Annotated in this window: 97 protein-coding genes, 1 tRNA gene and 2 pseudogenes (2 of these 100 cut by a window edge); 64 read left to right on the top strand and 36 right to left on the bottom strand. The window is 41.0% G+C overall.

Features of this window, described 5'->3' with window-relative positions:
- The 4 genes in view from mnmC to I593_RS03790 are tightly spaced (at most 32 nt apart) and all read right to left on the bottom strand, a layout consistent with a single transcriptional unit that may run on beyond the window.
- Positions 1 to 1,657, bottom strand: the 5' portion of a protein-coding gene (mnmC, locus tag I593_RS03805) for a bifunctional tRNA (5-methylaminomethyl-2-thiouridine)(34)-methyltransferase MnmC2/FAD-dependent 5-carboxymethylaminomethyl-2-thiouridine(34) oxidoreductase MnmC1 (RefSeq protein WP_016166247.1). It extends 260 nt beyond the left edge of the window; the window shows 1,657 of its 1,917 coding nt (coding positions 1-1,657); its start codon is at positions 1,655 to 1,657; its stop codon lies off the left edge, out of view.
- Between the two features lie 32 nt (positions 1,658 to 1,689).
- Complete coding sequence (locus I593_RS03800) at positions 1,690 to 2,205, bottom strand: SH3 domain-containing protein (RefSeq protein WP_016166246.1); 516 nt, start codon at positions 2,203 to 2,205, stop codon at positions 1,690 to 1,692.
- A gap of 5 nt (positions 2,206 to 2,210) precedes the next feature.
- Positions 2,211 to 2,513 (bottom strand): YciI family protein, encoded by a 303-nt coding sequence (locus tag I593_RS03795; protein ID WP_016166245.1) that lies wholly within the window; start codon positions 2,511 to 2,513, stop codon positions 2,211 to 2,213.
- Between the two features lie 27 nt (positions 2,514 to 2,540).
- Positions 2,541 to 3,155, bottom strand: a complete 615-nt coding sequence (locus I593_RS03790; RefSeq protein ID WP_016166244.1) for a septation protein IspZ — start codon at positions 3,153 to 3,155, stop codon at positions 2,541 to 2,543.
- 45 nt (positions 3,156 to 3,200) lie between these two features.
- Here I593_RS03790 and I593_RS03785 point away from each other — a divergent pair, with 45 nt between their 5' ends.
- On the top strand, positions 3,201 to 4,052 hold the full coding sequence (locus I593_RS03785; protein WP_016166243.1) for a PHP domain-containing protein: 852 nt from the start codon (positions 3,201 to 3,203) through the stop codon (positions 4,050 to 4,052).
- A 36-nt stretch (positions 4,053 to 4,088) separates the two neighbouring features.
- Here the strand turns inward: I593_RS03785 and I593_RS03780 are convergent, their stop codons facing one another.
- From I593_RS03780 to radC, 3 genes are all read right to left on the bottom strand, one after another.
- The gene (locus I593_RS03780) at positions 4,089 to 4,682 is read right to left on the bottom strand and encodes a glutathione binding-like protein (protein WP_228130562.1); all 594 of its coding nucleotides are present in this window, start codon (positions 4,680 to 4,682) and stop codon (positions 4,089 to 4,091) included.
- A 121-nt stretch (positions 4,683 to 4,803) separates the two neighbouring features.
- Positions 4,804 to 5,715 carry a bestrophin family protein gene (locus I593_RS03775; RefSeq protein ID WP_016166241.1) on the bottom strand — a complete coding sequence of 304 codons (912 nt, stop codon included), beginning with the start codon at positions 5,713 to 5,715 and terminating at the stop codon, positions 4,804 to 4,806.
- A 75-nt stretch (positions 5,716 to 5,790) separates the two neighbouring features.
- Positions 5,791 to 6,483 carry a RadC family protein gene (radC, locus tag I593_RS03770; RefSeq protein WP_016166240.1) on the bottom strand — a complete coding sequence of 231 codons (693 nt, stop codon included), beginning with the start codon at positions 6,481 to 6,483 and terminating at the stop codon, positions 5,791 to 5,793.
- A gap of 112 nt (positions 6,484 to 6,595) precedes the next feature.
- On the opposite strand from radC, the gene coaBC reads away from it, so the two are divergent.
- From coaBC to I593_RS03750, 4 genes are all read left to right on the top strand, one after another.
- On the top strand, positions 6,596 to 7,858 hold the full coding sequence (gene coaBC, locus I593_RS03765) for a bifunctional phosphopantothenoylcysteine decarboxylase/phosphopantothenate--cysteine ligase CoaBC (protein ID WP_016166239.1): 1,263 nt from the start codon (positions 6,596 to 6,598) through the stop codon (positions 7,856 to 7,858).
- 150 nt (positions 7,859 to 8,008) lie between these two features.
- Positions 8,009 to 8,389 (top strand): cytochrome b562, encoded by a 381-nt coding sequence (locus I593_RS03760; protein WP_016166238.1) that lies wholly within the window; start codon positions 8,009 to 8,011, stop codon positions 8,387 to 8,389.
- Between the two features lie 169 nt (positions 8,390 to 8,558).
- Positions 8,559 to 9,413 (top strand): bifunctional transcriptional activator/DNA repair enzyme AdaA, encoded by an 855-nt coding sequence (locus I593_RS03755; RefSeq protein WP_016166237.1) that lies wholly within the window; start codon positions 8,559 to 8,561, stop codon positions 9,411 to 9,413.
- Positions 9,414 to 10,028 (top strand): alpha-ketoglutarate-dependent dioxygenase AlkB family protein, encoded by a 615-nt coding sequence (locus tag I593_RS03750; RefSeq protein ID WP_016166236.1) that lies wholly within the window; start codon positions 9,414 to 9,416, stop codon positions 10,026 to 10,028.
- Between the two features lie 63 nt (positions 10,029 to 10,091).
- On the opposite strand, the gene secB is transcribed toward I593_RS03750, so the two are convergent.
- From secB to rsgA, 4 genes are all read right to left on the bottom strand, one after another.
- Positions 10,092 to 10,550, bottom strand: a complete 459-nt coding sequence (secB, locus tag I593_RS03745; RefSeq protein WP_016166235.1) for a protein-export chaperone SecB — start codon at positions 10,548 to 10,550, stop codon at positions 10,092 to 10,094.
- Between the two features lie 39 nt (positions 10,551 to 10,589).
- Positions 10,590 to 10,844, bottom strand: a complete 255-nt coding sequence (gene grxC / locus I593_RS03740; protein ID WP_016166234.1) for a glutaredoxin 3 — start codon at positions 10,842 to 10,844, stop codon at positions 10,590 to 10,592.
- A gap of 18 nt (positions 10,845 to 10,862) precedes the next feature.
- Positions 10,863 to 11,270, bottom strand: a complete 408-nt coding sequence (locus I593_RS03735; RefSeq protein WP_016166233.1) for a rhodanese-like domain-containing protein — start codon at positions 11,268 to 11,270, stop codon at positions 10,863 to 10,865.
- Between the two features lie 93 nt (positions 11,271 to 11,363).
- The gene (gene rsgA / locus I593_RS03730) at positions 11,364 to 12,422 is read right to left on the bottom strand and encodes a ribosome small subunit-dependent GTPase A (protein WP_016166232.1); all 1,059 of its coding nucleotides are present in this window, start codon (positions 12,420 to 12,422) and stop codon (positions 11,364 to 11,366) included.
- 124 nt (positions 12,423 to 12,546) lie between these two features.
- On the opposite strand from rsgA, the gene orn reads away from it, so the two are divergent.
- The 3 genes from orn to I593_RS03715 all read left to right on the top strand — a co-directional run bounded on the left by orn (position 12,547) and on the right by I593_RS03715 (position 14,975).
- Positions 12,547 to 13,104: an oligoribonuclease gene (gene orn / locus I593_RS03725; RefSeq protein WP_016166231.1), complete on the top strand. Its 558-nt coding sequence runs from the start codon at positions 12,547 to 12,549 to the stop codon at positions 13,102 to 13,104.
- A gap of 169 nt (positions 13,105 to 13,273) precedes the next feature.
- Complete coding sequence (locus I593_RS03720; protein WP_016166230.1) at positions 13,274 to 14,008, top strand: Bax inhibitor-1/YccA family protein; 735 nt, start codon at positions 13,274 to 13,276, stop codon at positions 14,006 to 14,008.
- Between the two features lie 163 nt (positions 14,009 to 14,171).
- A complete protein-coding gene (locus I593_RS03715) occupies positions 14,172 to 14,975 on the top strand; it encodes an enoyl-ACP reductase FabI (RefSeq protein ID WP_016166229.1) in 804 nt (267 codons plus the stop codon).
- Positions 14,976 to 15,036: 61 nt separating this feature from the next.
- On the opposite strand, the gene I593_RS03710 is transcribed toward I593_RS03715, so the two are convergent.
- The 7 genes from I593_RS03710 to I593_RS03680 all read right to left on the bottom strand — a co-directional run bounded on the left by I593_RS03710 (position 15,037) and on the right by I593_RS03680 (position 24,861).
- The gene (locus I593_RS03710) at positions 15,037 to 16,443 is read right to left on the bottom strand and encodes an efflux transporter outer membrane subunit (protein ID WP_016166228.1); all 1,407 of its coding nucleotides are present in this window, start codon (positions 16,441 to 16,443) and stop codon (positions 15,037 to 15,039) included.
- Positions 16,444 to 16,452: 9 nt separating this feature from the next.
- The gene (locus I593_RS03705) at positions 16,453 to 18,444 is read right to left on the bottom strand and encodes a MacB family efflux pump subunit (protein WP_016166227.1); all 1,992 of its coding nucleotides are present in this window, start codon (positions 18,442 to 18,444) and stop codon (positions 16,453 to 16,455) included.
- A gap of 2 nt (positions 18,445 to 18,446) precedes the next feature.
- Positions 18,447 to 19,787, bottom strand: a complete 1,341-nt coding sequence (locus I593_RS03700; RefSeq protein WP_026441013.1) for a MacA family efflux pump subunit — start codon at positions 19,785 to 19,787, stop codon at positions 18,447 to 18,449.
- Between the two features lie 203 nt (positions 19,788 to 19,990).
- Positions 19,991 to 20,977: a DNA polymerase III subunit delta gene (holA, locus tag I593_RS03695; RefSeq protein ID WP_016166225.1), complete on the bottom strand. Its 987-nt coding sequence runs from the start codon at positions 20,975 to 20,977 to the stop codon at positions 19,991 to 19,993.
- Between the two features lie 5 nt (positions 20,978 to 20,982).
- Positions 20,983 to 21,507: an LPS-assembly lipoprotein LptE gene (locus I593_RS03690; RefSeq protein ID WP_016166224.1), complete on the bottom strand. Its 525-nt coding sequence runs from the start codon at positions 21,505 to 21,507 to the stop codon at positions 20,983 to 20,985.
- Between the two features lie 194 nt (positions 21,508 to 21,701).
- Positions 21,702 to 24,338 carry a leucine--tRNA ligase gene (leuS, locus tag I593_RS03685; protein WP_016166223.1) on the bottom strand — a complete coding sequence of 879 codons (2,637 nt, stop codon included), beginning with the start codon at positions 24,336 to 24,338 and terminating at the stop codon, positions 21,702 to 21,704.
- Positions 24,339 to 24,459: 121 nt separating this feature from the next.
- Positions 24,460 to 24,861 carry a DUF4124 domain-containing protein gene (locus tag I593_RS03680; RefSeq protein WP_016166222.1) on the bottom strand — a complete coding sequence of 134 codons (402 nt, stop codon included), beginning with the start codon at positions 24,859 to 24,861 and terminating at the stop codon, positions 24,460 to 24,462.
- Positions 24,862 to 25,488: 627 nt separating this feature from the next.
- Here I593_RS03680 and I593_RS03675 point away from each other — a divergent pair.
- The 20 genes from I593_RS03675 (at position 25,489) to I593_RS03580 (ending at position 46,258) form a co-directional block, all read left to right on the top strand.
- The gene (locus I593_RS03675; protein WP_016166221.1) at positions 25,489 to 27,216 is read left to right on the top strand and encodes an acetolactate synthase 3 large subunit; all 1,728 of its coding nucleotides are present in this window, start codon (positions 25,489 to 25,491) and stop codon (positions 27,214 to 27,216) included.
- Positions 27,213 to 27,704: an acetolactate synthase small subunit gene (gene ilvN, locus I593_RS03670; RefSeq protein ID WP_004697653.1), complete on the top strand. Its 492-nt coding sequence runs from the start codon at positions 27,213 to 27,215 to the stop codon at positions 27,702 to 27,704. Before I593_RS03675 ends, ilvN begins: the two co-directional genes overlap by 4 nt.
- Positions 27,705 to 27,809: 105 nt before the next feature.
- Positions 27,810 to 28,826 (top strand): ketol-acid reductoisomerase, encoded by a 1,017-nt coding sequence (gene ilvC, locus I593_RS03665; RefSeq protein WP_016166220.1) that lies wholly within the window; start codon positions 27,810 to 27,812, stop codon positions 28,824 to 28,826.
- Positions 28,827 to 29,746: 920 nt separating this feature from the next.
- Positions 29,747 to 30,265, top strand: coding sequence for a hypothetical protein (locus I593_RS03660; protein WP_016166219.1), 519 nt, complete (start codon positions 29,747 to 29,749; stop codon positions 30,263 to 30,265).
- A 69-nt stretch (positions 30,266 to 30,334) separates the two neighbouring features.
- Complete coding sequence (locus I593_RS03655) at positions 30,335 to 31,036, top strand: fimbrial biogenesis chaperone (RefSeq protein WP_016166218.1); 702 nt, start codon at positions 30,335 to 30,337, stop codon at positions 31,034 to 31,036.
- 18 nt (positions 31,037 to 31,054) lie between these two features.
- Positions 31,055 to 33,367, top strand: a complete 2,313-nt coding sequence (locus I593_RS03650; RefSeq protein ID WP_016166217.1) for a fimbria/pilus outer membrane usher protein — start codon at positions 31,055 to 31,057, stop codon at positions 33,365 to 33,367.
- A gap of 12 nt (positions 33,368 to 33,379) precedes the next feature.
- A complete protein-coding gene (locus I593_RS03645) occupies positions 33,380 to 33,790 on the top strand; it encodes a hypothetical protein (protein ID WP_016166216.1) in 411 nt (136 codons plus the stop codon).
- Between the two features lie 152 nt (positions 33,791 to 33,942).
- Positions 33,943 to 35,226 carry a glycosyltransferase family 4 protein gene (locus tag I593_RS03640; RefSeq protein ID WP_016166215.1) on the top strand — a complete coding sequence of 428 codons (1,284 nt, stop codon included), beginning with the start codon at positions 33,943 to 33,945 and terminating at the stop codon, positions 35,224 to 35,226.
- A gap of 28 nt (positions 35,227 to 35,254) precedes the next feature.
- Positions 35,255 to 35,806 (top strand): phosphatase PAP2 family protein, encoded by a 552-nt coding sequence (locus I593_RS03635; RefSeq protein ID WP_016166214.1) that lies wholly within the window; start codon positions 35,255 to 35,257, stop codon positions 35,804 to 35,806.
- A 79-nt stretch (positions 35,807 to 35,885) separates the two neighbouring features.
- Positions 35,886 to 36,086 carry a Fe-S cluster assembly protein IscX gene (gene iscX, locus I593_RS03630; RefSeq protein WP_016166213.1) on the top strand — a complete coding sequence of 67 codons (201 nt, stop codon included), beginning with the start codon at positions 35,886 to 35,888 and terminating at the stop codon, positions 36,084 to 36,086.
- Between the two features lie 125 nt (positions 36,087 to 36,211).
- Positions 36,212 to 36,643, top strand: a complete 432-nt coding sequence (gene ndk, locus I593_RS03625; protein WP_016166212.1) for a nucleoside-diphosphate kinase — start codon at positions 36,212 to 36,214, stop codon at positions 36,641 to 36,643.
- A 123-nt stretch (positions 36,644 to 36,766) separates the two neighbouring features.
- Positions 36,767 to 38,002, top strand: a complete 1,236-nt coding sequence (rlmN, locus tag I593_RS03620; RefSeq protein ID WP_016166211.1) for a dual-specificity RNA methyltransferase RlmN — start codon at positions 36,767 to 36,769, stop codon at positions 38,000 to 38,002.
- A gap of 66 nt (positions 38,003 to 38,068) precedes the next feature.
- On the top strand, positions 38,069 to 38,833 hold the full coding sequence (pilW, locus tag I593_RS03615; protein ID WP_016166210.1) for a type IV pilus biogenesis/stability protein PilW: 765 nt from the start codon (positions 38,069 to 38,071) through the stop codon (positions 38,831 to 38,833).
- Positions 38,824 to 39,618: a helix-turn-helix domain-containing protein gene (locus I593_RS03610; RefSeq protein WP_016166209.1), complete on the top strand. Its 795-nt coding sequence runs from the start codon at positions 38,824 to 38,826 to the stop codon at positions 39,616 to 39,618. Before pilW ends, I593_RS03610 begins: the two co-directional genes overlap by 10 nt.
- 20 nt (positions 39,619 to 39,638) lie before the next feature.
- The gene (gene ispG, locus I593_RS03605; RefSeq protein ID WP_016166208.1) at positions 39,639 to 40,754 is read left to right on the top strand and encodes a flavodoxin-dependent (E)-4-hydroxy-3-methylbut-2-enyl-diphosphate synthase; all 1,116 of its coding nucleotides are present in this window, start codon (positions 39,639 to 39,641) and stop codon (positions 40,752 to 40,754) included.
- Positions 40,751 to 42,046, top strand: a complete 1,296-nt coding sequence (gene hisS, locus I593_RS03600) for a histidine--tRNA ligase (RefSeq protein ID WP_016166207.1) — start codon at positions 40,751 to 40,753, stop codon at positions 42,044 to 42,046. Before ispG ends, hisS begins: the two co-directional genes overlap by 4 nt.
- Positions 42,047 to 42,079: 33 nt before the next feature.
- Entirely contained in the window at positions 42,080 to 42,784 is a 705-nt protein-coding gene (locus I593_RS03595) for a YfgM family protein (protein ID WP_016166206.1), read from the top strand.
- Entirely contained in the window at positions 42,784 to 43,932 is a 1,149-nt protein-coding gene (bamB, locus tag I593_RS03590) for an outer membrane protein assembly factor BamB (RefSeq protein WP_016166205.1), read from the top strand. Before I593_RS03595 ends, bamB begins: the two co-directional genes overlap by 1 nt.
- Before the next feature lie 165 nt (positions 43,933 to 44,097).
- Positions 44,098 to 45,507 (top strand): ribosome biogenesis GTPase Der, encoded by a 1,410-nt coding sequence (gene der / locus I593_RS03585; RefSeq protein WP_016166204.1) that lies wholly within the window; start codon positions 44,098 to 44,100, stop codon positions 45,505 to 45,507.
- A 106-nt stretch (positions 45,508 to 45,613) separates the two neighbouring features.
- Positions 45,614 to 46,258 (top strand): 4'-phosphopantetheinyl transferase family protein, encoded by a 645-nt coding sequence (locus tag I593_RS03580; protein ID WP_016166203.1) that lies wholly within the window; start codon positions 45,614 to 45,616, stop codon positions 46,256 to 46,258.
- Between the two features lie 48 nt (positions 46,259 to 46,306).
- Here the strand turns inward: I593_RS03580 and secF are convergent, their stop codons facing one another.
- From secF to tgt, 4 genes are all read right to left on the bottom strand, one after another.
- Positions 46,307 to 47,275 carry a protein translocase subunit SecF gene (gene secF, locus I593_RS03575; protein WP_154653730.1) on the bottom strand — a complete coding sequence of 323 codons (969 nt, stop codon included), beginning with the start codon at positions 47,273 to 47,275 and terminating at the stop codon, positions 46,307 to 46,309.
- An 8-nt stretch (positions 47,276 to 47,283) separates the two neighbouring features.
- Positions 47,284 to 49,185, bottom strand: a complete 1,902-nt coding sequence (gene secD / locus I593_RS03570) for a protein translocase subunit SecD (RefSeq protein ID WP_016166201.1) — start codon at positions 49,183 to 49,185, stop codon at positions 47,284 to 47,286.
- 51 nt (positions 49,186 to 49,236) lie between these two features.
- Positions 49,237 to 49,566 (bottom strand): preprotein translocase subunit YajC, encoded by a 330-nt coding sequence (yajC, locus tag I593_RS03565; protein ID WP_016166200.1) that lies wholly within the window; start codon positions 49,564 to 49,566, stop codon positions 49,237 to 49,239.
- A gap of 98 nt (positions 49,567 to 49,664) precedes the next feature.
- Positions 49,665 to 50,795 (bottom strand): tRNA guanosine(34) transglycosylase Tgt, encoded by a 1,131-nt coding sequence (gene tgt / locus I593_RS03560; RefSeq protein WP_016166199.1) that lies wholly within the window; start codon positions 50,793 to 50,795, stop codon positions 49,665 to 49,667.
- A 288-nt stretch (positions 50,796 to 51,083) separates the two neighbouring features.
- Between tgt and I593_RS03555 the strand changes: the two genes are divergently transcribed.
- Positions 51,084 to 52,010, top strand: coding sequence for a sensor domain-containing diguanylate cyclase (locus I593_RS03555; RefSeq protein WP_016166198.1), 927 nt, complete (start codon positions 51,084 to 51,086; stop codon positions 52,008 to 52,010).
- A gap of 56 nt (positions 52,011 to 52,066) precedes the next feature.
- Here the strand turns inward: I593_RS03555 and I593_RS03550 are convergent, their stop codons facing one another.
- From I593_RS03550 to queA, 3 genes are read right to left on the bottom strand one after another with little or no spacing between them, the layout of a single operon-like run.
- The gene (locus I593_RS03550) at positions 52,067 to 52,633 is read right to left on the bottom strand and encodes a LemA family protein (RefSeq protein WP_016166197.1); all 567 of its coding nucleotides are present in this window, start codon (positions 52,631 to 52,633) and stop codon (positions 52,067 to 52,069) included.
- A gap of 38 nt (positions 52,634 to 52,671) precedes the next feature.
- Positions 52,672 to 53,700, bottom strand: a complete 1,029-nt coding sequence (locus tag I593_RS03545) for a hypothetical protein (protein WP_016166196.1) — start codon at positions 53,698 to 53,700, stop codon at positions 52,672 to 52,674.
- 40 nt (positions 53,701 to 53,740) lie between these two features.
- Positions 53,741 to 54,778 (bottom strand): tRNA preQ1(34) S-adenosylmethionine ribosyltransferase-isomerase QueA, encoded by a 1,038-nt coding sequence (queA, locus tag I593_RS03540; protein WP_016166195.1) that lies wholly within the window; start codon positions 54,776 to 54,778, stop codon positions 53,741 to 53,743.
- Between the two features lie 168 nt (positions 54,779 to 54,946).
- On the opposite strand from queA, the gene I593_RS03535 reads away from it, so the two are divergent.
- The 9 genes from I593_RS03535 (at position 54,947) to I593_RS19720 (ending at position 76,220) form a co-directional block, all read left to right on the top strand.
- Positions 54,947 to 55,033 (top strand) — tRNA-Leu (locus I593_RS03535).
- Positions 55,034 to 55,793: 760 nt separating this feature from the next.
- Positions 55,794 to 56,198, top strand: a complete 405-nt coding sequence (locus tag I593_RS03530; RefSeq protein ID WP_016166194.1) for a WYL domain-containing protein — start codon at positions 55,794 to 55,796, stop codon at positions 56,196 to 56,198.
- Positions 56,199 to 56,544: 346 nt separating this feature from the next.
- Positions 56,545 to 59,256: an isopeptide-forming domain-containing fimbrial protein gene (locus I593_RS03525; protein ID WP_051195096.1), complete on the top strand. Its 2,712-nt coding sequence runs from the start codon at positions 56,545 to 56,547 to the stop codon at positions 59,254 to 59,256.
- Between the two features lie 15 nt (positions 59,257 to 59,271).
- On the top strand, positions 59,272 to 61,929 hold the full coding sequence (locus tag I593_RS03520; protein ID WP_016166192.1) for a DUF11 domain-containing protein: 2,658 nt from the start codon (positions 59,272 to 59,274) through the stop codon (positions 61,927 to 61,929).
- A 4-nt stretch (positions 61,930 to 61,933) separates the two neighbouring features.
- The gene (locus tag I593_RS03515; RefSeq protein WP_016166191.1) at positions 61,934 to 65,773 is read left to right on the top strand and encodes a DUF11 domain-containing protein; all 3,840 of its coding nucleotides are present in this window, start codon (positions 61,934 to 61,936) and stop codon (positions 65,771 to 65,773) included.
- A 455-nt stretch (positions 65,774 to 66,228) separates the two neighbouring features.
- On the top strand, positions 66,229 to 66,720 hold the full coding sequence (locus I593_RS03510) for a hypothetical protein (protein ID WP_016166190.1): 492 nt from the start codon (positions 66,229 to 66,231) through the stop codon (positions 66,718 to 66,720).
- Positions 66,721 to 66,767: 47 nt separating this feature from the next.
- On the top strand, positions 66,768 to 69,491 hold the full coding sequence (locus tag I593_RS03505; RefSeq protein WP_016166189.1) for a DUF7507 domain-containing protein: 2,724 nt from the start codon (positions 66,768 to 66,770) through the stop codon (positions 69,489 to 69,491).
- A 94-nt stretch (positions 69,492 to 69,585) separates the two neighbouring features.
- A complete protein-coding gene (locus I593_RS03500) occupies positions 69,586 to 75,603 on the top strand; it encodes an SdrD B-like domain-containing protein (protein WP_026441016.1) in 6,018 nt (2,005 codons plus the stop codon).
- Positions 75,600 to 76,220 (top strand): hypothetical protein, encoded by a 621-nt coding sequence (locus I593_RS19720; protein WP_016166187.1) that lies wholly within the window; start codon positions 75,600 to 75,602, stop codon positions 76,218 to 76,220. The genes I593_RS03500 and I593_RS19720 overlap by 4 nt, the downstream gene beginning before the upstream one ends.
- A gap of 128 nt (positions 76,221 to 76,348) precedes the next feature.
- On the opposite strand, the gene ttdB is transcribed toward I593_RS19720, so the two are convergent.
- From ttdB to I593_RS03480, 3 genes are read right to left on the bottom strand one after another with little or no spacing between them, the layout of a single operon-like run.
- The gene (gene ttdB, locus I593_RS03490; protein ID WP_016166186.1) at positions 76,349 to 76,957 is read right to left on the bottom strand and encodes a L(+)-tartrate dehydratase subunit beta; all 609 of its coding nucleotides are present in this window, start codon (positions 76,955 to 76,957) and stop codon (positions 76,349 to 76,351) included.
- A complete protein-coding gene (gene ttdA, locus I593_RS03485; protein WP_016166185.1) occupies positions 76,954 to 77,853 on the bottom strand; it encodes a L(+)-tartrate dehydratase subunit alpha in 900 nt (299 codons plus the stop codon). Before ttdA ends, ttdB begins: the two co-directional genes overlap by 4 nt.
- Before the next feature lie 51 nt (positions 77,854 to 77,904).
- Positions 77,905 to 79,206: an MFS transporter gene (locus tag I593_RS03480; protein WP_016166184.1), complete on the bottom strand. Its 1,302-nt coding sequence runs from the start codon at positions 79,204 to 79,206 to the stop codon at positions 77,905 to 77,907.
- 246 nt (positions 79,207 to 79,452) lie between these two features.
- On the opposite strand from I593_RS03480, the gene I593_RS03475 reads away from it, so the two are divergent.
- Positions 79,453 to 80,376, top strand: coding sequence for a LysR family transcriptional regulator (locus I593_RS03475; protein WP_016166183.1), 924 nt, complete (start codon positions 79,453 to 79,455; stop codon positions 80,374 to 80,376).
- A 113-nt stretch (positions 80,377 to 80,489) separates the two neighbouring features.
- Here I593_RS03475 and I593_RS03470 read toward each other — a convergent pair whose 3' ends face one another.
- Together I593_RS03470 and I593_RS03465 are read right to left on the bottom strand one after the other, a co-directional pair.
- Positions 80,490 to 81,704 carry an amino acid aminotransferase gene (locus I593_RS03470; protein ID WP_016166182.1) on the bottom strand — a complete coding sequence of 405 codons (1,215 nt, stop codon included), beginning with the start codon at positions 81,702 to 81,704 and terminating at the stop codon, positions 80,490 to 80,492.
- A gap of 165 nt (positions 81,705 to 81,869) precedes the next feature.
- Positions 81,870 to 83,267 carry an amino acid permease gene (locus I593_RS03465; protein WP_016166181.1) on the bottom strand — a complete coding sequence of 466 codons (1,398 nt, stop codon included), beginning with the start codon at positions 83,265 to 83,267 and terminating at the stop codon, positions 81,870 to 81,872.
- A gap of 493 nt (positions 83,268 to 83,760) precedes the next feature.
- Between I593_RS03465 and fahA the strand changes: the two genes are divergently transcribed.
- The 4 genes from fahA (at position 83,761) to I593_RS03445 (ending at position 87,272) form a co-directional block, all read left to right on the top strand.
- Entirely contained in the window at positions 83,761 to 85,068 is a 1,308-nt protein-coding gene (gene fahA / locus I593_RS03460) for a fumarylacetoacetase (protein ID WP_016166180.1), read from the top strand.
- Positions 85,055 to 85,693, top strand: a complete 639-nt coding sequence (gene maiA, locus I593_RS03455; protein WP_016166179.1) for a maleylacetoacetate isomerase — start codon at positions 85,055 to 85,057, stop codon at positions 85,691 to 85,693. Before fahA ends, maiA begins: the two co-directional genes overlap by 14 nt.
- 23 nt (positions 85,694 to 85,716) lie before the next feature.
- Positions 85,717 to 86,265 carry a VOC family protein gene (locus I593_RS03450; protein WP_016166178.1) on the top strand — a complete coding sequence of 183 codons (549 nt, stop codon included), beginning with the start codon at positions 85,717 to 85,719 and terminating at the stop codon, positions 86,263 to 86,265.
- Between the two features lie 227 nt (positions 86,266 to 86,492).
- On the top strand, positions 86,493 to 87,272 hold the full coding sequence (locus I593_RS03445; RefSeq protein ID WP_016166177.1) for an IclR family transcriptional regulator: 780 nt from the start codon (positions 86,493 to 86,495) through the stop codon (positions 87,270 to 87,272).
- A 119-nt stretch (positions 87,273 to 87,391) separates the two neighbouring features.
- On the opposite strand, the gene hppD is transcribed toward I593_RS03445, so the two are convergent.
- Positions 87,392 to 88,444, bottom strand: coding sequence for a 4-hydroxyphenylpyruvate dioxygenase (hppD, locus tag I593_RS03440; RefSeq protein ID WP_016166176.1), 1,053 nt, complete (start codon positions 88,442 to 88,444; stop codon positions 87,392 to 87,394).
- Between the two features lie 889 nt (positions 88,445 to 89,333).
- Here hppD and I593_RS03435 point away from each other — a divergent pair.
- From I593_RS03435 to I593_RS03395, 9 genes are all read left to right on the top strand, one after another.
- On the top strand, positions 89,334 to 89,978 hold the full coding sequence (locus tag I593_RS03435) for a YitT family protein (protein ID WP_016166175.1): 645 nt from the start codon (positions 89,334 to 89,336) through the stop codon (positions 89,976 to 89,978).
- Between the two features lie 128 nt (positions 89,979 to 90,106).
- Positions 90,107 to 90,598, top strand: a complete 492-nt coding sequence (locus tag I593_RS03430) for an Lrp/AsnC family transcriptional regulator (RefSeq protein ID WP_016166174.1) — start codon at positions 90,107 to 90,109, stop codon at positions 90,596 to 90,598.
- Positions 90,599 to 90,766: 168 nt separating this feature from the next.
- A complete protein-coding gene (locus I593_RS03425) occupies positions 90,767 to 92,356 on the top strand; it encodes a peptide chain release factor 3 (protein ID WP_016166173.1) in 1,590 nt (529 codons plus the stop codon).
- 96 nt (positions 92,357 to 92,452) lie between these two features.
- On the top strand, positions 92,453 to 93,277 hold the full coding sequence (locus I593_RS03420; protein WP_026441018.1) for a hypothetical protein: 825 nt from the start codon (positions 92,453 to 92,455) through the stop codon (positions 93,275 to 93,277).
- 67 nt (positions 93,278 to 93,344) lie between these two features.
- Positions 93,345 to 94,301 (top strand): RsiV family protein, encoded by a 957-nt coding sequence (locus I593_RS03415; protein WP_026441019.1) that lies wholly within the window; start codon positions 93,345 to 93,347, stop codon positions 94,299 to 94,301.
- An 11-nt stretch (positions 94,302 to 94,312) separates the two neighbouring features.
- Positions 94,313 to 95,134, top strand: coding sequence for a TatD family hydrolase (locus I593_RS03410; protein WP_016166170.1), 822 nt, complete (start codon positions 94,313 to 94,315; stop codon positions 95,132 to 95,134).
- Positions 95,135 to 95,244: 110 nt separating this feature from the next.
- Positions 95,245 to 98,001 carry an aconitate hydratase AcnA gene (acnA, locus tag I593_RS03405; RefSeq protein WP_016166169.1) on the top strand — a complete coding sequence of 919 codons (2,757 nt, stop codon included), beginning with the start codon at positions 95,245 to 95,247 and terminating at the stop codon, positions 97,999 to 98,001.
- Between the two features lie 93 nt (positions 98,002 to 98,094).
- On the top strand, positions 98,095 to 98,898 hold the full coding sequence (locus I593_RS19715) for a hypothetical protein (RefSeq protein WP_016166168.1): 804 nt from the start codon (positions 98,095 to 98,097) through the stop codon (positions 98,896 to 98,898).
- Between the two features lie 63 nt (positions 98,899 to 98,961).
- Positions 98,962 to 99,729: a tRNA threonylcarbamoyladenosine dehydratase gene (locus I593_RS03395; RefSeq protein ID WP_016166167.1), complete on the top strand. Its 768-nt coding sequence runs from the start codon at positions 98,962 to 98,964 to the stop codon at positions 99,727 to 99,729.
- 414 nt (positions 99,730 to 100,143) lie between these two features.
- Here the strand turns inward: I593_RS03395 and I593_RS20600 are convergent, their stop codons facing one another.
- On the bottom strand, positions 100,144 to 100,281 hold the full coding sequence (locus I593_RS20600; protein ID WP_016166166.1) for a hypothetical protein: 138 nt from the start codon (positions 100,279 to 100,281) through the stop codon (positions 100,144 to 100,146).
- 100 nt (positions 100,282 to 100,381) lie between these two features.
- On the opposite strand from I593_RS20600, the gene I593_RS03390 reads away from it, so the two are divergent.
- Positions 100,382 to 101,272 (top strand): LysR substrate-binding domain-containing protein, encoded by an 891-nt coding sequence (locus I593_RS03390; RefSeq protein WP_016166165.1) that lies wholly within the window; start codon positions 100,382 to 100,384, stop codon positions 101,270 to 101,272.
- 67 nt (positions 101,273 to 101,339) lie between these two features.
- On the opposite strand, the gene dusA is transcribed toward I593_RS03390, so the two are convergent.
- Positions 101,340 to 102,356, bottom strand: a complete 1,017-nt coding sequence (dusA, locus tag I593_RS03385) for a tRNA dihydrouridine(20/20a) synthase DusA (RefSeq protein ID WP_016166164.1) — start codon at positions 102,354 to 102,356, stop codon at positions 101,340 to 101,342.
- 133 nt (positions 102,357 to 102,489) lie between these two features.
- Here dusA and I593_RS19905 point away from each other — a divergent pair.
- Positions 102,490 to 102,838: pseudogene (locus I593_RS19905) on the top strand (integrase); the annotation flags it as partial.
- A 74-nt stretch (positions 102,839 to 102,912) separates the two neighbouring features.
- On the top strand, positions 102,913 to 103,092 hold the full coding sequence (locus tag I593_RS20340; protein ID WP_154653729.1) for a hypothetical protein: 180 nt from the start codon (positions 102,913 to 102,915) through the stop codon (positions 103,090 to 103,092).
- A gap of 61 nt (positions 103,093 to 103,153) precedes the next feature.
- Here I593_RS20340 and I593_RS03375 read toward each other — a convergent pair whose 3' ends face one another.
- Positions 103,154 to 104,362, bottom strand: a complete 1,209-nt coding sequence (locus tag I593_RS03375; RefSeq protein WP_016166163.1) for an MFS transporter — start codon at positions 104,360 to 104,362, stop codon at positions 103,154 to 103,156.
- Between the two features lie 21 nt (positions 104,363 to 104,383).
- Positions 104,384 to 104,806 carry a RidA family protein gene (locus I593_RS03370; RefSeq protein ID WP_016166162.1) on the bottom strand — a complete coding sequence of 141 codons (423 nt, stop codon included), beginning with the start codon at positions 104,804 to 104,806 and terminating at the stop codon, positions 104,384 to 104,386.
- Between the two features lie 67 nt (positions 104,807 to 104,873).
- On the opposite strand from I593_RS03370, the gene soxR reads away from it, so the two are divergent.
- Positions 104,874 to 105,401 carry a redox-sensitive transcriptional activator SoxR gene (gene soxR, locus I593_RS03365; RefSeq protein WP_016166161.1) on the top strand — a complete coding sequence of 176 codons (528 nt, stop codon included), beginning with the start codon at positions 104,874 to 104,876 and terminating at the stop codon, positions 105,399 to 105,401.
- 32 nt (positions 105,402 to 105,433) lie between these two features.
- Here soxR and I593_RS03360 read toward each other — a convergent pair whose 3' ends face one another.
- Positions 105,434 to 106,360 (bottom strand): DMT family transporter, encoded by a 927-nt coding sequence (locus tag I593_RS03360; RefSeq protein ID WP_016166160.1) that lies wholly within the window; start codon positions 106,358 to 106,360, stop codon positions 105,434 to 105,436.
- Positions 106,361 to 106,654: 294 nt separating this feature from the next.
- Between I593_RS03360 and I593_RS20335 the strand changes: the two genes are divergently transcribed.
- The 8 genes and pseudogenes from I593_RS20335 to I593_RS03320 all read left to right on the top strand — a co-directional run.
- Entirely contained in the window at positions 106,655 to 107,164 is a 510-nt protein-coding gene (locus I593_RS20335) for a hypothetical protein (RefSeq protein ID WP_016166159.1), read from the top strand.
- 121 nt (positions 107,165 to 107,285) lie between these two features.
- Complete coding sequence (locus I593_RS03350; RefSeq protein ID WP_016166158.1) at positions 107,286 to 108,413, top strand: Re/Si-specific NAD(P)(+) transhydrogenase subunit alpha; 1,128 nt, start codon at positions 107,286 to 107,288, stop codon at positions 108,411 to 108,413.
- An 11-nt stretch (positions 108,414 to 108,424) separates the two neighbouring features.
- Positions 108,425 to 108,748, top strand: coding sequence for a proton-translocating transhydrogenase family protein (locus I593_RS03345; protein WP_004692331.1), 324 nt, complete (start codon positions 108,425 to 108,427; stop codon positions 108,746 to 108,748).
- Between the two features lie 3 nt (positions 108,749 to 108,751).
- Positions 108,752 to 110,206 carry an NAD(P)(+) transhydrogenase (Re/Si-specific) subunit beta gene (locus I593_RS03340; protein ID WP_016166157.1) on the top strand — a complete coding sequence of 485 codons (1,455 nt, stop codon included), beginning with the start codon at positions 108,752 to 108,754 and terminating at the stop codon, positions 110,204 to 110,206.
- Between the two features lie 434 nt (positions 110,207 to 110,640).
- A pseudogene (locus I593_RS21025) lies at positions 110,641 to 110,919 on the top strand (DUF3303 domain-containing protein).
- A gap of 501 nt (positions 110,920 to 111,420) precedes the next feature.
- Positions 111,421 to 113,520 carry a TonB-dependent siderophore receptor gene (locus I593_RS03330; RefSeq protein ID WP_026441021.1) on the top strand — a complete coding sequence of 700 codons (2,100 nt, stop codon included), beginning with the start codon at positions 111,421 to 111,423 and terminating at the stop codon, positions 113,518 to 113,520.
- A gap of 226 nt (positions 113,521 to 113,746) precedes the next feature.
- Complete coding sequence (locus tag I593_RS03325; RefSeq protein ID WP_016166154.1) at positions 113,747 to 115,087, top strand: ammonium transporter; 1,341 nt, start codon at positions 113,747 to 113,749, stop codon at positions 115,085 to 115,087.
- An 11-nt stretch (positions 115,088 to 115,098) separates the two neighbouring features.
- A protein-coding gene (locus I593_RS03320; protein WP_016166153.1) for a hypothetical protein crosses the window boundary here: on the top strand, positions 115,099 to 115,343 show its 5' end (the start). 364 nt of this gene lie beyond the right edge of the window; the window shows 245 of its 609 coding nt (coding positions 1-245); its start codon is at positions 115,099 to 115,101; its stop codon lies off the right edge, out of view.

The following is a 115,343-nucleotide window of genomic DNA, read 5'->3' as shown; positions in this document are numbered from 1 at the left end:
GCACCGAAGCACGACCTTGCCAAGTTGAGGTTGGAGGCAGAGATTGTGCATAACTTGGAAACACACTGTGGATAAGATTGAAGTTATGCACATGGTCTTCTGTGAGAACTTCACAATCATCCCGATTCGGATAGAAAGATGCACCCAAAATTAAATGTTCAGCATCGAGTTGCATACAATAGCCACCATAGCTATAGGCTTGGTCGGCAGCTAAAGGTTGAGCCTGATTATTAACCCAACTGACCTGACCACGAATCGGTTTGAGTAGCGGATAATGTTCAAAAAAAGTTTGGCTTTCGCGCGCGCAGCACACAATCACATGATCAAAGTCACCCAGACACTGATCTTGAGTATTCATAATTTCTACAGTTTGTTTTGAAATAAAGCTCTTGATCGTGGCTTGCTGAAACTGAATGAGAGGATGTTGCAGAATCTGATCGCGTAATGAATGTGGAGAAACTACTCCTGCTTGCAGCAGATTTAAGCTCGGAAACGCTGTTGGAATTGCGCAGTCTTCTGCTGTGGAGGTATTGAGTACTTGTTCAGGATATTCGGTAGCTAAACCCAATAAATCATCGACATTTTTCAAAGCCATTTGGTTGACTTGAATCGGGCGAAAAGCCTGAAATTGAGCATAGTGGCGCAGTGCGTGCTGCCATGCCAAAGTCATCAAGTGTTCATGGCTTTGTTCAATCGGACACAGTTTAGGATTGAGTAAAGCCAAGGGATTGCCCGAACCACCCGACAGTGGTGCGCTTTGATCATATAGGGTGACTAAATGCCCGCGTTGGGCAAAAGCCCAAGCACAACTTAAACCTGCAATACCTGCACCAATAATGGCAATTTGACGTTGCTTGGTGCTGATGGACTTAGATGCCTCAGTCGTTATTTGATGCGTTATAGTATCATTGTCGCTATCCAGCTCTGGCTTTATCCAACTGGCTTTCAGCATTTCCCGTTTATGCCCAAAGCCACGTGGGCGAGTAATCTGAATACCATGCTGTTTCAGCCCTTGTTTTAACACGCCAGCCACGCTGAATGAGGCAAAAGTTGTTCCGTAGTCGGACAGTCGCACGATATGATTCAACACTTGTTCTTGCCACATATCTGGATTGCAAGAAGGTGCAAATCCATCTAAAAACCATGCATTGACAGGATGAAGTTTTTCCATTTGTGGGAAAACCTCATGCGCATCGCCTAACCACAGGTCAAGACTAAAACGCTCCTCAGGGAAATTCAGGCGATGACAACCGGCAAGAGGTAAAGGATATTGTTGAATCAGTTGATCGGCTAAAGGTTTGAGTTCAGGCCAGGCATTTAAAGCACGAATTAAGTCTAGCTTGGATAGTGGAAACTTTTCCACACTGATGGCATGTAAATGACTCTGGTTATCGGGACGATATTGTTGCCACATTTGCCATAGTGCCAGAATATTTAAGCCTGTACCAAAACCTGTTTCGCCGATAGAAAAGTATTCATAGTCGCTTAAATTTGCCAAACGCAGGCTGAGATCATTGCCATGTAAAAAGACATGTCGAGTTTCTAATAAACCATTGTCTTTAGAAAAATAAACATCGCCAAATTGTTTAGAGACAGGCACCTCGATACCATCGACAAGATGCCAATCGAGCTCAGCCGTTTGTATTGCATGTGACAAAAGTAGAAACCTTTATATTGAAGCGCAGAAAATTACCATTGGCGGCGACGTTTGGATTGCGCATAACTGGCAATTAAAAAACCCAAGAGTACGCCAACAGCAAGTGTGACCGCACCGTAAATAAACATTTGCGCACTACGTTCACTTTGTAGTACTTGAACTTGAACACCTAAACTATCATTTTTGAGTTGTAATTCTTGGTTTTGAGCCAATGCTTCTAAATTGGCTTTTTCCAATTGTTGCAGGCGTACGGATTGGTCTTTGACTAAAGCTTTGATTTTTAAATCTTGCAAGGCTTTATTTTTGGCAAGTTGTTCTGCTGTAAGGGGTTGAACCTCTTGCGGTTGTCCATTTGGATTCACAGTTGCTACTGCGGGAATCACGCGCGGTTTGTTCGCAGGAAGGGTTTGCGGTGGCGTTGTCGGTGCTGGTGCAGTAGGAGCAGCAGAGGCTACAGCAGGAGCTGGAGAAGTTGGTGCAGGTTCTACCGCCCAAGCTGTAGAACACAATAAAGAAAGACCTAGTAAACTAGGAACAACAGCGCGCATGAATTTTATCCTTTAGGAAACGCTTTGTTAAAAGGTTTAACCTCAATTTGAGCATAGACGCCTTCTTTTAAGAAAGGTTCGTCTTGTAGCCAAGTATCGAGTGCTTCACGACTGTCAAAATCGACAATAATGGTGCTGCCATAAAAACCTGCTTGTGGATTGCTCGGATCTTTAGGCATCGCACCTGCAACAATTAAGCGGCCTTCAGCATCTAATTGCTCTAAACGTGCGAGATGTTGAGGGCGTACTGCAAGGCGTTTTTCTACAGTACCGTCTTGATCGGTACAAGTCACAACAAATAATGGCATGATGATTCTCTGCGCGCGAAACGAATATTAATCTTCAGAAGATTTGAAGTGTTTACGTAATACAATAAACTGGATAATGATAAAGGAAAACATCACCAGCATGTCACCAAAAGCGGTAAATTCTCCCCAATATTTTCCGTTCATAAATAAGAAAGCAAAAAAGACATGTAAGCCAGACATGACGGCAAACATGCCTGCCCAAGCGTAATTGAGTCTTTTCCAGCCCAGTTCACCTAAATTGAAAATAGGGGCAAATAGGCGTTTGATGAGCGGACTACGGTCTTTACTAAAATACGGAGATAACAAGAAAGCACCAGCAAAGACCATATTTAGAATGGCTGCTTTTAGGCGGATATAGAAGTCATCACTGAGCATCAAGGTAATGCCACCAAAAATCACTGTCATAAACAAGACAATCCACTGTTGTTTGTCTAAACGGAATTTTTGCATGATAAACAATGCGCCATACACCACCAGCATGGAAAGAATTAAGCCCGTTGTTGCCACTAAAATATTATTATTGTCTATACCACCTGCGGAACCGATTAATTGGAGTAACGGATGCTGGGTATCTTTCGGATCTACCGTCTTATATAAATAAAAGAAAATAATGAGTGGCACAAAGTCTAAAAGTGCTTTCATGTTAGAGTATCTGAATCTGTTTAATAAAGTGGCTTAGTATAAGTGATGCTTGGCGTAGATTTACATACACATAGTAATATTTCTGATGGAACTTTGTCACCAGAACAACTGGTGCATGCCGCGCATGAAAAAGGCATCCACACGCTGGCATTGACCGATCACGATACGATGGATGGTCTAGCTTTGGCAGCACAAATTGCAAATGGCTATGACATGAAGTTAATCTCTGGCGTTGAAATTTCCAGTCAGTGGTCGCGTCCAGCCACCAAAAAAAGTTATAGCGTACATATTGTTGCACTGAACATGCAGCATCCTGAGCCCTTATTGGCGGTCTTGCAACAGCAAAAACAGATTCGAGCCGAGCGTGCAGAGCAGATTTGCCGTTTGCTTACACCGCTGATTGGTCAAGATATTTATGCCGATATACTCAGTAAAGTTGATGGTGAAGCAGATCGTATCACGCGTACACATATTGCCAAAACCTTGGTAGAAAAGGGAATCGTCAGTCGTGTACAACAAGCTTTTGATAAATATATTAAAGAAGGCAAGAAGGCTTATGTAAAGTTTGATGGATTGGGACTTGAAGAAACCATTCAAGCGATTCATGCCAGTGGTGGTTTTGCAGTTTTGGCACATCCAACCCGATATGATTTATCGGCAACCAATGTTCGTTATTTAATTGAATTGTTTGCGCAGTCTGGTGGGGATGCTGTGGAATTACCACCGCAAATTGATCCACCTGCGACGCGTCAAATGGTGGATCGTATGATTGCGGAACAGGGTTTAAAAGTATCGGTTGGCAGTGATTTTCATGGTGAAAATATGCCGTGGATTCAACTAGGACGTGTTCCTGTCATGAAAGCAGGGCAAGTGGGGATTTGGGAACAGTTTCAATAACCTCGGTATTTTAATAACCAAGGAAAAAATGCTGTCCTAGTTTTGACCATTATTGCCCCATTTTAAGTAAGGCTCTCTTTGACTAAGAAGGTCGTAGTAGCGTTTTACATGTGGACAGTCAGGTTTCTCAAATGGTGTTAGATACCAACGCTGTACAGAAAGCCCAATTGGAATATCTGCCAATGAAAACTGCTGACCCGCGACATACGCCTGAGTGTTTGCGAGTTGGTTTTCTAAAATCAGCATCATGCTATTCCACGCTTGAATACTTTTTTCAACTTCCTTCTGATCTTGATGTTCAGGAGAGTTCCGAATAATGTGCATCAGGGCATAGACCCAACTGTTATTAAGCTCAATCCCTTGCCAGTCAATCCATTGATCAATAAGTGCACGTGTTTTCGGCTCTGTCGGATAAAGTGCTGAGCCATCATAAGCATTGGCCAAATAACGAATAATCGAATTAGATTGCCATAGCGTCAGCTCCTCATCGATGAGTACAGGAATCGTGGCATTTGGATTTAAGTGTATAAATTCCTGTTCTTTCGGGGAACGAAAGCCACGGCCCCAATCTTCACGTTGGTAATGTAAATGTAGCTCATCACATAACCGGAGGACTTTTCTGACATTGATGGAATCTGTTCACCCTAAAATTTTAATCACAGCCTGACTCCTGTTTTTTGATTTTTAAATATTTGTTTAATTTCGTCTTTCTTGTTCTACAAAGAGGACAGTTGATTTTGAATGGTTGGTTTTATAAGAGATTGTTATCCTGTGCTTGGATTGGCGGTGGAGTTGGCTTACCTAAGGTGCCAAGTAATTCAATTTCAATGGTACGTACCATTGCATCTAGGGGTAAATCATTACTTTGTGTGCCAAACGGTTCTTCAATTTCTGAACTTAAGGCATCTAAGCCCAAAAAGGTATAGGCTAAGATACCGACCAGTAATGGCGTAGCCAGTCCTAAAGTTGCACCTAAACTAAACGGGAGCATGAAACAGAAAAAATACACGGTACGATTTAGCAATACAGAATAAGCAAAAGGTAATGGCGTTGTGGCAATTCGGTCACAGCCTGTTTGTACCAAGCTCATTTCCGCCACATGTTCATTCATTTGTGCATAAATAATGTCTGAGATTTCACCTTCTTTTAAGGCCTGCATCAGTTCCCATTGAATCAGACTGAGCGTGTACTGCGGAGCGTTGACCTGTTGATACAGTTGAGCCAACGCTTGCGGGCTTAAGCCTGTAGTTTCAGTCAGTTCGGTTGGGTTCTCAGTCTGATGGCGCAGTCGGTCACGCAATACGTTGGCAAAGACAATGACATGCTGAATGACTCGCTCGCGCCGTGCCTGTGTAAGAATACGACAGTTACGGTCAAAGTGGCGTGCATTGGCAATCAACATGCCCCAAAGTTTACGCGCTTCCCACCAGCGGTCATAACAAGCGGTATTTTTAAACCCAAGGAAAATAGACAGTACAACACCAATTAAGGTGAAGCCAACCAAGGGCAGTTCTGGAAAATGAAAATATCCCATGTGCGATACACCACCCACAATGGTGGAAATCAGCATAACCACGCCTAAAGGAGGTAAAACTTTTGGGAGGATTGTTCCGCGCCATGAAAATAATAGTTTAAAGACGTCGGGTTGTTCTCGCACGATCATGGGGTGGGATTCATCATTTATTTTTGCTTGATCTTCATCTGTCGTTTGGCTTTTGTCAATATTTGCTGAAAGGCTTTAAGTGGACTTGATTAAGCCCTGTTCAGCAAATGAAAAACTGCCTGTCGCAGCAATCACACAATGATCCAACAATTGTATTTCAAGCAGTTTACAGGCCTGTGTAATTTGTTGGGTTAAGGCAATATCCGCTGCTGAAGGCTGGGCATGTCCCAAAGGGTGATTATGTGCAATGACAATAGAGCTGGCTTGCTGTTGCAAGGCATAACGCAGTAATTGATTTAGAGAGACCGTGCAACTATTCAGTGAGCCAAAGAAGAGTTTTTTAAAATGTAGTTTGCGCAGTTGACTGTCTAGGCACAGAACGGCAAATACTTCCTGTGTTTCTCCCAAGAGTTCAAAGCGTAGGTAGTCAAGTAATTGTGAAGAGTTTTGAATTTCTAAACTGTGTTGTTGTAATTGTTGTGCCACATAACGCCGTCCCAATTCTTTGACTGCCATGAGTTGTGAATATTTACTGGCACCAATCCCATGAAATTGACTGAGTTGGGGAAGTTCAGCATTTAGAATTGGGGCTAACCCACCAAAATGCTGTATCAACAGTCGAGCTAATTCTACGGCTGAGTGTTGTTGAGAACCAGAACGTAGGAAAATGGCTAATAGTTCTGCATCTGAAAGGCTATTCGCCCCTTGTTGTAATAAGCGTTCACGAGGACGCTCCTGTTCAGGCCAATGTTTGATCGATAGATTCATTTTTGTTGAGCTTTTTCATGTTTATTATCAAGTTTTACCCCAGTCAATCACTTGGGTATGCGGATATTTAATGCTATTGTGAGCGCCACTGCAACAGAAAGGTATACTGTTTGTGAGCTTTGACTTAAGTGTAATTCCAAATAAAAACATCATTTTGGCTGTTACAGGCGGAATTGCAGCCTATAAAAGTGCCATCCTAGTTCGTCGACTTAAAGATCAGGGATTTAATGTTCGTGTCGTGATGACGCATGGTGCGCAGGCCTTTATTACACCACTGACGTTTCAAGCCTTGTCTGGCAATCCTGTACATACCGAATTACTCGATCCAGAAGCTGAAGCAGGCATGGGACATATTGAGTTAGCGCGTTGGGCAGATTTATTGTTGGTGGCACCAGCCAGTTGCGATACCTTGGCCAAGTTTGCCGCAGGTTTGGCAGATGATTTACTCAGTACTTTATATCTTGCGACTAAAGCGCCAGTTTGGGTTGCGCCTGCCATGAATCAGCAGATGTGGGCAGCCAAAGCCACGCAGCGTAATTTAAATACGTTGATTGAGGATGGCGTGCATGTGATTATGCCAGAAGCCGGTTCACAAGCATGTGGTGATGTGGGTTTAGGCCGTATGCCTGAGCCAGAAGATTTGGCTTATCAAGTCACGGAGTATTTCCATAAAGCACAACGTGCCATTGCCGAAAAATTTGGTCTATTGGCGAGTAAACATGTGGTGATTACCGCAGGTCCAACCCGTGAAGCAATAGACCCTGTGCGTTATATTTCTAATCACAGTACAGGCAAAATGGGTTTTGCGTTGGCAGCTGCCTGTTATGCGGCTGGGGCAAAAGTGACTTTAATTGCAGGTCCTGTCAGTTTAGATACTCCAAATGGGGTACGCCGTGTGAACGTGTCATCTGCGATTCAAATGTTGAATACCAGCATGCAAATGTTGGAAGAAGGCTGTGATATTTTCATAGCCACAGCAGCAGTCGCTGATTATCGTGTTGCTGAAGTCGCTGAACATAAAATTAAAAAATCGGGCGATGAGCTCAATGTCGCTTTAGTGAAAAACCCAGACATTGTGGCGACTATTGCACAGCAACAAAAGCGTCCGTTTATGGTCGGCTTTGCCGCAGAAACACGTAACGTGGAAGAATATGCAGCAGGCAAGCTGGTCGCTAAAAAGCTGGATATGATTGCCTGTAATGATGTGTCACGTGCTGATATCGGTTTTGCGTCGGATGAAAATGCCATGACCGTGTTTTTTGCCAATCAATATGACATGGACAAACGTGATTTAGAAAAAGCCTCAAAACAAGAGATCGCACAACAGTTGGTAGAAGCCATGCATGATGCATTACAGCATCATAAAGCCAAATAGATCTGTGAAATTTTTATCAAAATGCAACGAATCCGTTGCATTTTTTATGTATGCTACTTTAGTAGAATAAAGCAGCGTGTTTAAATAAACATTTTGTATATTTACCCCTGATAAATAAACCATAGCCACAGTTTTTGATAGGACATCATCATGATTAAAAAAACTTTAGCCACCGTTGTAATGTTGTCATCTTTGCTATTAAGCAATACCGTCATGGCAGCAGGTTTAGAAGATGATATGAAAACCCTTGGAAAAAATTATAAAGCCTTCAACCAAGCCTCAACCCCACAAGCTGCGACAGCTGCTTTAAACAATATGCGTGGTGCTGCTGTACATGCTAAGCAATATAAATTGACCGCACATACCGCTGAAAAAGTGCCAAGTTCAAGCGCTTTGTTCGACCAGATTATTGTCGAAATTGATAAATCAAAAGCACTCGCGCAAGCAGGAAAATTAGACGAAGCGAAAAAGCAAGGGAAAAAAATTGGCGAGTTACGTGATCAAGGACATAAGGCTTATATGCACCACTGATGTTGATTTAGAATCAGCATGTTTATTCGCTGTTAAAACTGTACCTTCATCGGTGCAGTTTTTTTATGTCTGATACATTAGGGTCGCAATTGGAATTGAGCATGATTCGGATTTTCAGCTACAGGAAGAATTGCTAAAGTGAAAAGGAAATCTGCAAGGATGAATGAATATGTCTTCACAACAGCATTATCAGCGGGTGGCTCAAGCGATTGAGTATATTCAGCAAAATTTTCAGCATCAACCGACGCTGGAGGATGTGGCAGCACATGTGCATTTAAGTCCTGCATATTTTCAACGGTTATTTAGCGAATGGGCAGGTACCAGTCCGAAGAAATTTTTGCAATATATCAGCGTGGAACATGCAAAATCGATTTTAACCACGACACCATCGCACTCACTTTTAGATGCGACCTATGACATAGGATTATCCAGTAGCAGTCGCTTACATGATTTATTTATTCAAATTGAAGGGATGACCCCCGCTGAATATAAACAAGGTGGGGCTGGATTAAAAATTTCTTATAGTTTTGCAGAAACATTATTCGGACGCGTTTTGGTGGCCTCCACACAAAAAGGAGTTTGTGCACTGGCTTTTGTGGAACAGAATGAGCAAGCCCTCAAAGAATTAAAAGCCAAGTTTCCTCATGCTGAATATATTGAGCAGACGGATGAAATGCAGCAGCGTGCAGTGGCTTTGTTGACAGCGCAGCCAAACTCGATACAGCATGTAAAACTGCATTTAAAAGGCTCCGCCTTTCAATTAAAGGTCTGGGAAAGTTTGCTCAAAATTCCTGCGGGACAATTGGCGAGTTACCGTGATGTGGCAGCAAAAATTGACCAACCCAAAGCAGCACGTGCGGTGGGGAGTGCCGTGGCACATAATCCTGTGGCTTTTCTAATTCCGTGTCATCGGGTCATTCAAGCATCAGGTGTGCTCGGCAATTATCATTGGGGAGCAACCCGCAAGATGGCGATGATTGGTTGGGAAAGTGCCCAAATTCATGCCCATTCAGAAGAGTTTTAAATGTCATTATTTCCAGTTGAATTTGATGCTAGCCAAAATTTACTACCCTATCAGGGTTGTGTACATTACTACGGTCAAATTATGAATACTGTTTTGGCAGACCAGTATTTACATCGACTATTAGAATGCATTGCTTGGCAAAATGATCTGGCGGTGATTTTTGGCAAGACCATTGTGACCAAACGCAAAGTCGCGTGGTATGCCGATCAGGCTTTTTCCTATACCTACTCCAAAACCACCAAACAAGCGTTGCCGTGGACGCCTGAGCTGTTGGCATTGAAAGCGTTGGTCGAAGCGAAAACGGGGGAGAAGTTTAATGCCTGTTTATTAAACTTATATCATTCAGGTGAAGAAGGGATGGCATGGCATAGCGATGCCGAACGGGAACTAAAACAGCATGCTGCAATTGCTTCTTTAAGTTTCGGTGCCGAGCGAAAGTTTGCTTTTAAGCATAAACATACTCAAGAAAAGGTCGAGTTGGTGCTGGCACATGGCAGTTTATTGGTCATGAAAGATGAAACCCAAAGTTATTGGTTGCATCGGTTACCTCCGACCAAGAAGGTGCTTGATGTAAGGGTAAATCTAACCTTCAGAATGATGAATGAAGCGCAATAAAAAAAGCTGAATAGAATATTCAGCCTTTCATAATGTCATGATTTTGCTATGCAAAGTCTGGAATTATGCTTGACCTTCAGCCATAGCTGCTTGAGCACGTTGCATATTTGCTTCGAATTCAGCATCAAAGTTGATTGGTGTTAATAGCAATTGAGGGAAGCTACCTTTGGTAACCATATCGTTCACCGCTTCACGTAAGAATGGGAACAAAATGTTCGGGCAATATGCACCTAAAATGTAAGGTAGACGCTCTTCTTCAACTGCATCAATCAGGAAGATCCCTGCTTGAGTAACATCAACGATAAATGCAGTATCGCCCGCATTATTTGCTTGAACAACAACTTTTAAAGACACTTCGAAATGGGTCGGATCAATCTTTTCTGCAGAAGAAGAAAGGTTGATATTGAGTTCAGGCTGCCATTCTTTAGTGAAAACTTGTGCACCAGGAACTTCAAAAGAAATGTCTTTAGTATAAATACGTTCGAGTGCCAATTGTGGTTGAACTTGTTGTTCTTCGCTCATTCTTAAATCCTTAATATAAATTTGAACTATGCTTTATGGTTAAGCCAATAATCCGTCAAGTTTCCCATCACGCTCTAAAGCATAAAGCTGGTCAAACCCACCAATAAATTGGTCACCAATAAAAATTTGTGGAACAGTACGGTGATTCGTGCGTTGCATGAGTTCTACACGTACTTCAGGCGCTTCATTAGATAAATTAATTTCTTTATATTCAACGCCTTTACGCTCAAGAAGTTGTTTCGCACGAACGCAGTAAGGACATACAGTTGTAGAATAAATCGTTACTTCAGCCATTAGAGTCTCCTTAAGCAATTATTTTGCTTTTACCAAAGGTAAGCCTTGCGCTTTCCAGTTGCTAATGCCGCCATCTAAACGATAGCTATCAGCATGACCGACTTGTTGCAAAGCGGTACCTGCGACTTGACCAAGGTTGCAAATAAACACCAATGGACGTTCCGCAGCTTTTAACTCTTCAACATGGCTTGCAATTTGGCTGTAGGGAATGTTACGGCTGCCACTGATATGACCTTCACGGAAGTCTTTTGCATCACGTAAATCAATCAACATGGCATTTTTTGCTTTCACTAAAATACCTAAAGATTGTGGAGAGATTTTGCGACCGTTGCGCTGACCTTCTAAAACGAAGAACAACACCACTAATGCCCCAAGTGTTCCAAATAAGAAGGGGTGATTCCCCATAAATTCCAACCAACGTTCCACAAATCACCTAATTACAATTCAAAATTGTCTAGAGTATAGCTCATAAATATGGTGATCAAAATCACCGCTTCAAGGGGAGGACAGACAGAAAGTCTAATTTTTTTGCTGAGCTTCAGCAATTTCATCCATTAAACGTAAAAAACTGTCTAAACGACGGGGTAAAATTTCACCGTTACTTGCAGCTAAACGCAACGCACACTGTTTTTCATGTTTATGGGTACAGTTACGGAACTGACAATAACCCAACTGATTTTGAATTTCAGGGAAGCCTTGTTGCACTTTTTCTGTGGTGAGATGCCATAAGCCAAATTCACGAATTCCAGGTGAATCGATCAGCGATGCATTTTGACCAAAAGGAATCAGACGAGTAGATGTCGTGGTATGCTGACCTAAAGCCGAGTTTTCAGAAATAATGTTGGTCTTCTGTGCTGCATCAGGAACAATAGCATTAATCAAGGAGCTTTTTCCTACCCCAGACTGTCCTACAAATGCCACCGTTTCACCTTCAAGCCGTTGGGCCAATGCACTCAGATCACCTATCGATTGACATTGCATCACTTCATAACCCAAATTCTCATATTCTTTGAGCATGTCTAGAATAGGGTCATTTTCTTTGAGTAAGTCGGTTTTATTCAATACCAGTAGGGCAGGAATATCGGCATCGGCACAAGCCACCAAATAACGGTCAATTAATGTGGGTGCAGGTTCTGGTAAAGGTGAAAACACAATCACAATTAAACTGATATTGGCCGCCACTGGTTTCACTTTATGGTAGCGGTCAGGACGAGTCAGTAATGATCGACGTGGATGAATAGCCGTAATAATCCCAAGTCCCGTATTCGGGTCAGCTTGCCATTTAACCCGATCACCCGTCACCAGCAACTCAAGATTGGTACGGGTATGGCAACGCCAAATACTGTCCAATTCAATCGGTTTCCAAAACGGTTCAGGCTCACCATCTAGCACATTTGGTTTTTCAGGATGCGTGTCTGGCACCGACAAGGCTTGTACCTCAAGCTGACGTCCGTAGTGTTGAACCACCAACCCTTCTAGATCATTTGAGGTGTCAATTTCTTCTTGACGTGTTTTCTGCTGTTTCTGAATACGACGCTGCTGCTGTTCAGTTAAGCGACGTTTACGAATTAAAGCCATTCATATCCTAAAAAACCATGAATTCAAGATGGCAAAAATAGCATGAAGCGGGGGATGAATTACAGCATTCAGGGTATTAATTTGCTACTATAAATGTTTTTACAGCCAATAAGATTGCACATTTATGAGCAGCACGCCTGATACTCGCCTCATTTGGATTGACCTTGAAATGACAGGTCTAGATACCGATAATGACCAAATTATTGAAGTTGCAACGATTGTGACAGATGACCATTTAAATATTTTGGCAGAAGGTCCAGTGTTGGCTGTACATCAGTCGGATTTAATCCTGAATGCTATGGATGAGTGGAATACCCGTCAACATGGCCAATCTGGTCTAATTGAACGCGTGCGTCGTAGTAAATTAACGGCACAAGATGCTGAGCAACAAACCATTGAATTCTTAAAAAAATGGGTTAACCCAAAGAGTTCACCGATGTGCGGAAACTCAATTTGTCAGGACCGCCGTTTCTTGCATCGTTTAATGCCTGAATTGGAACAGTATTTCCATTATCGTAACTTGGATGTATCTTCAGTGAAAGAATTAGCGAAACGCTGGCGTCCAGAAATTATGAGTGGGTTGAAGAAAAATGCCTCGCATTTGGCCATGGATGATATTCGTGATTCGATTGCAGAATTGAAATATTACCGTGAATACTTCTTTATTATGAATAAAGACTAAATCAATATTGGCTGAAAATGGGGTGTTAAACCCCATTTTTATTTTAGTCTGTCATATTTTTAGGTTATATTTTCTACATCAAGCTAGAGGGTGTACGGCTTTAAGTTGATCTAAAGTTAAGTACAATTTTTTGTTTTTATTCATTTTAAATTATAAAAAGAGTTTAAATATGCAAAGTAATAATCCAATACTTAATCGCGTAGAAGTTTACGCAGATTACAGTCAACCAATGACCGTTCAAGGCACGATTCAAAAGTCCGTATTGTTGACTTTAATTGCCGCAGTACTTGGTTTAGGCATTTTCTTTTACAGTTTTATGACCTTAAATATTTCTATTGCCTATAGCGCTGCAATTGTGGGGGCTATTGGTGGATTTATTTTGGCGCTCATTACGACTTTTAAACCAGATACCGCGAAAATTCTCGCCATTCCTTATGCATTTTTTGAAGGTGCCTTTTTAGGTGGCGTCTCGGTTATTTTCCAATTGAAATTTCCTGGTGTACCGTTACAGGCATTATTAGCAACCTTTGTGACAACTTTGGTGATGTTTACCTTATATCGTTTGCAGATTGTACGCGCTACAGAAAAATTTAAATCGGTTGTTCTTTCTGCCAGCATTGCCATTGCCATCGTGTTTGTGGTGCAACTGATCATGCGTTTAGCGTTTGGTTCAAGTGTGCCGTATATTTTTGAAAGTAACTGGCTAGGTATTGGTTTCGCTGCTTTTGTTGCCGTGATTGCATCTTTAAACCTAATTCTGGATTTTGATCTGATTGAAAGTAGTGCAGCCCAACATGCACCAAAGTCAATGGAATGGTTATCTGCAATTGCCCTATTGGCCACTTTGGTGTGGATGTATTACTCATTCATGCGTTTATTGAGCCTGATTCAAGGCGATGACTGATTGATTTTTTTAAACAGATTTGCAGTTCAATTCATATTCACCCTGCTTTGGCAGGGTGAATTGTTATGAATCTGTGATTTACTGAAAAAAGGCGCATTTTGCAATTTTGTTCTGATGCCAGACTTGGCATTATTCATCCTAAATTATTTTAAGTGAGATTCACATGTCACAAGGACTACTAGCGGGAAAACGCTTTCTGATTGCGGGTATTGCAAGTAAGTTGTCGATTGCATTTGGTATTGCTCAAGCATTGCATCGTGAAGGTGCAGAATTGGCATTTACCTATCCAAATGAGAAACTCAAAAAACGTGTTGATGAATTTGCAGCGCAATTTGGCTCAACATTGGTGTTTCCTTGTGATGTTGCTGTGGATGCAGAAATTGACCAAGCATTCGTTGAATTAGCAAAACACTGGGATGGTCTAGATGGTGTAGTTCACTCTATCGGTTTTGCGCCAGCGCATACTTTAGATGGTGACTTTACTGATGTTACAGATCGTGAAGGTTTCCGTGTTGCGCATGACATTAGTGCGTATAGCTTTATTGCAATGGCGCGTGCAGCAAAACCATTGTTATTGGCTCGTCAAGGTTGTTTATTGACTTTGACTTACCAAGGTTCTGAGCGTGTTATGCCGAACTACAACGTGATGGGGATGGCAAAAGCATCTTTAGAAGCGGGCGTACGCTACTTGGCGTCTAGCTTGGGTGCTGAAGGTATTCGCGTTAACGCAATTTCAGCGGGTCCAATCCGTACTTTAGCGGCTTCAGGCATTAAATCATTCCGTAAGATGTTAGACGCGAATGAAAAAATTTCACCACTCAAACGCAATGTGACCATTGAAGATGTTGGTAATGCTGCATTGTTCCTTTGCTCACCTTGGGCAAATGGTATTACGGGTGAAATCATGTACGTTGATGCTGGTTTCAATACTGTCGGTATGAGCCCAGATATGATGGGTGATGACTGATTGCTTCGGCGATAAAAAAACGGCACTTGAAGTGCCGTTTTTTTACGTCTTTAAATTTCATTTATTTAGGTAATTGTTGAATAGGACTCCCACCTAAAGCCTGCATCAGCGTGACATAAGCGTTGTATTGACTTTGTTTGGTATTAACCAACGTCAAACGCGCGCTACGCGTAGTTTCTTGTTGATCCAGCAAATTCTTTAAGGCGACTGCACCATAACGATAACGCACATCGGTTAAGCGTTCGGCTTTTTCAGCCAGTTCTAGATTACGCTGTTGTAGCTTGACTTGCTGATCTAATTCACTACGTGCAGACAAGGCATTTTCAACATCGCCAAAGGCTTGATATAAGCTCTGACGATATTGCACGATGGCTTTTTCATAGTCTAATTGGCTAATCGCAATATCTTTTTTCATATCGTTATATTGCAAAAATGGCAGGCTTAAACTGGCACCCAAGGTCAGGGCAGGATTACGGAGTAGTTGAGTCAAAGAGGTACTGCTTGAGCCAAGATTTCCCGTTAAACTAATAGAAGGATAATAGCTTGCTGTGGTGGCATCCTTGGTTGCCAGACTCTCACGTAAACGCAGCTCAGCCGCTTTTAAATCTGGACGACGTGACAAAATATCGGCAGGTAAGCCTGCTGCAATAGTTGGCAAAGCCAGTTGTGGCAAACGTTGTGGTTCTTGAATATTCAATTGTTGGATAGGCATATGCAGCAGTACCGCAAGCGCAGTACGAGTTTCGACTAAGCTTTGCTGAATTTGACTGAGACTGGCTTTCTGACTTTGTACTGATTGTTCAGCTTGGGTCAATTCCAAGCCAGAAACAGAACCCGCTTGATATTGTACTTTGACTAAATCATACAGCTTTTGCGACGTCGCAAGACTTTGCTGTGCGGTGCTGAGACTTTCATGATAATAAGCCAATTGCCAATACAGTTTGGCTGTGGTGCCAATCAGGCTTTGTGCTGTGGCTTGCAAATCCTGTTCAGTTGCCAGAGCTTCCCATTTTTTAGCTTCGGTTTGACGTGCCAATTTGCCAAATAAATCTAATTCATAACTCAACCCTGCACCTAACGATAATCCTTTGGAGCTGTCATCGCCTGAATTTAAGTCGAATTGATGTCCAGTAGATACCGTAGAATTTACGCGAGGTTTTTGCTGATTCGCGCTTAAGTCTGCTTGTAAGCGTGCTTGTTTTAAGGTGATACCCGCAACAGCCAAGTCGGTATTTTTTGCTAACACCTCATCAATTAATTGATTCAGTTGTGCATCACCAAATAAGGTCCACCATTGATCAGCATAGATGGCTTGCTGTCGTTGTTGTGTAGTTGCATGACCATATTGGAACTGAGCAGGTGTTTGTACACTGGGTGCTTGATAAGGTGTTTTAACCACAGCCGCACAGCCCACTAAAGTACTACCAAGTAGCATTGCCGTACACAGACGTGTAAATGAAAACTGCATAATTTGTCCTTATTCTCTAGCAAGCGCTGCAACAGGGTCGAGTTTGGCGGCATTTTTTGCAGGTAAGAAACCAAACACCACACCAATTAACGTCGAGCACACAAATGCGGCAATAATCGAGGTGGTGGAATAGGCAACCCCAAAATTACCACCTGCAAATTTTTGAATGATTTGTCCTAGACCAAGAGACAGCAACACGCCCAAAACTCCGCCAATCAGGCAGACCAAAATGGCTTCAATCAAGAATTGTTGCAAAATATCACTTTGCCGAGCACCCACCGCCATGCGTACGCCAATTTCTTGCGTCCGTTCGGTGACCGAAACCAACATGATATTCATCACCCCAATTCCGCCAACAACCAAGGAAATCACGGCAATTGCAGAGACCAACAAGGTCATGGTACTGGTGGTCTTTTCAATGGTTTGACGAATACTGTCACTGTTCATGGTAAAGATATCTTGTTGACCATGGCGCAAGGTCAATAAGTTCACAATTGCATTTTCAGCCGCACTGGTGGAGTATTGATCATTGATTTGCACAATGATATTACGCACATTTGTCTGACCTAGCATACGGCTCATGACAGTGGTGTAAGGCATATATACGTTTAGGGTGTCATCGGAACCCATTGCACTGGTTTGGGGCTCTACGACACCAATAATCCGTCCAGGTACACTGCCGAGTAAAATGACTTGTCCTATCGGACTAGTACCATCACTAAAAAATTGCTTTTGGGTATTGGTGTCAATGACGACATCTTGAGTACGATCACGGATACTACGTTGATCAAAGGTTTGTCCATTTTTGAAAGTAAGGCCTTTAACAGTGAAATAATCACCCCCGACACCGTTAATGGTGGCATTGGCTTCATTTTGTTGGTAGCGAATGGTTTTCGATGAACTCACCATTGGACTGACGGCACTGACATACGGTTGGGTGGCAAGCGCTTCCGCATCAGCAGGAACCAGTGTTTTAAAGTTGGCCGTTTTGGAGTTGTCACCGAAGCCACGCCCTTGGAAGACGGTAATGGTGTTTGTTCCTAAGCTGCTAATATTACTCAGGATCTGCTTTTGAGAGCCATTGCCTAATGCGACTACAGTCACAACCGAGGCAATCCCGATAATAATCCCGAGCATAGTCAAAAAGGTTCGCATACGATGCGCATTCATGGACAAAATGGCCATACGGAATGCTTCACCTAGGCGATCAAATAGGGAGCGCCATGCAGAAACACTTTTATTTTTTTCTTGATGTGCCGAAATGGCAGTTTCTGCATCAGGGTCAGTATGTAGCTCAGAATCATGTTCTGGCTGATTGACACGATCTGCAATAATTTGTCCATCACTGATTTCAATAATGCGGCTGGCATTTTTAGCCACCTGCATGTCATGTGTCACCAGAATAATGGTATGTCCAGCAGCATTTAATTCACGCAAAATTCGCATGACTTCAACACCACTGTGTGAGTCCAAAGCACCTGTCGGTTCGTCGGCAAGAATGACATCACCACCATTCATCAGCGCGCGTGCAATAGACACCCGCTGTTGCTGTCCGCCCGAAAGTTGACTTGGTCGGTTCTGGGTTTTATTGCCCAGTCCGAGTTCCGTGAGTAAGGCCGTTGCTCGTTGCTTGCGCGCATAGGGTGTAGTGCCTGCATAAATGGCAGGAACTTCAACATTCCCTTCAGCCGTTAAATCACCCAATAAATGGTAACGCTGGAAAATGAATCCGAAATACTCTCGACGTAATTCAGCCAGTTGATCGGGTTCGAGTTGTCCAGTTTCTCTGCCTTTGACTAAATAGCTGCCTGAGGTAGGACGATCTAGACAACCGAGAATATTCATCAAGGTAGATTTACCCGAACCAGATTGACCAACAATCGCAACCAGTTCGCCTTCGTAAATGGTCAGATCAATCCCTTTGAGAATTTGAACAGTACTTTCACCAGCAGGAAACTCTCGCACCAAATTGCTGACTTCAAGCAAGGCTTTTTTTGTCATGCTTACATTCCCATTGGTGGACCATTACGACGTTTATTGCTGCTGTTGGCTGTGGCTGCTGAGGTATCTGAACTGTCTGCAATCACGACTTGATCACCTTCTTTTAATCCCGCCAAAACTTGTGCATTCACACGGTTATTAATCCCAATCAGTACTTGTTTAGGTTGGGCTGAACCATCTGCCTGTAATACGCGGACCACACTTAAGCTTGCTTTACCTTCTTTAATTAGTTGTTGTTGGGCAGCAGTTAAATTGAGGCGTTCAAGTCGAGGACTTTGTGGACGATCAGTCTTTGAGCTACTTTGAGCACTCGATACCGCTTGTGCTTTTGTAGCGCTATTTTGCTTACTATTTACAGGGCGATTGGAGATTGCTGAAGAAGGAAGTAGCAGTGCATTCTGTGCAGAATCGAGCACTATATAGACTTGTGCCGTCATATCGATACGTAGTTTGCCATCATTATTGGGTACATCAAATAAAGCGTTGTAATAGATTGCGGTACTTGATGAACTTGAAGTGCTGGTACTGCTCTCGCTACTAATTGAATCGGGTGCAGGTTCAATCTGACGTAGGGTGGCATAACGTTTGCTGTCATCACCCAAAGTCGTGAAATAGACTTGTTGTCCTTTTTCGACTTTCATAATGTCCGCTTCACTGACCTGCGCTTTAATGGTCATATTTTGTAATTTTGCAATTTTGACAATGGTTGGTGCACTTTGATTTGCATTCACCGTTTGACCTTCTTCAGTCACAATCGCAACCACCGTTCCGTCAGTCGGCGCCACAATACGGGTATAACCGATATTGGTCTGTGCCGTAGACTTGGTGACTTTTGCAGATTCAATTTGTGCATTAATGGCTTTAATTTGCGCTTGTGCAGTTTTAAAGCTCGCTTCCGCAGATTCGAGTTCCGCTTTAGACGTTGCATCCTGTGCAAACATTTGTTGTTGACGTTTATAAGCTAGTTGCGCCTCATTGAGATTGGCTTCTTGTTGCAAGCGTTGAGCTTCTAAATTTTTGATGTTGGCTTCGGCTGTTTTAAAGCTATTTTCTTGTGTGGTGGAATCAATTTGCGCAATCAACTGCCCTTGTTTGACTTCATCACCTAGCTGTACATACATTTTTTGTACTTGACCTGACACCTGTGCACCGACACTCACCAATTTGGTGGCATCTAAAGTGCCTGTTGCCAATACCGTATTTTCAAGATCACCGCGTGTCACGCTTTCGGTAATATATTGCGGTTGTTCTTGTTTCGGTTTGAAATAACTCCAAGCCAAATACGCGAGTAAAGCGATACAGAGCAGGGCGATAATAATTCTAAAAAATTTTATTTTTGGCATAGGAGTGACGGAGTAAAAAATAATCATGCATAGTATAAAAGTGAAATGCGGATAAATCGTGGATTTTCTATCAATTTGTAAATGATAATTATTCTTTTGTAATTTTTAAAATCAAAATTCGTCAACATACTCATCAGTATGCTGCAAAACATTCTAATTTTCTGACGTAATTGCTACAGGTTAACGCACTCAAAAAAGCAAGATCAATGAAATAGCTGACGTCCGCAAAGCAGCGCAATTGCTTGTAGAGTGAGTTGTTCAGGGTTTTCCTGACTCAAACCTTTAATTGATGCATCTATTCTTAATAAAAGTGTAGGCCAAGTGAGAAACTGTTTCGGATTGAGTCGGCGTAAGGCTTGTTGATAAAGGCTCACTTTGGTTTTCCAAATCCCGAGTTGTAGTGCATTTTGTGGTTGCTCAAAAAGCTGCATCAAAAGACGCATTTCCTTACTGATACTCCACAGCAACAAGCTCATTGGCTCGCCTGAAGCCAACAGATATTGGTAAATCTTCACGGCTTGAGCAAAATTACCTTCAAGTAATGCATCACTTAAGTCAAAGGTCGTATAACGTGACTGATCTTGTAGGCAGGCAAGCAGTTGTTCGATACCAATTTGCGCTAAATCAGGAAAGGTATCTCGTACCCGCATTAGACTGTTCTTTGCCGCCAGTAAATTATGCTCGTGATGCTGTTCAAGCCATTGCCATGCATTGCTGACCAATTGAATACCGAGTTTTTCAGCTTCAACAGCCAAAATTCGTTGTCGATCTTGTGGATAATGAGCAGTCAAGCTGACGTTCACGCCATTAGCATCAATCACTTTAAAAAAGCCAGATTTTAAGCTGCTGCTGTCCTGCTTTGGCATCACAATCAACAACAAATTTTGTTCATTATGTTGTAGATATTGGGTCAATAATTTAATGCCATTGGCATCGGGTTTGATATTGCCATGTACCTCAATCGCGAGTTGTGTCGAAAATAAAGACAAACTGTTCAAGGCATTGAAGACCGTTTTCCAGTCACTCACATTTGACATGTCATAACGTTGACGTTCAATATTTTGTTCTTGCCAACTTTTACGAAAAGCATCGAGTAGATTCTGTTCGAGGAGGGGTTCTTGACCATGCAGCACCCATGCACCACGTGCTTCTGGGATGCGTTTAAGGGCCTGCAAATAGTCGAGTTTCATAACAATTAAGGTTGTGTTGTTGTGCTAGTAACTTTAGGTAAACGATTCGATGAAATTTGGCGCACAATTTGTTGTGCAACGTCATCAACAAGGACATCTTTTAAGAATTTTTCTTCTTGATCATCGGTATTGACCGTTTCCAAGTTATATTGGTAACTACGTGATGCCGTGACGGTACGCATTTCAGTCACAGGATTGCCTTGAGCATCTTCAATACGGAAGGTGACATTTAAACGCAGTAGGGTTTCGATCAGTTTACCGCGAAGCTCTTGGCGCACAGGTGTATAACTGTACACATGTAAACGGTAAGCATTGGGGCTATTACTGAGCTGAACATTGGCAGCCCCTAAATAAATTGATAATTTTTCTTCTAATTCCTCTGTATCTTTAGGCAAAGATAAACTCATCTGTGCATATGCTACTGGATTCGCAGAAGGTTGAGTTCCTTTTAAATGAAAACCACAGCCCACCAAACCTGCACCTAGACCGCAAGTTAAAATAAGAGTTGCGAAACGTTTGCCTAAATGCATGGGTTTTCCTCTGTTTACTCTTTTTAAGAAAAAGAAAAAATAATATGACGTGATTGTATGTGCAAAGCCCGTTGACTGGCAACGGGCTTTGTTTATTCCTTTTCGTTTCCCCCTCTTTTTGAAAGAGGGGTTAGGGGAGATTTTCTAATAAAATCCCTCCAAACCTCCCTTTATAAAAGGGAGGCTTTAAGGCTTTAAACCACTAAATTTACTAATTTATTTGGAACTACAATTTCTTTCTTGGTTGGACCAGTTAAGAATTGTTGAACTTCTGGTAGAGCTTTTGCCAATGCCAATAATTCATCTTTAGAAATATCAACAGAAACTTCAAGTTTACCGCGAAGTTTACCATTCACCTGTACAACAATCGTTTGCGTATTACGTGTTAACGCAGAAGCATCAACTACAGGGAATGTTGCTGCCGTAACATCTGTACCAAATTGAGCCAATAAAGTTTGGCTTAAATGCGGTGCAAACGGTTCGAGTAAAGTTAACAGTGTTGTGATTGCTTCACGTTCTACAGCAATGTCATTGTCATCTTTTGCTTCAAACTTGTTGCTCGCATTTAATAACTCCATTAAAGCAGCAATGGCAGTATTAAATGCATGACGACGTTCAATATCATCACTTACTTTTTGAATAGTTTCGTGAGTTTTACGACGTAAGTCTTGAGCGTCTTTAGATAAGTTTGCTGTATCGATTGCAGTTGCAGCGTTTCCTTTTTCAAGGAAGCCAGCTACAAGGCGCCATACACGTTTCAAGAAACGGTTTGCACCTTCAACACCTGCATCAGACCATTCTAAAGATTGATCTGGTGGAGCAGCAAACATCATGAATACACGAGCTGTATCTGCGCCGTATTGGTCAATAATTGCTTGTGGGTCAATACCGTTATTTTTCGACTTAGACATTTTTTCTTGTCCGCCGATTACAACTTCTTGGCCGTCACCTGAATATTTTGCAGAAAGAATACGACCTTTCTCATCACGTTCTAGTTCAATATCAGCTGGGTTGAACCAAGTTTTCTTGCCATTTTCTGCTTCACGATAGAACGTATCTGCAAGTACCATGCCTTGAGTTAACAAGTTGGTAAATGGCTCATTACCTTGTACAACGCCTTCGTCACGCATTAATTTGTGGAAGAAACGTGCATAAAGTAAGTGAAGAATCGCGTGTTCAACACCACCAATGTATTGGTTTACAGGAAGCCAGTTTTGAGCTGCTTCAGGTTTAACCATACCACCAGTAAAGTCTGGAGAAGCATAGCGTGCATAGTACCAAGATGACTCTACGAAAGTATCTAAAGTATCTGTTTCACGGCGTGCATCGCCACCACAGCAAGGACATTTCGTTTCATAGAACTCTGGCATTTTATTAAGCGGGTTACCTGAACCATCTGGAACAACGTCTGTTGGTAATACAACTGGAAGTTGATCTTCTGGAACTGTGACTTGACCACAAGTATCACAGTTAATCATTGGAATTGGACAACCCCAGTAACGTTGACGAGAAACACCCCAGTCACGTAAACGGAATTGAACTTTAGAGTTTGCTAAACCTTGTGGTTCTAATTTGGCAAGGAATGCGTCAAACGCAGCTTGGAATTCTAAACCGTCAAACTCACCAGAGTTAACAAGTTTACCTTCTTTAGAACCGTACCATTCTTGCCACTCAGTTGCAGAGTAGTCTGCATCGTCAGCGCCTTTAGCATCAATCACTTGCTTGATTGACAAGTTAAACTTGTTCGCAAATTCAAAATCACGTTCGTCATGCGCTGGTACAGCCATTACTGCACCAGAACCATAAGACATTAATACGTAGTTTGCGATCCAGACAGGAAGCTGTTCACCAGTTACAGGGTGTTTTACAAACAAGCCTGTTGCCATGCCTTTTTTCTCGGCTGTTGCCAAGTCCGCTTCTGCAACTGAACCCATACGGCATTCTTCAATAAATGCAGCCAATTCAGGGTTGCCTGCTTCTGATTGGAGGGCAGCAGCTTTAAGCGCAAGAGGGTGTTCTGCTGCAACGGCAACATATGTCACGCCCATTAGCGTGTCAGCACGTGTTGTATAAACAGTTAAGCCATCAGCATAAATTTCGGTATTGGCAGATGGGAAAGTAATTTCCATGCCTGTAGAGCGACCAATCCAGTTACGCTGCATGGTCAACACTTGTTGAGGCCAGCCGTCTTGTAAAGTGTCTAGGTCGTCTAATAATTCTTGTGCATAGTCCGTAATACGGAAGTAGTACATTGGAATATCGCGTTTTTCAACCAATGCACCTGAGCGCCAGCCACGACCATTTTCAACTTGCTCGTTTGCTAAAACAGTTTGGTCAACCGGATCCCAGTTCACTGTTGAAAGTTTACGGTAGATCAAACCTTTTTTATAAAGTTGCACGAACAACCATTGTTCCCAGTGATAGTACTCTGGTGTACAAGTCGCGAATTCGCGATCCCAGTCTACAGATAGACCTAATTTTTTTAATTGGTCACGCATGTAAGCGATGTTTTCAAATGTCCATTTTGCCGGAGCAACTTTATGGGCAATTGCTGCGTTTTCCGCAGGTAAACCGAATGCATCCCAACCCATAGGTTGTAATACAGTTTCACCTTTTAAACGGTGGAAACGGCTAATGACGTCGCCAATGGTATAGTTACGCACATGACCCATATGCAGCTTGCCACTTGGGTAAGGGAACATCGACAGAATGTAACGACGTGGACCTTCTACAGTGTCGGCAACTTTAAAAACTTTACGATTTTCCCAGTCTTGTTGGACGGTGGGTTCAATCGCACTAGCTTGATATTCAGGGTCAATATGAGTAGTCATAAACGTATTAAAGAACAACGGTTAAAAGTTTGCTGCACAGCATAGCGCAAAATGCACCTAAATGTGAATTTTGCGCAGGCTGAACCGTAAGAAAAATTAAACTATTTCGTAAAAGCTGATTTTATTCAGCTGGGTATTTTTTTCCATTTGGTCTAGGTGCAGGAATTGCTTTTATTTCACTAGGAGCTGGCGCAGCAGAAACAGGTGCTCTGGTAGCATCATCATTCACGTTTGGTACAGGTTTGGATGCAGTTGCAGTAGCTGCAGGCATCGTCGAGTTATTTTGCTGTGCTTCTAAAGGAAGATTATTGTTGCGGCTAGCTGTAGGAGTGGAATTGTTCCAGCCATAAGTCTGAATTTTCCCTTTTTTTTGTGCATTTTTCGGTGGAGGAGTGGTGGTGTAATGGGTCGAACCATTTGCATCCACCCATTTGTAATAATCTTTAGCCCAAAGGGATGTACTCGAATATAACAAGGCACAAGAGAGCGCTACACCGCTGATCAAATGAAATGGAAATGACATAAGATTTCGTCCTGTTTGATTTTTCTGCGAAAAGTTCTCTCTATGAAATTGCCACAAAAAAGTCAATTTATAGATTCTAGAACAGAATATGAAGTGTTCAAAATAGTATAGGTCGATTTTTCATTTGAACAAGCGTCTCCAGCACTAAATAGTTTAAAAATGTCCTCATTTAATCTCGAAAAATTATAGAGATAGATGAGATTTAATAAAGATTTTACATAATTTCTTGAATGCTTGATTGAGCGCACAAAAAAGCTTTTTTTGTCTAAAAAACACACGGTCTGTAAATAATCAAAAAAAAGCTGATTTTTCAACTTGACAATAAAGAGTTAAACAAGAAAAATGCTGTCTTTAGTTTTATATGCCTTCTCTCGATCACCCTTCGAAGAAGTGTCATGTCATGCAGTGGGCGTCATTTCTAGCCGAGATGGTGAACAAAGCAAATAAAAATATGTTTATCCCAACATGTTTTAGATCCCATATTGCTTAAACAGCAAACGGATCGGATTTTTTTCCTATTGCCATGAAAACTATGAAATATGTGTGCTATAACAGTGCAGACAATTAATGAATGAACACTGCTGATGTCTCCCATCAAGCGGTGATAAAAGATTAGGGTGAATCACGTTGGAACTTTTATCTGGTGGTGAAATGCTTGTTCGCGCATTAGCGGACGAAGGCGTTGAACATGTTTTTGGATACCCAGGCGGCGCAGTTTTACACATTTACGATGCGCTTTTTCAACAAGACAAAATCAATCATTATCTCGTGCGCCATGAACAAGCTGCTGGTCATATGGCAGATGCTTACTCACGCGTTACAGGTAAAACAGGTGTAGTGCTGGTTACTTCTGGTCCAGGCGCAACGAACACAGTCACTCCAATTGCAACTGCTTATATGGACTCAATCCCAATGGTGATTTTGTCTGGTCAGGTGGCTTCGCATTTAATTGGGGAAGATGCATTTCAAGAAACAGACATGGTCGGTATTTCGCGTCCAATCGTGAAACATAGTTTCCAAGTGCGTCATGCGAGTGAAATTCCCGCAATTATTAAAAAAGCATTCTATATCGCAGCTTCTGGTCGTCCAGGCCCAGTTGTCGTTGATATTCCGAAAGATGCAACCAACCCAGCAGAAAAGTTTGCCTACGAATACCCAGAAAAAGTGAAGATGCGTTCTTATCAACCACCGCATCGTGGTCACTCTGGTCAAATTCGTAAAGCGATTGATGAGCTGATCAATGCAAAACGTCCTGTCATTTATACAGGTGGTGGTGTTGTTCAAGGTAATGCTTCTGCTTTATTAACTGAATTAGCACATTTATTGGGCTATCCAGTGACCAATACCCTTATGGGCTTAGGTGCTTTCCCTGGGAATGATGAGCAGTTCATTGGAATGTTGGGCATGCATGGTACATATGAAGCCAATATGACCATGCACAATGCAGATGTGATTTTGTGTGTTGGTGCGCGCTTTGATGACCGCGTAACCAATAACCCTGCAAAATTCTGTCCGAATGCCAAAGTCATTCATATTGATATCGATCCTGCGACGATTTCAAAAACCATTATTGCGCATATTCCAATTGTGGGTGCGGTAGAACCAGTCCTGCAGGAAATGTTGGCACAGCTTAAACAAATGCATGTGTCTAAGCCAAACCCTGAAGCAATTGCAGCTTGGTGGTCGCAAATCAATGAGTGGCGCAAAGTACATGGTTTGAATTACGACAAACCAACTGACGGTTCAATGAAGCCACAACAAGTGGTTGAAGCTTTAGATAAAATTACCAATAGTCAGGCAATCATTACTTCAGACGTTGGTCAGCATCAAATGTTTGGTGCGCTTTATTATAAATACACCCGTCCACGTCAATGGATTAATTCGGGTGGTTTAGGCACCATGGGCGTAGGCTTGCCATATGCAATGGCAGCGAAGCTTGCCTTCCCAGACCAACAAGTGGTGTGTATTACGGGTGAAGCATCAATTCAGATGTGTATTCAAGAACTTTCTACCTGTAAGCAATATGGCTTAAATGTAAAAATTCTCTGCTTGAATAACCGTGCTTTAGGTATGGTAAAACAATGGCAAGACATGAACTATGAAGGCCGTCACTCAAGTTCTTATGTAGAGTCATTGCCTGACTTTGCCAAACTTATGGAAGCTTACGGTCACGTTGGCATTCAAATTGACCACGCAGATGAGCTTGAATCCAAGCTTGCAGAAGCGATGGCGATTAACGACAAATGTGTATTCATTAATGTCATGGTTGACCGTACCGAGCATGTTTATCCAATGCTTATTGCAGGTCAGTCGATGAAAGATATGTGGTTAGGTAAAGGGGAGCGCACGTCATGAGACATATTATCTCTGTACTCGTAGAAAATGAAGCTGGTGCGCTTTCTCGTTTGGTGGGTTTATTCTCTCAACGTGGTTATAACATTGAGACCTTAAATGTTGCACCAACTGAAGATCCGACTTTATCGCGTTTGACATTAACGACTTATGGTGATGACCATAAAATTGAACAAATCACCAAGCAGCTCAACAAATTGGTTGAAGTGGTGAAAGTGGTTGATCTGTCTGAAGGTGCTCATATTGAACGTGAGTTGATGTTGATTAAAGTCAAGTCACTCGGTTCTGCGCGTGCTGAAATCAAACGAACTGCGGATATTTTCCGTGCGCAAATCGTTGATGTCACCCCAACGACTTATACCATTCAAATCGCGGGTACAACTGAAAAAATTGATGGTTTTATTGATGCTCTAGCTGAGAACACCATTCTTGAAGTTGTACGCTCAGGTGTTTCAGGCATCGCGCGTGGCGAAAAAGTTTTAACCATTTAATTATTTAACACGATTCAACCTCCTTTTGAGAAAAGAGGAGGATTTCATCAAAAACAAATCTCTTGATGGAATTACAGAATATCAAGCATTTTAGCGGAGACAGCAATGCAAATTTTTTACGATAAAGACTGCGACTTATCTATCATCCAATCTAAGAAAGTAGCAATCATTGGTTACGGTTCACAAGGTCACGCGCATGCGCTTAACCTTAAAGATTCTGGCGTAGACGTAACTGTAGGTTTACGTGCAGGTTCTACTTCTTGGAAAAAAGCTGAAAATTCAGGTCTTAAAGTTGCTGAAGTTCCTGCTGCCGTAGCACAAGCTGATGTTGTGATGATTTTGACTCCAGATGAGTTCCAATCTCAACTTTATCGTGACGTGATTGAGCCAAACATCAAACAAGGTGCAACTTTAGCATTTGCTCATGGTTTCTCTGTGCTTTATAACCAAGTTGTTCCACGTGCTGACTTAGATGTAATCATGGTTGCTCCAAAAGCACCTGGTCACACTGTACGTTCAGAATACCAACGTGGTTCAGGTGTTCCAGATCTTATCGCGATTCATCAAGATGCTTCTGGTAACGCACGTAATGTAGCGCTTTCTTACGCTTCAGGCGTAGGTGGTGGCCGTACAGGTATTATCGAAACTTCATTCCGTGAAGAAACTGAAACTGACTTATTCGGTGAGCAAGCAGTTCTTTGTGGTGGTGCAGTTGAATTGGTTAAAATGGGCTTCGAAACTTTGGTTGAAGCAGGTTATGCTCCAGAAATGGCTTACTTCGAGTGCTTGCATGAACTTAAGTTAATCGTTGACTTAATGTTTGAAGGCGGTATCGCGGATATGAACTATTCAGTGTCTAACAACGCTGAATATGGCGAATATGTAACTGGCGTTGAAGTTATTAACGAACAGTCTCGTGAAGCAATGCGTAATGCACTTAAACGTATCCAATCTGGCGAATACGCGAAGATGTTCATTAATGAAGGTGCATTGAACTACCCATCAATGACTGCACGTCGTCGTCAAAATGCTGCACACGGTATCGAGGTAACAGGTGCTAAGTTGCGTGCGATGATGCCTTGGATTCAAGCGAACAAGATTGTTGATAAAGAGAAAAACTAAGATTTAGTTTAATCTTTTAAAAAAACCCTTGTTTTTACAAGGGTTTTTTGTTGGGAGTAGTTGTTGTTTACCTTGTAGTTCGGTTAATGCAGTGCTTTTCTCTTTTTTATCACAAATTTAAATAGAAAAAACGTAAAAAATAAAAAGCTAATGTTCTGCTATCGACTGATCGATAGGTAATATAACCCGTATTTTGGCAGGCTTTTTTATCTGAATGCTTAGCTGAATTAAATTCATTCTAATAATTTAAACCAGAAGAACTATACAAGCTCTTAAATAATGAAAATTACAAGTGATAGGTAAGCAAATTGCATCTTTAAGGTGATGTTTAGTTTTTTATCTGATATTGGTAAAAATATCGAACATATTATGTGTAAATTCAATGTTAAAGCTAATAATTTGATTTGTAACATTAATTAAATAATTGGTGATTTTGCTTTGTTATCATAAATATTGGAATTTGTGTAATTTATCTTTTTATTGGTATATTTTGCATCTTAATTATTGTTTATTATAAAAAATGTGATTTGATTCATAAAAATGAATTATTTTGTAAGTATATTGTTGGTTTTTGTAATATTGTGTAAATTGTAAAATTATATAAAATTTTTATTAATCAATAACTTGTTTTTTTATATTATAAAAGTTTACTTTAAATATTTTAGATAATAAGAAAAATTAATATCACCATTTTTTTATATTTAACTGAAAAACAGCCATGTTAATTTGTATTCTGAATTAGACCAAAAATAATAATATTCACGTGAACTGACACGATATAAGTTGCTCCTTTTGAAATTGAATATGATAACTATGCACTTACGGAAAAGGCTCAAGAATAACAAGTGATCCTATGTAAGTTGCTATTTTTAAATAATTTATAATCTTTCCTAAAGAAAAAGGAACTGGGAGATAGGGCCATGAAATTACAAGTGCAAACTGCATTGGCAGCATTAATTTTAGGTATGTGTTCGACAGTAGTTTTAGCAGATGGAGAGGAGGGTGCAAAAGGTGGTGATGGTGGATATCATCATCCAGGTCGTGACGGATGTGGTACCAAATGTGATGGTAAAATTGATATAGAATTATTTGTTGAAAAACACTGCGACTTAGACATCGATAAATCAAAAATCGTAATGCAAAAAAATCTTGTAGGTGGTAAATGGAGTGGACAATCTGGTTTCGATGTCCGTGCAAATGCACCATACAGCCTCAACATCACTAAACCATCTACTTTGGATAATGAAATAGATGCTTCACAAAAAATTCCAGTGAATGTTGATACTAAACTTGGTTTATTCAATTACACTGGGGCAGTACTTCCTTATACCTCATCAACTAGAACATTTACAGTAAAAGCTGAAACTGTAAGTGCAGTGTCTGACATGGCACATTGGGGTACCTATAAAGGGACTTATAAAGTAGCTGTTGCATTCTAAATAAAAATAGGGAATAGTGGTGTATGTGCATAACATGCACCACTATAATAATTTTAAAAGGGAATAAATATGAGAAAAATAATTTTATTCTTAATTTTAAGTAGCTTAAGTAATTTTTTATTTGCGGGCATTAAGTTTACACCAGTACAACTTTATTTAGGTGATAAAAATAAGCAACAGAGAAGTACCACAGTAATTGTGGAAAGTTCTGATTTTGATCGTTCTAAAATTTTTGAATTATCTGCGGTAAAATGGAGTCAAAATGAAAAAGGAGAGGATGTCCTTGAAGAAGAAAAAAACATTTTATTCAATCCTAAGATTTTTGAGTTAAAGCCAGAAAGTAAACAAATTGTTCGTGTTGGCTTTAGTCAACCATTTACAGCTACTGAACTAGACCGTGAAAAAACCTGGCGTGTTATTTTTAATGAAGTTACTCCTGTCGCAGATGATGAGGCGATAAATTTTCAGTTTAACTTTTCATTACCTTTATTTGTAGGTAAACAAGATAAAACTAATCTGGATGTAAAACTTAAAACGATAAATAATAATATGATGGTCGATATTCAAAATATTGCAAAATCACATGTACAAATTACAGATATTCGATTGGTAGATAGTCAGAATAAGGAATTATTACAGAAAAGTTTTAATCGATATTTGCTTGTTGGGCAAAAATATACATTTGATTTAGGTGAATTATCAAAGAAACCAAATGATAAAATAAAAGTGAAAATTAAAACTGATAAAGATGGAGATTTATTGGAATATTAAATCTCTGAGGGTGATTCTATGAAATGTTTTAGAGTTGTTCTTGTTTTTTTTAGTGCAGTTGGGATTGCGCAAGCAAATGTTGATTCATTAGCAGAAACGGATGCAGGGGCACTAATTGTAAATGTTTGGTTAAATGGTGTAGATAGAAATATTGAAACAGTACTATTAGTCACTAAGGATGGTGAATATATAGAATGTAAAACATTAAATGAATTAGGTGTTGATCCTTCCAAATTTGTAAAGAACCATGATCAAGATGGTTTCTGTTTAATGCGTGGTTCCGATATAAAATTTCAAAAAGATGATGCACTTCAGGCAATTAAAATTGACTTACCTGCATCTTATTTTAAAGATAATAATTATGAGAGCGTAGTTGTTACCCCAGCAAGAGCAAATTTTGGGGGGTTCATTAATTATGATTTCTTTTATTCTAAAGATGATTTTTCAAATGACTTTAATGCCTATTCAGAAATTGGTATTTTTAAAGACTACTGGTTATTGAATAATGCAATTTTGTATAAAGACTCTCCAGATGAGGGGCAAAAGCAGTTTTTACGTGTCAGTTCATTGTTTGAACTAGAGTTTCCTGAAAAATATTTAAAATTAAGAATCGGTGATAACACAAGTGTTTATAACTCATTAACAAACTCATTCCGATATGGAGGGATCAGTTTTGGTACAAACTATACAGATCGTCCAGATTTTGTATATTGGAATATGCCAACTTTACAAGGAAGTGCTGCATTACCCTCAACAGTAGATTTATATATTAATGGCGTAAACTTGTATAAACAGTCGATAACCCCAGGTAATTATTCTTTACAAACAGGAGCGACAATTGATCAAGCTGGTGAAGCGAGAGTTGTTGTACAAGATATTTTGGGAAATCAAACGGTACAGAGTTTTCCTATTTATATTAGTAGTCAATTATTGCGTGTGGGTTTAAATGAATATGATGTTTCTTTAGGTAAGCTAAGATATAACTACGATGAGGATGATAGTGATTATCGTGATTTTTTTTCAAAAGTATTTTTCCGTCGCGGGGTTGCTGCAAGTACAACCTTAGGATTTGATGCAACCTACTCAAAAGATGTAAGCAATATCAGCTTTATGTGGACTCAAGGTGTAAGTAAGTTTGCTTTACTTGATACTGCATATGCAGTGAGTGATTATAATGGAGACATTGGACATGCTGCTTCAGCCTCTGTGAGTAGAAATTTTGGAACGTGGTCTTTTGGTTTAAACACTCGTTATTACACTGAAAAGTTTCAACAGCTAGGTTTTGATGAGTATGATTTTAATACCAAGATATCTAACCTTGCATATATAAATTTCTCTAATCTCGGATTTGTTGATGGTTTTAATTTAAGTTATGTTGACAATAAAAACTATAAAGTTGAGGGCTTTGAGTCTGTAGACAGTAAAATTATAAACGTAGGTGTTCAAAAAATATTGACTAAAAATTTATACACAAGTTTGAATTATTTTAAAAACTTTGAAGATGGTGATGATAGTTTTAACATAGTTTTTAGTTATAATTGGGATACTCGAGGGAATATTGATTTAGAACATAGTACAGATAATGGTGAGACGGTATTAAGTTATTCTAAAAATAGCTTGTTGCAAAATGGTCTGGATTACTCAGTTGCTGTTTCAAATATTGATAGTGAATTTAATTATCATGGTTATGGTTTGTATAAAACTAATATTGGTGATTTTAGAGCATCTTATGATGAATATACAAATAATAAAGTAACTCAAGCTCAATATCGTGGAGCAACAGTTCTTTTAGGTAATAAGTTGTCAGCAACAAAATATGTGGATAATGCTTTTGCCTTGGTTAATATTGATGGTATGAAAGATGTAGATGTATTAAGGTCATTATCAGTTGTTGGTAAAACCAATGACAAAGGATATCTTTTTGTACATGATATTATTCCTTATATTAATTATGACATTTCTTATGATCAAAATCAGTTGCCTTTGGATTATACTTTTGAACAGCCAGTACAGAAATTAAGTGCATTAAATCAAAGGGGGTATATTCTAGATTTCAAAGTTGCAAAAACTAAGAAATTTGTAGTTAATTTAAAAGATTCAAATAATAAGAATTTTCCTGTTGGGACAGTTGTAAAGCTTAATGGTAATGAGGATGAAAGTTACTTTATTGATAGTAATGGTTTAGTTTATTTGTATCTTTCAAAACCAGTAAAATATGATCTAAAACTAGCAATGCAGGAGGGAAAAACTTGTAATACATCTTTCAGTATTTCGCAGACTCAAATTGATAATAGCAATGATGCACAAGTCATCAATTTAGTTTGTAAGTAATAGGAGGTTGGTATGAAACCAATTTTTTTAGCTTGCTTAATTTCTATGAGTTGTAGTGCGGTTTATGCGGCAGGATGTTCGGTCAGCGGTTTTTCTGCCCCTGAAATGAAATTAGCAAACTACTATCATAGTCAGACTGCCACATCTTTTAACGTTTCTTGTGATCGCAGTTATTCGATTTCATTCCGAAGTCAGAACTTATTAAATGCGAGTGGGTCAAGTTATGTATCGAATGGACCCTATAAAGTCAAAACCCAAATGAATATTCGAGGTGCGAGTGAAAATCTATGGGGGGTTCAAATGAGACAAAAAGCAGGAACTAATCAGAAGTATATAATTTCAGCTCAACTCGAAGAGAATCCTTTATATAGCGTTCCTGCAGGAGTTTATCGTGACCGAATCTATGTCAATGTGGATTTTTAATTTCGTTGTAAAGCCTTTAGGTTTTGTAAATGATCAACAAAAGGGAGGTAAATGTTATCTCCCTTTTGTATTTCATAGGAATGTCAAACAACAATCATCAAACTGTAAACAAAGACATCTAAGCTAGAAGAAAATCAAGCAATAGGTGTTATATGTCTTACATATCCACTGTGGGCCTGCTAAAACAACAAGATTTTCCGGACAGCTTTAAGTTTTATTTTAAATTACAAAAAAACAAAAACAGCGTAGAAGAAATAAGTGTTTTAAAAGATCTGGTTCGTCCACGGTTAAAAATTGCCATCGTCACAGAAACATGGCCACCCGAAGTGAATGGGGTGGCTTTATCTCTGATGCAGCTTTGTAAAGGGTTGCAAAAGCAAGGGCATAAAATCTTACTGATTCGCCCCAGCCAGACTCAATCATGTGCGGACTTTATGCCGAACAAAGAATGTTTGGTTACAGCCCAAAGTATTCCTAAATATCCTAGTTTGCAATTTGGTTGGCCACAATTTTTGAAGGTTGCCAATGCTCTGGATGAGTTCGTGCCCAATGTGGTGCATGTTGTGACTGAAGGACCATTGGGGCTTACAGCCCTTCATGCTGCCAAAAGCCGAGATATTCCAGTATCAAGTGGTTTTCACTCGCCTTTTCAAGATTTTAGTCGCTTCTTTGATTTGGCTTTTTTAGTGAAACCGATACAGCATTATCTACGTTGGTTTCATAACAATACCCAACTGACTTGTGTTCCGAGCAAAGATACTGAAAAAGCATTAAAGCAATTTGGTATCAAGTGTCCATTGGTTGTAGTCGGACGCGGGGTGGATACTCAGCAATTTTCTCCTCTTTCCCGCTCTGAAGCATATCGGTGCACTTGGGGTGCGGATAGTAATACAACTGTCATGCTTTACGTGGGACGGTTATCGCCAGAGAAAGAAATTGACGTACTGATTCGTAACTATATATGTATGCTGCAACGTGGTGAAAAGCATTATAAATTGATCATTACTGGCGATGGACCTGACCGTCAACGCTTGGAAAATTTAGGTAAAGCACATGGTGTGATTTTTACAGGAAGCTTAACTGGTAAGAATCTTGCAAGTGTTTATGCAAGTGCAGATGTTTTTGTATTTGCCAGCCAAGTCGAAACCTTTGGTAACGTTGTTTTGGAAGCGATGGCTAGTGGTTTGCCTGTGGTGGCTTATAATTATGCATGTGCACATGCTCACATCGAGCATGGCAATACAGGATGGTTAAGCACGCTGGGTGATGTAAATAGTTTTTCATCACAAATGCAGCGCTTACCCCGTCCAAACATACTCAACAGCATGGGACAGCGTGCTCGAATTAAAGTGATGGAAATGGGCTGGCACCTACCTGTCATGCAATTGGAGCAGGCTTTATATCAAGTGGCAAAGGAAACACGAATGATCGCATAAGCAAAACAAAAGCTTGAGGAGAGAAATTATGAATTTTAAGAATGCAAAAATAAAAATACTCGATCTCGACTTAAAAGGCTGTTTATATCTGAACCATTTTTCCCATTCAGACCGAGTGGCACATTTTTTTAAATTAATTAGCCGATTAGGTGATGGTGTTTTTTGGTACATTATGTTGATGAGCCTATGGATGTTGCAAGGTTTGTCTTACAGCTTACAAATGGTGTATCTGATTGTGGGTTCTTTATTGGGTACAGCTATTTATAAAGTTCTCAAAACTAAAACAGTGCGTCCACGACCTTATCAAGTTCATCAAGTGATTCGTTTGTGTGAACGTCCTTTAGATCATTTTAGCTTTCCGTCAGGGCATACCTTACATGCGGTGATGGGAAGTGTGGTAATTGGTTCGGTTCAGCCCATCTTATTGGTGTTGATGCTGCCATTCACCGTGTTAGTGGCATTGTCGCGTATGGTATTGGGGTTGCATTATCCAAGTGATGTCGCAGTTGGTGCCATTATTGGAGCAAGTGTGGCAGCAGTTGTTATTGCTTGTGCACCGATGTTTAACGTGTTGTTGTAGATTGGATCGATTGAGTTGTTTCTCAGAAATCCTAAATTTTGTTAAAGTAGCACTGTCATAGCATAAATTAGGAACAGTCATGGGGTTACGTTGGACCGATACCATGGATATCGCGATTGAATTATATGAAGCACATCCAGATGTTGACCCGCAATGGATTCGTTTTACCGATTTACACGCGTGGGTATGTGCTTTACCTGATTTTGAAGACGATCCGAATAAATCTACAGAAGGTTTGCTCGAAGCAATTCAAATGGCTTGGATTGACGAAGCCAGCTAATCCACGCTTTTCCATCAGCATATCGAAAAAATCCAGTTTTTTTACATTACAAAAGCTGATAATTGCACATTATTCGGTATAATGCGGCAAAATTTTCACGTCTAATTTGACTTAAGGAGCCGATCATGGCTATTGAACGTACTTTATCTATCGTTAAACCAGATGCAGTAGCTAAAAACCACATTGGTGACATCTTTGCTCGTTTCGAAAAAGCTGGTCTTAAAATCGTTGCGACTAAAATGAAACACCTTTCTCAAGCTGAAGCTGAAGGTTTCTACGCAGAACACAAAGAACGTGGTTTCTTTGCTGACTTAGTTGCGTTCATGACTTCTGGTCCAGTTGTTGTATCTGTTCTTGAAGGTGAAAATGCAGTTCTTGCTCACCGTGAAATCTTAGGCGCTACTAACCCTAAAGAAGCTGCTCCAGGTACAATCCGTGCTGACTTCGCTGTAAGCATCGACGAAAACGCTGCTCACGGTTCTGACTCAGTTGCATCTGCTGATCGCGAAGTAAACTACTTCTTCGCTCAAACTGAAGTTTGCCCGCGCACTCGTTAATCGAGACACTTCAAACCAGATAAGTGTTATACTGCTTATCTGGTTTTTTTATTCCCTTTAAATTTATTTGCTTGAATATTGAGCAATCTCCTTCTATCTTCGACATGGTTTAGGTAATTACACATGAGTACTGAAGTGGTCGTTTCATCTGCAACTTCTGATGAATCGCAACAACCTTTGTCCACTCCAACACAGCAACCTTCTGTGGAAAAAGTGAATTTACTGGGCATGTCACGTGCTGAGCTGGAACAATTCTTTGAAGCGATGGGCGAAAAGAAATTCCGTGCAGGACAGGTAATGAAGTGGATCCACCAATATTTCGTGACCGATTTTGCTGAAATGACCAACATTTCAGGCAAGTTGCGTGAAGAATTAGAGCGCGTATGTGAAATTAAAGCGCCTGAAGTTGTACACCGTAATTATTCTAAAGATGGCACACGTAAATGGGTGTTCCGTGTAGGTGATGGTGCTGGCTCATTGGTTGAAACCGTACTTATTCCTGCAGAAGATAAAACAGGTGCACGTAAAACTTTGTGTATTTCTTCACAAGTCGGCTGTGCGCTGGATTGCTCATTTTGTTCTACAGGTAAGCAAGGTTTCCAGCGTGATTTAACACCTGCGGAAATTATTGGTCAATTGTGGATGGCAAACTACTCTTACATGGAGGAAGTTCCAGTTGCAGAACGCGAGCGTACAGTGACTAACGTTGTAATGATGGGAATGGGTGAACCATTACTTAACTACGACGCGGTATTAAGTTCGATGCAGCTAATGCTCGACGATTTTGCTTATGGCATGTCGAAACGTCGCGTGACCCTATCAACTTCAGGTGTCGTGCCGAAAATTGACCAATTGGCACAAGACATTGATGTGGCATTGGCTATTTCATTACATGCCCCAAATGATGAATTGCGTAATGAATTGGTACCAATTAATAAAAAATATCCGTTGGATCAATTAATTGCAGCATGTCAGCGCTATTTGGCGAAAGATGGTAATGAAAGTGCACGCCGTCATGTCACCATTGAATATGTGATGCTGGATGGGGTGAATGATCAACCTGAACATGCACAACAGCTATTGAAATTGTTAAAGAATTTACCAAGTAAAATTAATTTAATTCCCTTTAATCCATTTCCACACGCACCATACGGGCGCTCAAGTCGTAACCGTATTATTTCTTTCCAAAAAACTTTGTCTGACGCTGGATTTGTGTGTACGATTCGTCAGACACGTGGTGATGATATTGATGCTGCATGTGGACAGTTGGTTGGTCAGGTGGCCGACCGTACACGTCGTGCAGAGCAGTGGAAGAAAAAAGTGGCTGAGCGGAATGAGATTTTGCGCTCAAAAGGATAATAAAGGGGCTGTCAATTGAGTAAACCCACCTACAAATTTGCATGTATAACAATGTTTTGTCTTTCTATGTCGTTGGTGGGTTGTATTACCACAACCACCTCATCGGCACCGGGGTTTAAAAAAGACCCCGAGAAAGCAGTAGAAGTGCGGACTCAATTGGCAGCGGAATATATTCGTAAGGGCGACCTAGATGCGGCAAAACGCGCACTTGATCAAGCATTAGAAATGGAACCACGAGATTCCACGGCGAATATGATGATGGGCGTGTTGCTACAGCAAGAAGGTAGCCCTGCCAATATGGAAAAAGCGGAGACACACTTTAAACGTGCAATTTCTGCCGATCCAAATAATGCGCAAGCTCGTAACAACTATGGTACGTATTTATACGTCGTAGAACGTTATAATGAGGCGATTGAACAATTAGCAATTGCTGGTTCGACCTTGGGTTATGATCAGCGATTCAAGGCATTGGAAAATTTAGGACGTATTTACTTAAAATTGGATGATACAGCAAATGCTGAAAAATCATTCAAGCAAGCATTGCAAGTAAATCCAAATTCTTATGTTTCAATGTTAGAGTTGTCAGAAATATTTTATTTAAGACAACAAATTCCTGCTGCTACACAGCTATATGAACAATTTGTTCGTTTGGTTGGGCAGAAAAATCAGAGTGCGCGTGCATTATGGATTGGTATTCGTATTGCACGAGCCAATGGCGATCAGATGGGGATGCAAGTGTTAGTTAATCAAATGCGTGCATTGTTCCCCGATAGCCAAGAATACACACGTTATTTGCAATTACAGTACAGTACTGAGGCCGTATGGAAGTAAATCCTAATTCACCGCAATCGAATGGTTCAAGCGTAGTACCTAATGCATTAGGAAACGTCCAGCGTCCTGGAGAATACTTACGCCAAAAACGTATTGCTCAAAAACGTGAATTAAGTCAAGTTGCTGCAGATTTAAAAATTCCTGTAAAAACTTTAACTGCATTAGAGCAAGATGAATATAAGTCTTTGCCAGAAGCGACCTTCATTAAAGGTTACTATCGCACTTATGCAAAATATTTAAATGTTGATGCAACCTCACTGATTCAGCGTTTTGATGAAATCTATGCCAATGATACAGGTATGGTGCCTAATCATGCCTTGGATAATTCACCAATCAAGATCATGGGCAAGTTGCCAGGCTCAAACAGTGAGCGTAACCGTAAGTGGTTAAAGCGATCTGTCATTATCATCATTATCTTGGTGATCTTGGCTGCAATTGTTGGCACGATTCAAAACTGGGGCTCATCGGGTTCGAATACAGAAAGCAGTGCGGCAGATGCAAATAAATCTGAAGTTGAAGTGTTGTCAGTGGGCGGTGCGACCGCAGTTTCAGGCGATCAATTGGTCTTGAATTTTAATCGTCCGACCTCAGTTCATATTGTGGATTCGACGGGTAAAGTTTTAGCCACAGGCCGTCAAGCCAGTACTTTAACTTTAAGTGGTGAGGCGCCATTCCAAATCCGTTTGGATGATGCAGCCGCAGTGTCATTAAGTTTGAACAATGAGCAGATTTCATTGTCACCATATACGGTAAATGGGAAAGCAGAATTCCGTTTATCTCGTTAATGGTGCCAGAGTAAATAATCATGATTGTAAACCCGATTCAACGCCGTACTACCCGCAAAATTCGTGTGGGTTCTGTTTACGTCGGAGGTGATGCTCCGATCAGCATTCAAAGCATGACCAATACTGAAACGTGTGATGTCGAAGCAACTGTTGCCCAGATTCAACGCTGTGCAGATGCGGGTGCTGACATTATGCGTGTTTCTGTGCCTTCGATGGAAGCTGCCGAAGCTTTCGGTGAAATTCGTAAACGCGTACAAGTGCCTTTAGTAGCAGATATTCACTTCGATTATAAAATCGCATTGAAAGTGGCAGATATGGGCGCGGATTGTTTGCGTATTAATCCGGGTAATATTGGCTCGGAAGCGAAAATTCGTGAAGTTGTTGCTGCGGCACGTCATCATGATATTTCTATGCGTATTGGCGTGAATGCGGGTTCATTGGAAAAAGACATTCAAAAGAAATATGGGGAGCCGACAGGCCAAGCTTTGCTTCAGTCAGCAATGCGCCATATTGATATCTTAGACCGTTTAAATTTCCATGAGTTTAAAGTTTCTGTGAAAGCATCGAATGTGTTTTTGACCATGGATGCCTACCGTTTGCTGTCTCAACAAATTGATAACCCATTACATTTAGGTGTTACAGAAGCTGGGATTTATCGTACGGGTTCAGTAAAATCAGCCATTGCATTGGGTGGTTTGCTCATGGAAGGCATTGGTGACACCATGCGTATTTCATTGGCAGCCGAACCCGAAGAAGAAGTTAAAATTGGTTTTGATATTTTAAAATCACTCAGCCTTCGTTCAAATGGCATTAACTTTATTGCTTGCCCAAGCTGTTCACGACAAGAATTTAACGTGATTTCAGTGATGCAAGCTTTAGAAGAGCGTTTGGAAGACATTCGTACCCCAATGGACGTATCGGTCATTGGTTGTAAGGTGAATGGTCCAGGCGAAGCCAAAGAGGCTGATATTGGCGTGGTGGGGGCAAGTCCACGTTCGCTTGTGTATCGTAATGGCGAGAAAAGCCATCTGATTGATACCAACCAGTTAGTTGATGAAATCGAAACAATGGTTCGTCAGCGTGTTCAAGAGCTTGAAGAAGCTAAATCTAAAGAGATCATTCGTAGTTCATCATGAGTTCAATTGTCGCAATCAAAGGTTTTAATGACATTCTTCCAACGCAAACACCTGCATGGAGACGTCTAGAGCAACATTTAGCATCGTTAATGGATGCCTATGGCTATCAACAAATCCGTTTGCCTATTGTTGAACAAACTAATTTGTTCAAACGTTCGATTGGTGATGCGACGGATATCGTTGAAAAAGAAATGTATACGTTCTTAGATAAAGGCAATCCGCCTGAGTCTTTGACACTGCGTCCTGAAGGAACGGCAGGTTGTGTACGTGCCATGCTTGAGCATAATTTACTCCGTGGCGCAACACCGCGTGTGTGGTATGTCGGACCAATGTTCCGTTATGAAAAACCACAAAAAGGGCGTTACCGTCAGTTCCACCAGTTTGGTGTAGAAACCTTTGGTGTGGCAACTCCTGATATGGATGCTGAGCTCATTTTGATGACGGCGCGTCTATGGAAACGCATGGGTGTGGCGGACAAAGTTCAGTTAGAGTTGAATACTCTCGGAGAGTCTGATGAGCGTGCGGCTTATCGTGCGGCTTTGGTTGAGTTCTTGGAATCGCATAAAAGTGATTTGGATGAAGACTCACAGCGCCGTTTAACCACCAATCCGCTACGTATCCTTGATTCTAAAGATGCAAAAACTCAAGCTATTTTAGAAAATGCACCGAAATTGCATGACTTTATGGGTGAAGAGACTTTACAGCACTTTGCGATTTTGCAGCAGTATTTAAGCGATGCAGGCGTTGAGTTTGTGATTAATCAGAAACTGGTTCGTGGTTTAGATTATTACAACAAAACTGTATTTGAATGGACGACTACACATTTAGGCTCACAAGGTACAGTGTGTGCAGGTGGTCGCTATGATGGTTTGGTTGGACAGCTTAAAGGAAAGGCAGATCAGTCTGTACCTGCGGTTGGTTTTGCTATGGGGATGGAGCGTTTATTACTTTTACTTGAACAAGTTGAAGATGCGACTCCAATTCGTGATTGCGAAATTTTCTTGGTGGCAGATCCTGCTTCTCAAGGTAAGGCTTTGGTATTGGCAGAACAACTCCGCAACCAGTTAGACGCAGCGCAAAGTTCATTACGTTTAAAAGTTGGTTCACAAGGTTCAATGAAAAGCCAAATGAAAAAGGCCGACCAGTCAGGGGCATTGTATGCCTTGATTTTGGGTGAGCGCGAGTGGGAAGCACAGCAGCTATTGGTCAAAACTTTGGCGACAGCGGAACAGTGCGAAGTCGCAATTGCTGATGTCGTACCATTCTTCATCGAAAAATTTTCTTCAAAATAAGAGTTAAATAACATTTAGGAAAAGGGTAATCAAATGAGCGCATCATTGAGTGAAGAACAACAACTTGAGAGTTTAAAGTCTTTCACTAAAAAGTATGGTTCGGCCATGATTAGTGGGATTTTAATTGCGTTGATTGCCTTTTTCGGTTGGGAATATTGGCAAAAGAAAAACCTTGCAGAATCGCAAATGCAAACTGCAAAAGTCCAACAATTGATGGATGATGCGCGTAATGTACAAGGCAATCCAAATGCAATGACTGAGTTGACAGAAGCTGCAGATAAAATTGTGAAGGATGCCCCTGATTCTGCGCAGGCCATTCAAACTCAATTTGTGATGGCAAAGTTGGCTTATGACAAGGGTGACTATGCTGGTGCAGAAAAAGCTTTGAAAAAGGTGGAAAACTCTAAAGTTAAAGATGAGGGTTTAACACAAATCGTAAAATTACGTTTGGCTTATGCACAGCTTGCACAAAACAAATATGATGATGCATTGAAATCTTTAGCTTTAGTGACCAACCCTGCGTTCAAAGCAACGGCTGATGAAGCGCGTGGTGATGTATATGTTGCTAAGAATGATGTAGAAAATGCGAAAAAAGCTTATCAAAGTGCATGGGATGCATTAATTGAGCGTAAACAAGAGCGCCAAATTTTACAAATTAAACTCGAAAGTGTTGGCGTTTTAGTAGATGATCCTGAAATTGAACGCCCAATTTTAGAAACACACGTGGATGAGTCTTAATGGATAGAAAATATAAAATACCGTTTGCACTAACAATTTTGACGCTGGCTTTAGTTGGCTGTTCAAGTAATAAAATTAAAGTTGAAGATGCCAAACCAAGTCCATTACCTAAACTTGAACAATCGAAAAGTTTAGCGCCAGTTTTTTCTGAAAGTGTTTCTTCGACCTCAGAAGCAGATCCATTACGTTTGCAATTGGACATCGATAATGGCGTAATTTTCATTGCTAGCCCTAAAGGTGAAGTCACCGCCTATCGTGGTAAAGATAAAGTTTGGAGCAAAAAAGTCTCTAAACAAGGTCTAAGCTCAGGTGTGGAAGCTAAAGATGGTCTAGTGATTGTTGGAAATCATAAAGGTCAATTGTTTGCTCTAGATCAAGCCACAGGTGAACAAAAATGGACTGCTCAATTAACAGGAGCAATTCTAGCACCTTCGTTGGTACAATCTGGTCGTGTGGTGACCGTCAGTAATGATGGAACTGTTTATGCGCATGATTTAGAATCTGGGCAGCAAGTTTGGAGCTATGATTTACCAAGCGTACAATTTAGCTTGCGTGGGACTTCAACGCCTGTAGCTCTCGATGCACGTACGGTATTGGTGTCTTCTGCAAATGCTTATGTCTATGCTTTAGATGTACTCAGTGGCGTACCTCGTATGCAACGTCGTGTGGCAGTGAGTGATGGTCGTTCTGACATTCAGCGTTTAAATGATGTTGATGGTGATCCAGTGGTAGCAGGTCAGCTTTTAGTGACCACCAGTTTCCAAGGGCAAGTGACTGCAACAGACTTGGCTTCACAACAAGTGATTTGGAGTGAAGATGCTAGCAGTACCAAACGTCCTGAAGTTGCAGACAATAAAGTTTTTGTAGCACAAGCAGATGGTAAGTTGACGGCTTATGATCTGGCGACAGGTCAACAATTGTGGCAAAATGAGCAACTTTTAAACCGTGAACTCAGTAATCCAGTACTGTTTGGTCAAGACCTTGTAGTAGGGGATTTAGATGGCGTATTACATCTGATTGACCCAAATTCAGGTCAGTTAATCGGTCGTGCCAAAACCAGTGGTGCTGTACGTACATTGCGTGTTATCGAAGGTCAACTCGCAGTCGCGACACGTAAGGGTACATTTAGCGTTTGGCAGAATCGTTAATTTTCGTCTGCCTTATGTTAAACTAAGCCAAATCCGTATTTTTAAACACGGGGTATTTGAGAAATTTCAATGCCCCGTGTTTTATTTAGTATTATTCTTAAATATCTTCCATTTTTCTGATGTTCAGACCAGTCTCACTGGCTGATCTTGAATAAAGGTTAAACTATGAAACCCGTAATTGCGCTCATTGGTCGTCCGAACGTCGGAAAATCAACTCTATTTAACCAGATAACTAAAAGTCGTGATGCTTTGGTGGCTGACTTTGCGGGTCTGACACGCGACCGTAAATATGGTGATGCTGTTTATCAAAATAAATCTTTCATTGTAGTCGATACAGGTGGTATTGGTGAAAATGAAGGTGGTATTGACTCTTACATGGCAGAGCAGTCTAAAACTGCGATTCATGAGGCTGATATCATTGTATTTGTGGTAGATGCGCGTGCAGGTCTATTGGCTTCTGATGAACAAATTGCACGTGAACTCCGTACTTTAGGTAAAAAAGTTTATCTTGTCGCAAATAAGGTGGATGGTGTACACGCGGAAGCCGCACTCGTCGAATTTTATAAACTTGGTATGGGTGAGCCACTGCAAGTAGCGGCAAGTCATGGTCGTGGCGTACAGCAAATGTTGGAAGACGTGTTACAGGATGTGCCTGAAGACGAGAACCCAGAAGAGCATGACAAAAACACAGGCTTGCGTTTAGCGATTATTGGCCGTCCGAACGTAGGTAAATCAACACTAGTCAACCGTTTGTTAGGTGAAGAACGTGTGGTGGCATTTGACCAGCCAGGTACAACCCGTGACTCTATTTATATCCCTTTCGAGCGTGATGGTCGTCAATATACGCTGATTGATACTGCGGGTGTGCGTCGTAAAGGTAAGGTCGATGAAATGATCGAGAAATTCTCGATTGTAAAAACCTTGCAAGCCATGAAAGATGCGCATGTGGTTGTCGTGGTGGTGGATGCTCGTGAAGGCATTGTAGAGCAAGACTTACACTTGATTGGTTATGCCTTAGAAGCAGGGCGTGCCATGGTGATTGCGATCAATAAATGGGACAATATGTCTGAGTATGATCGTAAGCAATGTAAGCTAGATGTTGAACGTCGTTTTGATTTTATTCCTTGGGCAAAAATCCACTTAATTTCTGCACTGCATGGTACGGGTGTAGGTGATATGTATCCATCGATCCACCGTGCCTATGAATCTTCACATTTGAAAGTTTCACCTGCCAAAATCACGCAAATTTTGAGTGATGCCGTGGATGCACATCAACCACCAATGGTGGGTGGTCGTCGTATTAAAATGCGTTATGCGCATATGGGCGGGCAAAATCCACCAACGATTGTGATTCATGGTAACAAAGTTGATAAAACCCCAGCAGATTACCGTCGTTACCTTGAAAATGTTTTCCGTCGTGTGTACAAACTTGAAGGTACACCAGTGAAAATTGAATTTAAAACTTCAGAAAATCCATTTGAAGGGCGTAAGTCACAAGTGGATGAACGTACTGCGGCACGTAAACGTCGTTATGTTCAGAAGTTCAAAAAAGCTGAGAAGAAATTCAAACGTTAATTTTCAGTTCATTTAAACGATGAAAAAGCCCAAAGATGACTTTGGGCTTTTTCTTTTGCATTCGGTTTCTTCTAGAATAAGCGTGTAAATAAAAAAGGAGATAGGCGTGACGAAATTGATTCATATCGAAGTCAGCCGCTTAGAGCAGATGATTCAGTTGCCTGCGGATTTGGAGCGTAAAGCCAAGATACAACAACAAAAACAGGCCATCTACCAATTTCGGAATCAGTTGCTCTCACAACATATGCAACGTGAGATCCAAAACGCAGATCTTTCTAAGACCGAATATGGCAAACCCTATTTGACTGAATTCCCTCAGGTTGCATTCAATCATAGTCATAGTCATAAACATTACGCCTTAGCACTTAGCCATACAGTGAGGCAGTTGGGTATTGATGTCGAAGATTTAGACCGACAAGTGCGTTTTGAGACATTGGCACAACATGCTTTTCATCCTGAAGAATTGCATGGTTGGGCAGAAGCAGAATATTCATCTGAATATTGGTTTAAGGTTTGGACCACCAAAGAAGCGGTATTAAAAGCATCTGGTTTAGGTATTCGTTTAAGCTTAAAAGAGTTAAATACGCATGTACATGCTATCAATCATGGGGGGATGTGTCAGCATCCTGAAATTGGTAGCTTTGCGTATCAGAATTATCATTTGGGTCAAATAATGTTAACGGTGGCTTGGCAGGCAGAGCCATCATGTCAGGGTTTCCAGTGGCCACTAATTCAAATCATTCAGCATTAAAAAAGCCCATCCGAGGATGAGCTTCAGTGTGAGCCTGTTGTTTAGGGATTAAGGAATTTCTTCCTCATCAAACTCAGGTTTAATCTGAACAATAAAGTCTTGACGGTTTAAACCACGCCATAGGGCATAAGCAGTTGCAATATAAATTGAAGAATATGTTCCTGCAAAGACACCGATAAACATTGCCACCGAGAACCAGCGTAGACCTTCACCGCCCATAATGAGCATCGCCACCACAACCAATAACAAGGTCATGGAGGTGTGGACAGTTCGGCGTAAAGTTTCAGTGAGGGCAATATCGATCACTTCACGAGGGGATGCACCTCGAATTTTACGGAAGTTCTCACGGATACGGTCTGATACTACGATGTTATCGTTGAGCGAGAAACCAATCACGGCAAGCACTGCGGCCAAAGTGGTCAGGTCAAATGGCCATTGCATGAATGCAAATACCCCTAAAATCACTAAAATATCGTGAAAGAGGGAGAGGATTGCGCCCACAGCCAATTTGAATTCAAAGCGAATGGTTACGTAGATCAACATCAAGATCAATGCAAGTGCAACGGCACCTGCAGAACGAACATAGAGTTCATTTCCAACTTGACCACCGACAGCATCGACTTTATGTAATGTAGCTGTGTTATTCGGTACTTGTACTGCTTGAGCCAAGGTGTTATTCAAATCTTCAACACTGGCTTTTTGCACAGGCATACGAATGAGTACGTCTGTGTTACTGCCTAGCGTTTGGACTACTGCATGTTCAAAGCCTGTAGCTTCAAGAGATTTAACAATTTGATCTTGGTCAACCGGTTTTGCATAGGTGACTTCCGCAGAAATACCCCCAGTAAAGTCCAAACCTAAGTTAAGACCATTCACGGCAATGAAGAAGATACTGGCAATGGTAATTAAAATTGACGCGAAAGCAGCAGGTTTGCTGATCTTCATAAAGCCAATTACACGCTCATTGTCAGGGCGACCATATTGTTTTGATTTGGGTTGAGTCATGTCAGTCATCATCGATCTCCTTAAATGCTCAACTTCTTCAAGTCACGCTTTTTGCCATAAATCAATTGTACGACTGCACGCGTCACCGTAATAGAGGTAAACATCGAGCAGACAATACCAATCATGTGGGTGACTGCAAAGCTTTTGATTGGACCTGAACCGATTGCAAATAAAATGAACGCGACAATAAAGGTGGTTAAGTTCGAGTCTAAAATGGTGTTATAAGCTCGATCATAACCCGCAATAATGGCTTGTTTAGGAGAAGCTCCCCATTTCATTTCCTCCCGTATTCGTTCACAGATGAGGACGTTGGCATCGACCGCCATACCAATGGTAATGATGATACCTGCAATACCTGGAAGCGATAGTGAGGCGCCAATCCAAGACATTACGGTCAGGATCATGGCAATATTGATCACTAAGGCTAAATTGGCAATTAAACCAAATAGACGGAAGAACACCACCATCCAGATTGCAACCAGTAAGAAACCGATTTGGGTGGATAAGACACCTTTATCAATGTTTTCTTGACCGAGGCTAGGACCAACCACACGTTCTTCAACAAAATACATTGGAGCGGCTAATGCACCTGCACGCAACATCAGTGCCAGTTCGGCTGCTTCTTGTGGTGAGTCTAAACCTGTAATACGGAATTGTGAGCCGAGTACGGCTTGAATCGTGGCGGCATTAATAACCACAGATTCTGCATACGGTGTACGGACTTCAGTTTGTGCACCAGTTTTCGGGTCTGTGACATAGCTGATTTTTTGTTTATTTTCGATAAACAACACCGCCATACGTTTACCCACAGAATTCCGTGTCGCATCAGCCATGAGCTTACCACCCGCGCTATCGAGGGTAATATTTACTTCAGCACCGCCAGTGTCCTGACTAAAGCCAGAAGAGGCATTTTGAACACGCTCACCTGTAAGAATACGATTACGGCTAAGTAATAATTCACGGCCACTATCAAGTGACTGATAAGCAAATACTTCCGTGCCTGGAGGTAATGGCTGACCATTATATTTACCCGTATATGGATCAATATATTGATCATTCTGGTCTGAAACCAGACGGAACTCTAAGTTCGCAGTACGGCCCAAAACACGCTTTGCTTCAGCGGTATCTTGTACACCTGGTAATTCAACCACAATACGGTTGCTACCTTGGGTTTGTACTAGTGCTTCTGCAACCCCTAACTCATTAATACGGTTACGCAGGGTGGTTAAGTTTTGGTTGACCGCATAAGATTGAATTTCTTGCTTACGTACATCGGTATAGGTTAAACGTAAGCTAGAGCCTGAATCTGATGCAATCGCTTGTTGAGCATATTCTTTGTTGTTGCTGCGCAAGAAATCCATCACTGCATCACGATCTGTATTGTTCGCAAATTGCAAAGTAATGGTATTGTTATTCAATGAAAGACTATTGAATTTCAATTTATTGTCACGCAATTGACGACGTAAATCGGTTGCAGAGGTTTCCATACGTTGGCTGATGGCTTTGTCCATATCCACTTCAAGCAAGAAGTGAACACCGCCACGTAAGTCCAAACCGAGCTTCATTGGTTTTGCACCAATTTTTTGCAACCATTCAGGTGTAGTTGGTGCAAGGTTCAGCGCAACAACGTAGTTATCTCCAAGACCACGACGCAAAGCATCTTTGGCTTTTAACTGAGCCTCAGATGAATCTAGACGGAGTAATGCAGCGTTATTGGTAAAGCTATTGTCATGCGTTGCAATATTTTCGCTTTTTAAAATTTGCTCTGCTTTTTGTATGATGCTTTGGTCAATTTGAGTACCAGCTTTGGCACCTGAAATTTGAACAGCAGGTTCATCAGGATACAAACTTGGCAGGGCATATAATGTACTGACTACGAGAACCACGAGAATCAGTAGATATTTCCATGCTGGGTAACGCATTTGTTTTCTTCTTAAAATGAAAAAGTCGTGCGGGTGCACGACTATTTTTGATTAAAGGTTATTTAATGTGCCTTCAGGAAGAACTGAAATCACACTTGCGCGTTGAATTTTTACTTCTACACCACGGTTTAATTCAACCACTGCAAAATCACCTTCAATTTTAGTAATTTTACCCATCAAACCACCAGCAAAAACAACTTCACTGCCAACACCTAAGCTTTCGACCAAAGAGCGGTGTTCTTTAGCACGTTTAGATTGAGGGCGCCAAATCAAGAAGTAGAAAATTGCGACAAAAACCGCAATCATAAGTAAGTTCGTTACGAGGCTTGGTTGCTGTGCAGCTTCACCTGCTGCGTGAGCAGTAGAAATAAAAAGGCTCATTTCAATTTCCTAAACAATAAACTGGTATCAATTTGATAATAAATAGACTTGTTCTGCAATTTACCTTGTCTTTTTCTTCAGCGCAAATGCTGAAAGAATTAATCTTGCGGACAAGGAGGTACTTCTAAACCACGACGTTGATAAAAGTCTTCAACAAAAGCATCAAACGTCCCGTTATCGAGTGCATCACGAATGTCTTGGGTGAAGCGCTGGTAGTAACGTAAGTTGTGGATGGTACCTAACATTGAACCCAACATTTCGCCACATTTTTCTAAATGGAATAGATATGCGCGGGTAAAGTTGGTACAGGTGTAGCAATCGCAGTGTGGATCAAGTGGTTGTTGATCATGACGGTATTTACTGTTGCGGATACGAACTAAACCATCCGTCACAAAGTAATGACCATTTCGTGCATTTCGGGTTGGCATAACGCAGTCAAACATATCTACGCCACGACGAATACCTTCAACAATGTCTTCTGGCTTGCCGACACCCATTAAATAACGTGGTTTATCGGCAGGCATTTTAACTGGAAGATAATCCAACACCTTGATCATTTCTTCTTTCGGTTCACCGACAGAAAGACCACCAATGGCATAACCATCAAAACCAATTTCGAGTAAACCTTTTAATGATTCTTCACGAAGGTCTTCATACATACCGCCTTGAATGATGCCAAATAAAGCATTTTTATTGTTTAATTCATCGTGGTGATGAGTTTTACAACGCTTGGCCCAACGTAATGAAAGTTGCAATGACTTTTGTGCTTCTTCATGTGTCGCTGGATATGGCGTACATTCATCAAAAATCATGACGATGTCAGAATTTAAAGTTTTTTGAATTTCCATCGAAATTTCAGGCGACAAGAAAACTTTAGAGCCATCAATCGGAGAGCGGAAGGTTACGCCTTCTTCCTTAATTTTACGCATAGCGCCAAGACTGAAGACTTGGAAGCCGCCTGAGTCGGTTAAAATAGGTTTGTCCCACTTCATGAACTCGTGTAAGCCACCGTGCGCTTCAATGACATCTAGGCCTGGGCGTAAGTACAGGTGAAAGGTATTGCCTAAGATAATTTGTGCTTGAATATCTTCAACATCACGTGGCAACATGCCTTTAACGGTGCCATAAGTACCCACAGGCATAAATACTGGGGTTTCAACCACACCATGTTCAAGTGTTAAGCGACCACGGCGAGCACGCCCTGATTGCGCAAGTTTTTCAAACTTCATACAAATTCCAAATCAAGGCGAAAAAACAGTTCGCTGATTGTTCGAGCTAAAAAGAGAGCTATTTTCCTCGATTCTGCGCTTAAACGCCAGTTTTGTGATGTATTGAACTGTTAATTCTGATCCAGTCATTTCAAAATGAAAGTGAAAAGCAAGTTTGGCCAGAAGTTTGCATTATTTTTACTTATGTAATGATTTGTTTCTATTTTACCTGAAAATGGTGATTAAATTGTAAAGAGAATTGGTATTTACTAGTTCTTCATGTGAACAGTGCATTCTTGGGGTGGGGTAATGAGTGAGTTAAAAGAATGGGAATTTTATAAAACATTATTGGAAACTACAAATGCCATTCCATGGCAAATTAATTGGGATACCAAAGAATTTAGTTATATTGGACCACAAATTGAGAGTTTATTGGGGTGGCCGCAAGACAGTTGGAAATCTGCACAAGACTGGATTGATCGTATACATCCTGATGATCGAGATAAAACGGTCGGTATGTGTATCCAACTCTCTGATGATGGTACGGATCATGAGGCTGATTATCGTGCCTTAACCCAAGATGGAGGGTATGTCTGGATCCGTGATGTTGTGCATGTGATTCGTGAAAATGATAAAACCATTGCCATTATTGGCTTCATGTTTGACATTTCAGAACGTAAAAGTATGGAATTGGAACTTGAGGAGTTGAATAAAAAGAATCAAGCATTATTGCTGCAAGATCCGTTGACGCAGGTGGCAAATCGCAAAGCTTTGAATGAACGGATTGAATTCGAGTTTAAGCGAGCAGAGCGCAATAAACGACCATTGTCGATATTGTTTATTGATATTGATCATTTTAAAAAATACAACGACGATTTTGGACATTTGCAGGGTGATCAGTGTTTGATTGCCGTGGCGCAGTTATTAAAAAATCAGTTTAGTCGAGCCTATGATTTTGTGGCGCGCTTTGGTGGGGAAGAGTTTGTGGTGATTTTGCCTGAAACCACACTTGAAGATGCAGTTTCATCTGCTGAGCGCTTCCGTAAGGCAGTGGCTCATTTGACCATCCCGAATCTGATGGCAAGTCAGCATGCTGATATTACGGTCAGCATTGGGGTAAATACGCATGGCGCAGGGCAAAACTATTTAAACGTGTCTAGTTTTTTACAGTCGGCAGACCAATTGCTCTATCAAGCAAAAGCTGAAGGGCGGAATCAGGTTCGTTTTCTGTCTTAATCGGAATTAGCAGCATTGTGAAATTTATTCACAATGCTGTCTTTTGTGCTAAATCATTAAAAATTCGGACGATAATCAAAATTTTGCATAGCTGCCGTATCACGAAATGGTCGAATGGCTTTTTTGCCAATGGTCATGGTATTGATGACATTGTTGGGAAAAATCTGTATTTGGTTGTTAAACAGTTCAACATTGCGATTAAAAATCGTAATCGCAGCCCCTACATTTTCGTTTTGTTCTTCAATTTCATTCATCATTTTTAGATAAATTTCATTGGCTTTAAGCTCAGGGTAGTTTTCAACTACGACATTTAAACTGTGCATGAGTTCTTTGTTTAAGCTCTCAATCCGTTGTAACTGTGATACATCGGCAGTGTTTGCATTCAAATTTAAAATATTCTGACGCAATTCGGTCACTTTTTCTAAAGTGCCTTTTTCAAAACTTGAATATTGCTCTACCAAGGGTGCAAGCGCATCTAAAATTTTAATTTTTTGACGTTCGTAGCTGGTCACATCTGACCAAGCGCGAATAGTGGCATTATGATGGCGCACAATATTATTACGAATGAAAATAATGGCTACAATGCCAATAATAATGAGCAATAATAAAATAAAAAGTCCCATGTTGCCCCCTGTTTAATGGTTGTACATTCTAGTCGCTGTTATTTTAAAAGTTTCAATAAATCAGACTTTAAATGTTCTAGATAAGGTAGTTTAAATGTACGTAAGTGTCCACGTAAACTCGAAATATCTTGGATATTCTGAGCCTTGCTCGAAATTTTGAATAAATCATGTGGTCCTAGATAACACAAGACATCACTCTCGGGATGAAACAACAAATCCCCTGAACGGTATTCAAAAAAGTCGGATAGCCGAAGTACCATAGCAGGTGTTAGCGTTTTCGCCATCTGCATTTCATCGCTACCATAGAATTTGAGTCGCTGATTGGTCTGAATATCACTGGTATGCCATGCAAAAGAATAAGGGTGACCAAAGGATTTGCTCGCAGTACTGATTGCTAAGCCTGGCATGTCTAGACCAAAAACAAATACGCCCCACAAATCGCGATGTATTTCTTGAACCTTGACCTGATTGCCATCTTTATCAGTCATGCGTACTTCATTCACAAAGTGATATTGAAATACCAGTACTTGATGGTCCTTGTTTTCTTCATCTGTCCAAACAGTGCTTGCATATAATGGAAAATCATTGGAAACAGAGCCTTGCTCAAATACTGGAAACAGGCGTTTTAAGTGGGCAATAAATAAAACTGGATTGAGTGGAACGGAAATATGTTGTGGTTGGCGGTGGTAAGCCAACTGATATTTTTGTGCAATGGTTTGTTGTTCGAGATAATCAATCACCTCTTCAATGGGGTCATCATCTTCATAAGAAATATAAGCCCAAAATACCATCAACCCGCCACAAAACAGGCTAGTTTGAGCCCAAATACTACTGGGTTGAATCAAAATCGCAAGCATAAAAAGACTGCCTGTAATTGCAAGCAACCACGGTAGGGTATTTTCAAACTTCAAGGTGACAGGAGCATTCCAAGGATGCAGGCCATCTAAAATTTGTTGATGGCTTTGCGCCTGACGCCCAATGTCCCAAAGCCGAGCAATATTGTGGAAGACCACCTGATTCTTTTTACGACGAATATGAATCGAATGTCGCACAGTATCAATCGGCATAAGGGCGGAAGTTCCTTGTTATTGTTATCTGGTAAAACAGTTATCCTGTAAAACGATCAATTAGCATGGCATCGCCATAACTAAAGAAACGATATTGCGTAGCTACAGCATGTTGGTAGGCATTGAGAATATTGTCACGATTCGATAATGCAGAAACCAACATCAACAGCGTAGATTCGGGCAAATGGAAATTGGTAATTAAACGATCTACCACTTTAAAATCATAGCCAGGGTAAATGAAAATCTGGGTATCACCGACCCAAGCATCGAGTACACTGTTATGTGCTTGGGCAGCACTTTCCACCGCACGTGTTGCTGTTGTGCCAACCGCAATGACTTTATTCCCTCGTGCTTTGGTTTCACGAATTAATTCAACAGTATGTGCTGGTACATCGCACCATTCGCTGTGCATGACATGATTGGCAATATCATCGGTACGAACAGGTAGAAATGTTCCAGCACCTACATGTAAGGTCACGAAAGCTTTGTGAATTCCTTTAGCTTCGAGTTTCTCCAGTAAAGCTTGATCGAAGTGTAAACTTGCAGTGGGTGCGGCAACACTGGCTAATTTGCTTGGATCATTGAATACAGTTTGGTAGCGTTCAGTATCTATCGCCTCTGCTTCACGGTTGAAGTAGGGTGGAATGGGTAACTGACCGCAACGGTCTAAAACATCCAGAATCGGTTGTGAAAATTCAACAATAAATAAATTCTCGTGGCGACCTTGGACGGTGACTTTAATTTCTTCAGTACCAATAAATAGTTCTGCACCCGCTTTAGGTGAGTTACTCGCTTTAATGTGGCAATGTGCGATGTGCGCATCTTGCAAACGTTCGACTAAAACTTCAACTGCACCGCCTGTTGCACGTTTACCTTTTAAACGGGCTTTCATCACTTTAGTATCGTTTAAAATCAAGAGATCGCCGTCATTCAGTAAATCCAGAATATCGGTAAACTGATGATCATGATATTGACCTTGCGCATCTAAATGGAGCAAGCGTGATGAACTGCGGGTGTCTAATGGATATCGAGCAATAAGCTCATCAGGAAGATCAAAATTGAAGTCAGAAAGTTGCATGACACATTTCGCTAAAAAAACTGGCTGTAGTATATTCTTTTTTTCATTTTTTAGTCGAAATTGGTTAAATAAGAATCTAAAAAAACCATTCTGTTTTAAAAGTAACCAAATGTGCTAATCTTACGTTGACAAGTTTTTTAAACAGGTTAATATACGCATCAACACCTACCCGAGGTGGTGAAATTGGTAGACGCGGCGGACTCAAAATCCGCTGTCAGAGATGACGTGTCGGTTCGAGTCCGACCCTCGGGACCATATATTAAAAGCCCTCAAGCATATTAAGACTTGGGGGCTTTTTATTGCATAAAAATAAATGCTTGCATGAAATTCTGCATTTCATCTTTAAGGTTAAATAAGTCAAATTTTAAGTGATCACTTCGGAAAATGAGTACTCGAATGAATACCTGAATTTGGTTTGGGTACTCATTATGGAATCTCATGGTTAGAACAATTAAGCTTCTAATAGCTTTCTAAGTTGAAAAAGTGAAACCAATAGAAAAAGAATACGACCTATTTGATGGGGAAGGTTGTGTAAGGGCTGAGATGGAGAGATGGGGTTGTTAGGCTTAAAAAGTAGTGTATAAATAAAAAAATTATAAAAATAAGCACTTGAATTTATGGTTGTTCAAATTTAATGGTTCTTTATTTAATTAAATTACATCGGTTAATGAGTAAACTATAGGTTATGAGGTATTTATATTTTAAATCAGATACTTTAGAGGAGTATTTAACTTTAAAAGCTGTGTTTAAAAGGACAACATCTGTTTAAAATTTTTTTATTCGAAAAAAGTGAAATTTACTTTAATAATAATTTTATGGACATAATATAAATAAGTAATTATATGTAAAATCTATAGAATTTATCTTTATTTATAAATCTATCTTTTAAATCAATTCAAAATTAATGCGAAAATTGAATCAATAAAATGATATGGATTTGCTACAATTGGCTCGTCTTTGCGGTTGTTTAAAATAGATAAAGAATTTAAAAGAGATAACGAGGTGTGGTTTGAAGATGGAAATTGCGGGCGCTGTACTGGCGACTATCTTCTTTGGTGGTTTCATGTTGATAAATAAGAAAATACGGAAGCAACCTTGTGATGTGAATGACAGACCATGCCCACTGAGCACATTAGAACAAGATCAAGTTTCTTTAGAGCCTGAATGTGTTTGTACACCCTGTAAAACGCTAGAAATTCTTTATCAAAATCAAAAAGGTCAAATGACCATTCGGGATATTGATGTTATTCGAGTATATCAAGAAAAGCAGCATTGGTATGTTGAAGCATTTTGTCATTTGTTAAATGAACAGCGTATTTTTGTTGTCGGTCAAATTAAATGTTTAAAATGTCCTAAGCATTGTTCGCGTTTAATTAATCAAACTGAAATCATAGAATATTTAACCAAGCACCTTGAGTGACCGTTGAAATATTTTTATTTCTTTAATATGAATGGTTTATTTCAATTCAGGATTTTTTAATTTGTAAAAGTGAAAATAAATTTGCTTGATTTTTGCAGTTAATATTGGACGAAATGTTTGGTTTTCTGAAATTGTTTTTAAGTTAGTTGTTGATAAAAATTATTTATTTCTATTCCTTATGGGTGTATTCAGCATCTTATATGTACTTCTACGCCTAATCGACTGAAGTATCCATTCAATGTTTTGAGATGTGAGGCTAAAGCTGAGCAAGTGGGTGCTTTGTCATCAAAATAATCATAAAAACTATCGAAAAGCGTGTGCAAAATAATCAACAAATGATACATTTATGTATAATATTGTGACTTATTTATCGTTTATTGTAAATTTTGTGAGTGTTTGCTTTATGCAGGGGATGACAACAAGAATACATCGTGCGTTATTGGGGGGAGCATCACTATTATTGGTCGGTGTTTGTCACGCTTTTCCTCAACCAGGAAGCTATATTTCCAACGTTGCGTCTGGGGATTATACCGATGAGATGGGGAATGTCTTGTTGGTTAATTCCAATCCTGTGGCATTGGAGGTACAAAAAACATATTCCTTAACACTCTTACAAAATCAAAATCAATATGGGGCTATCGGTGGGACAGTGAATCTTCCACATGTCCTCACCAACACAGGTAATACTACAGATCGATATACATTGTCTTTGGTACAAAGTAGCAATGATAATTTTGATTTAAGCAATGTTAAGGTTTATGCAGACCGCGATCAAAATGGTTTACCTGACAATACTGAAGATTTGTTGCTCGGTTCAATTGAGCTGAATGCAGGGCAATCTTTAGCCGTGGTGATTGTGGGGAGTATTCCTACCACGGTGGCTTTTAATCAGCTGAGCAGTTTAGACCTCAAAGCTGTAAGCCAGCAAAATGCTACGCTTTCTGCGCAGGTTACAGACACGATTCGCGTTGTAGATGATGCGGTGATTTCCCTGATCAAGGCGCAAAGTGCAAGTGAGGGAATTATCGGTGATCAGATTACCTATACCTTGACTTATCGAAATACAGGAACGGCAACACGTCGCGTCGTATTGCAAGATGTATTGGATGATTCTCTAGAGTATGTTTCGGGCTCAGCCATCTGGAATCAAAATACTACAGCACTCACTGATGCCAATGATACGGAAGCCTCAGCGAATACAGGAATTACTTATCAGCTCAAACCTGATGGTAAGAGTCTGGAAGCCAGTATTGCTGCTGTTGCCCCTCTAAGCTCAGGAACCTTGAGTTTTAAAGCCAAGGTGAAGCAAGGTGCCGCCAATAAAATTCCAAACACGGCAGGTTTTGTTCAATATGATACGGATAACACGACGGTAAAACTAAGCAGTTTCTCCAATACCGTGATCTATAATTTGGCTGCTGTTTATGGTGTGGTTTTAAATAATAAATCTAGTTCAGCAACCAACGTGGGGAACCCTAACAGCAGTCCCGATAACTTGGTTATTCAAGCCAGCTTGACTCCAGGGCAAGAAGTTTTTTTTAATAACTATGTTTGGAACGTCGGCAATACTACGGATGTTTATAACTTAAGTTATAGCTCAAGCAATCTACCGAGTTGTGCCAAAGTTAATTTTTACACCCAAGATGGAAAAACTTTACTAACAGATACCAATGGTGACGGTAAAGTCGATACAGGTTCGATTTCAAGCGCAGCGGTAAAACAAATTCAGGTTGGGGTATCGGCTTCTACAGGGTGTAACAGCAGTGTCAGTCATATCAATGTTGATGTGGTCGCAACCTCGATTGCTTCAAACTTAGTCTCGGACCCGATTCGTAACCAAATCACGGCCTTAACGGTCGTATCGAGCAGCAGTGATTTGTATAACGCGGATCAGTCGGGTTTGGGTGTAGGTGTTGTAGATAACTTAGGCCAAGCTTTACGTACGGTTAAAGTGGCTTCAGCTAAGGCCGTTTTTCCTTTGGTAGCAAAGAATAATTCCACCCAAGCCAACAACTATAATTTATACGCATCTTTTAGCGCGATTGATGTCGCCAATATTGTGCCTATCACTAAAACAGGCTTTAGTGTCAAATTTTATGAAGGCGATGCCAGTTGTCAGACTGTCGGTAAACAGATTACCAATACAGGAACTTTAGCGGCAGGCACAAGCAAGGCATATTGTGCGGTGATAGACGTTGATGCCAGTCAGCAGAATTTTTCAGCCCCGATTTGGTTTGCAATTCAATCACCTATCAATCAACAAGCGGACTCCATTAAGAACCAAATTGAAAGTAATGTTGCACGCTTACTCACCCTGACTAATGATCAGCAGGGGCAGGTGGGTGTTGGTGGTACGATTGTCTATGCGCATACATTAAAGAATCTGGGCAATATAGCCGAAGGGGCAAATGCAGGCTCTCAAGTGAACCTTAAAGTGGTTCCGCTGAAAAATGATGGCTTTGTTTATAGTCTTTATTATGATGCCAATAAAAATGGTCAAATTGATAGTACAGACCAAATTATTAGTGCCACAACCAGTCTAAATCAGCTCTTGGGTAGTGCAGGTTTGCTCCCTCAAACTGACATCCAACTTTTACTCAAAGTTCAAGCAGCTCCTTCAGCGCCAGAAGGTGTAGTAAGCCAAGCTGATATTTGGATCGAAATTTCTGACTTTAATGGCATTCATTTAGATAACTTAAAAAATACCGATGTCACCACAGTGGCAACAGGGCATTTACAGTTACTTAAAACACAAGCAGCCAACAGTAGCTGTATAACTAGTAATCTAGCAGCTTTGAGCTATACCACTCAGTTGGTTTCAGTTAAACCGAATCAGTGTGTGGCCTATAAACTCACACTGAAAAATGATGGTAGTTCAGTGGTGAAGAATGTCCAGTTTAATGATGTTGTTCCTGCCTATACCAGCCTTGTTGGTACACCTGTGATTGTGCCGACAGGAGTAGACCTTTCTTCAGGTGAGAAAGTTTCAGCTTTGGTGAGTAGTTTAGATCCAAATCAAGAAGCCAATTTCTACTTTGTTATTCGTGTTAACCCTTAAACGTAGGTTCGGAAAATGTTTACAGAAAAGAAAATGATTCGAAATTTACGTATGGCGATGTTCGGCTTATTGAGCATAACAGCATCGACTTGGGTTTTTGCTGATGCTTTGGTTATCAGTAATATGGCTGTGGGCGAATATAAAGAAGAAGGCTCTACTGTGGTTCAAGTGGCGCGTTCGAACTTGGTTCAAACCACCGTTATTCCTGTGTATAACCTGAGTTTAAAGGATAACCGTACTGAATATGTACGCCCAGGACAGGCGGTTTATTACCATCATGTTTTAACCAACACTGGGAACGAGCGCGATCTTTATAATTTGTTGGGCAGTCAAATTGCTGGGGGCAGTTTCACTCATAACAATATCGAAATTTATTTGGATGCGGATCGAAATGGTGTTGCAGACAGTAATACACCCATTACTCAATATAGCTTAAATGCTGGTGATTCGGTTGCACTGATTATTAAAGCCATTATTCCTTCATCGGCAGCCGTAAATAGCTCTAGTCAGATTCAATTGACAGCCACTTCGACACAACAACCTAGTCTGACTCAAAATAATATTGATACATCACGAATTACGGATCAGGCCGTTTTAAACTTAACCAAGAGTTTTGATAAAACAACTGTCGTAAATGGTGATATTGCAACCGTCCGTTTAACCTATTTCAATAATGGTAATAATAGTGGCGTGGTCAATATCAGTGACTTGTTGGATACGACTCAGTTGACCTATGTAGCAGGGAATGAAAACTGGAATGGGCAGGCACTTAATGCAGCAACAGGCAGTAATGGCCCGACGGGAATCAACTACTATCTCGATACGGATGGTAAAACCATTCGTGCGCAAATCACCAATGTACCTGCGAATGCTCAAGGCTATATTGAATTCCGTGTTCGCGTTGCACGTACTGCGCCCGGTGAAATTCCCAACTTGGCCAATATGGACTATGACCATGATGGTCTTTCCAGCACAGCAAATTTAACTACACAGTCGAACACCGCGATATTAACGATTAAACCCGTATATGGGGTGGTGATTAATGCTGATGCAAATAGTGTGAGCGGTCCTGATTTACTCACCAAGTCTGCGGTAAGTAGTGGAGCTACAGTTAATTTCGAAAACTATGTTTGGAATACTGGAACAGTGGCTGATCGGTTTAATTTAACTTTTAACAGTCATAATTTACCCGCAGGCAGTGTACTGGAATTCTATCGTACAGATGGCGTTACCCCATTATTTGATACCAATAATGATGGCATTATTGATACAGGAACGCTTGAAGCAGGTGCTAAACTTCCGATTATCGTGAAGGTCACCTTCCCATTAGATTATGTGGATACAGCTAACACGACTTACAATATTGTCCCTAAAGCACAATCGATTACTGATAGTGCCAAAACAGATACGGTGCAAGATCGGACTTCACTGATTCAAAGTACGGCTTCTCGTTTGGTGGATCTGTTCAACAGTCCTGAAACTACGGGAAATGGTACGGGAAATGGCAATGTGTCGAATGGTGGTTTGCCTTGGAAAACCTTAACTGGGGTCAACAATAAAACGGTGGTGTTTCCGTTAACTGTGCGTCATACAGGTCAAGCGACAACCTATAACTTTAGTGCCGATGCCGATAATAATTTTGCGACGGTTGCTTTGCCTACAGCAATTAGTTCTGTTCGTTACTTTTCGACATCCACCACCGATTGTTCAGTACTTGGGGCAGAAATCTCTTCAACTCGTTTGTTAGATAATGATGAATCGCAACTGTATTGCGCCGTGGTGGAAATTCGGGCAGATGCTCAAAGTACAAGTCAACCAATTCCGATTTATTTTAAAGTCACATCGTCTAATTTGACCGCCTCTGCACCAAGTAATGGTTATGACGTGATCCAGAATGCCATTACGATTAATTCTAATGCGAGTCAAGGTGGGGTGAGTTTAGAGCCTGATTTACGCGGGCAAATTGCGCCAGGCGGTAGTATTGTGTATAGCCATATTTTAAAACCATGGGGAACGTCTGTATTGGCTGCAACGGATAGTTTAAGCGTTGCCAATGATCGAACAGGTTTTACCACGACACTTTACTACGATGCCAATAATGATGGGCAGTTAGATGCTACAGATCCAATGATTCAGAATTTATCTGTTGTAAATGCGGCTATTTTAAGTAGTAAAGCACCTATTCGTATTTTTAATAAAGTTGAAAATACCGCGTATAACACGGTTGGTGTAGTGAACACTTCTGTGATTAGTCTAAAAAATAGTGTGGGTACAGTGTTAGATACGGCAACTGATATTACAACTATTACTCGCGCACCTGTGCGTTTAACGAAATTGCAAGCCAAAGATAATAATTGTGATGGTGTTGCGGATAGTGAGTATACCTCAAATGTATTGCCGATTACACGTAATGCAGATGGTTCAGGGCAATGCGTTTTGTATCAATTAACCGTGAAAAATTCGGGGGCTTCTGCGATTGGTCGATTTAATTTCTATGATTATACGCCTGAAGCAATGGTGATGAGTAAGGCGCCGACTTGTACAACCTGTGAAGCTGGTTCACTTAGTGCGCCTGCACTGGGGCAAACAGGTGCAATTAAAGCTTCTGTTGCAGCAATAAATAGTAATGAAAGCCATAGCTTAGAGTTTGGGGTGAAGTATGTGGGGAACTAAGTCTATGAAACGCATTATTGCGCTGTCAGCAAGCCTAGGTTTTGGATTAATGTTCAACTCCGTTGTAACTGCTGCTGTGCCTACGTTAGAAATTGTTGGAGCCAGTGGAAATACCTCGACAACTGGTCCTAGTACCGTTGCACAAACTAATACGTATTTATTTAATGCTGATAACCCGACGGCAAATACTTTTAGTCAAAATTATTTCCCGAAGACGAACGTTACTTACTCTTTAGAAAATCAACAATATACAAATGGATTGGTTTTTGGGGGGACAAACTCATCAACTATTTTTATTCCTTTAAGTGGTCAGGGTAGTCCAATTAGTTCTGATTTCACCTCGAGTCGTTTAAATCCTAGTATGGGGACGGGTATTGATGCTGACCTCAACTATGGTTCACGTATTTTGCTTCAAGCGAGTGTTTTAGGAAGCTCAAATGGAAGTAATACATCATCAAGAAACGGTGGGTTAGGTTATTATTTCGGTGATGTTGTGGTGACATTTAACCGTGATGTAAAAAATCCAGTTATTAATCTCTCAGGTATTGGTGGGGTTGCTGTTAGTTCGGGTGGGAATACGGCATTTGGTATTACCACGAATTTTGTATTAACCAATCCTCCAAGCGGAACGACAATCAGGCGTTTATCGGGTCGTAATTTAAGTGTTAATGGATTTAACATCACCAACTCGGCTTCATTATACGGCGCGACTACTGGTGGAAATAATAATTCAAACCACAATGCTACTGGAGCAAATGGTGGGGCCAGTGGTAGTGTCCAAGTTGAAAATAGCAATAGTATAAGAACTTTAAGATTTAAAGTTTATATTGCGTCTGACTACACTGGGAATAGTACATTAGGCTGGAGTTCGGATTCTGGAGATGCATTTGTATTTAGTGCGGCCAGCGTTGACTCTATGGTTGGTGATTTGGTAGTTTCAAAAACCAATAATACTACTCAAGTGTATTCGGGCAGTACAACCACTTATACAGTACGTGTCACTAATAATGGTCCAGATACTTATACAGGAACATTACTTAAGGATGTCGTTGGGACAGGATTAACCGCTACAGCCGTTGCTTGTAGTATGGCTGCAGGCAATAAATGTACCACAGCTCCAGCTTTAAATAGTTTAGCTTCTGTTGATACAGGAAGCTTGGCTTCTGGCGAATTTTACGAAATTTTAGTCACAGCACGTGTAGATGCTGCGGCAGGCAGCACGGTAACGAACACTGCTACGGTGGATGTGCCAACTTTGGGCTCATCTACAGGGGCAAGTTGTACAACTTTAAATAGTGGTGGCATCACCCGTTCATTTAACTCAACCACAGGTGCATGTACGACAGCAGACCAAGATACTGTGCTTGCTTCCGCTGATCTAGAAGTCTCAAAAACATCAGATAAAACAAGCTATGATGTAGGCGATGTTGTGAAATACACCATTAAAGCTTGGAATAATGGTGCTGCTGGTGTTACAGATGCAGTGCTGGCTGATAATGTTCCAAATAATATTGCCAGTTTATATTGGTCATGTAAAAGTTATGGAACGGCTGTTTGCCCAAGTAGCGTAGCGAATGGTACTGAAACAAATAGTTTGAGTGCAAATGGACTAACTTTACCTGCAAATGGTAAAGATGTGAATTATCTAGAATTCACAGTTACAGGTTTAGCTTATAAAAGTGGTTCCGTAACCAATATGGCTTCGGTGACAACAGCAACTTTCGAGAATAACTTAACCAATAATTCTTCCTCGGTAGATATTATTATTAATTCAAACTCACCGATTACCGGCGGTAGTTCACAAAACCAATGTTTATCTGGGCAATCGGCTAATTTGGTTTCAGATACCGCTTTTAGAGCCTATTTGGTCGATAATGCGAGCACTGCTTATGATAATGCTTTAAAAACGGCAGGGGCTAACCCGACTATTGTGCCAAATTCAGTCATGTATGGTACGGGCGCAAATGGTGCATTGCAGTTAAAAGGACGTGTAAATTGGTCAAATGGTAGCCCTAAAACAAGTACCAGTGGGGCAACTTTAAAAATTATGGTCGATGGTGTTGTCTATGCCACGCTTGTCACGCCTGCGAAAAGTTCAAATACTCGAGCTTCATTTACGGCGTTTAATGGTGCGCAAGTGGACACTACGGATTATGCGATTGGATCGTATGGTACTGACCCAGTGGCTATCAATTTTACGATTACTTTGCCTACAACAGTAACAATGGCCAAAATAGTACGGAGCGAATTCCAAAATGTTCGGCCAAATACCAGCACTTATGTGGGGGATGATATTGGAATTGGGTTTAATGAACTTAATGTTTGTCTTAAGCCGACTTTTGAAATGAATAAAGTGTCTGAAAATGGCACAGACAGCTTCAACTTCAGCTCTTTTGCAAACTTGAGCAATGCCAATGCCGAAACCATTACCAGTGGTGAAGTGGTGACGACTGTAATAGGGGCTGCACAATCAGTTCGTTTAAAGAAAAGTACATCACCTGTCGAGCAAGGCTCATTATTGGCTTATGCAACACCAAACACGGCAATTAGTTTTACTGAGTCAACATCAACTTTATATTCACTTAAAAGTATTGAGTGTACAGATACCAATGCCGCAGTTTCAGGAAATAGTGCTGCCAATTTGGGTGGCGTCAATGGTTTGACCCAAACTATACCTGCAGCGAATGTGAAATTTGCCGCCAAACTTGTTTGTCGTGTGACCAACAGTAAAAAAGCAGGCTATGTGTTTTCAGGGCGGGTGTTTAACGATAATAGTGGTACAACCTCGGATATTTCCAAGGCGTATAACGCAATTGTAGATGCTGGTGAATTGGGAATTGCGGGTAGTACGGTGGAATTACAAGATTGTAGTACTAAGGCTGTTTTGGCCGCTACAACCAGCAATGCAAATGGTGATTTTAAAATACAGACCTTAGATGATGTGTTTGCTGGGCGCAGTAATGTTTGTTTGGTACAACGGAATTTGACAGGTTTTGATTCGGTCAGTTCTGCGAAAGCCAGTGGTGTGACGGCGACAGCCGACACTGGTAATGATTTCTTTACCATTCCTAAAGCTGCAAATGTGACCAGCTATGAGGGTTTCTTGTTTGGTGATGCCGAGTTACAGTTACTCTTAACGCAAAATGGACAGAAAACCATTGTGGCAGGAGATGTAGTGGATTATCCACATGAGCTCAGTGCGAAAAGTGTGATGAATGTGCTGAATTTAACGGAAAGCAAAGAGCAACAGCCTGCAAACAATCAGCCTTGGCAGAGTTTGGTTTATGTCGATAGCAACTGTAATGCGCAGTTGGATCAAGGTGAAAGTTTACTTTCGAGTCGTGTATTAAAAGCCAATGAAAAAATTTGTTTGATTCAGCGAGTAAATTCACCTACCACGGCACAAGGTGGTGATCGCTTTATTGCGAGCTTCAAGGTCAATGGCAAGGCGACTTATAGTACTGCGACGACCAAGGAAAGTAATAGTGTGAATGATATTACAACGATTGGTACAGCAGATTTAAACATGAGTAAACTGGTGCGAAAAACATCTGCATGTCCTGCACCGAGCAATGATTCAACGCCGTTTACTGTAACCAACCAAGCGGCTAAGGGGGATTATTTGGAATATCAAATCACCTATACCAATAATTCAAATAAAAACTTGGTTGATATTGTGCTTAAAGATAGTGTTCCATTAGGAACGGTTTATGGAACCATGTCGTGTAGCGCTTCAGGGTGTCAAACTCAAGAAAGTTCAGGACAATTAAAATGGACAATTCCAGGTGTACTGGCGCCTAAGCAAAAAGGGCAAGTGGGGTTCTGCGTAAGGATTCCAAACTAGTTGTGATTTGAGAGAAATAAAAAAGGTCGGTCCTTATATGGGATCGACCTTTTTTCATTAAATGTGCGAAGTAAACCCTTGAGTCTATTGCTTGAACCCGCCAGATGCATTGATCTTAGGCCAAATATAAATAATGAAAACATATACTTAATACGAGCTGATTGCTTAATTTTGTCTTAAAAAGTGTTCAATAAAGAGCATGAGCTTTACATTGTTTATTTGTGTAAATTCACAGTTTTCGTAAAAAGTAATGATAAACAGTCATTTATTTTCAGTATTGTAAACTTATATAAATAAATTAAAAAATCAAGAGTGAACCAGTTAACATTTTTTTTATAAAATGTATGGTGATACGTTTGTTTTTTGTTTAATATTGCTTTGAGCTTTGTGGCATTAATTTTTTTTAATGTGATTGATGTCGCAAATATGTGCATTGGTATGCAATGGATAAAATCATGTTGAACAAAAGAACTACGCTGAAAAAATTGATGATGGGTTTAATGCTTGCTGGGGGGGCTGCTCATGGGATGGCTGCCGCTACGACATCAAATGAACCTGTATCTATTCAGTTGAAAGCATTCAAAAAAGTTGTAGACAGTAAGGGGAATGCACAGTTTAAAGCTGCAGACTCAATCAAGCCTCAAGATGTTATCGAGTATCGTGCGACTTATACCAACAACACGACACACAGCATTAAAAGCCTAAAAGCAACCTTGCCAATTCCAGCAGATACGCAATATTTAGGCAACAGTCTACCTTCAGGTGCACTTGCGAGTACCGATGGCGTTAACTTTGCTGCGATGCCATTAAAGAAAAAAGTAGATGGAAAACTCGTCAATGTTCCACTCAAAGAGTACCGCGCTTTACAGTGGCAAATTATGGAATTACCTGCCAAGAAAACAGTCACTGTTAGTGCACAAGCCAAAGTAAACGCATCAAACGATTAATTTCTAAATTTTTATACACGTCATTTTGATGGGGTCGGGGGACTCTTATGCCTATGAATTTAAAGACGACAAAGCGAAATAGCCTTTATGTGTCGATTGCGACAGTTTTAGGGGGCTTTGCTTTTTTCGCGACAGGTGCACATGCAGCAGCACCAGCAGCGGGGACAAACATTAGTAACATTGCAACAGCATCGTATGTAGATGGTACATCTACGACACGTACTGTAACGTCAAATGAAGTCAAAACGACTGTTTTACAAGTGGGTAGCTTCACACTCGAGCAAAACCGTACAGCAACTGCCAACCCGAATGGCGTAGTGACTTTATCGCACGTCTTGACCAATACGGGTAACGGAACGGATGAGTTCACACTGAATTTAGCCAATGTGGCTGGGGATAATTTTGATTTCTCCAACATTGCGGTTTACTTAGATGCAAATAAAGATGGTGTACCAGATAACGGTACGAATTTAGCGGGTCAAAAAGTGACCTTAAATGCTGGTGAGTCAGTAGGCTTGGTTGTGGTGGGTACAACAGCTGCAACAGCAGCAGCGGGTAATTCTGGTCAATTAGAACTTTCTGCGGCAAGTAGTTACATTACAGTCCTAGCGGACAAAACCAAAGTGAATACTGACACCGTAACGATTGTTACTGGTGCAGTCATTCAAGTGACGAAGTCTGCCAATGTAACTGCAGTTGCACGTGGCGATACAGTGACTTATGAATTAACTTATAAAAATACGGGTAATGCCGATGCAGCCAACCTAACCATTGAAGATCTTTTACCTTCAGGTGTAACTTATGTTGCAGGTTCAGCGCGTTGGAGCGGTCAGACAGCGGCATTGACCGATGCGACTGGTGATGAAGCAGCGGCAGCAGCGAAATATGAGTTTACCAATGGTAAAGTGCAGTTAGTACTGGCATCAGTACCACGTAACAGTACGGGTAAATTGACCTTCCAAGTGACTGTCAACACCACTGCGCCAGCAGGTAAAATTACTAACATCGCAACATTTGACCCAGATGGCCCAGGTACAGAGACATCTCAACCAACCAACCCATATGATGTGACAGTTCAGTCTACATATACGGGTACCATCAACGATAATGCAAGCGATACGTATTCGGATGCACAAAAAGTTATTGGTAATACGGCTAAAGATGACTTAATTACCACAACAGCGGTACAAGGTTCTCCAGTTTTATTTGGTGCGTCGAGCTCTACAGAAGATATCTGGATTCACAACCTTGGTAATGTCGCTGAAACTTATAACATTACCGTGAATAAATCTGCACTACCTGCAGGCTCTATTGTTGAGTTATTAAAGTCGGATGGTAATACTCCATTAACGGATACCAATGGTGATGCAAGCGTAGACAGTGGTCCGTTGGCTTCTGGTGGTCATCTTGAAATTTCAGCACGTATTACCTTGCCAAATGGTTATACAGGTCCAATTACGGCACCTGGATTAGATACGATCTTAACCATTACGCCTGTTCATGCTCCAGCATCTTCAGATACTGTGACATTACGTATTACTGATATTACGACATCAAAAGTCGATTTAAGTAACGGTAAAGGTAATAAAAACTATACGGAAGATGATACAGGTTTAACTGGTGAGGGTGCATACGTTTCTGATAATGTCGTCACTACGGTAACAACTAAACCTGGCGTTGCAGCTACGTTCCCAATCGCTGTAACAAATCATGGTTCAACATCGGATAACTATAACTTTGGTACTGAACAAGTATTACCATCAGGTTGGACGGTTGAATACTTCGTTGCTGATTCAAGTGGTGTATGTTCAGCGACTAAAGTGACCAATACAGGTGCAATTCAGCCAAATACCACAGCGTATTTCTGTGCCAAGGTCACTCCATCTACAGATGCGACACCTGCGAATAGCCAAGATATCGTCTTCACAATTAACTCGCCTGCAACAGGCTTAACAGACAAGATGAAAGATCACTTGACTGTAGAAGCTGTGCGTGGACTTTCATTCTTGGCCGATCAACAAGGTCAGGTTGCACCGGGTGGTACGATTGTGTACAAGCACACTTTAACCAACAACGGTAACGTTGTAGAGGGTGTAGCTGGCGGTAGTACACTTCCATTCACCATTACCCATGACCCATCGAATACTGGATTTGTTACCTCTGTTTATGTAGATAAAAACAATGACGGTATTGCTGATGCAAACGAATTGGTGACAACGTCTGACTTGAACGCATGGTTAACTGCAACCAATGGTGCTGATGGTCTTTCTCCAAAAGAAAGTATTAACATCTTGGTTAAAGTTGAAGCACCAAGTAATGCAACAGCGGGTCAAGCCGATCTATCGATTGTGACAGTTACACCGACGGGTGCATTAAATGGTACGGCGGCTCCTGCTGCGATTACCGTAACGGACAAAACTACAGTAAACATTGGTCAAGTTCGTTTGGAAAAAATGCAAGCTCTTGATGCAGCATGTGATGGGACGCCAGACGGTAGCTTTGGAACATCTACACTTCAAGCTAAACCAGGTGCTTGTATCATTTACCAAATTAAAGCGGTCAATGATGGTAATCAGGCGGTAACGAAAGTTGAAATTACCGATGCGGTACCAAGTTACACCACTCTAGGTTCGTCGCCTGCGGCTGCACTAGATCCAGTATCAAAAGGTACTGTGACCAATACAGCAAACAACTTGAAGTCATCTCAATTTGATTTGGCACCGTCTGAAACGGTGACGATGAAGTTCAGCGTTAAAGTTGATGCTCAATAATTAAGTCAAAACATTAATAACTATTCATGTGGATAGGCATCACTTTAATGCCTATCCCTTTAAACCTGCTTTTGCTCGGTATTGGGGTATTTTCGTGATTAAACGAGTTCAGCCGCTACAGAATCATAAGATCAAGCTTATTTTTTCAAGCTTAGCTACGGCTATGGCATTGGTAAATCATGCTTATGCTGTGATGCCTGCTGCTGGGCAAAATATTACCAATACGGCTTATGCAAGTTTTGTACAAACCGATGGCCAGATTGGCCAATCGGTTTCAAATACTGTTCAAGTTACGATTACACCTAAATATGTGATTAGCCTCACTTCACCAACACGATTAGAAATTGATGCGGGTGCGAAAGTGATTTGGCTGAATACGTTGACCAATCATAGTAATGCGCCTGCTGATATTGTGATTAATAAAAGCACTGTTCCCGAATTATCGAATATTAAAATTTATGTCGATAGTAATCAAAATGGTGAATTTGATCGTTCAGATTTGCTGGTTACAGGACATTTAAGTTTACAGGCTGGGCAAAAAGTTGATTTATGGGTGGTCGCAGACTCTTCTATATCACTAAATGATAGCCAGCAAGTAGACTTGCCACTCCAAGCATATGTTGTGCAAGACCCCACTGCTATTGCAGATGCAGTGAATGCTTTAATTAGTTTCTTGCCGCAACTCACAGCAACAAAATCGGTTGATAAAACCAGTTTTGAACCACAAGTCGGTCAGTCTTATGACTTGACCTATAACTTGAGTGTAAAAAATAGTTCAACGCGTAATTCTGGTCTGCAAACCATTGAGGTTGATGGTGAGACCATGAAGGCTGTGGTTTTATTGGATGAAATACCTGCCAATACTATCTTTAAATCGGCTAAACCGACCAATTCTAAAGCGCTGGTTTTATATCCGTTAGGACAAGATAAATTTACCCGCCAGATTCCAGCGGATAAATCTTTAATCAATACGTTGGTGGTGGCATACCCGCAAGCTTTGGCTGCAAATAGCACTGAAGCGGTTGAGCTGGTTGTGACCATGAATCCAAATGTGAGTCATACCTCAATTTCAAACGTGTTCAGTGTAGAACACGGTGTGTTATCCAATCTGAAAAAAACAGTCTCTAATGAGGTGACGACAAGCGTTGGTGGTAGTGCTTCGATTACCAATAACAGCAAAAACTATTCGAATATTTTAGCAACGGGCAGTTTAAATCAACCGTTGTATATTGCTGCAAATAGTGCGATGTGTAATGCCTCACGTAGTAATGTCGACAAAGTAAAAATTAAAGTTCAGTCGACGTTGACTGGTGATGTTGAATATGTACAGGGTGTTGAAACAGGTTCAAATACTGGCATATTCCGCTTCACTCTAGCAACACAAGAAGCGGGTCCCATTCACCTGAATGACCAAATTTTACAGACCGTCAAACGTGATCAGGTGATTGTGTCTTTGACAGATTGTTTAGATCAAAGTGGTAATTCTTCCGCGACTGTTAAGGATATTGATACTACGGTATTGATCGATCCATACGGCGTTGTTTTTGATGCTAAGACCAATTTACCCGTTGCAGGTGCGACGGTAACTTTGTTGGATGACAAAGGTAATCCAGCTGAAAATGTAGCTTATAAATTGGATGAAACCACAGGTGAAAAGGTGGCAATTCCAGCAAAACAGCGAACCAATAGCAAAGGTGAATTTGTTTATCCTTTTGTTGAAAATGGAACTTATCGACTTGATATTGATACTTCAACGATTGAGAGTTCTACCAATTATAAATTTACCAGTGACAAGACTATTTATAATAATTTTGCTGATCGTATCGTTGATAGCTCTTGGTCTTATGGGGGGAACTTCACTTTAAAGACAGGTGACGCTGCGCTCAATATCGATATTCCGATTGACCCTGTTGATATTTCTGTTCCCAGCAATGACAAATTGATCATTAAAAAAGAAGTGGTCGGAACAAATACTGCTGAAATTGGTGATTTTAAAGATTACCAAATTACGGTGGCAAATATGGGAAATTCGACCCTCTATAATGTCAATATGAAAGATACTTTGCCTCGTGGTTTTATTTATGTATCTGGCAGTACTCGTGTTAATGGGCAAAAAAATGCAGATCCTGAAGGTGGAAAGGGACCTTATTTGACGCTCGGTTTGGGAACATTGACGCCTAAACAAGAAGCCAAAGTTCAATACCGTGTCTATATTGGTCCTAATGCATTGAATGGGGATGGTATTAACCGTGTTTATGCGCAGGACAATAAAAATACAGTTTCGAACGAAGCACAGGCTGCAGTAAAAGTTACACCCGGCGTATTTAGTCCAGATGGCTTTATTGTTGGTAAAGTCTTTAGTGATTGTAACCGTAATGGCGTTCAAGATGTCGGAGAACGCGGTGTACCGGGCGTCCGTATCTATATGGAAGATGGTAGCTTTGTGGTGACGGATCGTGAAGGGAAATACAACTTCTACGGCATTCGACCAATGACCCATGTGCTTAAAATCGATAATACAACTTTACCGAATAATGCAGAATTGGTGCTGATTAATAACCGTCAAGCCGGTGACCCAGCCAGCCGTTTTGTAGATTTAAAACGTGGCGAGTTACATCGTGCAGACTTCGCGATTACCGATTCTTCAGGGGAATGCACTCAAGCCTTGGCAGAACAAATTGAAGACCGCCGTAGTAAAATTGATGCACAACTGGATGCATTAGAGCAAACCTTACGTCAAGATTTAACAGTTGACCCACTTAGCAATTCAGTTTCAGATGTACAAGGTCAACCTGCAAGTGGATGTATTAGTGCAGCAGGCGCTTCAGCCAATTGTAATATTGAATATAAAAAAGATCAGATTAAAGACGTCAAAACAGTTCAAATTGAACCAGTAAAAGCTCCTGTAGTTTTAGATTTAGAGCAAGAGCTTGAGCGTTCTGAATCGAATCAACTGGCAATTTTAAATTTGAAAGAGCAGCAAATTTTGCCTACACCTCAAGCCACAATTCAGGTTAAAGGTGGTTTAGGCACAGACATTCGTTTATTTGTAAATGATGAGCAAGTATCAGAAAAGCGCATTGGTAAAAAAGCAGCCTATCAAGAGCACGGAACAGCGGGTTTAGATTTTATTGGGGTGCCACTCGCTGCGGGGAAAAATACCATTGCAGTTCGTCAGTACGATAGCTTTGGTAATTTACGTGATCAGCAACAAGTCACAGTGATTGCACCAGATGCGATGAGTCAACTGACCATGCAGCCTGTTGAACAAGCCGTTTATGCCAATGGTAAAGATATTTATCAGGTGGTGGTTAAGGTGTTGGATCAGCATGGGACACCTGTTGCGACTCGTACTCCTATTACACTCGAATCATCTATAGGCATGATTCAACTCAAAGACCTTGATCCAGATAAACCAGGCGTACAGGTTTTTGCAGAAGGCGGGTCTTTGGTGGTGCCAGTACTTGCACCTTTGGAAGCTGGGTCGGGTGTATTACGTGTCCGTAGTGGCATATACGAACAAACTGTGCCTGTGCGCTTTTTGGCAGAACTTCGTCCAATGTTGGTTGCGGGGATTATTGAAGGTTCTTTTGCGCTCAATAAGTTCGATCCTAAAAATTTGTCTCAAACCTCGACTCAAGATGGTTTTGAAGAAGAGCTGAATGATTTGTCGAGTTCAGGTGATGGTGAAACCGCCATTCGTGGTCGTGCAGCTTTATTCTTAAAAGGCAAAGTGCGTGGCGATTATTTACTGACTTTGGCATATGACTCAAGCAAAGAAAATAATCAACGTCTATTCCGTGATATTCGTCCAGATGAATATTACCCAGTGTATGGCGATGCCTCTGCCAAAGGTTTTGACGCACAATCGACCAGTAAACTTTATGTTCGTGTCGATAAAGGCCGTTCTTATGCCATGTATGGTGACTACGTCACACGTACCGAAAATGATGAAGGACTTTCTTTAGGTCAGTATAGCCGTTCGTTAACAGGTTTAAAGTCGGTGGTTGAAGGTGATCGCTTTCAAGTCGCGAGCTTTGCTGCACGTACCAATACCACTCAAGTGGTGAATGAACTTCGTGCAATGGGTGTTTCAGGTCCTTATGCCTTGGGCATGGACAGCAATGACATGCTTCAAAATAGTGAAAAAGTGGAAGTGATTGTGCGTGACCGTAACAATCCTGGTTTAATTATTTCACAACGCACTTTAACCCGTTTTAGCGACTATGAAATTGATACCTATACCAACAGTATTTATTTAACTTCACCGTTAAGTAGCATTGATGAAAATCTAAATCCAGTCTACTTAAGAATCACTATTGAGACTGATCAAGGTGGTAAAGAATATACCGTGGCGGGGGTCAATGGTCGTTACAAATTGAATGATAAAGTGACCGTCGGCGGTTCTTATATTCAAAATGATGATCCGATTGATCAGGAAAAAATTGCCAGTGCCAATACGGTTATTCGCTGGAATGATCAAGCCAAACTGGTTGCGGAATACGCTTATTCTGATCATGACTTAATGACTTTGGATCAGCTAACCGATGTGAATGCCTCGACGGCTGCAACTACCTCGGGGGATGGTTCTGCAGCACGTGTAGAACTAGACTATAAAAAAGACAATGTCGATGTACGTGCCTATCATCAGCAGGCAGATGTGGGCTTCCGTAATGCAGCATCTTCAATCAGTTCGGGACGTAAAGAAACGGCTGTAAAACTGAATGCACGCTTAGATGAGTTGGGGGTATTGCGTATTGAAGCTGTGCGTACAGAAGATATTGCCAATGCAGGGGTACGTAACGGGATCAGTGCTTCAATTGAAAAAGCCATTAACCGTATCGTCAGCTTGGAACTGGGTGTTCGTTATTACAATGAGTCATTGAATGCTGCCAGTGCATCCACGCAAAGCGTTGAAACACCTTATGATGGAACCACAGTTCGTGCCAAATTGAAAACGGCATTACCATTTGATGGTTCAAGTGCATTTATTGAATATGAACAAGATGTCGCTGACAGTGATCGACGTGTCTTTGCTGTGGGTGGTGACGCTCAGGTTTATAAAAATATTCATGCTTATGCACGTCATGAATTTATCTCAAGTATTGGCGGTTTATACGAACTCAATGACACGCAAAAACGTAATACCACGGTATTTGGCGTAGACAGTCAATATATGCGAGATGGTTCAGTCTTTAGTGAATATCGTGTACGTGATGGTTTGAGCGCACGTGAAGCAGAAGCGGCGATGGGGGTACGTAATCGTTGGCAATTAAAAGAAGGTTTATTCTTTAATACCAGTTTTGAGAAAGTGAAAGTTTTTGAAGGTGAAAACAAAGACTCATTAGAATCTACCGCAGCGACTTTAGGTTTTGAGCATTTATCTAACCCTCGTTGGAAGAATGTAGCACGTATTGAAGGGCGTTGGTCAAATCAAAGCGATAGTTATTTAAATACGTTGGGAACAGCCTATAAGTATTCTGATGAAGTCACCTTCTTGGCAAAAAACGTTTTAAATTTAACAGATAATAAATCTGCCGATTCAGGTGATCGTTTAATTAACCGCTTCCAGATTGGTGCAGCTTATCGTGATTTAGAAACCAACAAATTTGATTCTCTCAGTAAAATTGAGTACCGCTACGAAAAGAATGAGACCACTTTAAGTGATCCGTATGAGCGTAATGCTTACATTATGTCGCATCATTTAAATTATCATCCGGCGCGTGATGTACATGTGTCTGGTCAGTATGCCGTGAAATATTTAGAAGAAACTTACGACCTATTGCAAAGCAGTGGTATGACGCAAATGCTGAATACGCGCTTCATGTATGACATTAATGAGCGTTGGGATGCTGGGGTAAATGCTGGCGTCATGTGGAACAGCGTTTCAGATGGCACCAAGCTAATGGCTGGGGTTGAAGTGGGCTATCTTTTGGCGGCCAACCTTTGGGTTTCTGGTGGATATAACTTTGTTGGTTATGAAGATAAAGATTTAACCGATGGCGATACCACAATGGATGGTGCTTATTTCCGTTTCCGCTTTAAATTTGATGAGAACCTTTTTAATCAAAACAAGGCAAGCGTGAATAAAGCTTTGGAGCCTAAATTATGAAATTTTTAGGATTAAAAGCCTTCCTGTTGGCTGGGCTGCTTAGCCCTGCGCTTTATGCTAACCCCGAGACCCATCAATTCGCATATATATCGTCGCATCAACAGACGCAGTCAAAAATACGCGAGGTACTTGAGCAGAGTACTGATGTAAAAGAAAAATACCAACTGGAAAAAGCGCAAACATGGCTTAGTTATGCAGATCAGTTATATAGTGAAAAGAGCAAGCCCAAAAACTTAGAAATGGTTTATCAGCAAGTGCTGAAGATCACCAATACCGACAACAGAGTGCAGCTTACAACTCAAACGCCAATTTTACCTTTTGCTCAGGTGATGCGTCGAGATTTGTGGGCTCGTATAGAAAGCATTAAAGTTCATGCGGGTTTTCAGTGTGCTTATAAAGAACTTGCTCAGGCAGAGGTAAAATTGGTTTGGGCCGCAGCCGAATATTGCCAATTAGGTTGGCATCATTCGCGCGAGATTTTTGCTTCGGCAGAGCGCTTGGTTGATCAGGCGGGATATCTAGCACAGCATTGTGAAAATGATCGCTATCTAGATCAGGCTTTTAGTCCTGTAAAAATGGCTACAGCGGAACAATTAAATGGTTCAACAGGTTGTTAGGGAGTCAATCTAGCCTATTGGACTTTTACTCCGAATCAATAGTTTAAGCATCATTTACTTTTATTGAGATTTAAAAAAATAACCCTGAATGTAAATATTTCAGGGTTATTTTTATTGCACCTTTAAGTTTATTTAATAAAGCTTAATTCCTTACTGATGCGATCTAGCACAGGTTTTTTCTTGGCTTGAAACTGTGTTTTATTTTGCTGAATTAAATTGTTGCCGTGGGTATCAATCGAAATAATCAACGGTCCAAATAATTTAACTCGATTAATCCATAAAGTTTCAGGCATGCCCAAGTCTTGCCATTCAGCGCCTTCAATTTCTTCCACTTGAGTGGCCGCCAGTACCGCACAGCCTCCTGGGAAAATCGCATGGATGGCTTTATGTTCCTGACAACCTGCTACAGTTTCAGGGCCCATGCCACCTTTACCAACAATCAGTTTCACCCCTGTTTGTTTGATAAATTCACGCTCGAATTTTTCCATACGCATACTGGTGGTGGGACCAATGGAAACCATTTCAAAACTGCCATCGTCTTTTTTACGCACGATGGGGCCTGCATGGAAAATAGCGCCACCTTCCAGATTCACAGGGAGTTCACGTCCTTGTTCAATTAAACGACGATGCGCGACATCACGGCAAGTGACTAAGCGACCTGTCAGATACACCACATCACCGATTTTGAGATCCGCTAAATCTTCATCACGAAGTGGGGTAGTCAGAATTTTTTTCATAGCACAACTCCTTCGTGTGACAGAATTTCATAAGACATGTCCGCATTAATTTTGATTTTTCCACGACGATGCGCCCAACAGCCCGTATTCACAGCCACACCAATCGTCGATGGATGGCGGGCTGAAGATTCAATGTTCACTCCCATGACACTGTTATTGCCTGTTAAGCCTTGTGGACCAATCCCAATTTCATTTAAACCTTGTTCCAGTAAATCCTCCATTAAGGCTGCACGAGGATTATCACTTTTCGAGTCGACTGGACGCATAATTGCCAGTTTAGACAAACGCGCTGCAGTTTCTACCGAGGTGGAAACACCTACACCGACTAAAAGTGGTGGGCAGGCATTGACACCACGTTCGGTAATCACGTCCATCACAAACTCAGCCACACCTTCGTAGCCTTGACCAGGCATTAGGACCTTGGCTGCACCGGGTAAAGTACACCCGCCACCTGCCATATACACATCGATAGTGCAGGTGTCCTGTTCAGGTACAATGCGCCAGTCTAACCATGGAATTTGTGTACCTGTATTGGTACTGGTATTTTTCTCATCAAAGGTTTCTACGGCATTGTGGCGTAATGGGCCTGAACGGGTCGCTTCGGCAGTTGCTTCACGTAAAATTTCTTGTAATTCACCTAAGAGTGGGAAATGTGCACCTGCTTCAACAAAGTATTGAATTACACCCGTATCTTGACAGCTCGGACGATTGAGTCGATCCGCTGCTTCTTGGTTTTCATCCATCGAATCGTAAACAGACTTTGCTAAAGGGTTCGTTTCCAGAGTTTTGAGTTCAATGAGTTTCTTTTTCACATCTTTCGGTAAGCGTTTACCGATATAGGCGGTAAATTTGGCCATGGTGTCCGTGAGGGACTGTACGGCAAGTTCTTTGTCCATGGGAGGCTCCTTGTTAAATGTTTAATTCAGTCAATTTATTTAAAATCAGGATCAGGGATTCGTTAATTCAGCCGCACTGACTTTGTTTTTTTGGGTAAAACTTAAAATGAGGGTCAGTACGGTAGAGAGAATCAGTAGACCTGCGACGAAATACAGACCACCAGTGAAGCTTCCTGTTTGGTCCTTGACCCAACCAATCATGGCGGGGCCTGCAAAACCACCGAGGTTGCCAATCGAGTTAATAGTGGCAATGCCTGTTGCCGCTGCTGCACCTGATAAGAACATGGTTGGCATACTCCACAGCGGCGGCTTAGAACAACTAATCCCAACGTTAACAATGGTGAGCGCTGCAATTAGACCAAACATACTGCCAGTACCAGCTGCAATCGCGAGTCCTACGGCTGCGGTTAAGCAAGCCAATGCCACATGCCAAGTGCGTTCATTGGTTTTGTCGGAATGGCGTGACCATAAAATCATGGCAACGACAGAGACAATTGGAGGGATAGCATTCAATAAACCAACAGTCATGGAGCTGACACCCAGTTCTTTAATGATTTGCGGTGCCCAAATGCCGAGCGTGTACAAGCCTGCTGAGGTGCCGAAATAAACTGTGGCTAATGCCAGTACGCGTGGATTGGCCAAGCCACGAATAATGCTGTGATGTTGTGAATGATCTTTCTCAGCATTCTCTGCTTGCATGGTTTTAACCAACCATTCGCGCTCATCAGGTTTTAACCAAGTGGCTTTTTCAGGACGATCGGTCATGTAGAAAAACACCACCACGCCAAGAATTACTGCGGGAAAAGCTTCTATCAGGAACATCCATTGCCAACCTGCCAGTCCCATAATGCCGTGCATTTCCAGTAGTGCAGCAGAAATTGGGGAACCAATCGCCGTGGCAATCGGAGCAGCAGCCATAAAGAGGGCTATCACACCTGCGCGATTACGGGCCGGAAACCAATAGCTGAGATAGAGAATAATGCCCGGGAAAAAACCCGCTTCAGCGACACCCAGTAAAAAGCGCATCACATAAAAACTGGTCGAGCTTTCGACAAAAGCCATACCCCCTGCGATAATGCCCCACGTGACCATGACCCGTGCAATCCAGATACGGGCGCCGACTTTATGCAGAATAATGTTAGAAGGGACTTCAAAGAGAAAATAACCTAAGAAGAAAATCCCTGCACCAAACCCAAGAATTGAAGCGGTAAAACCTAAATCTTCTTTCATAGTAATGGCGGCAAAACCGATATTGACGCGGTCAATATAAGCAATTAAATACAGAATCATGATAAATGGCACAATACGCCAAGTGATTCTGCGCAGCGTTCGTTTTTCGATATCCATGTCCATGGCTTATCTCCATATAAGTAGCGATTACCACTCGATCAGGTTACGAAGCACCATCATCGAGTTTGGCGAAAAGGCTCCCCGTTGTGACACCGTAATCCTTAAACGGTGCATTTTATGTTTCACTCAAGGTTCCTTGCTCAAGTGAGATCTCTTGTTTGGGGGGTAACGTGATATGGATAATAGAGGCTTTGCAAAATTGATGAATCGATATAAAGTTAAATCACTATTGCAAAAAACTGAATAATTATGAATTCAGATACAGAATTGGCATTCTTTTGCTTACTAATAAAACAGGGAAGTTTGGTTGCTACCGCACGAGAGCTCAATTTAACCCCACCCGCAGTATCACGACGTTTGACTCAAATGGAAGATCGGCTTGGGGTGCGCTTGCTGAATCGAACCACGAGACGCATTAGCCTGACGCATGAAGGGGAAATCTATTATGAAAATGCGCTGCGGATTTTAAAAGAAATAGAAGACATGGAACGCCGAGTGTCAAGTACTCGATTTGCACCGAAAGGCTTACTTCGCGTGAATGCGCCTTTGGGGTTTGGACGTTCTTATATTGCCCCTGCGATTTCCGACTTTGCCAAAATTTTCTCAGAAGTTGAGGTGCAATTGCAGTTGAGTGACCGTCCTGTCAATCTGCCAGATGAGGCGACTGATGTCGTGATTCGTTTTGGTGAAATTCCTGACTCGCGTTTAATTGCACAAAAATTGGCAGCCAACCGACGTTTATTGTGTGCTTCGCCCTTATATTTAAAAAGTGTCGGCATCCCAGAAACGCCACATGATTTAACCATCCATCAATGTATTGTGATTCGGCAGAATGAAGCCGCCTACGGTAATTGGCGTTTAAGTTTGGGCGAGCAGGTCGAAACCATTAAGGTACATGGTAATTTAAGCACCAACGATGGTGAGGTTGCCTTAAATTGGGCCTTGGATGGGCAGGGGATTTTGATGCGGGCAGAATGGGATGTGGCGAAGTATTTACGTAGTGGACGTTTAATCCAAGTCTTGGAACAGTACAGCACCCCACCTGCGGATGTATATGCCGTGTATTTAGCCCGCTTGCAAGATTCACCACGCGTTGCGTATTTTTTAAATCACTTAAAAGAATATTTGGCACAGCATGTCGATAATTTGGTGCAGCATCGAACCTTACGTTAAGCCATGCTAGTCCATGTTTTTACAGCAGGAAAATAGGCTTCAATATATAGCTACTCAGACATAAAAAAACCAAGACTGTTCATTTGAACAATCTTGGTTTTTGAAACTAAAGATTAAGCTTGAGCAGGCGCTTTTGCTAAAACTTCAGCCATTGCTTTGGCAACGATATAAACATTGTTCATGTTTAAGCCCGCAACACAAATACGACCACTACGTACCAAGTAAATTGCATACTCTTCACGTAAGGTATCGACTTGTTCGCCTGTTAAGCCTGTGTAGCTAAACATGCCTTTTTGTTCAACTAAGTAGTTGAAGTCGCGGTCTGGAAGTGCTTTGGTTAATTCGTCTTTCAAAATACGACGCATTTTAATAATACGTTCACGCATTTCTTTAACTTCATTTTGCCACTGTTGATTTAACGCTTGGTCATTCAAGACTTGGTCAACCAACCATGCACCTGTTGTAGGAGGGCTAGAGTAGATACGACGTACAGTTGCTTTCAATTGACCGAAGGTACATTGAGCAGTCGCTGCATCATCACACACGAATGTCAAACCACCGACACGCTCACCGTAGAGTGAGAAAATCTTAGAGAATGAATTGCTGACAATAAAGTTTAAGCCCGCTTGGTCAAGTGCGCGAATTGCATAAGCATCTTGTTCCATGCCTTCACCAAAACCTTGGTACGCAATGTCCAAGAATGGAATAAGTTGACGTGCTTTTAGTACGGCAATCACTTGATCCCATTGTGCAGGGGTTAAATCTGCACCTGTCGGGTTGTGGCAGCAAGGGTGAAGCAATACCACGCTTTGTTCTGGTAATTGTTGTAAGCAAGACAACATACCATCAAAGTCTACACCACGCGTTTCTGCATCAAAATATGGGTAGAAATGGGTCTTTAAGCCTGCACCATTAAAGATGGCAACATGGTTGTCCCAAGTTGGTTGGCTTACCCAAACTTCAGAATTTGGGAAGTAATTTTTTAAAAAGTCAGCACCAACTTTCAGTGCACCAGAACCACCTAAAGTTTGAATCGTTACGGCACGACCACTTTGTACTGCTGGGCTATTTTCACCAAATAACAACGCTTGAATTGCATCGCGGTAAGGTTTGAAACCTTCCATTGGCAAATACAATTTGGTTTTGTTTTGCTTTGGCTCAAGGCGCTTTTGCGCTTCCATGATTGTTTCAAGCTGAGGAACAATACTGTCTTCGTTATAGTAAAGACCAATACTTAAATTAACTTTACCTTCACGAGGGTCGGTATTGAACTGTTCCATAAGCGACAAAATTGGGTCGCCCGCATAAGGAGGGATATGTTGAAACATTAAAAATCCTTGTTTGTTGCAGCTAGGGTCAAACTGTTCGCGCTTCGCATCGTCCAGTTAAAGTTGGTGATAACTTAAGCCGATTCACATGAGTTTTGCAAGACCAGTTTCATCCAATATGATTCTGGTCTTACATGGGGGAGGCATCGCCTTTATTCAATAGACTTATTTAAAAGAACGATCTGGGTTTAATATTAAATTTGCATTCATAGCTTTATATTTACGTTGCTTTATCCAATAAGCCACACTTAAACAGCCGATCCAAGCTGGAATCATATATACCGCGATACGCATATCAGGGGTTAGGCTCATAATCACTAAAATACCCAACATAAATACAATGCACAGATAATTGGTGAATGGATAAGCCAAACTTGGGAACAACGAGCTTTTTTGCTGCTGTTGCATGCTTTGACGGAATTTTAAATGCGTGATTGAAATGACAACCCAGTTAATCACAATAGCAGCCACGACTAACATCATCAGCAAACCAAAGGCTTTTTCAGGGAAGATGTAATTGAGTAAAACGCAGAGTGCAGTCACCAATGCAGAAATGAGAACCGCATTGACAGGAATCCCACGAGAATTAATTTTTTTAAAGAATTCTGGTGCATTGCCTTGTTCTGCCAAGCCAAGCAACATGCGGCTACTACAATAACTGGTGCCGTTATATACAGAAACTGCGGCAGTTAAAATGACAAAGTTTAATGCGGTGGCAACGCCTTGGCTGTCGAGCGAAGCAAATACCATTACAAATGGACTGCCGCCTTGTGCCATTTGGTTCCAAGGGAATAGGGCTAACAGCACCACCAAGGTTAAGATATAGAAAATCAAAATGCGATAGATAATCTGATTGACTGCTTTTGGCAAGGTTTGCTGCGGGTCACGTGCTTCTGCGGCGGTAATACCGAACAGTTCAATGCCACCAAAGGCAAAAATAATTGCTGCCATAGCCATGACTAAACCGCTGACACCATTCGGGAAGAAACCACCAAGTGCCCAAAGGTTGCTGATCGCAGCTTGTGAGCCTGCGCTACCCGTTGCCAGCAAGTAAGAGCCAAAACCAATCATGGCCACAATGGCGAGAATTTTAATAATGGAAAACCAGAACTCCATTTCACCAAAGAGTTTCACGTGGAGCAAGTTAATGACATTAATTAAAATAAAGAAGCCAAGGGCAGACATCCAAGTTGGAATTTCAGGCCACCAGTATTGAACATAGAGTCCGACCGCGCTGAGTTCTGCCATACACACCAGAACATTGAGAACCCAATAGTTCCAGCCCGACATAAAGCCCGCAAAACGACCCCAATATTTATTGGCAAAATAGCTGAAAGAACCACTCACAGGCTCTTGCACTACCATTTCCCCGAGTTGACGCATCATTAAAAATGCAATGAGTCCAGCAATGGCATAGCCCAAAATAACGGAAGGACCTGCCAGTTTGATAGATTGAGAGATTCCAAGGAATAGACCCGTACCGATTGCACCGCCTAGGGCAATGAGCTGGATATGACGGTTGGATAAACCGTGCTTGAGCTTACCGTGATCATTGTGTGACATATGATTATTCTCATCCTTGTCGTGTAATTATTTCCTAATAAATTACGTATATCATAAATTGATTAAAAAATAATATACAAGTGAAACACCTAATTATTTTTTATTTCTCTTAAAAATAAGAAACTTAGGCGCTTATTTCTATCTGATGATCCCTATAAAGCAGCCTTATTTTTATAGTAATGCACCAAATATGGGCATTTATTGTAGCGAGTTCATCGGGGTTTTCTAGCTAAAAGTGTTGTTTAAAACAGCAGTTGAATGCAGTGTTTAACTGAACAAGAGACAACAAGAAATAATAAAATTATGAATAAAGTAATTGAATTATATATTGCGTAATTTTATAAATTCAGTATGATGAAATGAAATTGATACAGTTGCCGTAGTGGATTGGATTTTTACTTTTATTTAATCAATTGATTTTTATAAAAGTAATAAATTTTTATCAATACGATCAAGTGAAGAGTGTAGAGAAAATAACAAGGATGACATTATCATGAACTCACAATTGAGCTGTTTTATTCCTGTTTCAGCCCATTCAGATTTCACCATTCATAATTTGCCTTATGGCATTTTTAGTCGTTGCAAGGAAGGTGAACGACGTGTTGGTGTTGCGATTGGCGAATGGATTTTAGATTTAGCTGCTTTAGAGCAGGCAGGCATTCTGCGTCTGAGTGAACATGAGTGCTATTTTAATCAGCCAAGTTTGAATAAATTTATCGAATCAGGTTCAAGCAACTGGCAAAAAGTACGTCGTGAATTACAAGCATTACTGGCACTGGATAATCCACGCTTGCAGCATGATGCAGAATTACAGCAACAGGTACTCTATAAACAGCAAGATGCCATCATGCATTTGCCTGTACAAATTTCAGGTTATACCGATTTTTATTCTTCTAAAGAACATGCCACCAATGTGGGCTGCATGTTCCGCGATCCTAAAAATGCTTTATTACCGAATTGGAGCGAATTGCCTGTTGGCTATAATGGGCGTGCCAGTTCGGTGGTAGTGAGTGGAACAGAGATTGTTCGTCCATCGGGGCAAATCAAATTACCAGAACAAGAGCGACCAGTTTTTTCAGCGACACGTAAGCTGGATTTTGAATTAGAAACGGCTTTTATTGTAGGTAAACCGAGTCGTTTAGGTCAGCCGATTCATATTGAAGATGCTGAAGCTCATATCTTTGGTATGGTGCTCCTCAATGACTGGTCGGCACGAGATATCCAACAATGGGAGTATGTCCCTTTAGGTCCATTCAATGCCAAGACCTTCGCGAGTGCTATTTCGCCGTGGGTTGTCACCATGCAAGCTTTACAGCCATTTAAAGTGCAAGGTCCTGTACAAGAGCCACGTCCATTGGCGTATTTGCAAGAAAGTGTCGAAAGTAGTTATGACATTCAGCTTTCAGTAGAAATCCAAACACCACAAAGTGACAGTGCGGATGTAATTTGCCAAACCAACTTTAAATATATGTACTGGTCAATGGCACAGCAGTTAACACATCACACCATTGCAGGCTGTAATGTCAATGTCGGCGATTTGATGGGCTCAGGCACGATTTCAGGTACAGCCAAAGACTCTTATGGTAGCTTGCTTGAACTCACTTGGAATACAACGTCACCTTTGACTTTGACCAATGGTGAACAGCGTGGTTTCTTGCAAGATGGCGATACTGTCATCATGAAAGGTCATGCAGAAAAAGATGGCATACGCGTGGGCTTTGGTGAAGTGCGAAATACCATTTTGCCTGCCTTAAGTTTTGATTTTGCTGAAACAGTGCAGGTACAGCATGAAACTGTATAGCTATTTTCGCAGCTCAGCAGCCTTTCGTGTGCGGATTGCCTTAAATTTAAAAGGCTTGAGTTATGACACACAAGCGGTGCATTTGCTGAAGCAAGGTGGCGAACAACACTCGGCTGAGTACGCGGCAATCAATCCGAGTGAGTTGGTGCCGACTTTGCTGGATCAGCAGTATGTCTTGACGCAATCACTGAGCATTCTTGAGTATCTGGAAGAAGCCTATCCAAAGACGGCTTTATTGCCTCAGAATTTACAACAGCGTGCGCAGATTCGTGCTTTTGCTCAGTACATTGCATGTGAAATTCATCCTCTGAATAACTTAAGAGTGTTGCAGTACTTAGAACAGACGCTTGCCGTGAGTAATAGTAAAAAGACTGCATGGTATCAACACTGGATTAAGCTTGGTTTTCATAGCCTAGAGCAACAATTACAGCATTCTGATGGTAAATACTGTTTTGGCGAACAGGCGAGTTTTGCAGATTGCTGCCTAATTCCACAAGTCTATAACGCCAAACGCTTCCAAATTGATTTAACGGAATATCCAAAAATCCAGTCGATTTATACGCACTGTATGCAGTTGGCTGCTTTTCAGCAGGCTGCACCAGAACAACAAGCCGATTGGGAATAAAAAACAGAAAAAGGAGTTTGATTATGAGTTTTGCAATTAAAAAAATTCACCACGTTGCTTACCGTTGTAAAGATGCTAAAGAAACGGTGCAGTGGTACAAGACCATGTTGAACATGGACTTTATTTTAGCCTTTGCTGAAGACCATGTGCCATCGACTAAAGCGTTTGATCCATATATGCATTTATTTTTAGATGCAGGTCAGGGCAATGTGTTGGCATTCTTTGAGTTGCCAACGCAACCTGAAATGGGGCGTGATGAAAACACCCCAGCTTGGGTGCAGCATATTGCCTTTGAAGTTGAAGACCTAAATGCATTATTGGCAGCTAAAGAACATTTAGAACAACAGGGTGTGAAAGTCCTTGGCATTACTAACCACGGTATTTTCCATTCGATTTATTTCTTTGATCCGAATGGGCACCGTTTAGAGCTGACTTATAACGATGCGCATGCTGATGAAAAAATCGCGCGCATTACGGAAGAAATGAAACTGGAAATGCTGGATGAATGGAGCAAGACCAAACGTGCACCGCATCATACCCACTTTTTACATGAAGAAGAATTAGGTGCCTAGACGAATCTTCTAACATTTTAATTTTACCCTTGACTGCATTTTTGACCGAGTGCAGTTTTTTTTTGCTGTGAGTGATCGTCTGACGGGCTGCAAGATCCAATGTCATTCAAAAAGATGATTTCAGTTTTTTGTAAATCTCAGGCATGATGTCACGGACCAATGTGTCCTTGTGTAGTCACACAAAACTAAATAAACGATTGAAAAAATGACCTTTAAAGAGCGCGTCAATGGTTGAAGAAAAGTTATCGGGTGGAGTGCAATCGCTTGAAGTGGGTTTGGCCGTGTTAAATGCACTGGTCGAGCATAATCAACCGATTATTCTCAAAGATCTATCGTACAAGCTGAGTATGCATCCAGCCAAAGTTCACCGCTATTTGGTGAGTTTGATTCGTATGAATTACGCCAAACAACTGGACGATGGTCAATACGCACTGGGTGATCAGGCTTGGCGTTTAGGATTGAACTGCATTCAACATACCGATGCCTTACAACAAGTCCAATCGATGATTTATGGCTTACAGGCCAAGATTGGTTGTAGCATTCAAATTAGCAAATGGTCACCGCGAGGTCCTTTGGTGGTGCAGTCGATAGAATCGAATCATCCAATTGCGATTGTGACCAAAGTCGGCTCAATTATGCCATTGGTCAATTCGGCATCGGGGCGGGTCTTTGCTTCGTATTTACCTGAAAGTGTTATTCGTCCTTTGATGCAGGAAGAATGGGATAAAGCGGCCTCTTTAGGCCTAGCACTCAAACCTGCCAATTGGGATGAATTTACCCAATTGAAGCAGCAGATTTGCACCGAACAGATGGCTTTAGCGAAAGGGGACTTATTGGTCGGCATTAATGCAGTGGGGTTACCTGTATTTAATGCACAAGGTCAGATTGAGTTTTCTGTGGTCGCCATTGACAGTGAAACGTTTCTGCCTTTGAACACGGGCAGTGAAAAAGTTCAGTTATTGCAGCAAGAAGTGGCTGCGATTAATCGGTTTATTCAAGCCCGTTAAGATGGCTTATGCTACATGCTAAAAAAGGCGACTGAATTCAGTCGCCTTTTTTGTGAGTGAAACATGCTTAAATGGGTTCGCATGTTTCGCCCGCCTGTATTGGGGGGTAAATACGTTACTTAAACTTGGAGTACCCCACGACGGATTTGATCACGTTCAATCGATTCAAATAGCGCTTTAAAGTTTCCTTCACCAAAACCATCATCGGCTTTACGTTGAATAAACTCGAAGAATACAGGTCCAAGCATATTTTCTGAGAAAATTTGCAAGAGTAGTTTCTTCTCGCCATTTTGAGTTGAGCCATCCAATAAAATGCCACGTTGCTGTAGCTCATCTGTTGGCTCGCCATGATTTGGCAAACGCTCTGGTAGCATTTCATAATAAGTATTTGGTGGAGGGGTCATAAATTTCATGCCAAGGGCTTTCAGTTTGTCCCAAGTACCAATCAAATCATCGGTAATAAAGGCAATGTGTTGAATGCCTTCACCATTAAAGTCGGCAAGGAACTCAGCAATTTGACCATTGCCTTTATCTGAATCTTCATTCAATGGAATACGGATTTTACCATCAGGTGCGGTGAGTGCTTTAGAAGTTAAACCTGTGTATTCACCTTTAATGTCGAAGTAGCGAATTTCTTGGAAATTAAAGATTTTTTCATAGAAGTTTGCCCAATATTCCATGCGGCCTTTGTAGACATTATGGGTTAAATGGTCAATTTCATTGAGACCCGTTCCAATTGGGTTTCGTTCTACACCTTCAATAAACTCAAAGTCATTTTCATAAATGTCACGGTCAATCAGGAAAATGGGCATACCACCAATGCCTTTGATGGCTGGAATGTTGAGTTCCATTGGACCTGCTTGGCTATAAATAGGTTCTGCACCTAATTCAATTGCTTTTTTAAAGGCTTTAGCTGCATCGCGTGTTTTAAATCCCATAGCACAAGCTGAAGGACCATGTTCTTTATAAAAAAAAGAGGCATAGGATTCAGGCTGATAATTCAAAATAATGTTGATATTTCCTTGACGCCATAAGTACGCATTTTTGGATTTATGCTTTGCGACTTTGCTAAAACCAATGGTTTCAAAAATTGGATCGAGATCATTTTCCTTTGATACGAATTCAATAAATGCAAATCCACATAATTCTAATGGGTTTTCTAAAATATCCATCTTATTTCCCTCTTGTCATGCAAGGACGAGTCCAATGTTCAGGCGGTTTGGGATGTGAGGAACGATATAGAAAAACCCGTGGGTTTCTCAATCTTTAGCCAGGTACATGCTGTGGCATGACCAAGTTCAAACGTTCAATGACACATCCGGTGTGACTTCTATGATGGTGCTGGAATACCGCATCTTCACTCACTGTAGGGCTATTTTAGTTTTACAGTGGTTTTCTCTGATGTTTGTGATATTCCCTTCACCGATCATCTATTTAACTGTGCTATTTGTGCATCAAAAAGGTGCACATTGGCTACTTTATGTTGAGAACAGCTTACTAAATCCAATTTAATTATGCAATACATAATTAAATTATGTTATTTGTAATTTTATTGATATTTAATCTCACTCAAATTCTTGGCGCATTTAAGGTTTGAAAAACCCTTTTATTGCGCATAACAATGAATGAATTTGAATAAAATTTTTATAAATCAAAAAACTAAAAAAACTTTTAGTGATAAGTTCCTTAAAAAAGTGCTGTTCGATTGCGCTTCTTTTCAAATCCTGAGTATTAAAGCTGCAATGTCATTACTTGATTAAAGCATGTTTATCGAATGTGTATAATGCATAATTATAAAAAAATGCAACAAAATTGTGCATTATTATTAGTAAATGCACCATGATGTGCACATAAAATTAAATAATGCATGATTTGTGCTTGTTCTGCTTTGTCGAAAATATATAGATGTGATACTAGGTTTTAAAAAAAATTTGCCACATGAGGATGTAAATAGCTGGATTTAATGAAATAAAAATGCTTATAAAATTAAATGGCACATATTTATTTCATTTTGGTACATAATTTGCATTAAGTTTGTGAATTGTATGTCTTGGATTTTTTATGGACAACCAACCTTTATCAAATTCTGCCGTTTTGGCAACTCTCCCAGCACCGATGTCGCATTCAAAAGTAGAAGATATCGTGGCGCTCTTTATTGGTACCTTCCTGTTGTCTTTTGCAATTAATATCATCCAACAGGGAGGTATTATGACAGGTGGGACCGCAGGTTTAGCGCTATTGCTACATTATGTATTTAATGTATCTTTCGGTACTTTATTCTTCTGTATCAATATTCCATTTTTCTATTTAGCCTATAAAAAGATGGGCTTGCAATTGGTACTGAAAACCGTTGCCGCGATTGGTCTAGTTTCATTTTTTTCTGAACTCAATCCAAGCTTTTTTAGTCTGGAAAATATCAATCCCATTTATGCATCCTTGATTGCCAATATTATTTTGGGCGTCAGCTTTTTAATTCTGTTCCGTCATAAGTCGAGTATGGGAGGCATCAATTTATTGGCAATGTTCATGAATGAGAAATATGGCATTTCTGTCGGGAAGTTTCAGATGTTTGTGGATATCAGCATTCTGATTGCATCGGCATTTTTCGTTGATTTTAATTTGTTGATGATTTCGATTATGGGAGCCGTGGTATTGAATTTGATTATTGCAATGAACCATCGTAAAGATCGTTACGTCGCGTCTTAATTGCTGCTTTTAAGGGAGAGTTGGGCAAACCAGATTGGATTTGTTTTTCTCTCCCTGTTTCTATAAAGTAGTTTGCAGCGAAAAATACGATTTTTCAGCAGTTTGATAACAAAATTCTGGGATAGATGATGAGCGATGAACTGGACGATTACGATCGTAAAATTATTCAGCAATTACAGCAAAATGGTCGTTTAACCAATCAAGAGCTGGCAGAGTTGATCGGTCTTTCAGCGTCACAATGCTCGCGTCGTCGTGCCACGCTGGAACAAAAAAAGATTATTACAGGCTACTATGCGCAAATTGCGCTGAAAGCAGATCCATCACCCATTACAGGTATGATCGAAGTTAGTATTCGTAATCATTATGATGATGGTTTTGAAAAGTTTCTGGAATTTATTTTGGATGAGCCGCGTATCCGTGATGCCTATAAGCTCACAGGTACATCAGACTTTTTACTTAAAGTGGCAGTGAAGAATCTGGATGAAATGTCGCAATTGATCAGTAAAATTTCTTCACATCAATTCCAGATCAATGATATTACGACTTCTATTGTGTTGGAAAAACTCAAAGAAAACTCGATTGTATTGTCCAATCCTGCAACAAATACAGAAGCGCTTTAAATCTCTCGTTAGGTTTTGTCTAATGTCAGGCAAAACCATTCAGTATGAAATCAATAGAAGAAAAACGATTCTTACGCTACAATTGAGCCTATTTTTGTCTCACCTGACAGTGGTATGCGGCACGTAATTTGCGTGGGCATCGCTGTGTACAAATTGCAGATTTCCCTAATGTTCAAAGATCAATTATTGAAAGAAGTTCAGGCACGCCGAACCTTCGCGATTATTTCCCACCCCGATGCGGGTAAAACCACCATGACAGAAAAACTGCTGTTATGGGGTAAGGCCATTCAGGTGGCGGGTATGGTAAAAAGCCGTAAATCGGACCGTGCTGCAACCTCGGACTGGATGGAAATGGAAAAAGAACGTGGTATTTCGATTACCACGTCGGTGATGCAGTTCCCTTATAAAGACAAGATGATCAACCTTCTGGATACTCCAGGACACGAAGATTTCTCGGAAGATACCTACCGTACCTTAACAGCGGTTGACTCTGCACTCATGGTGATTGACGGTGCAAAAGGGGTCGAGGACCGTACCATCAAATTGATGGAAGTCTGTCGTATGCGTGACACACCAATCATTTCATTTGTCAACAAAATGGACCGTGAAATCCGTGAGCCTTTAGAGCTGTTGGATGAAATTGAAAACGTTTTAAAAATTAAATGTGTTCCGCTCACTTGGCCAATGGGGACAGGGCGTGACTTCGCTGGGGTGTTTAACCTGATCGAAGAAAAATTCTATGTTTATAAAGCTGGTTTTGGTTCAACCATTACTGAAATTGAAGTACGTGATGGTTATGACCATGCTGACTTGCGTGAAAAAGTGGGTGAGTTGGCTTGGGCCGCATTTGAAGAGTCTTTAGAACTGGTGCAAATGGCGAATGAACCATTGGACCGTGAAGAGTTCTTGGCGGGTCGTCAAACGCCTGTGTTGTTTGGTACCGCATTGGGTAACTTTGGTGTTGACCATGTGTTAGATGCATTTAGCAACTATGCTCCTGAACCGAAAGCACACCCCACTCAGAACCGTAAAGTAGAAGCGACTGAAGAAGGTTTCACTGGTTTTGTCTTTAAAATTCAAGCCAATATGGACCCAAAACACCGTGACCGTATTGCCTTTATGCGTATTTGTTCAGGCAAATATGAAAAAGGTTTAAAAATGAAGCACGTGCGTATTGATAAAGATGTGCGCATTAGTGATGCTTTAACCTTCCTTGCGGGTGAGCGTGAGCATTTGGAAGAAGCATGGCCTGGGGACATTATTGGTTTACATAACCACGGCACCATTCAAATTGGTGATACTTTTACTTCAGGTGAAAAACTGCAATTTACAGGTATTCCGCACTTTGCACCTGAAATGTTCCGCCGTGTACGCTTGAAAGATCCGTTAAAGTCGAAGCAACTACAAAAAGGCTTAAAAGAGTTGTCTGAAGAAGGCGCAACGCAAGTGTTTATGCCACAAAACAGTAATGACTTGATTGTGGGTGCTGTGGGTGTGCTTCAGTTTGAAGTAGTTGCGTACCGTTTGAAAGAAGAATACAAAGTTGACTGTGTATATGAGCCAGTAAGTATTAATACAGTTCGTTGGGTTTCTTGTGATGATGACAAGAAATTCAATGAATTTAAGAAAAAAGCACACGATCAACTTTCTGTTGATGGCGGTGGACACTTAACTTATCTTGCGCCAAGCCGTGTGAACTTGCAGCTGATGCAAGAGCGCTATCCAGACATCGTGTTCCGCAATACGCGCGAACACTAAAGCAAATAAAACAGCCTCTTTCTGGAGGCTGTTTTTACATGGTATTTCTTTTTATTGGGTAAAGTTGCTGTAAAGGCAGTTTAGTGTGTGGTCGAAATGAAGAACAACAAAATCATTCAAATGACTTTTTTGCTGTGTACAGGACTTTTTTTGTCCGCGTGTGATTCATCGAAGCAGCCACAAGATGAACAACAAAAATCAGCAGCCTCGATTTTTCAGCAAGATAAAGCTGAAGTATTGCCTTATCTACATATCAAACAGCAGCCTGCCAAAATTGCTTTGCCTTTTTGTGAAACGAAAAATTGTATTGATATTGATATTCAAACGCTGGAAACCCAAGATCAGTGGTTGAACAGTTGGATTGTGAAGACCCAAGCTACAGTTATTCAAGATCAAATTGGCTTAAAACAAAACATGAGTTTGCAACAAGCCATTAATGCTTATGTGAAAAAGTCCGATGAGTGGCAAGCAAAATACTCGAAGAATCCTGCCTACCAATTGGCACTGTACACTCGTATTGCTTACCAACGAAATCAATATGTGTTGTTGCAAGTGGGTGTGAACAGCAAACAAGAAGAAATCAAAATTGATGAGCGCTATTACTTTGCTGTTGCAGATCGAAAATTGCAGAAAGGTGTGTCCTTACTTGACATTGTTGAGCCAAAGCAGCAAGTTTATATGAATGATATTGTGCAAAAAGCCTATCAGGATTGGTTAAAGCAACAAACGCCAGAAGCACGACAAAAGGCACCGAAAAAATTGTATTGGGGGCAGGCAGACTGGTTTTTTGACAGTGAGGGTATTGGCTTGCATTACCGTAGTTTGCAAATTGTGGAAGAAGGTAAGCAATTGGACATTTACTTAAGTAAACCACAAACGCAACAGGTTTTAAAAGCGGATATTTATAAAAATATGTTTTAGTTAACGTGATTGAAGCCTTGATGGGCGTGAGATGACGAGTGAAAACATGAATAAAGGTTTGAGTCAAATGACAATAAAGAAAGTAAGTTGGACTTTAAGTATATTGACGGTGGCCATACTGATGACTGCATGTCAGCCTAAAAAAGTTGAAAATGAGCAAACAGAGACTGCGGCATCTTCAACACAGGCACAAGAGCAAGCGAGTCAATTGATTGGAGATTCGGAAAAATTACAACTCAATTTACCTGAGTGTGATGATAATAATTGCCCAGAAATGACCATTGAGCGACTCAACAGCAATCAACCATTTATTGATGCATATATCGATGCTGAGATTTTGAAAAAAGTTCAGCAAACTTTGTCTGTTTCTCCAGAGTTACCAACTGATCAGGCCTCATCTACCGCTCAAGCGGCAGAAGTTGCAGCATCACAAGCAGTGGTGCAAGCCAAGACAGTAAAACAACAGCTTGAACAACAATTGCAACCTTATACCCAAGCATTTTTAAAATTAGATCAAGAGATTAAAGCACTCAGTTCGAGTCATAAAATTAGTGTGATGATTAAGCCGACCATTCTCAACGCCAAAGGACCATTGGTTACGGTAGTTTTAAACAGTAGTAGCTACTTGGGCGGAGCACATGGGTCTTCTTCGCAGCAATACTATAATTTTGATTTAGAAAAGAAAAAACTAGTCAAATTGAATGAGGTATTGGCACCAAATCAATTGGCAGCACTTGAAAATCAAGCACATGAAGCTTTTAAAACATGGGTGATTGAGTCCAAACTGGCGAATGATGTTTCAGAATACGAGCAGGCGTGGAAATTTAAGCTGAGCGATAATTACTATTTGAGTAAGCAAGGCTTAATTTTGCAATATGGCGAATATGAAATTGGACCGTATGTGGTTGGATTACCCCGCTTAACTATTCCGTATGAGCAATTGCAGACGATTCTAAAAAAACAGTATTTACCTGAGTTTGCCAGTGAAGCAGTTGCCAGTGCCGCCAGCGAGCCAAGTAAGTAACGGGCTTGAACATGCAGCCACGTTTATTTGATACCCATACCCATTTTGATGTTCCTGATTTTGATATAGATCGGGAACTATTGGCGTATCAAGCCAAAGCAGTAGGGGTTGAAGCTTTAGTCCTGATAGGTTTTGTAGCATCACGATTTTCGGACTTGCTGAATACCCAACAATTTCTAACTCATTTATCAGAAGCACCGCAGGTTTATTTAGCACCGGGTTTACATCCTTTTTATATTGAACAACATCGATCAGAACATTTACAGCAACTTGAATCCTTTTTACAGCAACATAATTGCATTGCTGTTGGGGAAATTGGGTTAGACACTTTTCTAGCCGAGCATAAGCAGCCTGAATTATTTGCCCAACAGCAGGATTATTTTCAACAGCAACTCGAACTGGCAATGCATTACCAAAAACCAGTGTTGTTACATATCCGTAAAGCGCATGCAGAAACACTAGCCTTACTGAAAAAGCAAAAATTTCAATTCGGTGGTATTGCCCATGCTTTTAGTGGTGGGGTCGAAGAAGCCAAAGCCTTCATTAAACTGGGGTTTAAAATTGGTGTGACAGGGCAAATCACCAATCCGAATGCGAAAAAATTGCATCGAGTAGTACAGGAAATTGGTGCGGAACATTTGGTGTTAGAAACCGATTGTCCAGATATGACACCGCTCTGCTGTCAAATTTCGACTCAACAACGAACCCGCAATACTCCCGCCAATTTACCTTATGTATTAAAGGGTTTAGCGCAGACTTTGCAGTGCGATGAAACTGACTTGGCAGAGCAACTGTGGCGAAATACTCAACAAAGTTTGCGACTGCAAAATTAAAATAAAGTGGGCGAGAATTACTAATCCACAACATTAAACCAGACGATTTGACCTACATTATAAAAGAACAATGGAATAAAAAATAATCATGCACGCTGGAGGACCCACCTATGGCAAAGTATAGTCAAATCAATAGCTTTAATGCCTTACAATCCTTTACAGTCGGTTCCAGAACTTATCAGATTTTTAGTTTGGCACAAGCCCAGTCACAACTGGGAGAACTATCCAAACTACCCAAATCACTCAAAGTCTTATTAGAAAATTTATTGCGCTTTGAAGACGGCATCACTGTCAAAGCAGATGATATTTTGGCGATTGTGGAGTGGCAGCAAACCCGAAGCTCAGAACAAGAAATTCAATATCGTCCTGCGCGAGTCCTGATGCAGGATTTTACGGGTGTGCCTGCGGTGGTCGATTTAGCCGCCATGCGGGCAGCAGTCGCACAGGCTGGCCGTGATCCTAATCTAATTAATCCCTTATCTCCAGTCGATTTGGTGATTGACCACTCCGTCATGGTCGATCATTTTGCCAGTGGTCGTGCATTTGCTGAAAATGTTGAAATTGAAATGCAGCGTAACGGTGAGCGTTATCAGTTCCTACGTTGGGGGCAGTCGGCCTTTAATAACTTTAGCGTGGTTCCTCCTGGCACGGGAATTTGCCATCAGGTGAATCTGGAATATTTAGCGCAAGCTGTGTGGTTGGGGGAATCAGATGGGGAAACCTTTGCCTTTCCCGATACCTTAGTCGGTACAGATTCGCATACCACCATGATTAATGGTTTAGGCGTTTTAGGTTGGGGTGTGGGTGGGATTGAGGCTGAAGCGGCCATGTTAGGACAGCCCATTTCCATGCTCATTCCTGAAGTGATTGGTTTTAAACTCACGGGAAAATTGCGTGAGGGCATAACGGCAACGGATTTGGTTCTTACCATTACGCAAATGCTACGTCAAAAAGGGGTAGTGGGTAAATTTGTTGAATTTTATGGTGATGGTCTGGCGGATTTGCCTTTGGCTGACCGTGCAACGATTGCCAATATGGCACCTGAATATGGTGCAACGTGTGGTTTTTTCCCAGTTGATGAAGTGACGCTTGCATATATGCGCTTAACTGGACGTACCGATGAACGTATTGCCTTGGTTGAAGCGTATTGTAAAGAACAGGGCTTATGGCGCAATGCAGGGGATGAGCCTGTATTCACCGATACCCTCAGTCTGGACATGTCGACGGTTGTGGCGAGTGTTGCGGGTCCTAAACGCCCGCAAGATCGAGTTTTACTGGCAGATGTACCACAAACTTTTGATGCCTTAATGGAACTGAGTTTAAAACCTGCCAAAGAAGATAAAGCTCGTTTGGAAAATGAAGGGGGCGGTGGTACGGCGGTCGATGCGCAAAAATCCAATATCACGCATGAAAGTGCATTCTGTGAAATCGATGGTAAACAGTATCCATTGGTACATGGTGATGTGGTAATTTCAGCCATTACCTCCTGTACCAATACATCTAATCCAAGTGTGATGTTGGCGGCAGGTCTACTTGCTAAAAAAGCCATTGAAAAAGGTCTACAGCGCAAACCTTGGGTGAAAAGCTCCTTGGCTCCTGGTTCTAAAGTGGTAACAGACTATTTGAATGCCGCTGGTTTAACGCCTTATCTCGATCAGTTGGGTTATAACTTGGTTGGTTATGGTTGTACCACCTGTATTGGTAATTCAGGACCTTTACCTGAACCCATTGAAGAAGCTATCAATTGTTATGATTTAAATGTCGCTTCGGTGTTATCAGGCAATCGTAATTTTGAGGGGCGAGTACATCCTTTGGTGAAAACCAACTGGTTGGCTTCCCCCCCTTTGGTGATTGCTTTTGGTTTGGCTGGAAATATTCGTTTAGATTTAACCACCCAACCGATTGGATTGGGGATACATGGCGAAGCGGTGTACTTAAAAGACATTTGGCCAAGTCAGGCAGAAATAGACGAAGTGTTGCAGAAAGTGAATACTGACATGTTCCACAAAGAATATGCCGCGGTATTTGAAGGTGATGCCAGTTGGAAGGCGATTCAAATTCCACAAAGTCAGACTTATGCATGGGATGAGCATTCAACCTATATCCGCCATCCGCCATTTTTCGCAGATATTGGGCAACCCCTGAATTCATTACATAATATTGAACATGCGCGAATACTGGCAGTACTTGGAGATTCGGTCACCACCGACCATATTTCCCCCGCAGGCAATATTAAAAAAGACAGTCCCGCAGGTCGCTATCTCCAAGCGCATGGGGTTGAGCCGAAAGATTTTAACTCCTATGGTTCACGTCGTGGCAATCATGAGGTCATGATACGCGGCACATTTGCCAATATTCGCATTAAAAACGAAATGCTCGGTGGAGAAGAGGGCGGTAACACTCTGCATATTCCAAGTGGTGATAAACTGGCAATTTATGATGCTGCCATGCTCTATCAACAACAAGGCACACCTTTGGTGATTATTGCAGGCAAAGAATATGGTACGGGGTCTTCGCGTGACTGGGCAGCAAAAGGTACCAATTTACTTGGGGTAAAAGCCGTCATTGCTGAAAGTTTTGAGCGGATTCACCGTTCAAATCTGGTTGGCATGGGCGTGTTGCCATTGCAGTTTATGTCTGATCAGAATCGACACAGTTTAAATCTGACAGGACATGAAAGTATTTCGATTCTAGGTTTGTCGGATGATTTGGCACCGCATCAAACCTTTGAAGTGGAAGTGACTCGAACCGATGGCTCTCGTGATTCGTTCCCTGTGTTATGTCGTATTGATACGCTCAACGAAGTTGAATATTTCAAAGCAGGCGGAATCTTGCATTATGTGCTGCGTCATTTAATTGCAAGTTAGAATCAACCCTTATTCAATCATCTTCTGCCAGAGTCTTTATAGCTAAGGCTCTGGTATCATTCACATATAAAACAAAATTTTAAGATCATTTGTATGTTGAAATTATTATTGGCAGGATGTGTATGCCTATTTCCTGTTTGGAGCCATGCAAATCCGCAGGCCCAGATATTAAAAGCACAAAAAATTACGCAGGGGCAGCGAGAAAGTATTTGTACTGAGCTTAAGATTTCCTGTGAGACTGCTGCCACATGGCAACTTTATCAGGTTCCGAATCAGCCTAAACAGCACTATGTAATTGCCAAATTGAAACTATTTGAGCTAGAAGAAAATGCGCAAAGTTATCAATTACGTAATTATTGGGATTTTTCAAATTATCAACCACTTACACAGAATCCAAATTGGACTGTGGATGGCCCTGTCGCGCCAGAAGATTTACTCGATGAAAATGGTAAATTTGTTCGCACTGATGCTTTACATCTTTATCCCGTGTTATTTCCCATCAATGATAAAGATTACAGTATTGCTTTAATTCAGCGTTGGGATGAGATGTATTCGGGTGGGGGCATGACGGAAGAAGTGGCGGACTTTTTACAGCTCAATCCTCAGGGTAAATATCAACAGATTTTTCAGAATATTCCATTTTCTGTCTCAAGAATGATTAGAGCTTGTTTTTCGGAACAAGATTATGCCCAGTCAGGGGAACATTGTCATGACTTAGAAAAATTGGTACTGAATATTGAATATCAACAAGCGAATACATGGCGTATGAAATATCACTATGTTCGTACATTGTCGCCATCTTCAGATCAACTGCCCATGAATCAACGTAAGACTTATGTATTGAATGCAAATAAAGCTGATGCAATCCAGTTCCCAAGTGCCTGGACTGAATATTAATCCGCAACTTTTAAATTGAATTTGATAAAATGCTCGCGATTCTTTTTCTGATTTGATCTCCCTATGACTGATTTACTCCTAGATGATGAATATGACCGCCGTTTTGCTGGCGTAGCTAAAATTTATGGAGAACCAGCATTTCAAGGGTATGAACAAAGTCATGTCATGGTGATTGGAATTGGTGGCGTTGGTTCTTGGGCAGTGGAAGCCTTGGCGCGTACAGGTATTGGTGAGCTGACCTTGGTCGATATGGATGTGGTTGCAGCCTCAAATATTAATCGTCAATTACCTGCGATGACATCAACACTGGGCTGTGAAAAAATTGAAGTCATGGCAGAACGTTGCCGCTCAATTAATCCGAAAATTAAAATTAATCTGATTGATGATTATTTAACGCCAGACAATGTCAAAGAGTTGCTCAGCAATGCCCCTGATTTAATTTTAGACTGCATTGATGATGTCAAAGCCAAATTGGCGCTGATGTTACATTGCCGTTTTAATAAAATTCCGTTAATTGTTTCGGGAGGTGCTGGCGGTAAGCTTGATCCACTAAAAATTCGAGTCGCAGATTTATCCAAAACTGAACAAGATCCGATGTTAGCCAAATTGCGTGCGCAGTTGCGTTCGAAAGGGATTTGTAAGAAACCTAAAGAAAAATTTGGAATTACTTGTGTGTATTCGATTGATAATCCATTTTCCAGTGCGGATGTTTGTCCAAGTGCTGGTTTGCGCTGTGGTGGTTATGGTTCGGCAGTCGTGGTCACGTCTAGTTTTGCTATGATTGCAGTCGCAGAAGTACTAAAAAAATTAGATCACATCAAAGCGAAGTAACAAGGCTAATTTTAGGTTTAATTGGGCGACATAGATCAATATATTTATGTCACCCATAGCTGATAAAAAATTTAAATGAATAGAAAAAAGAAAAAGAGTTTTTAAACTTATCAAGTTCTTAAAACACACCTACGAATGAATTGCAAATATAGTGCAAAAGAACATCTTTTTTAAAAAGATGTTGTGTGGAGATGCAATTACAAGGAAATGTATTGAATATTCCGATGATTTTTGAACTCAGAAAAACCTTATCTCACACCAATATAGAAAAGTATGCCTTAGTGAAATCCTGCATACGCCTAGAAACAAATTTTTTGCACAATTATAAATGGTCATGGGTTGGCTAGAGATCGGAAACAGTCGAGACTTTTTCTATGCCAAGCCAAATGAATATAGTTGAAGCATCGATAGAAATTAGTCTTGTAAAAAAGACCACTCGATTGGCTGTGTGCTTTTTCCCGTTTGTTTCGCAATAAAACCATCGTAAAAATTGAGCAATAGAAGCGCACCGATGATGCCAATTAGCACCAATATTTGTTTGGATAAACCCATTTTCTTTCTCTTATCTAAGCTACTTAAGCCCAGTCTAGTTAAATTAATTGATCTAATCTAATATAGAAAAAATAACTGTTAATCTAATTTTGAGATGATAATGGCAACACTTAAGCAATTTAATTATCTGATTATTATTGTTGAGGAAGGCGGTTTTATTGCGGCTTCTGAAAAGTTATTCATTGCCCAATCTGCTTTGAGCCGACAGATCAAGCTTTTGGAAGAAGAAGTTGGATTTGAAATTTTTGATCGGGCTGATAAAAAAATAAAACTCACTAAAGCGGGGCAATTTTTTTATGCTCAGCTTAAGAATAATGTGCTGAACTTAGAACATATTATTGAGAATTCTAAAGATATCGCAAATGGGAAAAATCGACTTATTAAAATTGCACACTCAAGTACCGTTACAATAAGCTTGGAAAAAGTCAAAGTGTTTGACCAAGCTTCAAGGCACCTCAATGTGCATTTTGAGCTGAATACTTTATCTTCAGAAGATCAGGTTCTAGCGCTCAAGACGGGTCATATTGATGTCGGTTTTATTCGTCCCCCTGTTTTAAATCACCTAGATGAGTTACATGTAGAAAAGCTTTACCATGAGCCCTTGTATGTTGCCCTGTATCCAAGCCATATTTTGGCGATGGAGAAAAGCATCAAAATTCAGCAGTTAAGACACGAAAAGTTTGTCTCGACACCGCATGCTGAACGGGGTGGGCTCAGTTATTTAGTCTCAAACCTTTGTCTCGGTGCGGGTTTTACACCTCAAAAAGCACCGATTCAGTCTCGTAAAGTGTCCCAACTTCAGTTGGTTGCCGCCGAGATTGGAATTTGTATTGTTCCAGAAGAATTTACTGATATTTTGCCTGAACAAGTGAGGCTCATTCCTTTAGAGGCTGCAAATAGTTTGTCCGATGTCGTAATGATTTGGAATAAAAATGCAGATGAAGTGATACAGAAAAGTGCTGAATATTTACGACATCATTTGCAACGATGATCTCTAAAGATCATCGTTAGATTCACCAGATACCGAGTTTTTTAACAGAGTAAATCTTGAATTGTGATTAGACGGATTGTTCTCGTAAATAATCCTCAGTTCGTTTCATCGCTTCTTTAATGTTGATGATTGCATTTTCTACATCAGCAAATGTTTTGGCATTGCCACCGCTGAGTGCCTGACGCCACTTGCGTGCACCTGGCAAGTTCTGGAATAAACCGAGAATATGACGAGTCAAAATTGACAAAGGTGCACCTTCAGCCATGCGTTTCGAAATATAAGGCAGCATTTGCTCCATAATTTCAAAACGGTCTGGTACATCCAGTTGCCAAAGTTGTCCAAGTTCTGCCAATAAATATGGGTTGTGATAGGCTTCACGACCAATCATGACACCATCTACATGCTGTAAATGTTGTTCTGTTTCGGCAAAGGTTTTAATTCCGCCGTTAATTTCAATAAGTAATTCTGGGCGTTCCTGCTTGAGGCGATAGACATCTTCATAACGCAGCGGAGGAACTTCACGGTTTTCTTTTGGAGATAAACCCTGCAATAACGCAATACGCGCATGCACGATAAAATTATCACAACCTGTTTTAGCGACTGTATCGACAAAATGCAGCATTTCTTCATATGAGTGCATGTCATCAATGCCGATACGATGTTTCACGGTCACAGGAATATCCACTGCATTGCGCATTTCAGCAATACATTCTGCGACTAAGTCAGGCTCTGCCATTAAACATGCGCCAATCTTATTGTTTTGTACGCGGTCGCTTGGGCAACCAACATTCAAGTTAATTTCATCATAGCCCCAGTCTTGCGCCATTTTGCTACAGGTTGCAAGGTCTTTGGGGTTCGAGCCGCCGAGCTGCAAAACGATTGGGTGCTCTTCATGATTAAAGTCAAGATGGCGTTTGGCATCACCAAAAAGAATGGCACCAGTAGTGACCATTTCGGTATATAAAATCACATTAGGGTTAAATAAACGCGCAAAAAAACGGTAGTCTTTGGTTGTCCAATCCATCATCGGTGCAACACTGATTCGCGGAGATTGAGTGTTTTCAATGTTTTTGTTAATAGTCATTAAAAATCATGCCTTTAATCTGTATTTCGCAACCTGCGAGAATCTATGTAAACCTATATTTAGGTGGGTGAGTCAGTTTGGATTTACACCAAATTTTACACCATAATCAAAAAAACAGTTTGTGGTGTAAATTATGGGGTCAATTACAGCAAGGAAAGGTGCAGATGGTAAAGTTAACTATCGTGCTGCGATTCGAATCAATCGGAAGAGCTTTCCTACTTTTTTGAAAATGATAGATTTCATTCAAAAACATGGGTTGAAAACTGCGTTAAGAAACGAGAGGTCGAAATTTAAAAACATCCTGATATTTTGCTTGGCAAAGAAAAGCTGATTGATTTGACTTGATCAGATGCCATAGGTAAATATAGGGATGAAGTCAGGAGCGATTACGAAGAACGAAACGCTATTCTTTGCTCTTAATCAAGAAGCTGCCAATCGCGCGCAATATTATCACAAAAATAAAATCTGTACATTTCGCTGAACAAAGGATAATGGTGGAAATTATGGTCACAAGTCCTGAGATCATCGAACAATATTTAATAAAGGCATAAATCTCTTGTGTAATCCAATTCTACAGGGGGACGTCAGTTATAACAGTGTAGTAAATCGACGTTATATTGCTGATGGTTGTAGTATTTTGTCGATACTGATTCCGATCTTTATGTATATCTTACTGGAAAATGCAGAACAGTTAGATACAGAGAAACCCTTCTATCCTGTTATGCAGGTCTCCTAATGAGATTGTATCGAGTGAGTTGACATTATCTATAACGATATGGCCAACTCATGCAAAAGGCTTAGGGCTGAAAGGTTTCATGTGGACTGAGTGGTTTGTTACAGCTGAGCAAATCAATCAGTGCGAAGACAGCCGCTGCCAAAACCAGCAAAATACCAACCAAGCAACTCATGCTCCAGCCACCATGATGCCAAGCATAAACGCCTAATGCCGAACCACAGGCTCCGCCAATAAAATACATGGTCATATAAATGGAGTTAATGCGAGATTTGGCATCTGGACGAATGCGGAAAATAATATTCTGGTTACTGCTATGCACCACAGCTAAGCCTAAGTTAATTAAACCATAGCCTAAAATATAACTGATGAGGCTATGTCCACCTAAATATAGGAAATACCAACTGACCGCCATAATTGCACAACCTGACCAAGTGAGCACGGTGGTATAACCCTGATCTGCTAATTTGCCAACATATTGTGTGGACAATGCTCCAAATACACCAATCAGTGGAATCACCCCAACCAGTACATCGGGGAGTTGATAGGTTTTAGAGGTGAGCAACAGTGCGATGGTTGAAAACAAAATGCTCATGGCTGCAAAGACAAAGCCACCAATTAAAGAGCGTAAGATAAGACGACGTTCTTGCTGCAATAACAGCCCCATCGACTTAAAGACTTGTGGGTAGCTCATTTTAAAAGACATCACATAAGGTAAACGTGATTTCAGTAAAAAAGCCAAGATTAAGGTAAAAATACCGCTTAGTGCATAAATCAGTTTCCAGTGAAATAGGTTGGACACGAGCCCCGCTAAGCTGGTTGAAAGTAATAAGCCGACCAATAAACCACTCATAAGGAAACCAATGACTTCACCTGTTTTTTCAGGTTTTACCGCCATGGTTGCTAAAGGGATTAATACTTGGGCGGCGACGGAAAATAATCCGACGATACTGGTACCCAACCACAGCATAGGTAGGTTGATGGCAAAGGCACAAATAAATAAACCGATTGCCGCGAAGAACATGAGCAACGGAATAAATTTGGTTTTATTGACCATGTCGCCAATCGGAACAATCAGCAATAACCCCAGTGCATAAGACACTTGGGCAAAAGTAACGGTTAAGGCCACTTGTGACTCAGGCACATTAAAATATTGTTGAATTGAATGGATGAGGGGTTGGCAATAATAGTTCGCACCTGCACAAAGACCACAAGCAACTGCCATGAGCCACAGTAGCGGTTTGTCTTGGCTAATATCACGTGGAGAATTCATAAAGTTCCTTGGCTTGTTCGGTTAATTGCAATAAGCGGTTGCTTCAATTTCAATCAGCATTCCTGGTATGGCAAGACACGGAACAGGAATCAGTGTGCAAGCAGGAAAGTTATGTTCTTTCCAGCGCTTTTGTATTTCCTGAATTAAAAACTGATGTTTCTTGGGGCTATGGTCAACCACTAGAACTCTTAAAACAGCAATATCTAAAAATGAAGCATCGGCATGTGCAAGTGCATGCTCTAAATTGGTCATGGCTTGACACAATTGCTCAGCAAAATCTTGAGATAAATGTCCTCGTTGGTTTTCACCACCTTGTCCTGAAATGTGAAGTATACGTGAAAAGTGTCTAACTTCAGCCATGTGACTATAGGCAAAAGGACGCGGATTATAAAGTTTTTTTGGGTTACTTAATTCAAATGGTGCAGGAGATGCGGCATGTTGCATAAAAAATTCTACCTATGATTGATTTTTGTTAGTATCAAAGCTCAAGTTAACTTGAGGTCAAGCGTTTATGGAAGAAAATCAGCAAATAATGCCATCGGCACAGCAGTGGTTGAGTATTGGTGATTTGGCAAAACGCAGTGATGTCAGTGTTGCTGCTTTACGTTTTTATGAAGAAAAAGAACTGATTTGGAGTGCGCGAACTTCGGGCAATCAACGCCGTTATCAGCGTTCTATGTTAAGACGTATTGCCATTATTAAAGCAGCACAGCAAGTCGGCATTTCATTGCAACAAGTGAAAGTTGCCTTTTCAGCATTACCGAAACAAGGAAATGCCACCAAGCAAGATTGGCAGCAAATGTCACAGCAATGGCAAACCCAGTTAGATCAGCAGATTGTGCATTTATTACAATTGCGACAACAACTGGATTGGTGTATTGGGTGTGGTTGTTTATCCTTAGAGCAATGCCCACTGCGTAACCCGAATGATGTACTCGCTGAAACCTCAGCGGGGGCGCACTTTCACGAGCTATTATTGAAGATGAATAGTGAAAACACAGAATGCTCTCTTTCTCCAAAAGACGATGCTTTTCAGTAAAAACCTTGCACGATTACTGATGATAGCAGGTATTAGTTGGCAAGCTTTTTCTTGGATAAGGTAATCATCATAATTCCGACAATATTGAGTAAACAACCGATCCATTGCCAAAAATTCAAATGTTCATTTAAAAAAGCGACTGCCAATAAAATGGTTAGGATAGGGCCAACCGATGCAATCATGGCAGATTGAGCCGCTCCAAGCCGTGCAATACTTTGCATCAGGAGTACAGTCGGAACGACGGTGATAAAGAAGCCCAGTGCCAAACCATACCAAAGTACGCCAACAGGAAGTTGTTGCACCAATAATAGAGGATGAGGAGTGACCCAAAAAAATTGTACCAGTGTGCCAAGGCAAGCGGTTGTTAAAGCCAGACCTGTAAAATTCCATGAGCCAAATTTTTGAATCAGCGGGGGCGTTAGTAATAGATAGGCAGCAAAGGCAATTGCGCTGGCAAAAACAAGGCTTGCACCCAGCCAGAAATGTTCTTGAACAGGCGCATGTTGTTGCTCCTGAAGCATCACCAAAACAGTCCCTCCGTAACTAAGCACAATGGCGAGCATACTTTTGACCGAAAGTTTTTGGCGATACAGCACACAAGAAGCCAATACGGTTAAAGTAGGGTAAAGGAATAAGATAATGCGTTCTAAAGACGCACTGATATACATTAAACCTAAAAAGTCCAACCAACTGGCAAAGTAGTACCCCATCAAGCCTGCCACCATGAGCAGCCCCCAATCTTTTGCTTGCAAGCCTTTGCTCTTTTCTCGGTTAAACCAACAGATCAGTAGAAAAAACGGTAAGGCACAAGCCATTCGAAGCGCCATCAAGAGTGTGGCATCTACCAAAGGTGATAAGGCATAAGCTTGTTTAATAAAAATCGCTTTGCTACTGAATAAAAATGCCGCACCAATCGCAAACAAACTGCCAAGTTGGGTGCGAGATAAAGAGAGATTCATGAAATTTAACTTTTTAAAAAGATAGGATGGCTACCGATATGCAGTATAGGCTTTTGGGCTGAAAGAGAAAAATGCAAAAAAATGATCAATCCTCATACTCTTAGGAATGAAAAGGCAAAAATACATAGGATAAAGTTATATAAATATAGGGGTATTTTTGCTTCAGGATTTCATAAATATCCAAATACTTTTGCTTTAGTGAGAACTTTCTATAGACACATTTGGATTTTGATTGAGCTGAAAAGAAGATTTTAACGTAATATGAATAATAAATGACCTAAAACAGTGCAAAATATGTCGAATGAAACATATTGCATCATCAGATTAAATGATTTGAAAAGTTTTTTTGAATTAAATTTTCTGCATTATCCGACTTTGGTCATATTTCATATTTATATTAAGAATGAGAAAGCACAAAGGGAAAGCTGCATTTATAGAGAGTCTAATGAGGAGACAAAATTTGAAAATTTCTGCTTAGAATTTATACCATTAAAAAGGTTCGAGATTGACCAAATTGTCATCTCAGTCAATTTTGCAGAGAAAAACTTAAAAATACCTGAAATTTGTATAGTCTCAGGACTATTTTCTTCACAGGGGATGAACAGGAAATTTTGTCAGAAAAACCACTTGTTGTGGTCTAACGCTTATGCTTTTAAAAAAACAAACAAGATTCTGACCCATGAAATAAAACACGAGCCAATTGAACACAGACTCGGTTTTGCAATGTGCTGGGCAAAACCGACGAATGATATATCGAATAATTATTTTTATGAATCATCAGTTCAAAATGAGGGTATTTATTAAATAAATATTGGGTGGTAATTTAAAAAAGTTCAATTAGAATCCAAAATTCAACAAGAACACATCCAGAGGGAACATCGTTTCTAACGGTGTTTACTAGAGAAATTTAGCTTGAGGAACGCTCATGCAGATCGGAATCCCTACCGAAACTGTCGTCGGTGAAAATCGTGTAGCTGCTACGCCAGAGACAGTAAAGAAATTGATCAACGCTGGTCATAGTGTGGTCATTCAACGTGGCGCTGGTGTAAAGGCAGCTTATATTGACAGTGCTTATGAACAAGTCGGTGCTAAGATTACAGATGATGCCTATGTGGGCAGTCAGATGATTTTGAAAGTTCGCGCTCCTAAAGGTGAGGAAATTCAAAAGTTAGAGCCAAACACCACTGTCGTGGCAATGTTTGACCCTTACCGCAATACCGAACTAGATCAATTTGCATCGCAAAACGTGTCTGCATTTGCATTGGAATTATTGCCTCGTACTTTATCTCGTGCGCAAAACATGGATGTATTGTCTTCTCAAGCCAACCTTGCAGGTTATAAATCTGTACTTTTGGCGGCGGCAGAATATCAACGTATGTTCCCAATGTTAATGACCGCTGCGGGTACGGTTAAACCAGCTCGTATCGTGATCATGGGTGTAGGGGTTGCGGGTTTACAAGCGATTGCAACTGCAAAACGCTTAGGTGCGGTTGTGGAAGCGACCGATTTGCGCCCAACAGCGAAAGACCAAGTAGAATCTTTAGGCGGCAAGTGGTTAGACGTACCTATGTCTGATGAAGAAAAGCAAAAAGCTGCAGATGCTGCCAAGAATGGTTATGGTTGGATGCCGGGTGAGCAATACATTAAAGACCAAGCTGCGATTGTCGATAAAGCGGTTTCTAATGCCGATATCGTGATTACCACTGCGCTTTTACCTGGTCGTGATGCACCGCGTCTTATTCGTGCTGAAACCGTTGCCAAAATGAAACCAGGCTCTGTCATTTTAGATATGGCAGTTGAAACTGGCGGTAACGTTGAAGGTTCTAAAGTTGGTGAGACAGTGATGACTGAAAATGGTGTGAAAATTTTGGGTGTCCCAAATATTCCATCTACGGTGTCGACTGAAGCTTCAGCACTTTATGCACGTAACGTTTTCAATTTTGTCGAAACATTGTTTGATAAAGATAAAAACTTTGTCTTAAATCAAGAAGATGAAATTCAAAAAGCCCTATTGGTCACTCATGGCAGCCAAGTGCTGTTGAAGCGTGCGTAAGGAGATTTTTCATGGTTGAAACAATTACTATTTTTGTCCTTGCCATCTTCGTAGGTTATTACGTGGTGTGGGGCGTAACACCAGCATTACATACCCCGCTTATGGCAGTAACCAATGCGTTGTCATCGATCATCGTGGTGGGTGCAATGATTCAAACTGTGGGGATTCCTGCAATTGGTGTTGATGCGAATGTTGCATTCCAAAGTGTAAATGTTGTGAGCATTCTTGGTGCAATTGCCGTGTTCTTGGCAAGTATCAATATTTTCGGTGGCTTCGCAGTAACCGCACGTATGCTTGAAATGTTTAAGCCAAAGCAAAAGAAAAAAGAGGGCTAATATATGGAATTTATTCGAGACTATGCGGATTGGTTCTACCTGATTGGTGCTGTCCTCTTTATTTTAACGTTACGTGGTTTGTCTGGTCCAAAAACTGCGATTCAAGGTAACCGTTATGGCATGATCGCAATGGCGATTGCTGTTGTGACCACCTTCTTTGTGGCAGACCATCCTGTGATTTGGATGATTGGTGGTGCGATGGTACTGGGTGCAGTCGTAGGTATTGCTCGTGCACGTACCGTTCCAATGACACAAATGCCAGAAACGGTGGCATTAATGCACTCATTGGTGGGTCTGGCGGCGGTATTGATTGCGATTGCTGCAATCTTGCATAACAACCAATTAACAGCATTGTTTGCTGAAAATGAAGCTGCTTTAACGGCTGCGGGTGTACAACATGCTCACATGAGCAAAGTTCATTTATTTGAATTGTTCGTGGGTTGTTTTGTGGGTGCGATCACATTTACCGCATCAGTATTTGCATATGGTAAGTTGGCTGCGAAAAAGTGGGCAAAAACCATTTCTGGTGCATGGGTTAAACCTGTACAGGCACTCATTTTCATTGCAATGTTGGCGTGTGGTATCTACTTCTTTACAACGGGTAACATGGCTGCATTCTGGGCGATGACAGCACTTGCACTTGCATTCGGTTGGGTGTGGATTGCACCAGTCGGTGGTGGTGATATGCCAGTTGTGGTTTCGCTATTGAACTCATTCTCTGGTTGGGCTGCGGCAGGTATTGGTTTTACGCTTGAAAACAATATGTTGATCGTTGCAGGTTCATTGGTTGGTTCTTCTGGTGCGATTCTGTCTTACATCATGTGTAAAGCGATGAACCGTTCAATCATCAACGTATTGTTTGGTGGTGCGATGGGTGGTGCAGCAGTTGCATCAGCAGACAAAGGTGAACAAGTTCAACGTAACCATCGTTCTGGTTCGGCAGATGACGCAGGCTTCTTAATGTCAAATGCGGACAGCGTGGTGATTGTACCGGGTTATGGTATGGCGCAAGGTCGTGCGCAGAATGCGGTAAAAGAGTTGTGTGAAATCTTGAAAGAACAGGGTGTAAAAGTTCGCTTTGCGATTCACCCAGTTGCAGGTCGTATGCCTGGTCACATGAACGTGCTGTTGGCAGAAGCAGATGTGGCGTATGAAGACATCTTGGAAATGGATGAAATCAACTCTGACTTCCCTGCAACTGATGTGGTATTAGTAATCGGTGCGAACGACGTTGTAAACCCTGCGGCAAAAGATGATCCAAGCTCGCCGATTTATGGTATGCCGATTCTTGAAGCTCATAAAGCACGTACGATTATGGTGATCAAACGCTCTATGGCGACAGGTTACGCGGGCTTAGACAACGATTTGTTCTACAATGAAAAAACCATGATGGTCTTCGGTGATGCGAAGAAAGTTGTTGAAGATATGACCAAAGCCATTAATGGTGGCGGACACTAAATGAAAGTCTCAAGTCCCTCTTTTATAAAGAGGGATTTAGGGAGATTAAAACCATCCTTCGGGGTGGTTTTTTTACGCCTGAAATTTAGTCTTCATAGGGTAAGCCTATGATTTATTTTTTATATTAAGTTTTTTGGTAGGAATGAATGAGGGAGTATTGAGTGCATCATCTACTACTTCTATGGACTAAGTGAAATGTTTAAAACCTTTTGTTTGTAATATTTGTTTGAATAATTTTAGGTACTGGTGTTCTTTAAAATTGATTAAAAAGCGATCAAAATGTAAAGGTAAGTGATTTAAATGACGAAGAGGTTTGATGGTCAGATGTAACTGCGTAGAGGTTTAGCGGCAGTATAACGCATGTGAATTTATCTGTTTGTCTATTCTCTCATGTGGTCAAGTTAGGTGCGCCAATCAAGTGCGAGAGGTGACTTATGTTATTTATAGTGAATTATAGTATTCGCCCTGAAAATCGTAATGCCGCAATGGAGCGATTTTTGAAAACAGGAGGAACAGCACCTGCGGGCATAAAAATGTTGGGTCGATAGCATGCCATTGCACAGCTCTCTGGTGTTGCAATTATTGAGGCAAATGATGCTGAGTTGATCCAGCAATGGGTGTTAGAATGGAATGACCTACTTTGTATGCAGATAGTGCCTGCTTTAGTGGATGAACAAGCAGCACCATTGATGATTGCTGCACTCTCCAAGTAGGGTGTATTGTTATCCTTGATTGATCTGATGAGAACAGTATAGCTTCAAAATTCTCAGTGCATTTGGATCCGTCTAGGTAGATCTCATTGAGAGTTATCTCGGCATGGGATAGCTCTCAATGTGGGATTCATTGTTCTACGAGGTGGGAGTTGTTTTTGGTATTTTTAACAGTTTAAACATAATAGATACTCAATTTTTCGAATTGTCCTTTTTTAGGAATAAAAGAATAAGCTGCATTTTAGTCGTGCTGCATTTAATTAAAATTATTAATTTTTACTACATGATTTATTTAAATCATTAATTTTAATTCTGTTTTATGAAAGATGTTAGTTGAGCAGTTTTGATAATTCCTATCTGGCTTTTACTTTTCAAATATAGCTTTTATTAATATTTTCATAAAGTTATTGCTGAGTTGTTATTTTTTCTAATTTTTATTGAGAAAGATTATTAATAAGTTTAATATTTTTGAATATTCTTTTACTCTTCTATTTTTAAGATTTTATGAAAAAAAATACTCTCTTGGGGTTTATGCCAAGCAGTTTGGCATTGGCAATTTTATCTGTAATTCAACCCGCTTTTGCAGAAGATAATGTACTCCCGACGATTACTTTAACTGCTGCAAATTCACAATCCGATGGTGATGTGCCTACCACTACGCAAAGTTTAAAGTCGGAGCAGCCTTTATTTAAAACAGCAAAATCGGTTTCGGTGGTTACCAAAGAACAAATTGAAAAAAAACAAGCCATGAACTTGACCGATGCCATTCAAGGTGTGGCTGGGGTCATTTCAGCTCCATTGGGTCGCCGTGGTGCAGATGATTTTATTATTCGTGGGCAATTGTCATCCGATGCAATTTATGTCGATGGTTTACGTCAGGCACAAGCCTCGGATTCACCGAGCAATATTACAGGTCTAGAGCGGATTGAGGTGGTGAAAGGTCCAGATTCAATGGATTTTGGGCAAACCGCGCCAGGTGGGATTGTGAATTTGGTGACTAAACGTCCTGTACAGGGTGATTTTAATCAGTTGGACTTGCGCTACGGCAGTCATAATTTGCGCCAAATTGGGGTAGATACCAACCATACCATTGAAGGTTCGGATAAAGCGGCATGGCGTTTAAATGCTAACTATTCAGATCAAGATGATGCAACGGATCATGTGTATTTTAAAAACTTTTATATCTCGCCTTCGTATAATTTCGACTTGGGCGATCAGACTGATTTGTCGGTGATTGCGAGTTACAACCATAAAGAATATGTTCGCCAACAGGGCTTACCTGTCTATGGCAGTATTTTGCCAAATAACAACGGACAGGTGAGCCGGCATTTATTTATTGGTGAGCCAAGTGTCGATCCATATCTTTCTGACAGCATGCGTATTGGTTATAACCTGAAACATATCTTTGATGATGGTTGGACGTTTAAACAGAATTTTGCGGTACAAAATTCTCGTTTAGATGGGCAAGCAGTGTTTATTAATAAATCTACAGCGAACAGTAGCACCATCACCCGTCAGGGGCGTGATCAGCATTATGATGATGTAAATTTCAGTATTGATAATAATATTGCCAAAACAGTCGAACTGGGCAATATGCAGCATCACCTTATGTTGGGTTTAGATGGCATGCATGATACCCGTGATATCTGGAACTATAACTGTACGATCACGGCTTTAAATATTTATGCACCTCGTTATGCCAATCAAGACTGGTGTGCCACCAAGGCCTTACGTAGTGACAGCGTCGAAACGACGTTAAAAACCATGGGGGTATATTTTAAAGACCAAGTGGATGTGACGGATCGGTTGAATATCAATCTCGGTTTACGTCATGACTGGGCATCGGTTGATGCTAAAAGTAATTATAACGACAATGAGAGCAGTAAAAGCAGTCAGGCATTTTCGGGCAGTATAGCAGGTTTATATACCTATAATGACTGGGTTTCTCCATATGTGAGCTATTCTACTTCATTTTTACCTGTGACTGATGTAGATGTGGATGGCAATGTATTTGACCCTGAAAAAGCCAAACAATATGAAGTGGGTCTTAAGTTTCAAGCCTTGGATCAACGCCTACAAGCCAGTTTGGCATGGTTTGATTTGACCCGTTTTAATGTGGTGTCGAGCGATGCTAATGGAGATAAATATCAGACGGGTGAAGAGAATACTCAGGGTATTGAGACTGAGCTCGCTGTACGGATCTTACCAAATTGGGTGGTGAGTGCTAACTATAGCTATTTGCCGACTGCGCGTATTGTTGATAACGAAATCAGTGGTTATGAAGGGAAACGCTTAAATAATGTTTCTGAACAAATGTTTAACCTAAATACACGATATCAATTTAATCAAGGTGCATTACAAGGTTGGTTTATCGGAGCTGGGGTACGTAGTGAATCAAAAAAGAGCAGTTATAAATACGATTATACTCTTCCAGGCTATGCTTTATTTGATGCGGAGATGGGCTATGATGCTGGAACGTGGCAAGCCAGTGTGAATGCGAAAAACATCTTTGATAAGGAATATTATGCTGGTGGTCTAAGTAACAATGTTGTGACCGTGGGAGATGAGCGTCAGGTCAATTTTAATCTGCGCTATAAATTTTAATCGGCCACGCTGCTTATCTTAAATAAAAACCACCCTTTGGGGTGGTTTTTTATGCCTGTTTCCCGTATCGATTTGAACAGTAACCAGAATAGAGAATAAAGCTGTATATGGCTAAGTAAGATAAAAGTACGGTTATGCAGTTCGGTTGGTTCAGCACTTGATAAAAAATATGTGTTGTATTTGGCACTGATTTTGCATTTTTGTGAACAGACTTCGGGGGATGTTCATGAAAAAAATAATTTATCTACTTTTACTAAGTTTATGGGGTGTTACAACAACAGGATTTGCTGCTGATGCTGTAGCCACGCAAGCACAAAATATTCAAGAAATTCGACTTTCACTGGACAGTGTTTGGGTGGTGATGGGCGGGATTTTGGTGTTCTTTATGCAAGCTGGTTTTGCTCTGGTTGAAAGTGGTTCTGTACGCGGGAAAAACACGGTCAATGTCCTGATGAAAAACTACATGGATGCGTGTTTAGGGGGCTTAATATTTTGGTTGATTGGTTTCGGCTTGATGTTTGGTATTAATACCACAGGATGGTTTGGTACGAGTCATTTTGCCCCCAATCACTTGGATGATTGGCATTGGAATTTATTGTTTTTCCAAATGATGTTTGCGGCAACCGCAACCACCATTGCTAGCGGTGCCATGGCAGAACGAATTCACTTTGTTGCCTATGTAGTGAGTGCAGCATTTGTAAGTGGGCTAATTTACCCTGTGTTTGGAAGTTGGGCGTGGGGCAGTCTATTTGAAGGTGAGGGCTGGTTAAAGTCATTGGGTTTTATCGACTTCGCAGGTTCAACCGTGGTGCATTCGATTGGCGGTTGGGTGGCTTTGGCTGGGATTGTCGTTTTAGGTCCACGCTTAGGGCGCTTTGGTCGTAATGGACAGTCGCATTATTTGGCGGGACATAATGTACCGTTAGTGGCATTGGGCGGTTTTATTTTATGGTTGGCATGGTTTGGCTTTAATGCAGCTTCGACGGTCAATGCGACAGTGAGTATTGGGCGAATTGCCTTGAATACGCACTTGGCCGCTTGTGCAGCCGCCGTTGCTTATATGTTTTATGCATTGCTGCGTGGAAAAGCGATTCTTATCCGTACCACCATTAATGCATCTTTGGGTGGTTTAGTTGCGATTACCGCAGGCTGCGCAACAATGACGCCATTGTTTGCAATTGTGACGGGTTTGGCAGCAGGCTTGGTGGTGAGTGTTATGCCAGTTTTGATTGAAAAGTTGAAGTTGGATGATGTGGTAGATGCCGTGACAGTACATGGCTTTTGTGGAGCATGGGGAACTATCGCAGCAGGTTTATTTTATGAAGCAAGCCCATTTAATTCGCAAATTATTTCAATTCAATTTTTAGGTGTGATTGCTGGTTTTGTTTGGGGTTTTGGCGTGGCATTTGTGGTGTTTAAAGTACTTGAAAAAGTATTGGGTAGCTTGCGTGTTAGTAAGCAGCATGAGCAGCGTGGCCTAGATTATACCGAACACGCAGAATTATCTTATCCAGAGTTTCAACGCGATGTAACTTTTGAAACTGATGGAATGACTAAACGTCATTAAGGAGTGCTGGCATGCCAAATGAATTACTCACCATAGGACAGAAAAGAACAGCGATTGAGCGGGGTTTAAGCCAATATTTGAAGGGAATCGCTTTGGAACGCGTTCTGAGCTATTGGGAGCAGGAATATGGAGATAAGCCTTCTTTTGTACTCAATCGTTTTTTAAGCGAAGTGTGTAATACGGATGAACTGCGTTTTTACCGTAAAGATATGTTGCGCCAAGTTTTATTTGAAATTGCTGAAGTCGAGAAACAGGT

The organism is Acinetobacter tandoii DSM 14970 = CIP 107469, from assembly GCF_000400735.1.
Taxonomy (GTDB): domain Bacteria; phylum Pseudomonadota; class Gammaproteobacteria; order Pseudomonadales; family Moraxellaceae; genus Acinetobacter; species Acinetobacter tandoii.
The sequence above is the reverse complement of the archived record's forward strand: the minus strand, read 5'-3'. Positions and strand labels throughout refer to the sequence as shown.

Coding starts and splice junctions, on each gene's coding strand:
- I593_RS03800 (WP_016166246.1), bottom strand. CDS start 2,205: ATGCGCGCTGTTGTTCCTAGTTTACTAGGTCTTTCTTTATTGTGTTCT.
- I593_RS03795 (WP_016166245.1), bottom strand. CDS start 2,513: ATGCCATTATTTGTTGTGACTTGTACCGATCAAGACGGTACTGTAGAA.
- I593_RS03790 (WP_016166244.1), bottom strand. CDS start 3,155: ATGAAAGCACTTTTAGACTTTGTGCCACTCATTATTTTCTTTTATTTA.
- I593_RS03785 (WP_016166243.1), top strand. CDS start 3,201: ATGCTTGGCGTAGATTTACATACACATAGTAATATTTCTGATGGAACT.
- I593_RS03775 (WP_016166241.1), bottom strand. CDS start 5,715: ATGATCGTGCGAGAACAACCCGACGTCTTTAAACTATTATTTTCATGG.
- radC (WP_016166240.1), bottom strand. CDS start 6,483: ATGAATCTATCGATCAAACATTGGCCTGAACAGGAGCGTCCTCGTGAA.
- I593_RS03760 (WP_016166238.1), top strand. CDS start 8,009: ATGATTAAAAAAACTTTAGCCACCGTTGTAATGTTGTCATCTTTGCTA.
- I593_RS03755 (WP_016166237.1), top strand. CDS start 8,559: ATGTCTTCACAACAGCATTATCAGCGGGTGGCTCAAGCGATTGAGTAT.
- I593_RS03750 (WP_016166236.1), top strand. CDS start 9,414: ATGTCATTATTTCCAGTTGAATTTGATGCTAGCCAAAATTTACTACCC.
- secB (WP_016166235.1), bottom strand. CDS start 10,550: ATGAGCGAAGAACAACAAGTTCAACCACAATTGGCACTCGAACGTATT.
- grxC (WP_016166234.1), bottom strand. CDS start 10,844: ATGGCTGAAGTAACGATTTATTCTACAACTGTATGTCCTTACTGCGTT.
- rsgA (WP_016166232.1), bottom strand. CDS start 12,422: ATGGCTTTAATTCGTAAACGTCGCTTAACTGAACAGCAGCAGCGTCGT.
- orn (WP_016166231.1), top strand. CDS start 12,547: ATGAGCAGCACGCCTGATACTCGCCTCATTTGGATTGACCTTGAAATG.
- I593_RS03720 (WP_016166230.1), top strand. CDS start 13,274: ATGCAAAGTAATAATCCAATACTTAATCGCGTAGAAGTTTACGCAGAT.
- I593_RS03715 (WP_016166229.1), top strand. CDS start 14,172: ATGTCACAAGGACTACTAGCGGGAAAACGCTTTCTGATTGCGGGTATT.
- I593_RS03710 (WP_016166228.1), bottom strand. CDS start 16,443: ATGCAGTTTTCATTTACACGTCTGTGTACGGCAATGCTACTTGGTAGT.
- I593_RS03705 (WP_016166227.1), bottom strand. CDS start 18,444: ATGACAAAAAAAGCCTTGCTTGAAGTCAGCAATTTGGTGCGAGAGTTT.
- I593_RS03700 (WP_026441013.1), bottom strand. CDS start 19,787: ATGCCAAAAATAAAATTTTTTAGAATTATTATCGCCCTGCTCTGTATC.
- holA (WP_016166225.1), bottom strand. CDS start 20,977: ATGAAACTCGACTATTTGCAGGCCCTTAAACGCATCCCAGAAGCACGT.
- I593_RS03690 (WP_016166224.1), bottom strand. CDS start 21,507: ATGCATTTAGGCAAACGTTTCGCAACTCTTATTTTAACTTGCGGTCTA.
- leuS (WP_016166223.1), bottom strand. CDS start 24,338: ATGACTACTCATATTGACCCTGAATATCAAGCTAGTGCGATTGAACCC.
- I593_RS03680 (WP_016166222.1), bottom strand. CDS start 24,861: ATGTCATTTCCATTTCATTTGATCAGCGGTGTAGCGCTCTCTTGTGCC.
- ilvN (WP_004697653.1), top strand. CDS start 27,213: ATGAGACATATTATCTCTGTACTCGTAGAAAATGAAGCTGGTGCGCTT.
- ilvC (WP_016166220.1), top strand. CDS start 27,810: ATGCAAATTTTTTACGATAAAGACTGCGACTTATCTATCATCCAATCT.
- I593_RS03660 (WP_016166219.1), top strand. CDS start 29,747: ATGAAATTACAAGTGCAAACTGCATTGGCAGCATTAATTTTAGGTATG.
- I593_RS03655 (WP_016166218.1), top strand. CDS start 30,335: ATGAGAAAAATAATTTTATTCTTAATTTTAAGTAGCTTAAGTAATTTT.
- I593_RS03650 (WP_016166217.1), top strand. CDS start 31,055: ATGAAATGTTTTAGAGTTGTTCTTGTTTTTTTTAGTGCAGTTGGGATT.
- I593_RS03645 (WP_016166216.1), top strand. CDS start 33,380: ATGAAACCAATTTTTTTAGCTTGCTTAATTTCTATGAGTTGTAGTGCG.
- I593_RS03640 (WP_016166215.1), top strand. CDS start 33,943: ATGTCTTACATATCCACTGTGGGCCTGCTAAAACAACAAGATTTTCCG.
- I593_RS03635 (WP_016166214.1), top strand. CDS start 35,255: ATGAATTTTAAGAATGCAAAAATAAAAATACTCGATCTCGACTTAAAA.
- iscX (WP_016166213.1), top strand. CDS start 35,886: ATGGGGTTACGTTGGACCGATACCATGGATATCGCGATTGAATTATAT.
- ndk (WP_016166212.1), top strand. CDS start 36,212: ATGGCTATTGAACGTACTTTATCTATCGTTAAACCAGATGCAGTAGCT.
- rlmN (WP_016166211.1), top strand. CDS start 36,767: ATGAGTACTGAAGTGGTCGTTTCATCTGCAACTTCTGATGAATCGCAA.
- pilW (WP_016166210.1), top strand. CDS start 38,069: ATGTCGTTGGTGGGTTGTATTACCACAACCACCTCATCGGCACCGGGG.
- I593_RS03610 (WP_016166209.1), top strand. CDS start 38,824: ATGGAAGTAAATCCTAATTCACCGCAATCGAATGGTTCAAGCGTAGTA.
- ispG (WP_016166208.1), top strand. CDS start 39,639: ATGATTGTAAACCCGATTCAACGCCGTACTACCCGCAAAATTCGTGTG.
- hisS (WP_016166207.1), top strand. CDS start 40,751: ATGAGTTCAATTGTCGCAATCAAAGGTTTTAATGACATTCTTCCAACG.
- I593_RS03595 (WP_016166206.1), top strand. CDS start 42,080: ATGAGCGCATCATTGAGTGAAGAACAACAACTTGAGAGTTTAAAGTCT.
- bamB (WP_016166205.1), top strand. CDS start 42,784: ATGGATAGAAAATATAAAATACCGTTTGCACTAACAATTTTGACGCTG.
- der (WP_016166204.1), top strand. CDS start 44,098: ATGAAACCCGTAATTGCGCTCATTGGTCGTCCGAACGTCGGAAAATCA.
- secF (WP_154653730.1), bottom strand. CDS start 47,275: ATGATGACTGACATGACTCAACCCAAATCAAAACAATATGGTCGCCCT.
- secD (WP_016166201.1), bottom strand. CDS start 49,185: ATGCGTTACCCAGCATGGAAATATCTACTGATTCTCGTGGTTCTCGTA.
- yajC (WP_016166200.1), bottom strand. CDS start 49,566: ATGAGCCTTTTTATTTCTACTGCTCACGCAGCAGGTGAAGCTGCACAG.
- tgt (WP_016166199.1), bottom strand. CDS start 50,795: ATGAAGTTTGAAAAACTTGCGCAATCAGGGCGTGCTCGCCGTGGTCGC.
- I593_RS03555 (WP_016166198.1), top strand. CDS start 51,084: ATGAGTGAGTTAAAAGAATGGGAATTTTATAAAACATTATTGGAAACT.
- I593_RS03550 (WP_016166197.1), bottom strand. CDS start 52,633: ATGGGACTTTTTATTTTATTATTGCTCATTATTATTGGCATTGTAGCC.
- I593_RS03545 (WP_016166196.1), bottom strand. CDS start 53,700: ATGCCGATTGATACTGTGCGACATTCGATTCATATTCGTCGTAAAAAG.
- queA (WP_016166195.1), bottom strand. CDS start 54,778: ATGCAACTTTCTGACTTCAATTTTGATCTTCCTGATGAGCTTATTGCT.
- I593_RS03530 (WP_016166194.1), top strand. CDS start 55,794: ATGGAAATTGCGGGCGCTGTACTGGCGACTATCTTCTTTGGTGGTTTC.
- I593_RS03525 (WP_051195096.1), top strand. CDS start 56,545: ATGTATAATATTGTGACTTATTTATCGTTTATTGTAAATTTTGTGAGT.
- I593_RS03520 (WP_016166192.1), top strand. CDS start 59,272: ATGTTTACAGAAAAGAAAATGATTCGAAATTTACGTATGGCGATGTTC.
- I593_RS03515 (WP_016166191.1), top strand. CDS start 61,934: ATGAAACGCATTATTGCGCTGTCAGCAAGCCTAGGTTTTGGATTAATG.
- I593_RS03510 (WP_016166190.1), top strand. CDS start 66,229: ATGTTGAACAAAAGAACTACGCTGAAAAAATTGATGATGGGTTTAATG.
- I593_RS03505 (WP_016166189.1), top strand. CDS start 66,768: ATGCCTATGAATTTAAAGACGACAAAGCGAAATAGCCTTTATGTGTCG.
- I593_RS19720 (WP_016166187.1), top strand. CDS start 75,600: ATGAAATTTTTAGGATTAAAAGCCTTCCTGTTGGCTGGGCTGCTTAGC.
- ttdB (WP_016166186.1), bottom strand. CDS start 76,957: ATGAAAAAAATTCTGACTACCCCACTTCGTGATGAAGATTTAGCGGAT.
- ttdA (WP_016166185.1), bottom strand. CDS start 77,853: ATGGACAAAGAACTTGCCGTACAGTCCCTCACGGACACCATGGCCAAA.
- I593_RS03480 (WP_016166184.1), bottom strand. CDS start 79,206: ATGGACATGGATATCGAAAAACGAACGCTGCGCAGAATCACTTGGCGT.
- I593_RS03475 (WP_016166183.1), top strand. CDS start 79,453: ATGAATTCAGATACAGAATTGGCATTCTTTTGCTTACTAATAAAACAG.
- I593_RS03470 (WP_016166182.1), bottom strand. CDS start 81,704: ATGTTTCAACATATCCCTCCTTATGCGGGCGACCCAATTTTGTCGCTT.
- I593_RS03465 (WP_016166181.1), bottom strand. CDS start 83,267: ATGTCACACAATGATCACGGTAAGCTCAAGCACGGTTTATCCAACCGT.
- fahA (WP_016166180.1), top strand. CDS start 83,761: ATGAACTCACAATTGAGCTGTTTTATTCCTGTTTCAGCCCATTCAGAT.
- maiA (WP_016166179.1), top strand. CDS start 85,055: ATGAAACTGTATAGCTATTTTCGCAGCTCAGCAGCCTTTCGTGTGCGG.
- I593_RS03450 (WP_016166178.1), top strand. CDS start 85,717: ATGAGTTTTGCAATTAAAAAAATTCACCACGTTGCTTACCGTTGTAAA.
- I593_RS03445 (WP_016166177.1), top strand. CDS start 86,493: ATGGTTGAAGAAAAGTTATCGGGTGGAGTGCAATCGCTTGAAGTGGGT.
- hppD (WP_016166176.1), bottom strand. CDS start 88,444: ATGGATATTTTAGAAAACCCATTAGAATTATGTGGATTTGCATTTATT.
- I593_RS03435 (WP_016166175.1), top strand. CDS start 89,334: ATGGACAACCAACCTTTATCAAATTCTGCCGTTTTGGCAACTCTCCCA.
- I593_RS03430 (WP_016166174.1), top strand. CDS start 90,107: ATGAGCGATGAACTGGACGATTACGATCGTAAAATTATTCAGCAATTA.
- I593_RS03425 (WP_016166173.1), top strand. CDS start 90,767: ATGTTCAAAGATCAATTATTGAAAGAAGTTCAGGCACGCCGAACCTTC.
- I593_RS03420 (WP_026441018.1), top strand. CDS start 92,453: ATGAAGAACAACAAAATCATTCAAATGACTTTTTTGCTGTGTACAGGA.
- I593_RS03415 (WP_026441019.1), top strand. CDS start 93,345: ATGACAATAAAGAAAGTAAGTTGGACTTTAAGTATATTGACGGTGGCC.
- I593_RS03410 (WP_016166170.1), top strand. CDS start 94,313: ATGCAGCCACGTTTATTTGATACCCATACCCATTTTGATGTTCCTGAT.
- acnA (WP_016166169.1), top strand. CDS start 95,245: ATGGCAAAGTATAGTCAAATCAATAGCTTTAATGCCTTACAATCCTTT.
- I593_RS19715 (WP_016166168.1), top strand. CDS start 98,095: ATGTTGAAATTATTATTGGCAGGATGTGTATGCCTATTTCCTGTTTGG.
- I593_RS03395 (WP_016166167.1), top strand. CDS start 98,962: ATGACTGATTTACTCCTAGATGATGAATATGACCGCCGTTTTGCTGGC.
- I593_RS20600 (WP_016166166.1), bottom strand. CDS start 100,281: ATGGGTTTATCCAAACAAATATTGGTGCTAATTGGCATCATCGGTGCG.
- I593_RS03390 (WP_016166165.1), top strand. CDS start 100,382: ATGGCAACACTTAAGCAATTTAATTATCTGATTATTATTGTTGAGGAA.
- dusA (WP_016166164.1), bottom strand. CDS start 102,356: ATGACTATTAACAAAAACATTGAAAACACTCAATCTCCGCGAATCAGT.
- I593_RS03375 (WP_016166163.1), bottom strand. CDS start 104,362: ATGAATTCTCCACGTGATATTAGCCAAGACAAACCGCTACTGTGGCTC.
- I593_RS03370 (WP_016166162.1), bottom strand. CDS start 104,806: ATGCAACATGCCGCATCTCCTGCACCATTTGAATTAAGTAACCCAAAA.
- soxR (WP_016166161.1), top strand. CDS start 104,874: ATGGAAGAAAATCAGCAAATAATGCCATCGGCACAGCAGTGGTTGAGT.
- I593_RS03360 (WP_016166160.1), bottom strand. CDS start 106,360: ATGAATCTCTCTTTATCTCGCACCCAACTTGGCAGTTTGTTTGCGATT.
- I593_RS20335 (WP_016166159.1), top strand. CDS start 106,655: ATGTCGAATGAAACATATTGCATCATCAGATTAAATGATTTGAAAAGT.
- I593_RS03350 (WP_016166158.1), top strand. CDS start 107,286: ATGCAGATCGGAATCCCTACCGAAACTGTCGTCGGTGAAAATCGTGTA.
- I593_RS03345 (WP_004692331.1), top strand. CDS start 108,425: ATGGTTGAAACAATTACTATTTTTGTCCTTGCCATCTTCGTAGGTTAT.
- I593_RS03340 (WP_016166157.1), top strand. CDS start 108,752: ATGGAATTTATTCGAGACTATGCGGATTGGTTCTACCTGATTGGTGCT.
- I593_RS03330 (WP_026441021.1), top strand. CDS start 111,421: ATGAAAAAAAATACTCTCTTGGGGTTTATGCCAAGCAGTTTGGCATTG.
- I593_RS03325 (WP_016166154.1), top strand. CDS start 113,747: ATGAAAAAAATAATTTATCTACTTTTACTAAGTTTATGGGGTGTTACA.